Below are 109,027 nucleotides of genomic sequence, written 5' to 3' on the forward strand. Positions count from 1 at the left end.
CAGAAGCGGCGGCCGTCGGCATCCTCGATGCGGAAATAGTCCCGGGTGGATGTGGCCGGATCGCTTGACGCCTCACGCCACCATTCGGCGGCGATGCGTTCCGGACCCTCGACCCGGGTGACGCGGTAGAGCGCGCGCCGCCAGCGGAAGTGCAGCGGCGGCCCCTCCGGCATTTCGGTGGCGGGCACCTCGATGAGCTCGGGCGCGCGGAACAGCCGGATCGGCCGCTCCAGCGGGAAGATGGTTTTGGGCGCCTGCATCCTGTCCGGCTTCTTCGGCGGCGTGGTCCGGCGCGGCGCCTCGGTGAAGGGGATGATGGCGACGGCGCGTTCCGGCAGATGGCTTTCCACGGCGACCGGCTGCAGGACCGCGCCTTCGCCGAGCCGGGCGCGGATGCGGTCGGCGAACAGCGCGATATCGGCGCCGTCATCGGCCACGTCGCCCGTCAGGTCGGCCTGCGCCATGTCGAAAGCGGCGACGGCCAGTACGGAGAGCCGCACCAGGTCGAAGCCATAGCCGGCATCGATACTCTGCTCGAGTGCCGCCAGCCTTTCATGGAACAGCTTCTGGATCAGCCGGGGATCGCGCATCGGCCGCGAGGTGCCCAGCGCAATGCGGCTGACCGCGCCGTCGACGCGGAAGAGCAGCAGCGCCAGCGTCCGAGCGCCCTCGCCACGGCGCTCGAGATCGGTCTTCAGGGTCGTCGCCAGCAGGCCGACCAGCCGCTCGATATCCTCGGTCAGCGTGACGGGCTCGGCGAGATGGCGCTCGACAGAAAGCGGCGCGACGGGAAGGCGGGGCGAGACCGCCTCGTCGAGACGGCCAAGCGCCTGGTCGAGGCGCAGCAGCAGGGTGGCGCCGAAGCGGCGGGCGAGCGGCGCGCGTGGTGCCGCCATGACGGCGCCCGCCGTGCGCAGGCCGACGCTCTCCAGGCTGGCTCGGATTTCCGGCGCTATGCGCAATGCGGCGAGCGGCAAGGGCGCCAGCAGTGCTTCCTCCTCGCCGCCGGCGACGATGCGGTCACCGCAAAAGCGTGCCGCCGCCCAGGCCGCTCCCGGCGTCGGGGCAAGGCCAGCGCGGACATCGAACCCCTGATGGAAGAAGCGCGACAGGATGTCGTCGAGCATGGCGCGTTCGCCGCCGAACAGATGGGTGCAGCCGGTGACATCGAGGAACAGGCCGTCCGTCCCATCCAGCGCCACCAGCGGGGTGTAGCGGTCGCACCAGTCGGCAAGGCCTTCGAGCAGGCGGCGGTCGGCTTCCGGATCGGCCTCGACGATGTCGATCGACGGATGCATGGCGCGCGCATCGGCAATGCCCATGTCGCGCTTCAGGTGCAGCGCCTCAGCCCGCTCGTCGAGGGCCGAAATGCGCTGCGCGTTCCCCTGGCGGTGACTGATCACGAGCGGTGGGTGAGATGGCGTCGGGTGATCCGACGGCCGGGAACGCCAGGATCGCCCCAGACGCTGCCGCAGGATCCTTTCGGCCGCGAGGTAGGGAAACCACAGCGACAGGATTCTTTGCCCGGCCTGCCCGTCTTTCCTCGCTTCGTCTTTCTTCGCCCCATCTCTCGTCGAATACGCGTTCATCGGGGTTCCACTCCAGTGTGAATTGTCCTGGCAGGGCCGTGCGGCTCTTGCCGATGGTGATGGTGAAGGCGGGGCGGCCGATCGAACCGGCGAGCGGCCCGGTGATCGTGGCGCGCGGCACGGCAGGCGCCGACGCGACAATGAGGCGGACGGGCGCCGCAGTCGGTTCGGGCTCGGCCGCCTGCCGCAGCAGGAACACCGGCCGGCCGGCGCTTGCCGCCCTTGCATGCAGCCGGCGCGTCGCGGTCAGGTCCAGCCGCTGCGGGTTGCCGCGAATCTCCAGGATGACGGCGGCGAGCGCCGTCATCCGGGCGGCCTCCTCGGCGACCCACAGCGCATCGACGAGCCTGGGCGCCTCGGAAAACAGCAATTGCCCGGGCTCGATGCCGAACGCGGCATGCAGCCCCCTAGCATAGGGAAAGCCGGCCTCGCCAAAGATTTCCGATGTACCGATCCACAGCACCGGCAGTCCGTGGGCCTGCTTCAGGATCAGGCTGGTGAGCGACAGAGCGAAGCCGGCAACGGCTCCGGCATCGCGGGTTTGCCCGCCATGGATTTCGCTCAAGGCGGCTTTCGGCAGGCCGCCGCTCAGGGCGGCATCGAGGCGTTCGACGCCGGTGGGCAGGAAGGCATCCGGCAGGGCCGCGGCAAGGCCGCGCCGGACGATCGTGAGATCGGTATTGGACGTGACATCGGCGCTGACGCCAGCATCAAGCGGCGCGCCAGCCGGCAGCTGCAGGCGCTCGGGCAGCGTTCCCTCGATTTTCGCGATCTGGCGGCGCAGGGCAAAAACAGTCTCCCGCGCCACGGCGCTCATCGCCATGACGGTCAGCTTCCACTCACAATTGTTCCTGTTATGTTCCTATAGATTCCAGAGGGCGTTGGAAGAGTCAAGCAGAGTCACAAGGAATTTATTCCTCATCCCCGCGCGCCTCAGCCCTCTTATTTGCCTCCACCGGTGCGAAAGCCTATATGCCGGGATCAAAGGACAAAGCATGGCCCGCATCTACAAAACCCGCACCTGGCATGGCGAACTTGCGCCCTCGATGGAGGAGCTGGAGTTCCTCGCGCTGGAGGCCTATGCCCATTTGCCGGAGGAGTTTCGCAAGCTGACCGGCGAGATCGTCATCCAGATCGCCGAGTTCCCGACCGACGAAATCATGGACGACCTGTCGCTGGAAACGCCGTTCGACCTGCTCGGCCTGTTCGAGGGACGCGGCATCGCCGAGCGCTGGAACCCGCAGACCGGCGAAGGCCCGAACCGCATCACGCTCTACCGCCGCGCCATGCTCGACTACTGGGCCGAAAACGAGGAAACGCTGGGCGACATCGTCACCCATGTGCTGATCCACGAGATCGGCCACCATTTCGGCCTGTCGGACGATGATATGGAGCGGATCGAGGAAGCGGCCGAATAGGCTCGAACCTTCGTCACCCTAGGGTCTGCGCCGCGTCGCATCGCTCCTTGCTTCGCCCTAGGACGACGAAGAGAGGAAGCCCCTACCAGTCGCTGAGCTTGGTGTCCGGCCCGTATTCCTGGCCATCGACATCCTTCACCACGGCCTGGCCGCAGCGCATGGTCTTGGCTTTCTTGTCATAGGCATAGGTCGGCGAGCCGAACAGGTGCCAGCCCTTGTTCAGCGCCGCCGTCACCTTGTGGCAGAAGCTGGCGTCGTCCGGGCCGGTAAGAAAGCGGTAGAGTTTCATTTTCTCAAGTCCTGTCGTGAATGAACTTGGCCGCGATCATGCGCCGATGGCGGCGGCCTTCGCCAGCAGTTTTTCGGCCTGCGCCAGATGCAGCCGCTCGACCATTCTGCCATTCAGCGCGATCACGCCCTTGCCGCTGTTTTCGGCGAGGGCAAACGCGTCCTTCACCAGGCGCGCCTCGGTCAGCGCTGCCGGCGACGGCGCGAAGGCGCGGTTCGCCGCGTCGATCTGGGCCGGATGGATCAGGGTCTTGCCGTCGAAGCCCATGGCCGCCGCTTCCGCGCACTCGCGGGCAAAGGCGTCGAGGTCGCGAAAATCGTTGGCTACGCCGTCGAGCATGTCGAGACCGCCGGCGCGCGCGGCCAGCACCATCTGCATCAGCCACGGCACGAGATAGCGCCGGTCCGGCGTCGCCAGCACGCCGGTGTCCTTGGCCAGGTCATTCGTTCCGGCAACGAAACAATTGAGCCGTGAGGCCGAATCGCGGCCAAGCTCGGCGATCGCGCCGATGTTGAGCATGGCCTTGGGCGTCTCGATCATCGCCCACAGCTTCACGCTGTCGGGGGCAAAATTGTCATCGAGCACGTCGCCGACCTCAAGGATGTCGCGCGGTGTGGCGACCTTGGACAACAGGATGCCGTCGGGCTCGAATTTTGCCGCGGCCAGCAGGTCGTCGGCGCCCCATTCGCTGGCCAGCGCGTTGACGCGCACCACCATCTCGCAGCGGCGGCCAGAGGCGACCGGGCGATTGGCGAAAATGCCAGCCAGCTTTTCACGGGCGGCGACCTTGTCGGCCGGGGCGACGGCATCCTCGAGGTCGATGATGACGGCATCACAGGCAAGCTGCGCGATCTTGGCCAATGCCTTGTCGCTGGAGGCCGGGACATAGAGCACCGAGCGGCGCGGGCGGTAGGGTTCGGTCATATCCGATCTATGCCGTCACTGGACGGTGGAGGCAAGCGTGGAGGGGCAATCGCGTGATCAGGCCTTTGAAGGCCATGCCGCCGATGACGGCAAGCCGCCAAGCGCCACCGAGATCTGGTCCGCATGTTCGATGATCGAACGGGTCAAAGGCGGAACGGCGTGATCCGGCAGCAATTGTTTGAGCGTCGTGACGCTGATCGCGCCGACGGCCGCGCCGTCATGCCCGAAGATCGCCGCGGCGACGCAGACGACGCCCGCATGGTCTTCCTCGTCATCGATCGCATAGTGGCGGGCGATGACCAAATCGAGGGATGAAGTAAGCGCCGGCATCGTGCTGAGCGTCTTCGGTGTGCGGGCCGGATAGCCCGTGCGCTCAAGGATGTCGATCGCTTGTTGCCGAGGCATTGCCGCGAGAAAGATCTTGCCGACCGCCGAGCAATGCGGTCGTTCGCGCCGCCCAAGCGCGGCGTCGAATCGAATGGCATCGGGCGCGTCGGCCCGGCCAACGACGACGGCCGCATCCTCGTCCCATATCGCGACGCGCGAGGTGATGCCCGTTGCCTGCGTGAGCTGGCGCAACACCGGCATGGCGACTTCGGCGACGCCTGTGCCGGCGACCGCAAGATCACCAAGTCGAACCAGCGCAAGACCAAGCCGGTAGCGCTTGCCCATACCCTCGCCGGTATCGGACACCATGCCGGCCGCTTTCAGACTGAGCAGGATCGCATAGGCGGCTGCCTTGGTCACTCCAGCCGCGACCGCCAGGTCGGTCAGGCGGGCACCGTCTTTTCCGGAACTGGCGATCTTGTCGATGATGTCGAGCGCGCGGCCGACACTTTGCACCCGATATCGATCTCCCGTCATCGAACAATACTGCAGGGCGTCATCAAACAGACATCCATCTCATGCATTAATAATAAACACCATTTAGTATCACTAAACAATAGCACGATTCATCATTTTGGACCGGTGTGACTCCGGATCTGACAAATCATCGGAACAGATATGCAATTGACTATCGCGACATGGTGCAACGGGCTCCCCGCTGCCGACCACGGCCCGTTCCATGATCGCACAGGGGGCCCGGGCTTGGGTATCGCGGGCGTATGACGATGCGCCGCAACCATCGCTGGCTCGCCTGGATCGGCTTGACCCCGTTCGTGGCTTTCATCCTGGCTTTCGAGATATTCCCTGTCTTGACCTTGCTGCGGTCCAGCCTGAGCGGAGAAGGCGGACCGACGCTGGACAATTTCCGGCGAGCGCTTACGCCAGCGACGCTGACAGCCTTCACCAACAGCCTGAAACTGGCTGTTACGACAGCTTTTGGCGGCACGCTCTTCGGCTCCGTGGTGGCTTACGCCATCGTCACGTCGCGCAGTCCGGCGATGCGCCATGCCACTACGGCGCTCGCCAATGTCGCCGCCAATTTCGGCGGTGCCCCGCTCGCTTTTGCCTTCGTCATCACGCTTGGCTCGACCGGCTTCGTCACACTTCTGCTGGGCTATCTTGGAATTCAACTCTATCCGGATTTCCGCATCTACTCGATCACTGGGCTGGGCATCGCCTATCTCTACTTCCAGACCCCGCTCGCCATCCTGCTGGTGATGCCATCGCTGTTGGAGCTGCGGCCGGAATGGCGGGAAGCCGCCGAGGTCCTCGGCGCGACCACAACGCAATACTGGGGGTGGATCGCCCTGCCGATCCTGGCTCCGGCGATATCAGCCAGTTTCTTCCTGCTGTTTGCCAATGCCTTCGGCGCCTACGCGACGGCGTGGACGTTGACCGGATCCGACGTCAATCTCATACCGGTACAGATCGCGGCTTTGGTGCGTGGAGAAGTCGTGCTCGATCCGGCCCTCGCGGATGCGCTCGCCATGTCTTCGCTGCTGGTGATGGCTGTCTGCCTGCTCGCCTACCAGTATTTCGCGCGCCGCATGAGGCGCTCGGCATGAGCGCCGCGCCCCTCACATGGCGGGCACCGGTGATTGGCGTCTTCGTGGCCTTCATGATCGTTCCGGTGGCTGCCACCGCGCTGTTTTCCGTCGCAACGCGCTGGGACCGGACTTTGTGGCCGGAAGGTCTGACGCTGAACTGGTGGATCAAGGTCGCGTCACGCTCCGCCTTCACCGACACGCTGCTGAATTCTTTCTGGATCGCCGTCATCTCGATGCTGGTTTCGCTGATGATTGTGGTGCCGGCGGCCTATCTCGCCCACACCAGGCTTCCCTACGCGAAACCGTGGCTCGAATTCCTCTCGATCGTCCCGTTTTCGCTGCCGGGGGTCGTGCTGGCGCTTGGCCTGATCCGGCTCTATTCGAAACTGCCGCTGCCGCTCATCAACACGCCCAACATCCTGGTCGCGGCCTATGTGATCGTTACGCTGCCCTTCATGTACCGCGCGGTGATGAACACGCTGGAGAGCGTGGACACGCGTCTCCTGGCCGAAGCGGCGCAAAGCCTCGGTGCAAATCCCCTCCAGGTCGTGGGCCGGGTCATCATGCCCAATATTGCTGCCGGCATCGTCAACGGCAGCCTCCTGGTGCTCTCCGCCGTTTTTTCGGAGTTCGTCCTGGCCAATCTGCTGATCGGCACGCGGCTGAAGACGTTTCCGATCTACCTCGTCGAATTCACGCGTTCCGATGCTCGGCAGGCCAGCGCTCTGGCTCTGATGAGTTTCGTGATCGCCTGGATCATCTCGCTCGCCATCTTGTGGACGGCCGGGCGGACGGCCCGACACCGACAGGCCGACAGCCCGACCCGGAGCCGCTAGCGCGGCAAGACCAGCATCCCAGACATGCCGTCGCGAGCGGGCGCGAAGGCAGACCGACATCGACCCGCATTTGGAGAGACGAAATGAACAAGAGACTGTTAGCCGCGCTTCTTGGTGCCAGCGCTTTTGCGATCCAGGCGTTGCCGGCAATGGCCGAGGACACGCTCGCGGCAGCCAAGGCCGAGGGACAGTATGTCAGCTACGGCATGTCGGATGATTGGGTTAATCTCGGCACTATTTTCGGCGAGATTGAAAGCAAGTTCGGTCTCAAGCATGTCGACACCGATATGACCTCCGCCGAGCAGATCACCCATCTCCTGGCGGAAAAAGACGCGCCGGTGATGGACATTGCCGACATCGGTTATGATTTCACCGGGCGTTTGCTGGAGAACGGCTTGGCCGCGAGCTACAAGAATGCATTCTGGGACAGCATTGAGCCGCGATACAAGGACGCTGACGGACGCTGGGCCTCGTCCTATTGGGGCGCCATCGCCTTCCTGGTCAACACCGACAAGGTCAAGGTCGCGCCCCAGACATGGAACGACCTGCTCAAGCCCGACTACAAGGACATGGTCTGCAGCCGCGATCCCCGCATCTCCAGCTACGCCACGGCTTCCGTCCTGGCGGCGGCCTACGCCAATGGCGGCGGCGAGGATAATGTCCAGCCCGGCCTCGACTGGTTCAAGCAATTGCGCGACAGCGGCAATCTGCGCAACGGCGTGGTGCTGAACGTAGCCTCGGTGCAGAAAGGCGAATGCCCTATCTCAATGGTCTATGACTTCGACGGCTTCGCCAAGCGCGACGCTACGGGTCTGCCGCTTCAGGTCATCATCCCGAGCGACGGCACCGTGGGCATGCTGTTTGCCCAGTACATCAGCAGCGCCGCCCCGCATCCCAATGCCGCCAAGGTCGCCATCGACTTCCTGTTTTCGGATGAAGGTCAGCACCTGCTGGCCGAGGGCTATGCGCACCCGACACGTGATATCGCGTTGTCCGACGCGGTGAAGGCCAAGATGTTGCCGGCGAGCGCCTATGAGAAGGTTCGCTTCCCGACCAATCTCGCCAGCTTCTCCGGCGCGATCAAGAACATCGCCGAAGGCTGGGACAAGATCGCCAAGTAAGACTTGTTTGTTGCTATCGCCGCCCGTGCATCCTGACCGCGCGGGCGGCGGTCCAAGTGGCCGCAGTCGCGACAGCCCGGCCTCCGGCTTCGACATCGCCGCCTTCAACCCTTGCATCCCGGTGCGTCATTGGTTGAAAGGTTGGCTCAACGCCAAATCTCCTCAGCCCAGATCCGCGATCCAGCTGCCGCAGCAACAGATGTTCGGCGCGCCCTGCACGAAAACTGCACAGGCCTGCGGAAAAGCTCCTCGGATCCGCCCTGCCGTCTCCCTGCCGGCCTGCGAGACAGGCGGCATGCAAAAGCGAGCAAAACCCCGTTGGTCCCTGCCCTACCGGCTGCGCAGCGAAGGCTGGTGGCTGGTCGATCCGCCGCGCGCCAATCCCACGGCGATCCTCATTCCCTTTGTCCGCAAGAGCCTGCCGGCCATGCGGCCGGCCGCGATCAGGAAGGTCCGCTCATGACATCGTTCTTCACAGCGGCACCAAACTATTGCAGCCGCTTCGGCGCTGCCGTGCTGCTGGTCGTGCTGGCGGATTTTCTGTTTTATGGCCAGCCCGCCGGCATCACGGTTTTCCTGTTCGCCCTCCTGATCGCCGCGGCGATCGTGGCCGTGCACCCCGCGGCCTTCAGCGACGGCAGGGTCTGGCTCAAGCCCGCCGCCTTGCTTGTCGCGTTGCTGCCGCTCGCCGAAAACGTCAGCGCGCTGTCGGTCGCGATCGCACTGTCGGCCCTGGTCGTGTTCGCGCTTTCGCTGAGCGGCCGCTTGCGACACCGCATCGTCCGCATTGCCGGCCAGATCGCATTGTTCTGGCTGGCGGCGCCGTTCCGGTTCGCCAATGATTTCATCCGCTGGCGCAAGACCGCGCGCCGGTTCGGCGGGCGCCGCATCCGGCTGGCGGCGATCGCGGTCTGGGTGATGCCGCTGACGCTGGGCGCTGTCTTCCTGGCGCTGTTCGGCGCCGCCAATCCGGTCATCGACCACTGGCTGTCGCTGATCGACCTGATGAAGCTGCTCGATCTCATCCAACTGGCGCGTATTGCCTTCTGGCTGTTCGTGCTCGCCGGCGTCTGGGCCTTTCTGCGGCCACGCCTGCCGCGATTCCGGCAGCGCCTCCCTCGGCCGAACCATCCCCCTGCCGATGCCCAGCCGGCGGCCGTCCCGGACAGGCATGTCGTCGAGGACATAGTGTTCGGCAAGGCAGCCATCCTGCGCGCGCTTGTCGTCTTCAACATCCTGTTCGCGCTGCAGACCGGGCTCGACGCCACCTACCTGTGGGGTGGGGCAGCCCTTCCCGACGGGTTGAGCTACGCCGCCTATGCGCATCGCGGCGCCTATCCCCTGATCGTCACGGCGCTGCTTGCCGCCGGTTTCGTGCTGGCGGCGCTTAGGCCCGGAAGCGAAACCTCGGCGGATCCGCTCATCCGCCGGCTGGTCTATGCCTGGGTGGCGCAGAACATCATCCTGGTCATCTCGTCGATCCTGCGGCTCGACCTCTATGTCGGCATCTACGCGCTGACCTACTGGCGCATCGCCGCCTTCGTCTGGATGGTGCTGGTGGCGGCGGGCCTTGCGCTTATCATCGCCCGCATCGCGCTTGGAAAATCCAACGAATGGCTCCTGTCCGCCAATCTTCTGACGTTATCGGCGATGCTTTATGCCTGTTGTTTCATCAACTTCGCCGCCACGATCGCCAACTACAATGTCGACCATTCCTTCGAAATGACCGGCCAGGGCATTCCCCTCGACGCCTGGTATCTGCGCTCGCTCGGTCCGGGCGCGTTTCCGGCGCTCGATCGCTTCTTCGATCATCAAAGCAGGACGGCTGAAGCCGGCGCCACACTCGAACTGGCGAGACTGCGTGGCATCGATGAAGGCTGGTACCGAACCGTCCAGGAAAACTGGCGGGCCTGGAGCTTTCGCGACTGGCTCCTGCTTCGATATCTCGACACCAGGGGGTCGTTCGTGGTTCCTGATGCGACCAAACCGTACGGGACGGGCCGCTGATCCATGCCGCATCACATCCTCGTCGCCGACGATGATCCGCATATCCGCGAAGTGATCTGCTTCGCGCTGGAAAAGGCCGGCATGAAGACTTCAGCCGTTTCCGATGGCGCCGCCGCCCTGCAGGCGGTCGAACGGCATCCGCCCGACCTCATCGTGCTCGATATCGGCATGCCCGAGATGGACGGGCTGGAGGTCTGCCGGCGGCTCAGGCAGCGATCCGATGTGCCGGTGCTGTTCCTGTCCGCGCGCGACGAAGAGATCGACCGCATCCTCGGTCTCGAAATGGGCGGCGACGACTATGTGACGAAGCCGTTCAGCCCGCGTGAGCTCGTCGCCCGCGTCAACGTCATCCTGCGCCGCGCGCGCCCGGCGGCGCCGGAACCGATCGACGACAGGCAGTTCGCGCACGGCAAGCTCGCTTTGGCGCCGGCGAGCCACGCCGCCAGCTTCGACGGCCAGCCGCTTGCCCTGACGGGGATCGAGTTCTCGATCCTGAGAGGGTTTCTGGCGCGGCCCATGCATGTGCTCGACCGCGATGCGGTGATGGCCAATGCCTATGCCGGCAAGGTCCATGTCGCCGACCGTACAGTCGACAGCCATATCCGCAACATCCGCGCCAAGCTGGCGGCGGTGGGTTGCCTGGAGGTCATCGAGACCGTGCATGGCGTCGGCTTCCGGCTCGGCCGATGCGGCTGACGAGCAAGTGGATCGGCCGCAAATGGCGGCCACGGCTTGCCACGGTCGTCGTCGCCATCCTGATCCTGGTGATGGCGCTGCCGCTGGTCGGCCTGTTCTTCTTCCGCCTCTACGAGAACCAGCTGATCCGCCAGACCGAGGCGGAACTGATCGCGCAAGGCGCGGCGATTGCCGCCATCTATGCGCAAGAGGTGCGTGAGGCCGGCATTGCGCCGGACAAGCTTGGCGCGCCGATGCCGCGGCCGGACGGGGGTGCCGGCCGAGGCGCCAATACCGACGGACCCTACCGGCCGATCGAGCCGCGCCTCGATCTCGCCTCCGACACCGTGCTGCCGACCCGGCCGGCGGCGATATCAGCCACCGCCGATCCCGCTTTCGCCGCGATCGGCGCGCGCCTGTCAGGCATTCTCGACGCCACGCAGAAAACCACGCTGGCCGGCTTCCGGCTGCTTGACGCCAGGGGCGTCGTCATTGCCGGGCGCGAGGAGGTCGGGCTGTCGCTGGCCGAGGTCCAGGAGGTGCGCGATGCACTTGCCGGCCACTATGCCAGCGCGCTCCGGCTGCGCATCCCCGACCAGCCGGCGCCGCCGCTCTATTCGGTCAGCCGCGGCACCAGGGTGCGTGTCTTCGTCGCCATGCCGGTGGCCGTCGACGGCAAGGTGGCCGGCGTGGTTTACGTGTCGCGGACGCCCAACAACATCGTCAAACATCTCTATGGCGAACGCGGCAAGGTGACCTTGGCGGCGATTGCCATTCTCGGCGGCACGCTGCTCATAGGCCTCGTCTTCCTGCGCACCGTCAGCCGGCCGATCTATGCGCTGATCGACCGCACCCAGCGTATCGCCGCCGGCGAGCGCGACGCGATCCGGCCGCTCGACCATCACGGCACCTACGAGATGGCAGAGCTTTCCGCCGCCTTCCTCGACATGGCCGAAAAGCTGCAGGCGCGCTCGGACTCGATCCAGACTTTCGCCACCCATGTCTCGCATGAACTCAAATCGCCGCTGACGGCGATCCAGGGCGCGGCGGAACTGCTGCGCGATTCCGGCAGCGCGATGGACGATGCCGAGCGGCGGCGCTTCTCGGACAATATCGTCACCGATGCCGGGCGGCTCAATCTGCTGGTGCGCCGGCTCCTCGATCTGGCGAAAGCCGAAAACCTCGCACCCAGCGGCGAAAGCACCTCGATCGATGCCGCGCTGTCGCTGCTGCCCGTCGACAGCAGGCTGGCGGTCCGCGTCGAGGCCGGCGGCGATCTGGCCCTGCGCATATCGGGCGAGAACGGAGCAATCGTGCTCGCCAATCTCATCGACAATTCCGCCAGGCACGGCGCGACGCAGGTTTCGATCACGGCGGCAAGTGCCGGCGGCAAGGCAACGGTGCTGGTCGGCGACGACGGCGCCGGCATTTCGCCGAGCAACCGGGCGCGCATCTTCGAGCCGTTCTTCACCACGCGGCGCGATACTGGCGGCACCGGCATGGGCCTCGGCATCGTGCTGGCCCTCCTGAAAGCGCATGATGGCTCGATCGGGCTGGTTGACAGCGAGCGCGGCACGCGCTTCGAGATCATCTTGCCGGCGGCATAGACAGGCCGCCGACCGGATCGGAGAAAAAATGCGTTACGACATCGTCATCATCGGCGGAGCCATCGTCGGGTCCTCCATTGCCTACTATCTGCGCGAGGAAGGGTTTTCCGGCTCGATCGCGCTGATCGAGCGCGATCCGCAATTCGCCCACGCGGCGACGACATTGTCACTGGCCTCGATCCGCCAGCAATTTTCGATCCCCGAAAACATCCGCCTGTCGCAGTTCACGCTGAAGCTGTTCCGGCGGCTGAAGGAAGAATTCGGCACTGACGCTGATATCGGTTTCCGCGAGGGCGGCTACCTCATCCTCGCCGGGGAGAACGGCCTGCCGATCCTCAAGGCCAATCATGATGCGCAGATCGCCGAGGGCGCCGACATTGTGCTCGAGGACGCCGAGCAGCTGACGCGGCGGTTCGCGTGGCTGTCGACCGAAGGCATCTCCGCCGGCGCCTATGGCCGGACCGGCGAAGGCTGGTTCGACGCGCATGCGATGCTGATGCTGTTCCGCAAGGCGCTGCGCGACAAGAAGATCGATTTCATCGCCGCTTCGGTCACCGGTGTTGCGCGCGACGGCAACCGCGTCACCGGCGTCTCCCTCGACAATGGCCAGACGCTTGCTGCCGGCATCGTCGTCAACGCCGCCGGGCCGAACGCCGGCAATGTCGCGGCTTTTGCCGGGCTGGCGCTGCCGGTCGAGCCGCGCAAGCGCAACGTCTTCGTCTTCGAGGCGCGCGAGAAATATGCCGACATGCCGCTGCTGGTCGATCCCTCCGGCATTTATGTGCGCCCGGAAGGCTCGGTCTACCTCACCGGCGGGGCCGAGCCGGAAGAGGGCGACGGCCCGGCCGATCCTACCGATTTCGAGGTCAACTGGCCGCTGTTCGAAGAGGTGATCTGGCCGACGCTGGCAACCCGCATTCCGGCCTTCGAGGCGATCAAGCCGACCCGCGCCTGGGCCGGGCATTACGACTACAACACGCTGGATCAGAACGCCGTGATCGGCCCGCATCCCGAGGTCGGCAATTTCCTCTTCGCCAATGGCTTTTCCGGCCACGGCCTGCAGCAGGCGCCGGCGGTGGGCAAGGCGCTGGCGGAACTGATCGTGCATGGCGGCTATCGGACGATCGACTGCTCGGCGTTCGGCTACGAACGCGTGGCCGAAGGAAGGGCGTTCCGGGAACTGAATGTGATTTGAGCAAGACGGGCTACGATCTTCGGGATTGCCAAAGCGTCCCAGTTTCTTCGTCATTCCAGGGTCTTCACCGCTTCGCTCCTTGCTCCGCCCTGGAATGACGAAGTCTTTGCAACCATCGCATCAACCTTGAGAGCATTGCCAAGCGCGTGGCCTTCGGCCGTGTTGTCGAAGATGCCCCAGACCTCGGCGCCCGATGTGGCCGTTTCCTGCACCTGACGGCCGATCCGGTCGAGGCTTCCGGCATCGTAGTCCGAGTAATAGACACGCGGCACGCCATGCCAGCGAAAATAGGCAAGGCCGGACCAGCCGCCCGGCACTGCCGCGGCAGGGACCGGAGCCGGGTCGGCGGCCACACGTGCAATCTGGCGGCCGGCGAGAAGCGTTTCCGCCGCCGCTTCGAACCAACTGGGATGGCGTGGTTCACAGGCCAGCCTTGCCTTTGTCCGCTTGCTCAGCATGTCGAAGAAGCCGCCGGCGATGTCCGGCTCGAACGGCAGGCTCGGCGGCAGTTGCACCAGAAGCACGCCCAGCTTCTCGCCAAGACCTTCGACCTGCTGGAGAAACATTTCGGCAAGCGCATCGCAATCCACGAGACGATGCTCATGGGTCATGGCTTTCGGCGTCTTCACGGCGAAGCGGAAGTGCTCCGGGACGGAGTTTGCCCAGCGTTCATAGGTCTCGCGGCGATGCGGCTTGTAGAAGGACGTGTCGATCTCGACGATCGGAAAACGCTTGGCGTAACGTTCGAGATGTGATCCGGGCTGCGGGAAGTCTTCCTTGTGCCGGGTTGGGATTCCCCAGCCGGCCGTGCCTATGAAGCATTCCTGTTTTTCCATGCATGGGGATGTGGACCAGAGGCGGTGCGGGTCAAGGCGAGAGTGCGTGAAGAATCGCTGCCACTGACCTGCTGCTCAAGCCGCCGCCAGCCTCCCGGCTTCCACATACGCCTGCAGCCAGGCCAGCACCCGGCCCCAATCCTCGGCATGCTCGGTCGCCGCTTCGCCCAGCCCGGCGAAACCGCCATGGCAGATGGTCAGGCGCGTGCCCCTGCCGGTCGGCTGCAGCAGCCAGGCAAGCGTGGTTTGCCGCCGGCCAAGCGTGGGATGATCCCATGCGTAAGCTCGCGTCTGCACGATCCGGCGCGGCGCCTCGATCTCGACGAATTCACCGCTGGCCGGCAGGTCCCTGCCGTCGGCGCCACGCGCGGTGACCGTCCAGCGGCCGCCGACGCGAAGGTCGGCCGACCAATCGACCATCCGGTAGCTGTCGGCGGACCCCCACCATTGCTCGACTTCCTCGCCGACCAGTGCCCGGAAGATGCGTTCCGGCGGCGCCTCGATCTCGGCCGATGCCATGATCGTCTCGCCATTGGTCATGCTCCGCACCCAGGGATCATGCATCATCGATACCTCCGCGCAAATTTGTTTCGTTATCGAAACGGTCCTTTCATCCCTTCGATGGCGGGCGCTCAAAACCCTTGCCGGTCTCAAGCAGGCTCTTGAGGCTGGCCAGCACCAGCGGCCAGCCCTTGGCGACGTTGCCGATCAGTTTGTGCGGTCCGTCGGCTTCATGGGTCACGGCAAGCTTCATCAGCTCGCCATCCTGCTCGATGGTGAAGGTGCAGCGCGTGTAGCCGTCTTCCCTGACCTCGGGCATCCATTCATTGCGCCATTTGATGACCAGGCGCCGCGGCGGGTCGATCTCGAGGATCTCGCCGCTATCGGCGACACGTCCGTCAGGCAGGATCAGCTTCCAGCTGGAGCCCACTTTCCACTCGCTCTCCTGATAGGAGCAGAGGAAGAACTGCCGGTTGAACTCCGGGTCGGTCAGGGCCTCCCAGAGCTTTTCGGCCGTGGTGCGGATGTAGGTCACGTAAACGAAGCTGTTGCTCATCAGTCTTTCCTTTCGAGGCGTCTCTTCAAGTCGCTGAGGGCGGTCAACTGCCCCCGCTCGAATTTGCCGATCCAGCGCTCGGCGATCTCGTTGATCGGAACCGGGTTGAGGTAATGCTCCTTCTCGCGCCCCTTGCGGATGGTGGTGACGAGGTTTGCTTCTTCCAGGATCGCCAGATGCTTGGTCACCGCCTGGCGCGTCATGTCCATCTCCGCGCACAGCGCGTTCAGCGTCTGCCCGTTCCTGGCGTGGAGGCTGTCCAGCAATTGCCGGCGTGTCGGGTCGGCCAGCGCGCGAAAGACTGCATCCATGCTCATGGCTTTAATATGCAACCATTTGGTTGCATGTCAAGCGGCAAGATCTCGCACCATGCATCCCCCTTGTGCCGGCGCGCACGAACAGTTGGCTTTTATTTGCCCGCGGCTTTGTGTAAACGGAGCTTCAGCAAATCCCCCGCAACGAAAACACGGGCCAAAGCCATGGAAAAATTCACCAAGCTCACCGGCGTCGCCGCTCCGATGCCGATCGTCAATGTCGACACCGACATGATCATCCCGAAGGATTATCTGAAGACGATCAAGCGCACCGGGCTCGGCACCGGCCTGTTCGCCGAAATGCGTTACAAGGATGACGGTTCGGAAAACCCGGATTTCGTGCTCAACAAGCCGGCCTACCGCAAGGCGCAGATCCTCGTCGCCGGCGACAATTTCGGCTGCGGTTCGAGCCGCGAGCACGCGCCGTGGGCGCTGCTCGATTTCGGCATACGCTGCGTTATCTCGACCTCGTTCGCCGACATCTTCTACAACAACTGCTTCAAGAACGGCGTGCTGCCGATCACCGTCAGCCCCGAGGATCTCGAGAAGCTGATGGATGACGCCTCGCGCGGCTCCAACGCAACTCTGTCGATCGACCTCGAAGCCAAGGAAATCCGCGGCCCCGATGGCGGCGTCGTCGCCTTCGACCTCGACGACTTCAAGCGGCACTGCATGCTCAACGGCCTCGACGACATCGGCCTGACGATGGAGAAGGCCGGCGCCATCGCCTCGTTCGAGAAGCGCAACGCCGAGCAGCGCCCCTGGGCCTGAGCGGCACCATCCGATCCCGGCCGCTTTCAGGCCGGGCTCGCATCGACTGAGGGAGGGACAGTCATGGCACGTTCGCTTCTTGCCGGCGTTTGCGGGCTGGCCTTGTTGCTGCTTCCCACCATGGGCGGCTTTGCGCAGACACAGACGCCCGCCGCGCAGCAGACGCCCGCGGCAGCCCAGAAGCCGGCCGACCAGGGATCGTCGAGCACCAGCGACGCGGCGCCCGCCGACGATGACAGCCAGGCGCCGATACCGTTCGAGGGCGGCCAACTGACCATCACGCAGCCGGAGCAGGATGGCGAGAAGGTGCTCGCCTATGACGGCAAGCAGCTGGCCAGCAACTACGATGTCTTCTTCGACAAGATAGTGAAGATCGGCGATGTCAATGTGGCGCTGGTCGATGTCGGCGACGGCGGCAATCAATGCGGCCCGGCAAAGGTGATCGTGTGGAAGCCGCAAGGTGGCGAGATCCAGACCACGACGGTCGAGCAGGACGAATGCGGCGCGCCACCGGCGGCAATCTCCGACAGCGCCATTTATTTCGTGCCCTATCTGTTGCCGGGTGATGAGAAGCCGGCCTTGCAATGGTCGCCGACATCGGGGCTGACGACATCAGGCAATCTGACCTACATGCCCGAACCCGGCACCGACTGGAAGGATATCGATCCGTCGAAATACGACAACATCATCGACGCCTTCCACAATGAGGCCGTCTACAAGGAAGCCGAAAAGCTGCTCGGCAAGGACATGCCCGACATGGCGACCAGCCTGCTGGTCGGCGGCGGCACGGAAAAGACCGCTTCGGGCGCCTTCTATGCCAGCGGCTGCGTGCCGCATGACTGCGGAGGCAATGACGGCTTCATGGCGGTCGACCCGGCCAAGCACAAGCTCTACTTCGCCCGTCGGGGGGACGATGGCCAGCCAAAGGGCTGGCCGGCGCTGGAGACATGGCCGGCCGATGTCAAGGCAGCGCTGGACAAGGCACAGGGCGAGGCGAACTAGCGGCGTCGCCAAGGGACTGCCGTTCTGTCGCCATTTCCGGACGGAGGCTACGATGCAGAATAGGCGACAAGTAACGGCAGCCGCGCTGCTTCTTGGCGGCGGCTTGTTGGCACCGACCCTCGCCCGGGCGGCGACCGCGCCGCAATCGCTGGCGGAACGGTTCGCGGCGACACTGAGCGCGGGCGATATCGACGGCTTCTCCGACCTGTTCGCCGACACCTATGTGAATCATCAACAAAGCGCCGCCGCACCGCCGCCGGCCAATGTCAGCCCGAAACAGGCGACTGTCGCTTTCTTCAAGGCGCGGCTGGCGGCAATGCCCGATCTCGACATCGAAGTCGTGGTCGCCGACAAGGACCATGTCGCGGCGAGTTTCGTCTATAGCGGCACGCACAAGGGTGCCTATTTCGGCGTCGCACCGACCGGCCGGGCGCTGCGCTTCACCTCCTGCGACATTTTCCGGGTGCAAGACGGTCGTATCGTCGAGCATTGGGGCATGGGCGATATCGCAGGCGTCCGGGCCCAGCTGCGAGCCTGACGATCTAAACAACCGAACATTTGCAAGGACGCCATGCGCAAACTCATCTCCACCGGCTCGCCCTTCGAAAAGACCGCCGGCTATTCGCGGGCCGTGGTGCAGGGCGACTGGTGTTTCGTCTCCGGGACGACCGGCTATGACTATGCCACCATGACGATGCCCGACAGTGTCGAGGCGCAGACCCGCAATTGCCTGGCGACCATCGGCAAGGCGCTGAAGGACGGCGGCTTCGACATGGCCGACGTGGTGCGGGCGCATTACTACATCACCGACCACGCCTTTGTGGACGCGGTCTTCCCGATCCTGGGCGACACGTTCGGCGACATCAGGCCGGCCGCGACGATGATCGTCTGCCAGCTCAACAAGCCGGAAATGAAGATCGAGATCGAAGTCACGGCGCTGCGGCGGACTGCATGAAGGTCCGGCGCATCATTGCCAACATCGCCACGTCGGATATCGCGCCGGCGAAGCGATTTTATCAGGACGTGCTCGGCCTCGATCTGCTCATGGATCATGGCTGGATCGCCACCTATGGTTCGTCCGAGACCATGGGTGTGCAGGTCAGCTTTGCCGAGCAGGGCGGCTCGGGCACGCCGGTGCCCGACCTGTCGATCGAGGTCGACGATGTCGAGGGCGCACTTGAAGGCATGAAGGGCGCCGGCTTTGCCATCGAATACGGACCGGCCGACGAGCCCTGGGGCGTGCGGCGCTTCTATGTGCGCGATCCCTTCGGCCGGCTGGTCAACATTCTCTCGCATCGGTGAATGCGCGTCTCAAGCGCAGGCTTGCGCCGCAAGCGCTTGGCGTTTAGCAAGGCCGCGGTTCAAATTCTTTTTCTGGGACGGTTTTCTCCATGGCAACGAAGCATCTTTTCCTGCTCCCCGGCGACGGCATCGGCCCCGAGGCCATGGCCGAGGTCAAGAAACTGATATCGGCCATGAACGAAAAGCTCGGCAGCGGCTTCGCCACCGATGAGGGCCTGGTCGGTGGATGCGCCTACGATGCGCATGGTGCGGCCATTTCCGATGCCGACATGGCAAAGGCGATGGCGGCGGATGCGGTGCTGTTCGGTGCCGTCGGCGGTCCGAAATGGGATGCGGTGCCTTACGAGGTGCGCCCCGAAGCCGGCCTGCTGCGGCTGCGCAAGGACATGGAGCTGTTCGCCAATCTGCGCCCCGCCATCTGCTATCCGGCGCTGGCGGCGTCCTCCTCGCTCAAGCAGGAGGTGGTCGAAGGCCTCGACATCCTGATCGTGCGCGAGCTGACCGGCGGCGTCTATTTCGGCGAGCCCAAACAGATCATCGATCTCGGCAACGGCCAGAAGCGCGGCATCGACACTCAGGTCTACGACACGTTCGAGATCGAGCGCATTTCGGGCGTCGCCTTCGAACTCGCGCGGACCCGCAAGAACCACGTCACCTCGATGGAAAAGCGCAACGTCATGAAGTCGGGCGTGCTGTGGAACGAGGTCGTCACCCAGACGCAGAAAGCGCGTTACGCCGACGTCAAGCTCGACCACATGCTGGCCGACGCCGGCGGCATGCAGCTGGTGCGCTGGCCAAAACAGTTCGACGTCATCGTCACCGACAATCTGTTCGGCGACATGCTGTCCGACATCGCCGCCATGCTGACCGGCTCGATCGGCATGCTGCCGTCGGCCTCGCTCGGCGCGCCCGACGTCAAGACCAAGAAGCGCAAGGCGCTCTACGAGCCGGTGCACGGCTCGGCGCCAGACATTGCCGGCAAGGGCATCGCCAACCCGATCGCCATGATCGCGTCCTTCGCCATGTGCCTGCGCTATTCCTTCGGCATGGTCGCGGAAGCCGACAAGCTTGAAGCGGCAATCGCCGCCGTGCTCGACGATGGCCTGCGCACCAAGGACATTCTCTCCGCCGGCATGACCGAGGTCGGAACCGTCGAGATGGGTGACGCGATCATCGCCAAGTTCCTGGGCTGATCCCGTGCCGGTCGACGTCCGTTGGGCGACGGCCGCGGATGCCTCCGCGCTCGCGGTCATGCTGTGCGCCATGGCGGCGCATTACCGGCAGCCACCGCTCGACCATGATCGGGCTTTGTCCGCGGCGCGCAAATGGCTTGGCGAGGAAAGCCCGGCCTATCCACATTTTGCGCTTGCCTTCGTTGAAGATGAGGTGAGCGGGTTGGCGTCGGTGGCGATCGCGCATCCGGGCGTCGATCTCGAGCGGCTGCTGTTCCTCAAGGATCTGTTTGTGCGTGACCAGGTCCGCGGTGCCGGCGTCGGCCGGGCGCTGATCGATTTTCTCGCCGGTCATTGCCTCAGCCACGGCATCGGCCGCATCGACCTGACCACCGAGGACTGGAACGAGGGCGCGCTGCGCTTCTACGCGCGGCTCGGCGCCGAACGGCACGGCCAGAAGATTTTTCTCAGGCTTTCGAGCGACGCGCTGAAGGTATTAAAACCTGGCGCCTGACGGCATGGTTTCCCAGGATTGGTTATCCAACTTCAGCGAAGCGGCCTCAGCGAATGTCGCCGGCGAGCTGCCGCAGCAGCCCAATGAGTTGCGCCTCGTTAACCGGTTCGAAAAAGGCCGCGTCGGCAGTCTCGACGGCGACGATGGCGCGCTGCGCGGCTGCCGCCCCGGCTGGAGTGACGCGGATCACCTTGGCGCGGGAATCCCTGGGGTCGGCCTCCCGCGCGATCAGCCCCTTTGCCTCGAGCCGGGCGACGACGTCCGAGGTCATCTTCACTTCGGTGCCGGCCTGGGCGGCGAGCTGCACCTGGTTGGGCGGCTCGCCATTGCGGCCGAGCCACATGGCCGAGGCCAGCAGCACGAACTGGACATGCGTCAGGTCGAGCGGCGCCAGCGCCGCCGTCATGACACGCTGCCAGCGCATGGTGGTTCGCCACAGCAACAAGCCGGGGCTCTCCGAAGGTCCGCTGAAGCGCGTGTTCAAATCCTGCCCATCAGCCACCGTTCGCGAACTCCTTTGCCTGCTCGAACAATTTGGCCATCGAGACGTCGAAATCGCCGCTGATCTGCGGGCCGAGCTCGGGTCCGACCTCGGCGGCCGAGGGGCCGGAAATTTCCAGCCTGTGCGTCACCTGCGTGCCGCCTTGAACCGGCACCAGCGTGTGCCGGAACAGCAGTTTCGTGTCATCGAACGAAGTCTCGTCGGCGTAAGTGACGTTGTCGACGAGATCGACGATAAGAGATTCGAACGTGTCCTGTCCGGCCGGGGTCACGGAGACACGGGTGCCCTTGGCGAACGGCCCGTGCAGCACGAAGGTATCGGACCCTTCATAGGTCAGGCGGCCCTCATGCAACGCCTTGAGCGCGTTCCAGATGGCTTGTGCGGGAAGCGGCGAAATCGAGGTGTACTCATTGCTCCACATCGTCTTGGCTCCATCCATCTCATTTAATCTGCCAACAGACTATCTGTGCACGGATTAAAATGCAAGAGGAATCTTGCGGCAAGGCCGAGACGCATCCCAAATCCCTTCGGCATTCCTGCCGGGATCGCTAAATTCGCACCCTCGCCGGCATAAATCCCCACCGGTTCTCCAGGGGCCGAGAGGGAGTGAGCCCGAAGATGAGAAAGGCCAACGCTCCCAAAACCGGGATGTAGCAAAGCAAGACAAGCCAGCCTGTCAGCCCGATGTCGTGCAGACGCCGCACGACGACTGCGATCGACGGCAGGATTCCCGCCAGCACGAAGAGCAGGGCAGGAATGTAACCGATCGAGGTCCTTGGGCCGTCGTCGAAGCCGCTTATCGCCAGGTTGAGGAGAATGCCGAAACCGAACAGCGCGACGAGTATGACGTAGAACCAGAGATAGAACGCCCAAAGCTCCTTGCGACCGGCCCGGCCGGTGAAATTGCGATAATCGTCCCCAAAAGCTCGCAGGAAATAGGCCCAGAGCCCCATGGGCCTGAGGGGGCGCGTTTCGAATGTCTGGCCAGATTGCTCCGGCCTGCCATTTGGTGACGATGCGGCGGGTTTTGCGGCGACGATTTCGTGAGCTGTTCCGTCGTCCGGTGTGAACTCGACCAGTATGCCTTTCGCAATGGTCACGTCTTGGGTCAAGTCGCTACGGCTGAAGATGTAACGCTTGCCATCAACGCCATTCACGTAACCGAAATCCTGATCCTGGTCGTAATGAAAGATTTCTCCGCGCATTGCTCCCCCCTTGCGTAGGATTTATCCTACTATTCTAGGTTGTGAACAATTGCAATATGCACGTTAAGATTAAGCGCTGACCCCCGCCGGCACCGGTCCCCACCGGTTTTCGCGTCCCTGTGTCGGGATCAGGGCGAAGACCAGGATGATCAGGCTGCCGAAGGTCGGGATCAGGATGAGCAGGCAGAGCCAACCCGACAGGCCGAGGTCGTGCAGGCGGCGCACGATCATACCGAGGCTGGGGAAGAACGTGGCCAGCAGGAAAGCGCCAAACAGCCCGATCGTCACCACCGGCATCTCGATGCTGTCGAAATTGCCTATCTGGACATCGGTGAAAACGCCGACGCCGATGACCACCAGCAGCGCGATCGTCCAGAACAGGCAATAGCCCCAATATTCCTTGCGGCGGGCGCGGCCGGCGAAATTGAAATAGTTCCCGGTCATCGCTCGCCAGAAATAAGACCAGAGATCGGTGGGCCCGGCTGGCTCGGCCGACCGGCCGAAGGGCTGCGCCTGAGATGCGACAGCCGCCGGCGCGGGATTAGCTTGAGCCGGCGCGGCGCTGGTGGCGGCGTCGGCGGCCGGGCTTGCAGCCTGGGCGGCGATCGAAAAAACGTCACGGGCCTGGCCGCCGCCCGCCTGGAACTCGACCGCCGTTCCCTTGGGCATCGCGGTTTGCCGGCGAAGGTTCTCGCGGGTGAAGGTGTAGCGGTTGCCGTCGGCTCCGGTGATGAAGCCGAAGCCCTGGTCCTCGTCATAGTGGAGCACTTCGCCGCGCATCACCCACCCCCTTGTCGCCCGTGTCCCTGCCAAGGTGTGGCACAGGGCCGAGCCCATGGGCAAGCCGTGCGACATGGCTACCATGGCAGCGGCAAATGAAGCATAAGGCTTCAAGTGCAGCCGCTTTTACCAAAGAGACGATGACCGCAGAGCATTCCGATGCCAGCGCCGCGACCGGGGATAGGCAGGTCGCAAGGCCTCCGAGGCAGACCTCCTCCAGGCTGGCCATCGACGCCACAGGCTTGATGTTCTGGCCGCCCGGCGAGGGCCTGGCGGGCATTCCGCGCGTGGAAAGCTTTCTCGTCAACGCGGCGTTGGCGGATCCGGACCCCAGCGTGGAGGTGGTGGCATGCCGATCCGGGCGGTTCCGGCCGCTTGCCGCCTACGAACAGGAGCATGTCGCGGCAGGGGAGATTTCACCGCATCGTGTCAAACGGTGGCCGGGGAGGCATATGGCGTTATCGCAAGCTTTCGAGACGGTGCGGCAGCAGCCCTGGGACAAGCGCGGGATGGACTGCCACCTGGCCAAGACGGTGACCAATGGCCGCAAGGGGATCGCCTACCAGGCGACGCGGCTCCTGATCCGCGCCTATCGCCTGTACCGGCGGGCGAGGGCCTGGGCCTGGTCGGGATTGCGCGGATATGCCCCCGCCCCGCTGGCCGAAACGGAGCCCGGCCTTGTGCTGATCAGCCATCACATCCTCACCCATGAAGACCGCTCCGCCGTTTCGGGCACCGCCGGCAAGCTTGCCTTCCTGTGCCACGACATCATCCCGCAATTGCGCCCCGATCTGCTTGGCACCAGCGGCGGCGAGGGCCGCTACGGCTCTTATCTCGAACAGCTCGTGCGCAGTGGCGCACCGGCATTCTGCGCCTCCAACGAGGTCGGCGCGACGCTGACCGATCACATGCGCGAGGCCGGCATCGCCACGCCGGTTGTGTACCGCTTTCCGATGCCCTCCATCCTGCACGCAAACGCATCGCGCGCCGGCACGACATCGCGCATCGAGTCCGGCGAACCGTTCGTGCTCTATTGCTCGACCATCGAAGTGCGCAAGAACCACATCCTGCTGGCGCGGGTCTGGCAGCAGGCGCGGGAGGAAGGCGTCAAGCTGCCGAGGCTCATCTGCGCCGGGCGCTGGGGCTGGATGATCGAGCCGCTGCGCGCTTATCTCAAGGCGCATCCCGAATTGCTCCAGTCGGTCACCTTCACCGGGCTGGTCAGCGACGAGCAACTCATCCGCTATTATCGCAGCGCCACATTCGGCGTCTTTCCCTCGCATATAGAGGGCTGGGGCTACGGCGCTTCCGAATGTCTCGATTTCGGCGTTCCGGTCATCGTGTCGACCGCGCCGTCGCTGATCGAGGCGAGCGGCGGGATGATGCCGGCGATCGATTCCAATGATCAGGCCGGCTGGTATGCCGCCATCCGCCGGATGGCCGAGGACCATGACTGGCGCTCCTCGCTTGTGGAGCGCATCGCAAGGCAACACCGTCCGACGCCGGCTTCCGCAAGCTGGGCAGCCATCAAGGCCGGTCTGCAGGCGTCGGTCTCCCGGGCTTCGAACGCCTGACCGAACCGGATCACGCGGCCGACCGGTTTCGACCCGTTACCGGCCTGGAACAATGAGGAAAAACCGAGTGCAACAGGGCTGTCTGGCGGAGGCAAAATGAAGAGCAAAAGACTTGCCTTGTACACTTTCGGCATATTCCGTGCGCCAGCCAGTGATCCCGTGAACCAGGGCTTTCATGACCGCAACGATCGCAATTTTCTGATTGCCGAAACGAGCGAGGGATTCATCGCAAGGTCGGGCTATGAGGAAGAAGCTGGTCCGGAAAGCTGGGGCACGCAAGTTTTCCCGCGCTTCTACCGTGAGCAGGGAGACGGCTGGACGCCATCGACGCTGTCGTTGTGGAAAGATTTGGCATCACCAATGGCATTCACCTACGCAGGAATTCACATGGAGGCGATGCGGCACGGGCGGGAATGGTTTCTCAAACCGGCATGGCCACCCTATGTGCTTTGGTGGGTCGACTGGGACCATAAACCCGCTTGGGGGGAGGCCGTGGTCCGACACGAATTTCTCCATGACCACAAGGCCAGCCCTTTTGCCTTCGATTTCAAAACCTGTTTCGATGAAGATGGCCGCCCGACGGCGATCGACAGCCAAATGATCAAACAAAATATGCGTTTGAATGAAAAGCGGCAGCAGCAAACAAGCTGATCTGGCGCCAAGGCGGCTATCCGCCCTGGACCTGGCGCAACGCCCGCGCCAGCAACCGCCGCAGTTTCTTACGATGGCCGCTTCGGCTTCTTGTGCTTTGGCGGGCCGGCATTGTCGAATTTCGGCTTGCCCGGCTTCTTTGCCCAGGGCTTTGCCTCATGCGCGGTAGCCGGGCGCTGGTCGGCTGCTGCCGGTGCGCGCTTTTCGAATTTGCGCTTCGGCGCGTTCGGGTCGAATGGCGCCTTGCCGCGATGCGGTTTCTTGTCCGGGCTCGGCGGCTGATAGCCGGCGCGCGACAGATCCGGCGTGCCCTCGAGCCGCTTCACCACGATGTTGCCCTGCAATTTGCGGTCGGGTCCGATGGCGGCCAGAAAACGGTCGGCCCAATCCGCCGCGATCTGCACGAAAGTCTCCTCCGGCTGCATCTTGATGGCGCCGATCTCGCGCTTGGAGATGCTGCCGGCCCGGCACAGCATCGGGATCAGCCAGCGCGGCTCGGCATTCTGCCGACGCCCGACCGACAGCGAGAACCAGACGCTGGCGCCGAAATCGTCGCGGCGGCTGGGCGCCTCGTCGCGGGGCGTGAATTTCTCGCCCGCCGTTCTTTCGCGCGAAGGCGTGAACGGGGCGACGTCCATCAGATCCTCGGGCGCCGAGCGGCTGGCGCGGCACTGGCGCACGAAGGCGGCCGCCACCTGCTCGGCGCCATGACGGCTGAGAAGCGCGTCGATGAAGGTGCGCTCGTCATCCCTCACCGGCTCATCGAAGGCCGGGTCGGCGAGGATGCGCTCGTCGTCGCGGCGGATCACGTCGTCGGCCGAGGGCGGGCTTGCCCATGTCGCCTTGAGGCCGGCGTTCTGCAGCAGCCGCTCGGTGCGCCTGCGGGCGCTGTTCGGCACGATCAGCGCGCTGACGCCCTTGCGCCCGGCGCGCCCTGTGCGGCCGCTGCGGTGCAGCAGCGTTTCCGGGTTGGTCGGCAAATCGGCGTGGATCACCAGTTCGAGATTGGGCAGGTCGATGCCGCGCGCGGCGACGTCCGTTGCGATGCAGACCTTGGCGCGGCCGTCGCGCATGGCCTGCAGCGCGTGGCTGCGCTCGTTCTGGCTGAGCTCGCCCGACAGGGCCACGACCGAAAAATTGCGGTTGTTGAAGCGCGCGGTGAGATGGTTGACGGCGGCGCGCGTGTTGCAGAACACCAGCGCGTTCTTCGCCTCATAGAAACGCAGCACGTTGATGATGGCGTTCTCGCGATCGGCCTGGGCGACGTTGAGCGCCCGGTATTCGATATCGAGATGCTGCTTCTCCTCGCCGGCGGCGGAGATGCGCACGGCATCGCGCTGGTAGCCTTGAGCCAGCGTCGCGATCGAGCGCGGCACGGTGGCCGAGAACATCAGCGTGCGGCGCTCGGCCGGGGCGGCGTCGAGGATGAATTCGAGGTCTTCGCGAAAGCCGAGGTCGAGCATCTCGTCGGCCTCGTCGAGCACCACGGCCTTGAGCGCCGACATGTCGAGCGATTGCCGTGTGATGTGGTCGCGCAGCCGGCCGGGCGTGCCGACGACGATGTGGGCGCCGCGCTCCAGCGCGCGCCGCTCGGTGCGCATGTCCATGCCGCCGACGCAGGACGCCACCGTGGCGCCGGTCGGCTCGTAAAGCCATTCCAGTTCGCGCGTCACCTGCAGTGCCAGCTCCCGCGTCGGCGCCACCGCCAATGCCAGGGGTGCCGTGGCCGCGCCAAAGCGTTCCGCGCCGTCGAGCAGCGTCGGGGCCATGGCAAGGCCGAAGGCCACGGTCTTGCCCGAACCGGTCTGCGCCGACACCAGTGCGTCGGCCTGCCCGAGCTCCAGCACGGCCTTCTGCACCGGCGTCAGCTCGGCATAGCCGCGTTTTTCCAGCGCCTTTGCCAGCGCGGGAACAATACCTTCGAAGTTGGACATCTCGCTCTTTCGGAATTCAGGGTTCTGCGCTCATCATGGAGCACGAGCCGGGGCCGGCGCCGCGCCAGCCAAACAATCTTGGCCGTTCGTACTTCTTGGCGTCGCTCTTGTACAGGGCGAGCAGCACTGCCTTCCCTTCTCCCCTTGTGGGAGAAGGTGTCGCCGAAGGCGACGGGTGTTCCAGGGAACGCCAACGCCTCACTCCGCTGGAACACCCCTCATCCGTCTCGGCGCTAACGCGCCGATCCACCTTCTCCCACAGGGGGAGAAGGAAAGCCGCGCCTCGTCCCAATTGACTCCTGCCGCAAACCGCGTAAAAGCCCGCTTCGAACGGGATCGTTTTTCGATGCGCGGCCTTTTGATGGCTCTTCTTGCATTCGACGCCCCCAGCCACAATGTAAAGCATTGGGCCGGGCGCTTGGACGCGTCCGTCCGTTCCAGCAAAACCCCATTCTTGGCCGAAAAAACTGGCAAAACCACCGCCAAAACGGTGTGATTCCCTTGGCCTAACCACCCTCTCCCGGGTCCGGCCCGGGGGACGGAACCCGCATCGGCCGGCGGGTTTTCTCCAAAAACCAAGCGGAGAGGGACAGGAGATATCAGATGAGTTTCAAGGTTGCAGTCGTCGGCGCCACGGGCAATGTGGGCCGGGAAATGCTCAACATACTGGAAGAGCGCGGCTTTCCGGTAAGCGAAGTGGTGGCGCTGGCCTCGCGGCGCAGCCAGGGCACGAAAGTGTCGTTCGGCGACCGCACGCTGAAGGTCAGGGCGCTCGACCAATATGATTTTTCCGACACCGACATCTGCGTCATGTCGGCCGGCGGCAACGTCTCCAAGGAATGGTCGCCGAAGATCGGCAAGCAGGGCTGCGTCGTCATCGATAATTCGTCGGCCTTCCGCTATGACCAGGACGTGCCGCTGATCGTGCCGGAAGTGAACCCGGACGCGATCTCGCTGTTCACGCGCAAGAACATCATCGCCAACCCGAACTGCTCGACGGCGCAGCTCGTCGTGGCGCTGAAGCCGCTGCACGATTTCGCCACCATCAAGCGCGTCGTCGTCGCCACCTACCAGTCGGTGTCGGGCGCCGGCAAGGAAGGCATGGACGAGCTCTTTACCCAGACCCGCGCGGTGTTTGTCGCCGACCAGGTCGACGTCAAGAAGTTCACCAAGCGCATCGCCTTCAATGTCATCCCGCATATCGACGTCTTCCTCGATGACGGCTTCACCAAGGAAGAGTGGAAGATGGTCGCCGAGACCAAGAAGATGCTCGACCCCAAGATCAAGCTGACGGCGACCTGCGTGCGCGTGCCGGTGTTCATCGGCCATTCGGAAGCGGTCAATATCGAGTTCGAGAAGCCGATCACCGCCGACGAGGCGCGCGATATCCTGCGTGACGCTCCCGGCTGCCAGGTCTTGGACAAGCGCGAGGACGGCGGCTATATCACGCCGCTGGAATCGGCCGGCGAGGACGCCACCTTCATCTCGCGCATCCGCGAGGATTCGACCGTCGACAACGGCCTGTCGATGTGGGTGGTGTCGGACAATCTGCGCAAGGGCGCGGCGCTCAACGCGGTGCAGATCGCCGAGCTGCTGGTCGAGCGCGGCCTGATCCAGCCGAAGAAGAAGGCGGCCTGAGGGCTGGTTTGTTTTCGCTCACGGGCCGTATCGCCGCTGCCGCGGCGGGCCCTCCGCGAGGGCGCCGGACGACCGGCGGCCCGCGGTCGCGGGCTCGGCCTTCGGCCGGGGCGCTTTTCCTTCTCCCCTTGTGGGAGAAGGTGGATCGGCGCGTAGCGCCGAGACGGATGAGGGGTGTTCCAGCGGAGTGAGACGTTGGTGTTCCATTCATGACTAGCACTCAGCCCATAGATATCACCCTACGTCCGGCCATAGGTTCGGATGCCGCCGCCATCGCCAAGACGATGCGCGCGTCGCTCGATGCTTTCGAGTGGATGCCGCTCCTGCACACCCCGGAGGAAGACCTATCCTTCATCCGCGACATCGTCCTGCCACGGCAGCAGGTGATGGTGGCCGAAGCCGATAGCGAGATTGTCGGCTTCATCGCCGTCAGCGGCGATTGGGTGGAACAACTCTACCTCGACCCGGCCTGGGCGGGGCAAGGCATAGGCAGCCGGTTGCTGGTCGACTCGACCGCTGCCTTGCCGGTCGTGAAACTCCATTGCTTCCAGGCCAACACCGGCGCCCGGCGTTTCTATGAGCGCCATGGGTTCCGTGCGGAAGCGTTCGGCGACGGCACCACCAACGAGGAGGGGCTGCCGGATATTCTGTACGTCCGCAGACGTTGACCGCTTACTGAACCCGTCCGTTCTCCGCCGCCAGTCCACGCAACAAGACCATTGCCTCCTCCGCCCGCTCCGCCGGTACGAACAGATGATCGTGATAGAAGGCCGAGACCGGATTGACGCCCATGCCGGCGGCGGCGAGCCGTGTGGTGATGGCGGCGAGGAAGCCGACCGCTTCCAGGGACGAGTGGACGTTCAAAGTGATCATCCGGCAACGGAATGAGGCGCTCAGCCCGGCTGCCTTTGCTGTATCCTCCGTCACGATCAGCGTCGTGCCCTCGCGCTCGAGGAAGAGCATCACGGGGTCGAGGTTCTTCGGCTGGGAAACTCCAGGCGCCAGCGTGACAAAGACATAGGTCCCGTCGAGCAATTCCGGCGTCATCGACGCCAACAATGTCTTCAGATCGGTTTCGCCGGTCATTCGTCTCGCCTCTTGGGCGGGCCATGGCCCACAGGCTTCTCAATATCCGCAACCTGTACATGCCGATAGTCCGCACACCGGGCGCACGACATTGCGATGTCGCTGACGGCTGGGCTTGCGGATCTGCCGCATCGCACAATACAGGAGCCGAGGGCCGACGCCGGTCCATGAAAGGCCCGTCCATGATCGTTCGCCCGCGCCCCAACTTCCTGCAGTTGTTCTTCATCATGCGCGGCTCCGTGGTGCCGCGCATCCTGCCGCAGATCTTTGGGTTCGCCATCTACTCGGCGGTCATCCTTGCCCTGGCGCGGTGGTTCGAGCTCGATCTCGGCGTCTTCAACATCGCGCCGTTCGGATTGGTGGGCGTGACGCTGTCCATCTATCTGTCGTTCCGCAACAACGCCGCCTATGACCGCTGGTGGGAAGCGCGCAAGCTGTGGGGCACGCTGGTTTTCGAAATCCGCAATCTGGCGCGCGCCACGACCAGTCTCATTCCCGATCCGGCCGAGCAGCGCGCCTTGCTGATGGAGGCGCTGGCCTTCTGTCATTTCCTGCGCGGCCAGTTGCGCAAGACCGACAGCGTGAAAGATGCCCGCGCCTTCATCGACACGGAAGCAGAAACGGCGGCAAATTTCGCCAATCCGGCGGATGAGATGGTCAGGCGCATGGGCCGGCGGGCCAACGCGCAGCGCCGGGCGGGCGAAGTCGATCCGATCGGCTTCCGCATCCTCGACGAGAGGCTGGCGTCGATCACCGCCATCCAGGCCGGCTGCGAGCGGATCGCCGGCACGCCCTTGCCCTTCGCTTATACGCTGCTGGTGCATCGCACGGCCTACATAGTCTGCCTGCTCCTGCCGATCGGGCTGATCTCGACCACGGGCTGGGCGACGCCGCTGTTCACCGCGCTGATCGCCTACACCTTCTTTGGCCTCGACGCGCTTTCGGAAGAGCTCGAGGATCCTTTCGGCACCGAGGCCAACGACCTCGCCCTCGACGGCCTGTGCCGCGTCTGCGAGATCTCGGTGTTCGAGGCACTGGGCGAAACACCGCCGAAAATGCTCCCGGCCGAGAAGTTCTATTTTTCATAGCAAGTCCTGACTCGGCCGGCGTTCGAACCGCCCGCGCCCTGACGAGTGCAGTGGCATTTCGGCCACCTCAACGCGGGCCTTGACGTATCGGCCTGCGTCTCGTATAGAACCAAAAGGTTATATAACCATATGGTTTTATAAGTATGACGACCGACAGTCTCAGCCTGACCCTCGCTGCGCTTGCAGACCCGACGCGGCGCGCCATCCTGGCGCGGTTGTCGCGCGGCGAGGCTTCGGTGACGGAGCTGGCGGAGCCCTTTGCCATGAGCTTTCCGGCGGTGTCGAAGCATCTCAAGGTGCTGGAGCGTGCCGGCCTTGTGGTGCGCGGCCGCGACGCGCAATTCCGGCCGCGCCGCCTGCAGCCGGAGCCACTGCGCGAGATCGACGCGTGGCTGGAATCCTATCGCGTGCTGTGGGACGGGCGGTTCGATCGGCTCGAAACCTATCTGCAGGCTTTGCAAAAGGGAGATCCCGACGGCAGCCATAGCTGAAGCCGCCGGCCCATTCAAAGAGGGGAAAAAAGTGACAGATCAGTCGATAGACCTTCCGTCCGACGACCCGGCGATCATCATCACCAGGACGTTCGATGCGCCGCGCGCCCTGATGTTCAAGCTGTTTACCGATCCCTATCATCTGGTGCGGTTCTGGGGGCCGGAAGGATCGAGCTACCCGGTCTGCCAGATGGATGTGCGGCCGGGTGGCGAATGGCGCCTGACCATGCGTTTCGCCGACGGCAGCGAGTATCCGACCAACAGCGTCTATCTCGAGATTGCCCCGCCGGAGCGGATCGTCTACCGCGACGCGCCGCTCGACCGCAGCCAATGGCAGGACAGCCTGCCCGCGCCCAACATGGTGACAACTATCGTGTTCGAGGATTTCGGCGGCGGGACGCGGATCGTCGCCACTATCCGCGCCAACTCCATCGCCGCCCGGGACATGGCGGTGAAGATGGGCTTTGGCCAGATGGTGATGGCGAGCTACGCGCGCCTGGAGGCCTATCTCAAGACGCTTTGAACGAAGCGCGGTCCCGATGTCGCGTCGAGGGCCGCCGCACCGGACAGCAAAAAGAATCCGTGGCGTGTCGGGTCATCGTCCCGCCGCGCGTCCTTGGATCGACCTTCGCCAAGAAGGCCGGCGCCTGAACCTGAATCACCGGAGGGAACATCAATGAGCATTTCCGAAGTTGCACCCGTTTCGACTGGCGCCCTGTGGACCGGCCGCGTCCTCAGCGGCATCATCGTGCTGTTCATGATCTTCGACGGCGCCATCAAATTGCCGCCGCTCGACATCGTCACCCAGACGATGGTGCCTCTTGGCTGGCCGGCAGATCCGAACGTCGCGCGCATGCTCGGCGTCATCGGCCTGATCGCGACGGCGCTCTACGCCTGGCCGCGCACTTCGGTGCTCGGCGCCATCCTGCTCACCGCCTATATGGGCGGCGCCATCGCAACCAAGCTGCGCATCGACAGCCCGCTGTTCTCGCACACGCTGTTCGGCGTCTATCTCGGTGTCATCCTGTGGGCGGGACTGTTCCTGCGCGACCCCAGGCTGCGCGCATTGCTCCCGTTCAGCCGATAGTCTCACTGTTTTGACGCAATCCCTGGAGAAAGCGCTATGCGCTTTCCCGGGAAAACCGCTTCACACTTTTCTACTTTAGGGAGAGAAAAATGTTCAGCACCATCCTCATCATTCTGCTCGTCATCATCGCCGCCGTCCTCATCTATGCCGCGACGCGGCCCAATGATTTCGTTACCACCCGCACCGCCACCATCAAGGCCCCGCCGGAAGCGATCTTCCCGCTGATCAATGATTTCAGCCGCTGGCCGGCATGGTCGCCTTACGAAAAGCTCGACCCCGACATGAAGCGAACGCTCTCCGGCGCGCAAAGCGGTAGGGGTGCCGTTTATGCCTGGGAAGGCAATGGCAAGGCCGGCAAGGGGCGCATGGAGATCGTCAACTCAGTGCCGTCCTCGCTGGTGTCGCTCAAGCTCGATTTCGAGAAGCCGTTCCGGGCCAGCAACAGCGTCGACTTCACCTTGACGCCTTCGGGCGATAACACCGCCGTCAACTGGGCCATGCGCGGCAGCCGCCCCTTCATCGCCAAGCTGATGGGCCTGTTCATGAATTTCGACACGCTGATCGGCAGGGATTTCGAGGCCGGGCTCGCCAATTTGAAGCGCCTCAGCGAGGCATGATCGGCGTGGGACGATACTGCATGGTCGAGATCGTCATTCTCCTCGGGATCAAATCAGCTGTCTGAGAGTTAAGGACTCGGCGGCGAGACGGCGATCCGCGTGAGAGAGGAACGAAAATGAAGAAAATCCTGACCATTCTGGTGTTGGCGACGGCGCTCGGTGCGTGCTCGCAGACGGAACAAGGCGCTGCGGTCGGCGGCCTTGGTGGCGCAGCGATCGGCGCAGCCGTGGCCGGCGATCCGGTCCAGGGCGCAGTCGTCGGAGGCGCGGTTGGCGCCGTTGCCGGCGCCCTGATCGGCCATGCCAGCGAACGCGGCCAATGCCGCTATCGCGACCGTCACGGCCGTGTCTATGTAGACCGCTGCCCGCGCGGCTATTGACCGGCGCTGGACTGTAGCCGGCAAACGGCGGGCAACAGGCCCGCCGTTTCTACAGCAGTTCCCGGATGGCCTGCCACGCGTCACGGCCGAGATGCGCATCGTCAAGATCATTGCCGCCATGTGCGTGCGAGCCCGACCGTGGCGTGGTTTCACCCGGCAGCAGGATGCGGTGGCCCGCGCCGGGGGCGCACACGAGGCGCGTGGCCTTTCCGGCATCCTTTCGGCGCCGGACAATCGACCGGGCAAAATCCAGCGATGGCCACAGCGCGTCATCGCCGCCCGCGACCAGCACAATCTCCGCCGAAATGGCCTCGACGGGAATGGCGGCCCTGTCTGCCTCCTGCCTGAAGCTTGTCAGGCAATGCTCGAAAAGCCCCCTGTAGGACACAAGGCCATCGACACGGCTCGCGTTCCAATGCGGGTCGGTTGGAACGAACGGGAGTGGAATCCCCTTGAGCGTCCATGAAGAGCGCTCGGGCCAGTCCATGCCGTCGCGGCCCGGCCCGATGTTTCCCCAAACCACCGATGTCGGGCTGATCGCAGCCACGGCATCGATGCGCGGGTCATGAGCCGCCGCAAGCAACGATGCTTCGGCGCCTTTCGAGGTGCCGACATAGACGATGCGGCGGCAGCCCAACCCGACAAGGCAGTCTGTTGCCGCGAAAAACGTCTCGAGAGGGATTTCGCAGATGCCGGGAACCTGGCCTTCGCCGCCGAACCACTGGAGCGCGAGCGCGGATGCCCCTTCCCTGGCAAACAGTCCGGCGCGAGCGGCATCGACACGGCCGCTCGATCCGCTCAACACAACGACACCCGTCGTGGCATCAGCGCATCGCAACAGCGTTCCGGCAACGCCACCGGACAGGATTTCTTCCGTGACTGCCTGTTCGCCCATCCGCTCCATCAGCCTGAATGCCATGGCATTGCCGGACAATAGCAAAACGGCGGGCACAGCCCGCCGTTTCGTCGATGCGATGACGCAATATTTATTCGGCCGTGGCGGCTTCCGCCTCGGCCGGAGCTGCTGCAGCGGCGGCAACCGCGGCGGCGGCGTCTTCCTGCGCCTTCTTCAGAAGGGCCGCGCGTTCCTGGGCTTTCTTGCCGGGCTCCGCCTTCTTCGGGTTGGAGCGGGCGTCGCGCTTGGCAAGGCCGGCCTCGTCGAGGAAGCGCAGCACGCGGTCGGTCGGCTGGGCGCCGTGCGACAGCCAATGTTTGACGCGGTCGGCATCGACCTTGACGCGCTCGCCGTCCTTCGGCAGCAGCGGATTCCACGAGCCGAGCGACTCGATGAACCGGCCGTCACGCGGCGAACGAGCGTCGGCAACGACGACGTGGTAGTAAGGACGCTTCTTCGAGCCCGCACGGGCCAGTCTGATCTTCAGTGCCATTTCTTTTCTCCTAAAAGCTCTGATTTCGTTTAATTGGATTTAGCTGAATTTTTTGTTTGTGCATGTCGTTGTCCCAAAACCGCTGAGCACTTTTGGGCGACATGCACCGGTCAGCCGGTTTTCGTCACGCCGTTGGCTGCGGCGATCTGTTCGTGGTGGCGGATCACTTCGCGGACGACGAAGTTGAGGAACTTCTCCGCGAAATCGGGGTCGAGATGCGCGTCCTTCGCCAGCTGGCGAAGACGGGCGATCTGCTGCTGCTCGCGCGCCGGGTCGGCCGGCGGCAGGCCATGCTCGGCCTTGAGCACGCCGACCGCCTTGGTGCAGCGGAAGCGCTCGGCCAACATGTGGATGAGGGCGGCATCGATGTTGTCGATCGAGGCGCGATAGCCGGCCAGGATGGTGCGGGCGTCGGCCATGTCCTTTTCTTCATTCATCCGTATTCTCACTTCTTCTTGCCAAGGCCCGGCAGTCCGCCTCCGCCGAGGCCGGGAAGCCCCGGAAGTTTCATGCCGCCGGGAAGGCCCGGCAGGCCGCCGCCGGGAAGACCCCCAGGCAGGCCTTTCATGCCTCCGAGGCCCGCGGCCTGCGCCTGCTTCTGCAAGGCTTCCAACTGCTTGGGATCCATCTTCGACAGATCGGGCATGCCGCCGCCCATCATACCCCCCGGGCCGCCGGGCATCATGCCGCCAAGGCCCATCTTGGAGGCGAGGCCGCCCATCATGCCGCGCATCAGGCCGCCGCCTTTGCCCTTGCCGCCCATCGCCTTCATCATGTCGGCCATGCCGCGATGCATCTTCAGGAGCTTGTTGATCTCGGCCGCGTCGGTGCCGGAGCCGGCGGCGATGCGCTTCTTGCGCGAGTGTTTGAGCATATCCGGATTGGCGCGCTCGGCCTTGGTCATCGAGGAGATGATGGCGAGCTGGCGGCCGAACATCTTGTCGTCGAGGCCGGCGGCGGCCATCTGGTCCTTCATCTTGCCCATGCCGGGCATCATGCCCATGATGCCGCCCATGCCGCCCATCTTCGACATCTGCTGAAGCTGCTGGGCAAGGTCGTTCAGGTCGAACTTGCCCGACTGCATCTTCTTGGCCATCGCCGCCGCCTGCTCGGCATCGATGTTCTCGGCGGCCTTTTCGACGAGCGAGACAATGTCGCCCATGCCAAGGATGCGGTCGGCGATGCGCTTGGGGTGGAATTCCTCCAGCCCGTCCATCTTTTCGCCGGTACCGATCAGCTTGATCGGCTTGCCGGTGACGGCACGCATGGAAAGCGCCGCACCGCCACGGCCGTCGCCGTCCATGCGGGTCAGCACAAGGCCGGTGATGCCGACGCGGTCGTCGAAGCTCTTCGCCAGATTGACGGCGTCCTGGCCGGTCAGCGAATCCGCCACCAGCAGGATCTCGTGCGGGCTCGACACCTTCTTGATGTCGGCCATCTCGACCATCAGCGGCTCGTCGATATGGGTGCGGCCGGCGGTGTCGAGGATGACGACGTCGTGGCCGCCGAGCTTGGCCGCCTGCACGGCGCGCTTGGCGATATCGACCGGGTTCTGGCCGGCAATGACCGGCAGCGTCGCGACCTTGACCTGCTCGCCGAGCTGGCGCAGCTGCTCCTGCGCGGCGGGACGCCGCGTGTCGAGCGAGGCCATCAGAACCTTCTTGTTCTGCCGCTCGGTCAGCCGCTTGGCGATCTTGGCCGAGGTGGTCGTCTTGCCGGAGCCCTGCAGGCCCACCATCATGATGACGACGGGCGCCGGCGCATTGAGGTCGATGGCGACGCCTTCGGCGCCCAGCATGTCGACCAGCTCGTCATGGACGATCTTGACGACCATCTGACCGGGCTTGATCGACTTCAGCACCGCGGCGCCGACGGCCTTCTCGCGTACCTTGTCGGTGAAGGACCGCACCACTTCCAGTGCCACGTCGGCCTCGAGCAACGCACGGCGCACCTCGCGCAGTGCCGCCGAGACATCCGCCTCCGACAGCGCGCCGCGGCCGGTCAGGCCGTTGAGGATGGAGCCAAGGCGCTCTTGTAGGGACTCAAACATTGGTCAACCCGCCGCTCGAGAGCGCCTTGGAGTCATAGTAATCCCTGTCGGGCCGGTGGCCCTCCACGCCTCTTGTGCGCTCCTGCAGCGATTCAAACATTCGTTTTCCTTTTCCCTGGCACCCGGATGGTGCCCGAGAGGTAATGCGTTCGCGCCAACTGTCCAAGCAAAAGCAAAGCCCAAAACCAAAAAGCACCCGGGGGCGCATTGCGCTGCCGGGTGTTGGCCTCCAGGATCTCTTTATAGCACCCGCCTCAAAGAGGCTTCGGCGTCCTGGTCGGCTTGCTCGGAGGGATACTCGTCGCGGAATTCGAGGCGTGTAGACAGGAAATCGGCCGCGGAGTCAAGACAAGGGCCGGGCGGCGCCGTTCCTCGCGCCCCGATCAGCCTGCCTTCGCGCCGCTCGGAAGCTTAGCCGTGACCTTCAGCGGCGAGCGGGGATGCAGCAGCAGCACGATCGTCAGCAGGCTGCAGGCGATGCCGATAAGGGCGATGAGAACGGCATCCGACGTCATCCAACCGGGGCCTTCGAGCGGCCTCGCGATGAACAGGGCGAAGGAGTTGTAGCTCTCCTGGTGCGAGATCAGCAGGAAGCCGGTCAGATTGTTGCCGAGATGGGCGCCCAGCGCCGCACCGAGGTTGCCCGTGACATAGACCACGAGCGTCAGAAGCAGCGCGAAAGCCGCGATCGAGACCAGCACGCAAGCGTTGATGGCAAGCGACGAAGCGCTGCTCCAGTGCAGCGAGGTGAACAGCAGGCCCGGCAGCAGCGCCCAGATGAGCGGGCTCCTGAACCGGTTGGCCAGGCCACGCAGCAGGTAGCCGCGAAACAGCACCTCCTCCGACGAGGTCTGCAGCAGAGTGAGCGCGACGATCGGAATCAGAAACAGCAGCCAGGAAGACAGGCTGATCGTGCCGCGCGCGATCTCCGGCTGCAGCAAATAGAGCAGGATTTCGGACAGAGCCGAGGTGATCAGCACCGCGACCAGCCCCTTGAGGAAGTCCGGCCAGGAGACGCGCCGGCTGACGCCAAGCAGCGCCGACAGCGGTTCGCCATGCACCCATCGCATGGCGATCCACAGGCCGATCCAGATGCCGGCGAAGGAGGCGAGGGCGCTGAGGATGCCGATCGGCGAGGCGAGGAAATCCTGCATGCCGGACGGCGAAGCAGCCGCCTGCCAGGCGAAGTAGGCATAGGTGCCGCCGAACAGTACGGCCGCGGTGGTGACGGCCCAGAGCAGGACGACGATCAGCGTTCCGAGGAAGAGACGCAGCAAGGTCGTCCTGGCGTTCGGCGAGTGCCGGTAGCGTTCGAAGGCAGTGTCGTCGATCTTCACGCTGAGCCCCTCGCCCGAATCCATCGCCTCTGATCTAGCCGATGGCCTCGGAAATCGGAATTGCTATTCGTCAGGGTTCAATGCGCGAACAAACACCGCGCGGCACCCAGGCGCCGCGCGGGTAGGAACGGCTATTCCGTTTGTTGCCAGCAGCCGCGATCGCGACCGCCGGCTTCCATCAACGCACCACGTACATGATGCGCCGTGTCTGGGGATCGATCAGCGCCGGCTGGCCGTTCACATAGACGTAGCGGTAGTTGTAGTCGGGAATTTCGCGCAGCTCGACTGTGTCGGGCAAGGTGGCGCCGGTCACCACCTCGCCGTCGAGATAGACGGGGTCGAGGCGATGCGTATCGACATAGGTGCGCACTTCGGCCGGAGGCGGGGGAAAGGCGTCCTCGACCGGCTCGCCGGCGACGATCGCCCCGGTATAGTCGGTCGAATAGTCGCCGATGTCTTTCGGCGGCGAGACGACGGCAACGCTGGAGCCGTGCGGACGCTGCGTCAGCACCACCCGGCTGCCGCTGAAATCGGCCGTGACATAGTCGGAATAGACCCAGCCCTGGCCGCCGGCTTCGGCAATGGTGCACCATTTGCTGTTTTCGATGCAGCCATTGAGCGTCGCCGACTGGCCAGCGGCGAGCACGCCGATGACAGGATATTGCGGGCCGGGGCCGGCGCGCACGTTGAGATCGGTGACGGCCGAGACGGCGGTGTCGGCAAAGGCGGCACCCGACATCACGGTCATCATCCCGGCGATTGCGGGAAACAATAGGGATTTCATGGTTTCTCTCCGTTTTCATGGCCCCTCGGCGGTGAAAACGGGGCAGTCGCGCATGCGTTCCGGCTAAAACGCCTGCGCCGCCTCACGATTTGTTCCCGCACCTTTCGGCAGGCCCGTCAAAAGGTCGTGAACGAAAGCCAGTTTTCGCGCCGTCACGTCCGAAATGACGAAGGGATAGAGGTCGGGCAGACCCATGCAGCGGTTGATCGAGTTGGAGGCTTCCGACAGCACCAGCCAGCGCGCAAGAATCTTGTCGAAGGGCTCGGGCGTGTTGGCGGGTTCCGAAGGGGCTGCCTGCAGTTCGCCGCCCGTGTCGCCCCGCGGCAAATCGTTGGCTTCCACCGTCTCAAGCCGGCCGAGCGGGAAGTTCAGCGCATGGACCATCTCCAGCGTGTCGGTGATGTGCAGGTGGTGAGCCCAGGTTTCGGCCCAGTCCTCCCAGGGATGCGAAGTGGCGTAGGCCGAGATGTGGTCTTGCTGCCAGTCGGGCGCAGCACCGTTGGCGTAGTAAGTCTTCAACGCCTGTTCGTAATCGGTGCGCTCGTCACCGAACAAGGCGCGGAAAGCATCCAGCCTCCGTGGGTCGTCGCGGATCAGGCGGTCCCAGTAGTAGTGGCCGAGTTCATGGCGGAAATGGCCGAGCAGCGTTCGATAGTTCTCACCCATCTCGACGCGACGCTTCTCGCGCTCGGCGGAGTCGGCCTCGGCGACATTGAGCGTGATAAGGCCATTGTCATGGCCGGTGAGGATGCGTTCGCCGCCGGGCCCGCCGCCGATCGGATCGGCGAGGAAGTCGAAGGCGAGGCCGGCCTCGTCCGCGGGCGCCTGCTTGGGCGCCACCGGCAGGCCGAAGGCGAGCAGCGAATAGATGGCTCGCTTCTTCGCCGCTTCGACCCGGATCCAGCGGCGGCGGTTGCCGTCGACGGAGAGATCGGGGATCAGCTGGTTCAGCCCGCAGGCACGGCAAAAGACCTGCCCCGGCTCGGCCATCCAGTTGCAGGCGCATTCATCGGCATTGGTGCACTGAAAAGTGCCGTCCGCGCCCGACAGGGCAAAGCGGGCATGCTCGGGATCGTAGAGCACGAGGCTCCCGCAGTTCAGGCACTGCGCGTTCTCGAAATAGAGACGGTGGCCGCAATGCGGGCAGTCGAAGAGTTTCATGTCTGTCTCGATTCACCAGAGGAGGCACGGTGTGCATGGCGGCCCGTGCCCAAACGCGAACCGCGGGCCGGCGTTCCGCATTCCATCGAGACTATTTCGCCGCAAGCTGGGCGACGACCTGCCTGGCCACCGCCTCGCCCGACAGCCGCGCGCCGCCGCAAGTCTGTATCAGCGGGCCGGCGACATGCTCGCCGGCAAAGAAGATCTTTTCCGCGACCGGCTGCATCAGCGCCGCCCGCGCTTGCGAGCGGCCAGGGCGGGCAGCCGCATAGGCGCCGCGCACGAAGCGTTCGCCGCCCCAATTGGTCATCATGGCGCGCCCGACATGTTTGCGCGTATCGCCGCCGAAAATCCCGCACAGCCGGTCGACGACGAAGTCGATGCCGGCGGCCTCACCCGCGGCCGACATCTCCCAGGCGAAATCGCCGCCGACGAAGCCGACCATCAGGTCGAGGTCGAATGGGAAACACAGGAAATAGATGTCGTGCCTGGCCATTCGTTCGATCAAAAGGTCGTCGAAGGGCTGCAGGCCGAGCCTCGTGCCCGTGATTTCGACCGGCAGCTTGGTCAGCATGCCCATGGGCAGGTCGAAGAAGGCGCCGAAATGGGTGTCGGGCAGGGCAGGTGAAAACGCGATCTCCTCGAAGGCAAGCACCGCCGGCGAGGCGGTAACGATCACCGCCTTGGCGCGGATGGTGCCGCGGTCGGTGACGCAGGCGACGCCCGGCACGTCCCAGAGAATCTGGCGCACCGGCGTCGACAGTTCGACCGGCAAGCCGGCGCCGAAACGCGCGACCAGCGCGCCAAAACCCTCCTTGCTGAAATAGTTGGGGTCGAGATCGGCGGCGGCCTGAAAGTCGCGGATCGAAATCTCGTCCTCATCGGCGCCGAAATCCATCGGCCCGGCGAAGGTGGCGGCCGCGCGTGGCGCATGGCCTTTTTCCAGCAATGCGGAAAGGCGGTCGTCGTCGCCTACCCCGACCTCATGTTTCGCCAGCAATTCGAACAGCTTCGCATCGGCTGCCTTCATCTCGGCTTCCTCGGCCTCGCTCGCCTTGCGCTTGCGGTAGTAGAGGTGGTCGACGTTCATATCGTGGTGGTGCAGGGTCCAGCCGGCACTCTTGGCTTCGGGAAAATACGGATTGCGGTCGGCGGCATGCAGCCAGGCGCAGCCGATGTCGAAAGGCACGCCAAAATGCCGGTCGCTGGTCCAGGCGCGGCCGCCTATGCGGTCCATGGCCTCGAGCAGCTTGAAGGAGAGGCCCGCCGCCTGCACGGTCCTGGCCGCGGACAGCCCCGCCGAGCCGGCGCCGATGATCACGACATCAACGTCTTCCATGGCTATTTCGACCCCGCCACAATAATCACTTGATCGTAAGCAAATTCCCCGGCATTCGCCAGCATCGCGCCACAGGACGGTGACAAAGGCGCGTTTCGCTGGCAAATTCCCGCCGGGACGTGAATCAGGCAACCAGGAGAAAGACATGGCATTACTTGCCAAGGGTAGGATTTTAGCGGCCGCACTGGTGGCGGTGCTTGGGCTGGCGACGGGCGCGCAGGCGGCCGGGAGTTGCGGCAAGACCGGCGCCGGCTTCGATGCCTGGAAGCAGGATTTTGCCGCGGACGCCAAGGCCGAAGGTGTCGGCGCGAAGGGCCTGGCCGCTCTGGCCGGCGCGACCTACGCAACAAGGACGATCTCGGCCGACCGCGCCATCCACAAGGCGTTCAGCGGCTCGGTGGACGACTTCATGAAGCGCCGTGGCGGAGCCGCGATCATTTCCAAGGGCCGCTCGCTGAAGAAGTCGAACGCGGCGCTGTTCAGCCAGATCGAACGGAATTATGGCGTGTCGCCGGGCGTGCTGCTCGCCATCTGGGGCATGGAAACCGGCTTCGGCGCTTCCATGGGCAACCAGAATACGGTCTCCGCCATTTTGACGCTTGCTTATGATTGCCGCCGCCCGGACTACTTCCATCCGCATGCCATCGCGGCCCTGAAGCTGGTCGATCGCGGCGCGTTGACCTCCTCGTCGGTCGGCGCCATGCATGGCGAGGTCGGCCACACGCAGTTCCTGCCCGGAAATGTCTTGAAATATGCGGTCGGCAACGGAAACCTGCGCGACAAGGCCACAGCGCTGGCTTCCACCGCCAACTACCTCAAGGGTCATGGCTGGCGGGCCGGCGCGAGCGCGAGTGCCAATATGGGCGCGATTGCCGGCTGGAATTCGGCAAACGTCTATCAGCAGGCCATCGCGCGCATCGCCGACGCGATCGATGCCAACTGATTGAAGCCTCTGTTCGAGCAAGAGCCCGGCCATGCGCCGGGCTTTTTGTTGCGCGGGAGCGTCGCGGATGTTCGGAGTTGGCCGAGACCTCTAACTTCGTCATCCACGGGCGGAGCAGCCGCATAGCGGCGTCGCGGAGACCCGAGGATCCATTCCGTGACCTCGGCCGTGGAGTGCAGCGGAGCAGGATTCTGCACCGTGGCGAAGCGTTGGAGTCCCGGCATGGATCCTCGGGTCTGCGCCGCGTCGCTACGCTCCTTGCTCCGCCCGTGGATGACGAAGCGGTGGTGTTCCCGGCTAACCGCCAAGGTATGCGGGTTCACCAATGCGTCGGTCAAATTCCTTAGCCGGGGCGTATTTCACCTGACTCAATCGAACTCGGTGCAATGCCGGATTTCTATTTCACATCAATCACGTAGGAACAGCCGGCCAGCGTCTGGCCGGGGTGGGTATCGACGGTCGAGACATTGAGCGTGACGCGCGTGGAAAGGTTCACGTCGCCACTCTCCTCGGTGCTTTCGGCCACGACTTTCTCGCCGAGGAATTTGTCCGGCGTCGAGACCGTCGCCGGGACGTCGAGCTGCCGGGCGAGGTCGGGCGCGCCAATGCCGTCAAGCACGGCCATCGGCCCTGTCGCGGTGAAGACGATTGTCGCCGTCTCACGCCCGAAGACATGGACCGGAGCGGGCAATTGATACTGGCTGAGGAATGGATTGCCTGATGCAGTCTCCTTCCAGCCAAGCGTATCCGCCGCTCCGGGCTCGCTTGCGAGCCAAAGGGCAAAGCCGTTATAGGCCGGCACGTCGGCCCTGCATTCGATGAGCGCTGCAAGGTCGAGCGAGGCGGGGTCGAAATCCCCGGCCTTGGCCGGTGCCGCCAGAAGGACCAGCGGCACCAGGCTGAGACGGCGCATGCCTATTTGTTGCGGTTGCGCGCGGCCAGCGTGCGCAGCCTCAGCGCATTGAGGCGGATGAAGCCGGCGGCGTCCTTCTGGTCGTAGGCGCCGCGGTCGTCCTCGAAAGTGACCAGCGCGTCGGAATAGAGCGTCTTTTTCGACTTGCGGCCGGTAACCATGACATTGCCCTTGTAGAGCTTGAGGCGCACCGTGCCCTCGACGTCTTCTTGGCTCTTGTCGATCATCGCCTGCAGCATCAGGCGCTCGGGCGAGAACCAGAAGCCGTTGTAGATGAGTTCGGCGTAGCGCGGCATGAACTCGTCCTTGAGGTGCGCCGCACCCCGGTCGAGCGTGATCGATTCTATGGCGCGGTGGGCCACGATCAGGATGGCGCCGCCCGGGGTCTCGTAGACGCCGCGCGATTTCATGCCGACGAAGCGGTTCTCGACCAGATCGAGCCGGCCAATGCCATTGTCGCGGCCAAGATCGTTGAGCGCCGCCAGCATTGTCGCCGGCGACAGCTTCTTGCCGTTGAGCGCGATCGGGTCGCCCTTCAGGAATTCGATCTCGATCTCGGTGACCTCGTCCGGCGCGTCCATCGGCGAAACGGTGCGCTGGTGGACGAATTCCGGCGGCTCGCTCCACGGATCTTCGAGAACCTTGCCCTCGGAAGACGAATGCAGAAGGTTGGCGTCGACCGAGAACGGCGCCTCGCCCCTCTTGTCCTTGGCCACTGGGATCTGGTGCTGCTCGGCGAAATTGATCAGATCGGTGCGTGACTTGAACGACCAGTCGCGCCACGGTGCGATGACCTTGATGTCGGGGTTCAGCGCATAGGCCGATAGTTCGAAACGCACCTGGTCGTTGCCCTTGCCGGTGGCGCCATGCGCGATCGCATCGGCGCCGGTCTCCTTGGCGATCTCGACGAGATGCTTGGAGATCAGCGGCCGCGCGATCGACGTGCCGAGCAGATAGGTGCCTTCATAGACGGTGTTGGCGCGAAACATCGGGAAGACGAAGTCGGAGACGAATTCCTCGCGCACATCGACGATGCGGATGTCCTTGATGCCCATCATCTCGGCCTTCCGGCGCGCCGGCTCCAGCTCGCCGCCCTGGCCGAGATCGGCGGTGAAGGTGACGACCTCGGCACCGAGTTCGGTCTGCAGCCATTTCAGGATGATGGATGTGTCGAGGCCGCCGGAATAGGCGAGCACGACTTTCTTGACGTCTTTGGTCTTGGACATTTCGGCTCCGTCGATGGCGGACGCTTGAAGCAAGGGCGTCACGCATTGTCGGAGCGCCTTTTAGCAGGAACGGCAAAGCGAGCAAGCACGCGCGGCGCCAGACTGCTGATCCAGCGGGGTGGCGGGAGCGGCGATGCGCTGGGTTGCCCGGGCAGTGGTGCTCTGGCGTGCGCCACACCACGCGAGCAACGGTTAGATCACGCGCCACTCGGAAATCGGTCGGGTCATAAAGGCTCATGCGGAGCCTGAATCAGATTGTGCCGCAATATCAAAGTCGCCAGTCGGAGAACGACCCTATTCCGGGCGATTGATCGAAATGGTAACTGCGACGTAAGCGGACAATTCCGGCGGTAGACACAATGAAATTTGAAAAGTTCTTCATACCTTCCGCTGAGTCTGGCGTCCGATTGGAGATTGTTGCCGCGAAGCCCAACGACAAAGGCCCGTTTCCAACGGTTGTGTTCAACCACGGCTCGACCGGAAGGGGTCAGAACAGGTCCCTCTATTCTAGAACGGTGGCTCCCGCGATTGTGGCAGGTTACTTCGTTGAGCGGGGATGGATGGCTCTGTTCCCCCAACGTCGAGGAAGGGGGAAATCAGAAGGAGTATATGGTGAAGGGCTTGCTCCAGATGGCTCCGGCTATTCCTGCGACGTGGAAATTGCGATTACCGGTTTCGAGCGCGCCGTTGAAGATGTTGATGCCGTAGTCAACTACCTGCGCGATCGATCTGACGTGGACCAGGACAAGCTCGTCATCGGGGGTGTCTCACGCGGCGGAATATTGGCCATAGCATATGCCGGGATGAAGCCAAACACGTTCCGCGGCTCCATTAACTTCAACGGCGGTTGGCTGGGGAGAGCTTGCCCGAGCCACGAATTTGTCAATCCAACGCTCTTCGAGCGTGGCGCACCTGCCGAAATTCCGACCCTTTGGCTGCATGGCAGCTACGATCAGTACTACCAGATAGGGCACTGCAGAGGAAATTTTGAACGATTCCTGTCGGCTGGCGGGCAGGGAGACTTCGTAGCGGCGCCCATGGGCCACGCGTTGATGTTCAAGCCTGCGCTTTGGAAAGATCACGTCGACCGGTATTTGCGTGATTTAACTGATTGAGCCTTCATTGAATGGGCAGCTTTCCACCTGCCAAACCGAAAGCCGACAGTCGCCTTTCCACCCCATCTCGGTCATTTCGCGGCGCATGATCTTTTTCCCAAACGGGTTCCCCGCTGTTCGCGATCATGCCCCTGTGAAACAACCTGCTACAATCGTAGGCTGCATTTACGGCCAGGATTTAAGCAAGTTTTCATGCTCTGCCGCTAAACCAGCGACACTGAGCTGCACTGTCCACGCAACCGTGGCGAAGCGGCTTTGCCTGCTCAATGCGGGTGTCCTCGGGCTTGGACCATTCTTGATGCGCGTCATATCATGCATCGTCACGGAGCATAATCTGTGGCTCGTCCTGCTGGCGGCGCTGATGTGCGTCACCGGCTGCTGGGTGACGATCGGTCTCCTCGACCGCGCCCGGAAAACCGTCGGCGTGCAGATGCGGGGATGGCTGTTCCTGACGGCGGTCGCGGCTGGTTCCTCGATCTGGTGCACACATTTCATCGCCATGCTGGCCTATCGGCCCGGCGCGCCGATCACCTTCGATCCGGCGCTCACCATGATATCCCTGGTCATCGCCATGGTCGGAACCGGGGCCGGCTTCGGCCTTGCCCTGGACAAGAGCCGCGGTCTGGCCCCGGAATGGGGCGGATGCCTTGTCGGACTGGCGATCTCGGCCATGCACTATACCGGCATGATGGCCTACCACGTGGCCGGCATCGTCGAGTGGGACGGCTCCTATGTCATCGCCTCACTTGTCATTTCGGCGGCATTCTCCGCCGTGGCGATCGGCCAGGCGGTGCGCCGGCCATATCGCTGGTCGCACTATCTCGGCATCGGGCTTTTGGTGCTGGCGATCGTCGGCCTGCATTTCACGGCGATGACGGCGGTGGCGGTGACGCCGCTCTCCTTCATCACCACCGGCACCAATCCCGATATTCTCGAAGCGATGGCCGTCGCCGTCGCCGTGGTCGGCCTGATCGTCGCGGCCACCGGCTTCGCCAGCTACCTGATCGACGAACGCGGCCGGCTCGAGAGTTTCGAGCGGCTGCAGCATCTTGCCCTCAACGATGCGCTCACCGGCCTTGCCAACCGGGTCTCCTTCAACGACCGCCTCGACCATGAGATCGAGCGGGCGCGCGAGGAGGAGACGATGACCGCCGTCATCGTCATCGATCTCGACCGTTTCAAGGAAATCAACGACTTCAGGGGGCACGCGGCCGGCGACCAGGCGCTCAAGATCATCGCCCGCAGGCTGGCGAAGCTGGCCGGCGATGGTGAGTTCGTCGCCCGGCTCGGCGGCGACGAATTTGCCGCCATCAAACGCTTCAAGGACCAGAACGACCTGCTCGGCCTGGTATCGCGGCTGGAAAAATCGTTGTTCGAACCGTTGCGGATCGACGATTTCGAGGCCGTCACCGGCGCCAGCATCGGCGTCGCCGTCTATCCGCGCGACGGGGCCGACCGGGAGAGGCTCGTCAGCAATGCGGATCTTGCCATGTACCGGGCCAAGAACGACGTGACGCGGGCCGTCTGTTTCTATGAATCGGCCATGGACGAGACGGCACGGGCGCGCCGGGCGCTCGCCACCGACCTTCGCCAGGCGGCCGAGCGTGGCGAACTCTCGCTGCACTATCAGGTGCAGACCTCGGTCGCGACCGGCGCCACCTGCGGCTACGAGGCGTTGCTGCGCTGGACCCATCCCGTGCGCGGCATGATCCCGCCCGCCGAATTCATTCCGATCGCCGAGGAAAACGGCTCGATCCTGGCGATCGGCGAATGGGTGCTGCGGACCGCATGCCGCCAGGCGGCCTCCTGGGACAATGGCCACAAGATCGCGGTCAACCTGTCGCCGGTGCAGTTCGCCCATGCCGATCTCGCCAAGCTCGTCCATCAGATCCTGGTCGAGACCGGCCTGTCGCCGAAGCGCCTCGAGCTTGAGCTCACCGAATCGACGATCGTTGCCGACAAGGTCCGCACGCTGCACGTGCTGCGCCAGATCAAGGCGCTGGGCGTGACGATTGCGATCGACGATTTCGGCACCGGCTATTCCTCGCTCGACACGCTGCGCTCATTCCCGTTCGACAAGATCAAGCTCGACCGTTCCTTCATGGCCGATGTCGAGCGCAGCCCGCAGGCCAAGGCGATTATCCGCGCCGTGCTGACGCTGGGGCGCAGTCTCGACATTCCCGTGCTCGCCGAAGGTGTCGAGACGCGCGTCCAGCTCTCCATTCTGCAGGTCGAAGGCTGCAACGAGGCGCAAGGCTATTTCCTGGGCCGTCCAAAGCCGATCGATCAGATCCAGTCGACCGGAGCGGCAGCTGTCGTGCTGGCCGAACTCGATCAGTCGGCGGCCTAGAGCGGTTCAGCGTTTCACGGAATCGCAGAACCGCTCTAACTATTTGTTTTTACGCAATTCCGGACGGAAAACCGTTACACACTTTTCCTGGAATTGCTCTAGACACCCCTGCCGGAGGGTGCGCCAGTCTCGCATCTGGCGCCGGCGCGACGTATCTTGTATAGGCCTGCGCATTCCCAGGGGCCTTCCATGTCCTTCATTCCCGACACCACCACGCTGATCCAGTTCGCCGTCGCCACCGTGATCCTGGCGATCACCCCCGGTCCCGACATGACCCTGTTCGTCTCGCGCACGCTGAGCCAGGGGCGCGTCACCGGCTTTGCCTCGATGGCCGGTGCGCTGTGCGGCACGCTGATCCACACCACGCTGGTGGTGGTCGGCGTCTCGGCGCTGATCGTCGCCTCGCCGATGGCCTTCTTCGTGCTGAAGATTTTTGGCGCCGGTTATCTAGTCTTCCTGGCCTGGCAGTCGATAGCCAAGGGCTCGGCCTTTTCGCCGGAAAAGAAGACAGGCCCGCAGATCTCGCTGTTGCGCAGCTGGGCGGCAGGGCTCGGCGTCAATCTGCTCAACCCGAAGATCATCCTGTTCTTCATGACCTTCCTGCCGCAATTCGTTTCCGCGCATGATCCCAACGCGCCGGGAAAGCTGTTCTTCCTCGGCGCCATGTTCATCGTGCTGTCGATCCCGGTGACAGTGCCGATGGTGCTGGCGGCGGAAAAGTTTTCGGCGGCGATGAAGGCCAGCCCGCGCGTCACGCGGGTCGTCGACTATCTCTTCTCCGGCGTGTTCTCGGCCTTCGCGCTCAGGATCCTGACCGCCCAGGCGAAGTAGGGGCGTCCTTCCACCAGCTTCCGGCCCAGCGCCCGGCGCTGAGCCAGTAGAAGATGCCGCCGACCATGCCGCCACCGATGACGGCCATGATGCCGCTGGTGTCGGTCACGGCGAAGATGGACTCCTGGGCGTGATCGACCAGGCCAAGGAAGGCGGCCGCCACCACCGCACCGGCCAGCGCATAATACAACCAGTCGCGCCGGCCAAGGATTTCAGCAACCAGGATGACGATCGCCGCCGGCATGAAGGCGAAATAGGCGACGAACAGGGCGACGAAGGGAATCGAAAAATACAGCGAGGCGGTTGCGGCCGGCTGCGCATGCTGCGGCGCATAGCCAAGCGAGGCCAGGAACAGGATGTTGAGGAAGGCGCTCGCCGCCAGTGACGCGACGACATAGCCGAACAGGATCATGGCAAGGCGCACGATATAGGCGACGAGACGGTTCATCCCGCATCCCGCTGTAGGGGACGGCCAGACTTGCGCCCCGCCAGGAGCCAGTAGACCGACCCGGCGGCGGTGCCGGCGGTGGCCAGGAACCCGAGAAAGCCCGGATTGAACACAAAGCCTCCAGCCGAGCCGGGAACGAAAACGCCAAATGCGATGGAGGTGATCGCACCCGTGACCGCGAAATAGAACCATCCCCGCAGCGACAGCCGTTCGGCAAGCAAGATCGCGGGGCCGACGATCAGCAGCGCGCAGATCGCCACGGTCAACACGGCGAGCGGGAAAGAACCCAGCCAGTCGAATGTGAAGACCAGGGACCAGTTGCCGTATTCGATCCCTTCCAGAAGGGTGATCAGCAGCACAGGCACCAGGATTGAGGTCAGCACAGCGGCGACATAACCGACTGCTATGATGGCGAAGCGCTTGAGCCCGGCGAGGGGACGGTTCATCGGGCTGTCCTGATGCGCGTGTCGCTCGGAAGCAGTCCCATGACCAGCCGGTAGACGGCGCCGCCCAGGCTACCCGCGACGATCAGGGTAATCAGCAAGTCGAGCGCGGGCCGCGTCCGCGCCATCGGATAGATCTGCATGATCGCGAACATAACGGTCCCCACCAGGGCGCCGCCGAGGATCGAAAGTGTCCATCCCCGGCGCCCGGTCAGTTCCGATACCACAATCAGCGGTACCGCGGGCAGCGCGCCATAAATGGCGACTATTATCGTGCCCGCGACCAAGGCCACCACCTGGTCTTTCAGATCGAAGAAAAGCCGGCCGCTGCGCCAAAAGATGGAAGCGTCTTCGTACAAAAGAAACACAAGGGGCATGACGAGCGAGGCTAATGCATAGGAAATGGTAACAGCCGCCAGTCGCCAAGAAAAGCTCACGCTTCGCCGTGCCCCGCGATCATCATGGCTTCCAGCGCCAGCCGGTCGACCTTGCGCATGCGCTCCGATTCCGACTTGAGCTGACCGCAGGCGGCGAGGATGTCGCGGCCGCGCGGGGTGCGGATCGGCGAGGCATAGCCGGCATTGTTGATGTAGTCGGCGAATTTCTCGATCGTCTCCCAGTCCGAGCACTGATAGTTGGTGCCCGGCCATGGGTTGAACGGGATCAGATTGATCTTGGCCGGAATGCCCTTGAGCAGCTTGATCAGGCCCTTGGCGTCCTCGATGGAATCGTTGACGTCCTTCAGCATCACATATTCGAAGGTGATGCGCTTGGCGTTCGACAGGCCGGGATAGGCGCGGCAGGCGGCGATCAGTTCCTTCAGCGGATACTTCTTGTTGATCGGCACCAGCAGGTCGCGCAGATCGTCATTGGTGGCATGCAGCGAGATCGCCAGCATGACGCCGATCTCCTCGCCGGTGCGGAAAATCTCGGGCACGACGCCGGAGGTCGACAGCGTGATTCGCCGCTTGGACAAGGAAAGCCCGTCGCCGTCGGAGGCGATCAGCAGCGCCTTCTTCACCGCCTCGAAATTGTAGAGCGGCTCGCCCATGCCCATCATGACGATGTTGGACACCTTGCGGCCCTCGGCCGGCACGATGGCGCCGTCCGGCGTGTCGCGGTCGGGGAAATCGCCCAGCCGGTCGCGTGCTGTGAGCAACTGGGCGAGAATCTCTTCCGCCGTCAAATTGCGCACCAGCTTCTGGGTGCCGGTGTGGCAGAAGGAGCAGGTCAGCGTGCAGCCGACCTGCGAGGAGATGCAGAGCGTGCCGCGGCCTTCCTCGGGAATGTAGACGGTCTCGATCTCCACCGGCCGGCCGGCGCCGCGCGGCGGGAAGCGGAACAGCCATTTGCGCGTGCCGTCGGAAGAGATCTGCTCCTCGACGATTTCGGGCCGCGCGACCGTAAAATGCTTGTCTAGTTCGGCGCGCAGATCCTTGGAGATGTTCAGCATGCCGGGGAAGTCGGAAACGCCGCGCACATACATCCAGTGCCAGAGCTGCTGGGCGCGCATTTTTGCCTGGCGCTCGGGCACGATGCCGGACGCGACGAGCGCCTCGCCAAGCTCTGCGCGCGTCAGGCCGATCAGCGACGGCTTTTCGGGTGCGGCGCGGGCGCGCAACGCGTCACGGGCACCCTCAGTGGTGAGGTCGAAGGAAAGGGTCATGGTCGCACTGATATAAGCGGTTTGCGGCCGATTTCATCCATCGTGCCGGGAACTGAAGCGCGGCGCATAGCACAGGTTGAGGGCAGAGTCATGCCGGGGTAGGGGAATAGGGTAGCAAGGCAGGTCCTACTGCCCTACTCCCTATTCCCTCCCCTTCGAGGACAAACATGGCCCTTCAATCGCGAAAATATCCCCTGCTGCGGCGCTCGCGCGCGATGTGGGGCTCGCGGCGCGTGTGGCAGCCGCGCCTGGTGTTCTGGGCCGGAGCGGTCTCGATCGGCGTCATCAGCGTGCTGTTCGCGGTGCTGGCCGACAAGGCGCAGGTGCTGTTCCATGTCATGATCGGTGATGGCGGCGGCTGGCGCTTCTATCTGCCGCTCATGATCACGCCGCTTGGCTTCGTGCTGTGCGCCTGGCTGGCCCAGGCTTTCTTTCCGGGCTCGCAAGGCAGCGGCATTCCGCAGGCGATCGCCGCGCGCCATTTGCGTGACGACGACGATCGCAACCACCTGCTCTCATTGCGGCTTGCGGCCGGCAAGATCGCGCTCACCATCGTCGGCCTGTTCTGCGGCGCTTCCATCGGTCGCGAAGGCCCGACCGTGCAGGTCGGCGCCTCGCTGATGCTGCAGGCGGCGCGCTGGGGCGGCATGGCGCAGGCGCGGGGCCTGATCCTGGCCGGGTCGGCCGCCGGCATCGCGGCTGCCTTCAACACCCCACTGGCCGGCATCGTCTTCGCCATCGAGGAAATGGGTCGCACCTATGAAGCGCGCACCAACGGGCTGGTGCTGACGGCGGTCATCCTGGCCGGCATCGCATCGCTCGGCCTGCTCGGCAACTACACCTATTTCGGCATCTCCAGAGACACGATCTCGTTTGCCGCCGAGTGGCCGCTGGTGCTTGCCTGCGGCGTCATCGGGGGCGGCTTCGGCGCGCTGTTCTCGCTACTGGCGCTGAAGATCACGCGACGGATCCGCCGCTGGCACACGCAGCAGCCCCTGGCTCGCGCGCTGCTGGTGGCCGCATTCTGCGGGCTCGGCGTGGCGGTGATCGGCATTGCGTCGGGCGGGCTGACCTTCGGCACCGGCTACGCGCAGGCGCGCGGCGCGGTGGAGGGTACGCCGCTGCCATGGCTCTTCTTCGTGGAAAAATTCCTGGCTGGGCTGCTGTCGATGGTTTCGGGCATTCCAGGCGGCATTTTCGCGCCCTCGCTGGCGGTCGGCGCCGGTATCGGCAGTTCGCTCGGCCTTTTGTTCGGCGCCAGCGCGGGAGCCGCCGCGCTGCTCGGCATGGCCGGCTATTTCGCCGGCGTGGTGCAGGCGCCGATGACGGCTTTCGTCATCATCCTGGAGATGACCGGCAACCACGACAATGTCATCGCGCTGATGCTGGCTTCGATGCTGGGCTACGGCACGGCGCGGATGATCTCGCACGAGCCGCTCTATCACGCGCTGTCGCGCGTCTTCATCGCCGAGGCGATCCGGCGTCGGCGGGCGGAGGCCGCGCCGGAATCCGGCCATGCCTGAAAAGCAAAAGGCCGGGCTTTGCGCCCCGGCCTTTTGCGTCAAAGCTAAGCTCTGCTTATTTGCACTTGGCGATCGACGACAGCGCCGCCGAAATGCCCTTCAGCGAGAAGACATAGGAGGTGGGATTGCCGCGGCCGGATTTCGCCGTCACCTTCATGTCGGTGCCGGTCTTCATGGCGGCGATCAGCACAGGTTCCTCGGCGGCGTTCTCGACCCAGGCCGACTTGCCGCGGGTGAACATCGAGAACGACTTCTTGTCGATGGTGACGGTTGCCTTGGAACCTTCCTGGAAATTGTAGCCGGCAATGAACTGCGGCTCATAGGAAACCTGCTGGCCAGGCCGCTGGCTGACGAAGAAGAACATATCGCCATGGTCGAGCGTCGGCGGCTGCTTGTCGGTCGGCACGGTCAGCACGTAGCAGACCTTGCCGCCCTGCGCCTGATAGCTGTAGGTGCCCCAGGCATTGTGCTGGCCGATCTTGGTCGCCTGCTGCGCCAGTGCCGGCGCTGCTGAGGCCGCCAGGACCAGGCTCGAAACTAGTGCTATCAATCCGCGCATCGTCTTTCCCGTATTCCAAATGGTGCGGAGGCGGGCCGCTTGGCGTCCTGCCGTCGCTTCATTTTGATTTAATCTGGGTTACCAAACGGTGAATTTCCCTCAACAAAAGGACGCTCACCCCAGGAAACCGCCGCCATTCCCGCGCCGCCGCCCTTGTCGGCAGCCGGCGCGACGTCCCTTCGGCGACTTGGAGGCCACGAAAGCGGCAAGAGTTTGACTTTTCAACCGGAGCTGCGAACGCCTCCATCCACAAGATGAGCACCGCGCGAAGACGCTCAGCCCCTGTCGGCGATGGCGTCCTTGGCGGCCTGGCGATGCGCCGGCGTGATGTGGGCGCTGACGGCGGTGATCGCGGCGGTCAGCACGGCGATGTCGTCGGTGAAACCGAGGCCGAAGATGAAGTCGGGAATGAGGTCCACCGGCAGGACGAAATAGCCGAGCGCCGCCACCAATATGCCCTTGGCGCGCAACGGCGTGTTCTTGTCCATGGCGCAGTAATAGGCGGCGACGACGTCTTCCATGAAGGGGATCTGCCGCGCGGCCTTCTTCGCCGTGCGCCAGAATTTCTCGCGCACTTCGCCCTCGCCGCCCAGCCTGTCGCCAAAGCCGAAGAAATCAAAACCGGGTTGTTGCGCCATCAATGTCTCCTGGCGGGTCTCATGCGCATCCAGGCGCATGCCTCGCGGGGAAAATGTGGTGAAAGGTGAACCCGGGTGCAAGATGCCGGCACCGATTTGGGATTCTCCGCTGTCTTGGCGACCGTGCGATACCGGGCATCAACCACCGGCAAAGCGGTTCATTCTCTTCGCCAGTGCGATGTCGAGCGCCGTGACGCCGCCGGCGTCATGGGTGTTCAGCGTCACGTCCACGGTCTTGTAGACGTTTGACCAGTCGGGATGATGGTCCATCTTTTCGGCTGCCAGCGCGACGCGGGTCATGAAGGCGAAGGCTTCGGAAAAATTGTTAAAGACGAAGCTGCGCCTGATCGCGGCGCCGTCCTTGGCCAGCGACCAGCCGCCGAGTTCGGCAAGGGCAGCGGTGATGGCGTCCTTGCTGAGTTTTTCTCTCGTCATGATGATTTCCCGTGCTATCTCGAATTTGACCCTCACCATACTGCAAGTCGGCCAAAAGTGTTTTGCGGTTTTGGGGGTCCAAATGCACAAACGGCGCATATCGAATGAGCATAACGCCCATAAATTCCATCCTTTTCGTCTGTCTCGGCAATATCTGCCGGTCGCCGCTGGCAGAGGGCGTTTTTCGCGCCGTTTGGGCCGAGCGTGGCTGGGGCCGCGATATCCGGCTCGATTCGGCCGCGACCAGCGGCTGGGAGGTCGGCTCGCCCCCCGATCCTCGATCGATCGCGGTTGCGATGCGTCACGGCATCGATATTTCCGGACAGAGGGCGCGCAAGATCACGCCGCAGGATTTCTCCCGTTTCGACCTGGTCCTTGGCATGGACCGCTCGAATGTCGCCGACCTCAAGGCGCTGGCGCCAGCAGCCGCGCGGGATCGGGTACAGCTGTTTTTGGAACTCGCGCACGGACAGGCGCGCGACGTGCCCGATCCCTATTATGACGGGCCGGAGGCCTTTGCCGAGGTCTATCGCATGATCCGCGAGGCGTCGGAGGCGCTGGCGACGCGGCTGGCCGCGCGGGCGTCGGTGCCCGACAGCGGCCAGGCCTCCTCGACGATATAGGGGCCGCCGCCGACCGAATCGCGCGACGACATCAGGACGAAGCGGCCGATACGAAATGGCAGCGTCGAGAAATTGCCGCGGGCCGACAGATACTGGGCGACATCCAGCGGGCTCGAATTGCGCAGCCGCGCCAACGTCACATGCGGCATGAACTTGCGCGGATCGGCGGGAATGCCGAGCCGCTGGCAGATGCGGTCAATCTCGCCCTGAAGCGCCGCCAGATCGGGCGAGGCGGAAGCGCCGGCCCACACTGCATGCGGCTTCTTCTGGCCAAAGGCGCCGACACCGGACAGGGTCAGCGAGAAAGAGGGCCGGTGGACGCGGTCCAGCGCATTGGCGATCTCGTCGGCGACATGGCCCTCGACATCGCCGATGAAGCGCAGCGTCAGATGGTAGTTTTCGACATCGATCCATCGCGCCCCGGGCAGGCCGCCCCGGAGCAGGGACAGCGAAAGGGCGGCGTCACGCGGAATTTCGAGGGCGGTGAAAAGACGCGGCATGAAGAGCCTCCCTTCCTCGAATCGAACTGTCATCCATAGCGAATCATCGATAGTCGAATGGAGCAAGTGGTTTATTGGTCACAGGCTTTGCCAAAAGTTTCCGCAGGGGAAAGCAGTTTATCCAAGCCTCATGAGCCGCCCGGGACCGCCGCGATGGTCTTCTCGACCGTCGGCAGGATGCGCTCGACCATCCGGTCGACACCGTTTGCGTTCGGATGCATGCCGTCCTCGAGCTGCAGGCCGGGCTGTCCGGCGACGCCGTCGAGGAAGAACGGATAGAGCGCGACATCGTATTTTCCCGACAGGTCCGGAAAGATGGCGTCGAAGGCGCTCTGGTAGTCGGCGCCGAGATTGGGCGCGGCGCGCATGCCGGCGAGCAACACAGCGATCTTGCGCTGTTTGAGCTTGCCGAGCATCTCGTCGAGGTTCTTCCTGGTGATATCGGGCGAGATTCCGCGCAGCATATCGTTGGCGCCGAGTTCGAGGATGACCAGTTGCGTGCCGTCCGGTACCGACCAATCGAGCCGCGCTAGGCCGCCGCTCGTGGTGTCGCCGGAAACGCCGGCATTGGCGACGGTCACGTCATGGCCCTTGGCACGCAGCGCTGCCTGCAATTTGTCGGTAAAGCCTTGATCGGGCCCAAGCCCGAAGCCCGCCATCAGGCTGTCACCGAAGCCGACGATCTTGAAGGGCTCGGCACGCGCCGACGAAATGGCGCCGCAAATGGCGAGGAAAAGGACCAAGCCTGCGGCTATCTGGCGTTTGAAAGACATGCGGCAGGCCCCATATGACCAAGGAATTCTTCCGGCGACGGCTTCCGGCAAGCAGAGCCATCATCACTGATATAGGACGCTTTCATTTTGACAGAAGCCGTCATCGCGCTGAAAGACGTATCCCTGACGCTCGGCGAGGGCGCGTCGTCAGTCCATGTGCTGAAGGGCGTCAGCCTCGAGGTGGCGCGCGGCGAGGCGACCGGCATCGTCGGTCCGTCGGGGTCTGGCAAGTCGACCTTGCTGATGGTGCTGGCGGGTTTGGAGAGGATCGATTCGGGTACGGTACGAATCGCCGGCGAGTTGCTCAATGGCAAAAGTGAGGATCAGATCGCTTCGTTTCGCGGCCGAAACATTGGCATTGTCTTTCAGTCCTTCCATCTCATCCCCAACATGACTGCGCTTGAGAATGTCGCGGTGCCGCTGGAGCTGGCCGGCCATGCCGATCCGTTTTCGGTGGCGGCGCGCGAGCTGGCGGCGGTGGGCCTCAGCGACCGCGTCACCCATTACCCCGGCGAACTCTCCGGCGGCGAACAGCAGCGCGTGGCGATCGCCCGGGCGCTGGCGCCCTCGCCGCGCATTCTCATCGCCGACGAGCCGACCGGCAATCTCGACCAGGCGACGGGGCGGCAGGTCGCCGACCTGCTGTTCGCCAAGGCGGCCGAGCGCGGCATGACGCTGGTGCTGGTTACCCATGATCCCGTGCTCGCGGCACGCTGCGCGCGCCAGGTGTCGATGCGCTCCGGCCGTATCGAGGCGCCGACCCCGCCGACCCCATTGAAGGTCACCGCCTGATGCCGCTGGCACGGACGCTGAAGCTCGCCGTCCGCTTTTCGTTGCGCGAGATGCGCGGCGGCCTGTCCGGCTTCCTGATCTTTCTCGCCTGCATCGCGCTCGGCGTCGCGGCGATCGGCGGCGTCAATTCGGTTGCCCGTTCGATCAGTGCCGGCGTCGCCAATCAGGGCCAGACGCTGCTTGGCGGCGATCTTCGCTTCCAGGTCAACCAGCGCGATGCCAGCCAGGCCGAACATGGCTTCCTCGACGGGCTGGGCGTTGTTTCGCGCACCGCCAGCATGCGCTCGATGGCGCGTCTGGCAGACGGCTCCGACCAGGCGCTGGTCGAGGCCAAGGCGGTCGACGATGCCTATCCGCTCTATGGCGCGCTGGAGACGGAGCCGGCGCTGACAAAGCAGGAATTGTTCGGCGAGGAATTCGGCGTCTTTGGCGCGGCGGCGCCCGATCTTCTGTTCGAACGGCTGCATCTCAAGCTCGGCGACCGGCTGAAGCTCGGCACCGCCACCTTCGAATTGCGCGCCAGGCTGGTCACCGAGCCGGATGCCGTGTCCGACGGTTTCGGCTTCGCGCCAAGGCTGATGATCTCGACCGAAGGCCTGGCCGCGACCGGGCTGGTCCAACCGGGCAGCCTGGTCGAAAACGCCTACAAGATCCGGCTGCCCGCCGATGCCGACGAGGCGCGGCTCAAGGCCATACAGGATCAGGCGGCCAGGGATTTTCCGGAAGCTGGCTGGTCGATCCGCACGCGCGGCAACGCCGCCCCGGCCCTGTCGTCCAACATCGAGCGCTTCTCGCAGTTCCTGACGCTGGTCGGGCTGACGGCGCTGGTGGTCGGCGGCGTCGGCGTCGCCAATGCGGTGCGCGCCTATCTCGACGGCAAGCGCGGCGTCATCGCCACCTTCAAGAGTCTCGGGGCTTCTGGCGGTTTTGTCTTCACCGTCTATCTCGTGCAAATCCTGATCATAGCGGCTCTCGGTATCGCCGCTGGTCTGGTGCTCGGCGCGCTGATGCCTTTTGCCGCAAGTGCCGCGCTTCAATCCGTCATTCCGGTGCCGGCGCAAGGCGGCTTCTACCCCGGCGCGCTCGGCATGGCGGCGCTGTTCGGGCTGCTGGTGACGCTGGCCTTCGCGCTGCTGCCGCTCGGACGCGCCCGCGACGTGCCGGCGACAGCGCTGTTTCGGGAGATGGGCCTGGAAGGCCGCGGCTTTCCGCGACTTGTCTATATTGCGTCGGCCATCGGCATCGCGTTGCTGCTGGCGGTTCTGGCCATCCTCTTTTCCGGCGACCAGCGCATCGCCTCGATCTTCGTCGGCGCCACCATCTTTTCCTTCCTGGTGCTGCGTCTGGTCGGAGCGTTGGTGCAATGGGTGGCAAGGAAGAGCCCGCGCGTGCGCTCCGTGGCGCTCCGTCTCGCCGTCGGCAACATCCATCGACCAGGCGCCTTGACGCCATCGGTGGTGCTGTCGCTGGGGCTCGGGCTGACGCTGCTGGTGACGTTGGCGCTGATCGACGGCAATCTGCGGCAGCAGATCTCCGGCAGCCTGCCGGAGCGGGCGCCGAACTTCTTCTTCGTCGACATCCAGAGCAGCGATGTCGATGCGTTCTCGGCCCTGGTCGGCAAGGAGGCGCCGCAAGGGACATTGGTCAAGGTGCCGATGCTGCGCGGCCGGGTGATGGCGCTCAATGGCGTCGCCGTCGACAAGGTCAAAGTGCCGGCCGAGGGGGCCTGGGTGCTGAAAGGCGATCGCGGCCTGACCTATGACGCCGAACAGCCGGAAAACGCGACGCTGACCGAGGGCGAATGGTGGCCGGACAATTATGCCGGCGAGCCGCTGGTCTCCTTCTCGGCGCAGGAAGGCAAGGAGATCGGGCTGAAGCTCGGCGACACCGTCACCGTCAATGTGCTCGGCCGCAACGTGACGGCCAGGATCGCCAATTTCCGCCAGGTCGAGTGGGAGACGATGGGCATCAATTTCGTCATGGTGTTCTCGCCCAACACATTCGCGGGCGCGCCGCATGGCTGGATGGCGACGCTGACTGAAAAGAGTGCCTCGACGGCCGACGATGCCCGTATCCTCAATGCCGTTACCCGCGCCTTCCCGGCGGTAACGACGGTGCGCGTCAAGGACGCGCTCGATGTCGTCAACCGGCTGATCGGCCAGCTCGGCACCGCGATCCGGGCCGCGGCCGGGGTGGCGCTGATCGCTTCGGTGCTGGTGCTGGCAGGCGCGCTTGCCGCCGGCAACCGGGCCCGCATCCACGACGCCGTGGTGCTGAAGACGCTCGGCGCGACCAGGAGGACGCTGATAACGGCGTTCTCCCTGGAGTACATGCTGATCGGATTGGCCACGGCCATCTTCGCGCTGGCCGCCGGCGGCATCGCGGCCTGGTACATCGTCGCCCGCATCATGACGCTGCCATCGCATTTCATGCCGGAGGTGGCCGTGGCAACCATCGTCTTTGCGCTGGTCATCACGGTCGGCATCGGTCTTGCCGGCACCTGGCGGGTGCTCGGCCACAAGGCGGCGCCGGTGCTGCGCGACCTCTGATCCCTCCCTAATCCTTGGCGGGACTCTGGGGCGGAGCGAGCCCTCCGCAATTAAATCTTGGTAAGGATGCCGGCCTGGAAGCCCGGAGAATCGGTATTTCGGCCTCTCACGAACCGTTACATCCGGTTACGGTCTTGTTCTTGACGCGAATAACCATCATATTTCGCCACAGGCATGCTGGAGCCCCGCCAGCGGCGCCTGGGCCCGCAAGAGGCCCGACACCGGACGGGGCAGAAGCAATAGAGGATTCCAATGGCTGATCCCATTCGCAATTATCAGACGTCGGCGGTGCCCGGCGTCCGCGCCGACATCGATCAGGGCCTGCGCGCTTATATGATCAAGGTCTACAATCTGATGGGGCTTGGCCTCCTCATCACCGGCCTTGCCGCCGTCGGCACGATCATGCTGGCCACCACCACCGATCCGGCCTCGGCTGTCGCAACGCTGCCGAGCGGCGAGATGCTGACGTCCTTCGGCTATGCGATCTTCGGGTCGCCGCTGCGCTGGGTGGTGATGCTGGCGCCGCTGGCCGCCGTGTTCTTCCTGTCGTTCAGGATTCAGTCGATGAGCATCGCTGCCGCGCAGACCACGTTCTGGGTCTATGCCGGTCTCGTCGGCCTGTCGCTGTCGTCGATCTTCCTGGTCTACACCACGGCCAGCATTTCGCAGACCTTCTTTGCCACGGCCGCCGCCTTCGGCGCGCTGTCGCTGTACGGCTACACGACCAAGCGCGACCTGACGGCGATGGGCTCGTTCCTGATCATGGGCGTGTTCGGCATCATCATCGCGTCGGTGATCAACATCTTCCTGCAGTCGTCGGCGCTGTCCTTCGCCGTGTCGGCGATCGGCGTCCTGGTCTTCGCCGGCCTGACCGCCTACGACACGCAGAAGATCAAGGAGATGTATTTCGAGGGCGATGTTTCCGATGTCGCCGGCCGCAAGGCCATCATGGGCGCGCTGAGGCTCTATCTCGATTTCATCAACCTGTTCATGTTCCTGCTCCAGTTCATGGGCGACCGCCGCTAAGGCACGCTTCATGGTCTGACTGGACCATCGGGTTTGGAAAGGGCGGCCCAACGGCCGCCCTTTTCTTTTGTGCTGGCGTTTGCTGTTATCGGAAGCAGATAGAAGGCCTGCATAAAGAATGTGCACTATCGTGATACGGCCGGCGACTTCTGCCGACCTCGACACCATCACCGAAATTTATGCCGACGCGGTGACGCATGGCACGGCGAGCTATGAGCTGGAGCCGCCAGGTCGCGCCGAGATGGGCACGCGATTCGCCACGCTCACGGCCGGCGGCTTCCCGTATCTGGTGGCGGAAAAGGACGGGGCCGTGCTTGGCTATGCCTATGCCGGTGCCTTCCGGCCGCGCCCGGCCTACCGCTTCATCGTCGAGGATTCGGTCTATGTCGCGCCGGAGGCCAAGGGCCAGGGTGTCGGCCTCATGCTGATGCGCAGCCTGATCGCGGCGACCGAGGCGGCGGGCTTCCGCCAGATCGTCGCGGTGATCGGCGACGGCCATCCAGGCAGCGCCTCGGTCAAGCTGCATGAAAAGCTCGGCTTCCGCCACTCAGGCCGGCTCGAAGGCTCCGGCTACAAGCACGGACGCTGGCTGGACACGGTGTTCATGCAACTGTCCCTGAATGGTGGCGCGTCGTTGCCGCCCGATCCGGCCTCGCTGCCTGAGCGGAAGTTCCGCGGCGCTTGAGAGGAATTGAGGAACTGAGGAACTGAGGAACTGAGGAACTGAGGAACTGAAGAAGAAGGCGGGTTCTTCAGACGTCGAGCCTTTTCTTAAATTCCTCAGTTCCTCAGTTCCTCAGTTCCCCAGTTCCCCAGTTCCTTAGTTCTTCAGTTCCTCAATTCCAATTGTCCCGCTCAAGCTCCCACAACCCTGAGCTTGCTATCGAAGACGCCGAGCACGCGGCCGAGTTCTTGCCCGCGCTTGAGGATGCGGCCGCCGGCGGCGATAACGGCGAAGGCGCCCTGTTTGCGGGCCAGTTTCGGATCCTTGACGATCTGGAACAGCGGCACTTCGCTGGCCCGGCGGAAGACGGAAAACACGGCCCTGTCGGTGAGATGATCGATGGCATAGTCGCGCCATTCATTGGCGGCGACCATGCGTCCGTAGAGCCTGAGGATCTGGTCCAGTTCACGCCGGTCGAAGCGCACAGGCTGGTCGAGGCGCTCATGTCGCGCCTCATGCAGCGGGATCAATATTGCGGATGCGTCACCATCCCCCGTCCCGCCGCTGTCGTCGCTCATGCCTCGATCCTTCAAAATGAATCTTTGCCAACCAAAGTTGGCCCCTTCGCGCTGCAATTGCAAGAGCCGGCGAAGCGGTGCGGCGGCGCGCCATTTCTGCCACGTCCAGTCACTTTTGTAACGCAGCCTGTTGGAATTGGTGATGCTTCGCCACATTTCTGCCTTTTTTTATCCGCGCTCATGCCCCAATGTCCGACGAATTTACCCGTGTTGCCTGAGACGGTTCGGTCCGGCACCGGCTCGTAAACCCCAAGCCCCCCGCCCACGGGTCAGCGTCGGATCGAACCAACCTCGGTTTTTCCTTGGAAAAATCAGGTGCGACGATCCCAAAACCTAAATGACCGGCGTCAGAAGCAAGCTGACGTCGGTTTTTTGTTGGCCTTTTCCTTCTCCCCCTGTGGGAGAAGGTGCATCGGCGCGCAGCGCCGAGACGGATGAGGGGTGTTCCAGCTTGACGCCGGCGTTCGACCGCCACGGTTGCAGGTTGAGATCCTGTACGCAGGCAATGATGGTGTCGCAAACGCCGTTCAAATCCTTCAGCACGTCGTCGTTCCAAAAGCGCAACACACAAAAGCCTCTCGCTTTCAGTTCCGCACTACGTGTGTTGTCGTAAGATGATTCAGCGTGTTGGCTTCCATCAATCTCGACAATCAGTCCTGCCTCGACGCAGACAAAATCGGCAATGTACTTTCCGACCGGCATCTGGCGCCGGAATTTCATCCCGTCGAGCCAGCGGCCACACAGCTCTTGCCAAAGCCTGTCTTCCGCTTCCGTCATGTCGCGCCGAAGGGAGCGAGCGAAGCGACGTTTTGGCTGGTGGAACTGGCTGATGCGGCATTGCGCAAGATTAGTTCGACGTTACGATCCGTCCAGCACCCCTCATCCGTCTCGGCGCTATCGCGCCGATCCACCTTCTCCCACAAGGGGAGAAGGAAGAGGCGTTACGGCTTGTGGATGAAGGCGGCGCCGAGGATGGGGCCTGGCATGCCGTCCTTGCCGACCGACTGCAAAAGGACGGCGCAGCCGCCCTTCTTGGTGATCTCGCTCAACGGCAGTTCATAGCGCTGCGCCTTGCCGTGCCACATGCCGGCGGTCTGGATGCTGGTGACGGCGTTCCAATAGGTCATCTTGCGGCCGGAGTTCTCGCCCTGGGCGATCTTGACCGTCTGCGGCGGCTCGAAATAGACGATCACGACATGGGCATCGTTGGGTCCGGTGCCGGCGTCGCCGGCATCGATGATCACGCGGTCGCTGGTACGGCTGATCTTGATTGGCACATGCATGCCTTCGCCGGATTTCGCCATGCGGGCGAGCGCGCCGTTGACCTCGCCACGATTGGCGCCGTTGACATGCACGCGGCCATTGAGGACGGCCTGCGGCGTATAGACCGAGCGGCTGCCGAAGGCGCGCATATAGTCATTCTGCCGCTCGGTGTTTTCCTTGCGGCTCAGCGTGTCCTTCCAGCCGAGATAGTCCCAATAATCGACATGGTAGGAGAGCGCGACAATATCTTCCCTGGCGGCGAGTTCGGCGAAAAACGCGTCGGCCGGCGGACAGGAACTGCAGCCCTGGCTGGTGAACAGTTCGACCACGCCGAGCGGCTTGTCGGGCTGGGCTCTCTCGGCCTGGATTCTTTCGGCTTCGCCGGCATGGCCGGCATCGGCAAAAGCCGAGAAGGCCAGCGCAAACGCTGCCAGCCACAGTGATCTTCGCCAGGCCATGACCATTCCAATTCCCGCCGGTGGCGCCGGCTTTGTTCTGATTGGTTGAAATATGTGGCAGAAGCGGAAGTCAACGGGAAGTCACGTTGCGGTGAAATTTTTGCCATTGCAACCGAAGGTAAGGGCGCAATAGGAGAGACACTGCATTTCACGACGTGGTTCGATTCGGGGATGGCATCATCACCATGTGGCAAACTCTCCTGACCCCTGTCGATCTCTATTGCGAGCGGACCGGACCTGGACTTTGGGCCGAGCCGACGAATGCTTTGACTAACCTTGCTTTCATTATCGCGGGACTATGGGGTGTGCGGGAAGTACGCCGATTGAAAACCGGGACCTTCGCCGAAGTGCTGGCCTGGTGGGTGGTGGCGATCGGCATCGGCTCGACGATCTTCCATACCTTCGCCACCAAGGGCACGGTCTGGGTCGACGTGCTGCCGATCGCCGGCTTCACGCTGGCGTACACGCTGTTCAACCTGCGCCGCTTCCTCGGGATGGAATGGGGCAAGGCGATCGCGGTCTTCGTCGTCTTCTATGCGGTGGCCGGGGCCATAAGTTTCGCCGTGCCGGATTGGCTGCGCCAGGCGTCAAACGGCACGACGGGCTACCTGCCGCCGTTCCTGGCGCTCGCCTTTTTCGGTGTCTGGGTAACGGTGAGCGGCAACCGGGCCGGCTGGTACAATCTGACCGGGTCGGCGATCTTCGTGGTGTCCGTCATCTTCCGCATGATCGACCCGATGGTCTGCGCCGGCTTTCCGCTCGGCACGCATTTCCTGTGGCACATCTTCAACGGGCTGATGCTGGGCGTGCTGCTGGCCGCCGCGGCGCGGTATGGGGCGCCGAAGGGCAGTAGGCAGTAGGCAGTAGGCAGTAGGCAGTAGGCAGTAGGTGTTCCTTCCCTACTGCCTATTACCTAAGCCCTACTCCCTGGCTGCTGCTAAGCAGCCAAATCCCGCAGCACGTACTGCAAAATGCCGCCGTTCTTGAAGTAGTCGAGTTCATCCAGCGTATCGATGCGACAGATGATCGGCACGTTCTTCACCGAGCCGTCGCCATAGGTGATCTTGGCGGTCATCGTCTGGCGCGGCTTGATGGCGCTCAGGCCGTCGATCTCGACCAGTTCGTCGCCCTTGAGGTTGAGCGAGGCCCACGAGGTGCCTTCCTCGAAGACGAAGGGGATGACGCCCATGCCGACCAGGTTCGAGCGGTGGATACGCTCGAAGGACTGGGCGATGACGGCGCGGACACCGAGCAGGTTGGTGCCCTTGGCCGCCCAGTCGCGCGACGAGCCGTTGCCGTATTCGACACCGGCGAAGATGACCAGCGGCACGCCTTCCTTCTTGTATTCCATCGCCGCGTCGTAGATCGATTCCTCTTCCTTCGACGGGTAGTGGATGGTGTAGCCGCCCTCGCGTCCGTTCTCGCCCAGCATGTGGTTGCGGATGCGGATGTTGGCGAAGGTGCCGCGCATCATCACCTCATGATTGCCGCGCCGCGTGCCGTACTGGTTGAAGTCGGCGACGCCGACGCCATGGTCGGTGAGGTACTTGCCGGCCGGCGAGGCGGCCTTGATCGAACCCGCCGGCGAGATGTGGTCGGTGGTGATCTTGTCGCCGAACAGGCCGAGCACGCGGGCGCCCTTGATGTCGCCGATTTTGCCGAAACCGGCGGTCATGCCGGCGAAATAGGGCGGGTTCTGCACATAGGTCGAGTTGTCGTCCCAGGCATAGGTCTGGCCTTCCGGCGCCTTGACGTTCTGCCAGTACTCGTCGCCCTTGAAGACGTCGGCATATTTGCGGGCGAACAGCTCGCGGGTGACGTTCTTCTCGATGAACTCCTGGATCTCTGCCGAGCTTGGCCAGATGTCCTTGAGGTAGACCGGATTGCCGTTCTTGTCCTCGCCGAGCGGCTCGGTGGTGAGGTCCTTTGTCACGGTTCCAGCCAGCGCGTGCGCCACGACCAGCGGGGGCGAGGCGAGGTAGTTTGCCTGGACGTCGGGCGAGACGCGGCCTTCGAAGTTGCGGTTGCCTGAGAGCACCGCGGCGGCAATCAAACCCTTATCGTTGATGGTCTTGGAGATCGGCGCCGGCAGCGGGCCGGAATTGCCGATGCAGGTGGTGCAGCCGAAGCCGACCAGGTTGAAGCCGATCTGGTCGAGCTCCTTCTGCAGGCCGGATTTCTCCAGATATTCGGCGACCACCTGGCTGCCGGGGGCGAGCGAGGTCTTCACCCAGGGCTTCTGCTTGAGGCCGAGCCGGTTGGCGTTGCGGGCGAGCAAGCCCGCGCCGATCAGAACGCTCGGATTCGAGGTGTTGGTGCACGACGTGATGGCTGCAATGACGACGTCGCCATGGCCGAGGTCATGGTCGGTGCCTTCGACGGCGTAGCGCTTGGAGATTTCCGCCGCTTTCTTGTATTCGGTCTCCATCGCCTTGGCGAAGCCGTCCGGAATGCCTTCCAGCGCGACACGGCCCTCGGGACGCTTGGGGCCGGCCATTGACGGCACGACGCTGCTCAGCTCGAGTTCGAGCAGGTCGGTGAAGACCGGGTCGGCCGAGCCCGCCTCGCGCCACATGCCTTGCGCCTTGGAATAGGCTTCGACCAGCGCGATGCGGCTTTCCTCGCGGCCCGACATCGTCAGGTAGCGGATGGTCTCCGAATCGACCGGGAAGAAGCCGCAGGTGGCGCCATATTCGGGCGCCATGTTGCCGATGGTGGCGCGGTCGGCCAGCGTCATGTTGGAGAGGCCCGGGCCGAAGAATTCGACGAACTTGCCGACGACGCCCTTCTTGCGCAGCATCTGGGTGACGGTCAGCACCAGGTCGGTGGCGGTGACACCTTCCTTCAGCTTGCCGGTGAGGCGGAAGCCGATCACCTCGGGCAGAAGCATGGAGACGGGCTGGCCGAGCATGGCCGCCTCGGCCTCGATGCCGCCGACGCCCCAGCCGAGCACGCCAAGGCCGTTGATCATGGTGGTGTGCGAATCAGTGCCCACGCAGGTGTCGGGATAGGCCGTGGTTTCGCCATCCTCGGTGTTGGTCCACACGACCTGGCCGAGATATTCGAGGTTGACCTGGTGGCAGATGCCGGTGCCGGGCGGCACGACGCGGAAGTTGCGGAATGCCTGTTGGCCCCATTTCAGGAACTTGTAGCGTTCCTCGTTGCGCTCGTATTCGAGCTCGACGTTGCGGGCGAAGGCCATCGGTGTGCCGAACTCGTCGACGATGACGGAGTGGTCGATGACGAGGTCGACCGGCACCAGCGGGTTGATCTTCTGAGGATCGCCGCCGAGAGAAGCCATGGCGTCGCGCATCGCGGCAAGGTCGACCACGGCCGGAACGCCGGTGAAATCCTGCATCAGCACGCGGGCCGGGCGATAGGCGATCTCGACGCCGGCGGTGCCCTTGTCGGTCAGCCAGCCGGCGACCGCCTGGATCGATTCCTTGGTGACGGAGCGGCCGTCCTCATTGCGCAGCAGGTTTTCCAGCAGCACCTTCATCGAATAGGGCAGCTGGGCGATGCCGGTGAGGCCGTTCTTCTCGGCCTCGACGAGGTCGAAATAGACATATTCGGTACCGCCCGCGGTCAGGGTGCGGCGGCAATTGAAACTATCGAGGGATTTTGACACGTGCGATCCGTCCTTGTCTGTTCAGCCTGAAAGGGAACGGACGCCGATGGCATGCAATCACGCGCAAAGGTGCGGGTACGGCCATTTCCGCTGTCCGTTCCCAAGCAACCCGAGCCGTTCAAGGCGGCGCGTGCGCTGGTTCGGCGCAAATTCTGTTCCCGCGCCGACCGCTGGCACGGATGCACCGCATATAGAGAATTTTCTGGAATAGTTCTAGACAGTTGGAGAGCAAATTTGTGCGATGCGGCAGCGCTCGCGAAACATTGTTTTCAGGGCAGGCGGGGAATGCGGCTTATCGCCGAAAATCTGGGCGGCGAACGCGGCGGCGAGGCGGTGTTTTCCGGCATTGGCTTCGACCTCGGGGATGGCCAGGCGCTGGTCGTCACCGGACCGAATGGATCAGGCAAATCAACTTTGCTCAGGATCATCGCCGGGCTGCTGCCGAAGGCGGAAGGTCGACTGCTGATCGAAGACGGCGGCGATGACTTTCCCTCGATTGCCTCAGCCTGTCACTATCTGGGTCACCAGAATGCGATGAAGACCGCGCTGAGCGTCACGGAAAATTTGCGCTTCTGGGGTGACTTCAACGGCGATGGAGATGTCGGGGTCGAAGAGGCGCTGGAAACGGTCGGGCTTGGTGGCATCGGGCATCTGCCGTTCGGCTATCTGTCGACCGGGCAAAGGCGCCGCGCGGCGATCGCGAAACTCCTGGTCAGTCACCGGCCATTGTGGCTGCTCGATGAGCCGACGGCGGGGCTGGACAAGGCCTCGGAGGAGCGATTCGCGGGGCTGATGACGAGGCATTGCCGGTCTGGTGGGATGATCGTCGCGGCGACGCATCTGCCGCTGGGGATCGAGGGGGCGAAGGAATTGGCGATGGGGCATTCACCCTCCCCACAAGGGGGAGGGTGAAGTGCTAGCCCTCTTCCTGCGCGATATCCGCCTCAACATCCGCGCCGGCGGCGGTGCGCTGACCGGCGTCATCTTCTTCCTCGCCGTCATCGCCACCATCCCCTTCGGTGTCGGGCCGGACCTGAAGCTGCTCGCCCGCATCGGTCCGGCGATCCTGTGGATCGGGGCTCTGCTCGCCTGCCTGCTCGGGCTTGACCGGCTGTTCCAGGCCGACCGCGAGGACGGCTCGCTCGATCTCCTGGTGCTCGGCAACGACCGGCACATGCTGGCGCTGACCGTGCTGGTGAAGTGCCTCGCGCATTGGGCGGGCAGCGTGCTGCCGCTGGTCATCGCCGCGCCCTTGCTCGGCCTGTTCATGAACATGGAGCCGCTCGCCATCGGCGCCACGGCGCTCACGCTTCTGGTCGGCACGCCGGCCATTACCTTCATCGGCGCGGCAGGTGCGGCCGTCGCGGTGGCGCTGCCGCGCGGTGGACTTCTGATCTCCGTGCTGGTGCTGCCGCTGACCATACCGGTGCTGATCTTCGGCGTTTCAGCGAGCTATGGCGCGACGGCAAATCCCGATCCGTTCCTGCAGCCCTTCCTCATTCTTGCCGCGCTGACCTTGTTTCTTGCCGTACTGGGGCCGGTCTCGGCGGCGCTCGCCTTGCGGCATGGAACGGATTGATGTCGCCGACAGGCCCGAAGGCCGCGACGCGGCGTCCGATTGCGAAGCCGATGGCGCAAAGCTAAGGGAAGGTCATGATCGGGTACGGTGAAATGATAGCGGGAGGGGGGCGAGGCGCATGAGTGCACACGCGCTCTACGTCACCGCGGCCTATGGCATCACCGCCATTGTGCTGGCCGGGCTGATCGTCTGGATCCTGCTCGACCAGCGGGCCCGCAAGCGCGAACTCGCCGAACTCGAAGCAGCCGGCGTGCGGCGCCGTTCCGACAAGGTGGCCAAGCCATGAGCAGCGAAACCGAAACGCCGACGCGCGGTCGACGCCTGTTCGTGCTGTTGCCGCTGCTGGTCTTCCTCGGCCTTGCCGGCCTGTTCCTGTCGCAGCTGCTTTCCGGACGCGATGTCTCGGAAGTGCCGTCGGCGCTCATCGGCCTGCCGGCGCCGCCGACAAACCTGCCGGCGCTGGAGGGCTCAAACCTGCCGGGGCTGGATTCGAAAGCGTTCGCCGGCAAGGTGACGCTGGTCAACGTGTTTGCGTCATGGTGCGCGCCGTGCCGGGAAGAGCACCCGGTGCTTCTGGCGCTGTCGCAGGACAAGCGATTCGTGATGGCGGCGCTGAACTACAAGGACCAGCCGGAAAACGCCCGCCGGTTCCTCGGCGACCTCGGCAACCCGTTCCAGGCGATCGGCGTCGACGAAGCCGGCCGCGCGGCGATCGACTGGGGCGTCTATGGCGTGCCGGAAACCTTCGTCATCGGCAAGGACGGCAAGATCGCCTACAAGCATGTCGGCCCGCTGACGGCGGAGTCGGCCCGGGATCTGCTGTTGCCTCAGATCGAGAAGGCATTAGCCGTACCGAACTGACGGCGATCTCTCGCCTTCGTCATCCTAGGGCGAAGCAAGGAGCGACGCGACGCGGCGCAGACCCTGGGACCCATGCCGGGACGTTGGTGACAGGCAAGGCGAACCAGGATTGGGGACTGTTCGCGGCGGATAGAACTGCTATTCCGAGCCGCTACGTTCCTCGCCGGCGTCGCGGCATGGATCCTCGGGTCAAGCCCGAGGATGACGAACGCGCGAGGGCCGATCAGACAGAGATCAGCCGTAGATCTGCTTGTGGATCTGGTAGAGCATTTCCGAGCGATCGGCGCGCATGTCGGCCAGATCGCGGCTCGAGAAGCTGTCGATTTCGGCGACGAGGCGGTTGTAGTGCTTGCGCTTGGCGATGCTGCTGCGAGCGCGGTTCATGAGATCGTTGAACATAGCAAGGGTTCCTTTCGTGCCGCGTTTGTTGCGGCCGGTTGTTCCTCCCTTGATCGATACGGAGCATGACATAGGAATGGTGCATTGCAAAAAGAAGATGTTGCAATGCACCATTGCACGCAGCGCATAGCCGGTTAATCGAGTCCTAAGGTGCGTCGCGGCCGCACGGTCGTGGGCCGGCCGAGCCGCATGGCAGCTTCCTCTCCGTTTTGTCATACAAATTGCGAAGGCGCCGTCTTGCCAGATCGATCGCAGGCTGGCTTGATCTGCCGTCACGTGATGCCGGGAGGAAATGCATGGCGGCCGCAGACTATTATGAAGTTCTCGATCCGCGCTTCGCGCGCCTGTTCAATGGCAGCGCGCAGGTGGAGAAGCTGTTCACCGGATGCCGCTGGGCGGAGGGGCCAGCCTGGTTCGCAGCCGGCCGCTATGTCGTCTGGTCCGACATTCCGAACAACCGCATGCTGCGCTTCGACGAGACGGACGGCAGCGTCAGCGTCTTCCGCCAGCCCTCGGGCAATTCCAATGGCAACACCGTCGACCGGCAGGGCCGGCTGGTCACTTGCGAGCACTCGGGCCGCCGCGTCAGCCGCACCGAGCATGACGGCTCGGTCACCACCATCGCCGCCAAATGGAAGGGCAAGCGGCTGAATTCGCCCAACGACGCGGTGGTGAAATCCGACGGCTCGATCTGGTTCACCGATCCGAGCTACGGCATCGACACCGACTATGAGGGCGACAAGGCCGAGAGCGAGATCGGCGCCTGCCACGTCTACCGGGTCGATCCCGATAGCGGGGAGGTCGAGGCCGTCATCACCGACATGGTCAGGCCCAACGGGCTTGCCTTCTCGCTTGACGAGAGCCTGCTCTACGTCGTCGATACCGGCCGCACGCATGGCGCAGAGAACCCGGCGCATATGCGGGTGTTCAATGTCGGCAAGCATGGCAAGAAGGTTTCGGGCGGCAAGGTCTTCGCCGACTGCACGGCCGGCCTGTTCGACGGCTTCCGGCTCGACGCCGACGGACGCATCTGGACCAGCGCCTTTGACGGCATCCATTGCTACGATCCGGACGGGACGCTGATCGGCAAGGTCAAGGTGCCCGAGGTGACCGCCAATTGCGTGTTCGGCGGCGCCAAGCTGAACTGCCTCTACATCGCGGGCACCACCTCGCTCTATTCGGTGCGGCTGATGGTGAACGGGGCCAAGACCTATTGAGGCTGCTGGACACTCTTCTTTGGCGGGTTTTGATGGCGCTCCTGCGCATAAAAGTGGCGCCCGCCGCGCCGAAGTTGCCGAAGCGGCCACCATTCAGTCCGTCGGAGAGGCTTTCAAGGCAGCTTCCTGCCGGAAAGCATAAAAACCCAAGGGGAGAGCGTCATGCCATTCGTCAACATCCGCATCGTCAAGGAAGTGATCGCCGCCGATCCGGCAGGCAAGAAGGCTGATATCGCCAAGAAGGTCACGGCGGCCATCATGGATGCCACCGGGCTCGGCAATGACGATGTCTGGGTGGTTTTCGAGGAGGTCAACGCCCGCGACTGGTACGTCGGCAAGACCGATGTCGAGACGCTGCGGAAGGGGTAGCTCTTCCCTTCTCCCCTTGTGGGAGAAGGTGGCCTCGCGAAGCGAGGTCGGATGAGGGGTGTTCCAGCTTGGCGGTACGTCAACAGCGAACCGAACCAGAAAACACCAACGCCTCACTCCGCTGGAACCCCTCATCCGTCTCGGCGCTGCGCGCCGATCCACCTTCTCCCACAAGGGGAGAAGGGAAAGGCTGTGCCGCTCAATGCGAGCGGATGAAATCCGCGAAACCCTGCACCGCATTGCGCATTGCCAGCACCTTTTCCGGCTCAGCCAAAATGGCCTCCATCTCCGCTGGCTTCTTGCCGAGCAGGGCGATCTCCAGCCCACCATCATGCATCGCGAACGACATGGTGCGCATGATCTCGGCCAGCGCCGCCCGGGCGAACAGCGAGCGGGGCGAGGCGTGGGCCAGCATGGCCGGCTTGGCGACGGCGGCGTCGCGCGAGACCAGCCAGTCGAGCGCGTTCTTCAGCCCGCCCGGCACACCATGGGCATATTCGGGACAGGAGACGATGAGGCCGTCGGCGCCGGTGACGGCGTCGATCAACCTGGAGGCTTCGGACGGCGTGCGCTCGCCCTCGTCGTCCGGATTGAAGATCGGCAGGCGGCCGAGCCCGTCATGGACGGTGACGCGGCAGCCAAGCGGCGCGTTGCGCGCCAGTGCCGCGAGCAAGGCCGAATTGGTGGAGGCGGCCCGCAGGCTGCCGGAGATGGCGAGGATGTTCGGCAAGGTGTGGAACCAGTCAGGACGAATCGTGTCCGAAAAAGCCTACCACATGGTCTGCTTGTAATCGTCGTCGAGCCAGCGGTCGGTGGCCTCGGCCGAGTCGGCCAGTGCTAGCTGGTCGCGCAGGATCTGGCCGAGTGTCGGCAGCGTGGCACGGTCGTACCAACTCTCCGGCTTCCACAGATCGGAGCGCATGAAGGCCTTGGCGCAATGCATGTAGGTGGCCTTGACGGCCACGACGATGACGCTTTGCGGCTCCTTGCCGTCGACGGCCAGGCGCTCGCGCAGATTGGCATCGACGGTGATGCGGGCATCGCCGTTGACGCGCAGCGTCTCATTCATGCCGGGGATGAGGAAGAGCAGTCCGACCGAGGGATTGCGCAGGATGTTCTCCAGCGTATCCAGCCGGTTGTTGCCTGGCCGGTCGGGAATGGCGATGGTGCGGTCGTCGAGAATGGCGGCGAAGCCTGGCTTGTCGCCCTTCGGCGTCACGTCGGCATTGCCGGCGCCGTCGGACGAGCCGATCAGCACGAAGGGGCTCTTGCCGATGAAGGAACGGCAATGGCCGTCGAGCGCCTTCAGCTCCTTGCGGATCGAGCCGTCAGTCGGGCGCGGCGTCTTGTAGATCGTCCGCAATTCCTCGCGCGTGGTGACGAATTCCATGGCTCTTCCCCCTCTTTTTTAGTTTGGCGCAATTCCCTAGGGAAACCGCTATGCGGTTTTCCCGGGGAAAACCGCTTCACACTTTTCCTGGAATTGCTCTACTTGCCTGCCTTTTCTTCCCCGCTCGCCTTGTCGTCCAGCGAATGGCGCAGGATCAGCGGCATCTGGCTGAAGGTGAACAAAAGCGTGATCGGCATGATGCCCCAGACCTTGAAGGTAACCCAGGCATCGGTTGAAAAATTGCGCCACACCACTTCGTTGACGACGGCCAGGAACAGGAAGAACAGGCCCCAGCGGAAGGTGAGTTTTTTCCAGCCTTCGGCATCCAGCTTGAAGGCTGAATCGAAGACATAGCCGAGCAGCGACCTGCCGAAGAACAGGCCGCCGAGCAGCACGCCGCCGAACAGTGTGTTAACGATGGTCGGCTTCATCTTGATGAAGATGTCGTCCTGCAGATAGAGCGTCAGCGCGCCGAAGATGAAGACGACGACGCCCGAAACCATCGGCATGATCGGCAAGGTGCGGGTCAGCAGCCAGGAGGCGATCAGCGCGATGGCCGTGGCGGCCATGAACAGGCCGGTGGCGACGAAGATCGGGCCACCGAATTCGCCCAGGACAGGGAATTTCTGCACCAGCCATTCGCCGCGCGCATTGGCGAAGAAGAAGACCAGCAGCGGCCCAAGCTCCAGCACCAGCTTGAGCAGGGGATTGACGCCTTCCTTCTTCTCTTTCTGCGGGTCGGACGGATCGCGTTCGAGAATGGGTGGGTTCATGATCTTCCTTCTTACGCACGATCCCGTTCAAAAGGGATCATGCCGTTACGCCACTCCAGCGATCGCCCTGGCGAATTCGCTTGCCGAGAAAGGCTCGAGGTCGTCGACCTGTTCGCCGACGCCGATGAAATAGACAGGCAATTTGTGCTTTGCCGCGATCGCCACCAGAATACCGCCGCGCGCCGTGCCGTCCAGCTTGGTCATCACCAGGCCGTTGACGCCGGCGATGTTGCGAAAGATCTCGACCTGGTTGAGGGCGTTCTGGCCGGTGGTGGCGTCGACCGTCTGCAGCACGGTGTGCGGCGCTTCCGGATCGAGCTTGCCCAGCACGCGCACGATCTTTTCCAATTCCGCCATCAGCTCGGTCTTGTTCTGCAGGCGGCCGGCGGTGTCGATGATCAGCACGTCGGAGCCGGCTTCCTTGGCCTTCTCGAAGGCATCGTAGGCAAGGCCCGCCGCATCGGCGCCGAGCTTGGAGGCGATGACAGGCGATTTCGTGCGCTCGCCCCAGATCTTCAGCTGCTCGATGGCGGCCGCGCGGAACGTATCGCCGGCCGCCAGCATTACCGACAGGCCGCCATCGGTCAGTTTTGCCGCGAGCTTGCCTATGGTGGTTGTCTTGCCGGTGCCGTTGACGCCGACCACCAGGATGACATGCGGCTTGTGCGAGAGGTCGAGCTCCAGTGGCCGGGCGACAGGGGTCAGCACCTTCTCCACCTCGGCGGCCATGACGGTGCGCACGTCCGTGTCGGAGACATCCTTGCCATAGCGGCTGGCGGCCAGCGCGTCGGTGATACGAAGTGCTGTCTCCATGCCGAGGTCGGCGCGGATCAGCACATCCTCCAGGTCCTGCAGCGTGTCCTCATCGAGCTTCCGTTTGGTGAAGACGCCGGCGATGTTGCCGGTGAGTTCGCGCGACGAACGGGCAAGCCCGTCCCGCATGCGCTGGAACCACGATCGCCTCGGCGCCGCCTCCGGCGCCTTCACCGGCTCGGCCTTCTGCTCGACCTTCTTGGCGACGGTCACCTTGCCGGGGGCGGGTTTCGGCTCGGGCGCTGGAGGTGGTGCGGCTGGCTGCAGTTCTGGCGCGATCTCAGCGATGACAGGCTGCACTTCAATCGGCGCGGGCTGGCGAATGGGGGGCGCGATCTCCGCCGATGGCGCGGGAATCGTAGGCGCGACCTCGGCGGCTGGCGCCACGTCATTCGCAGGCTGGCGCTGCCCCTCACCCTTACCCTCTCCCCGTGAACTACGGGGAGAGGGGGGCGTCAGCGTCGAGGCTTCTTCTTCGATGTCAGTAAGGGGGGCGCTGGCGTCAAGATCAGCGTTCTTCTTCCCGTCACTATACGGGGAGAAGGTGCCGGCAGGCGGATGAGGGGCGGCGCTGGCCTCAGAAGTTGGCTGCGCGGAAGGCGCCGCCGGGGGCGGCACCTCGATCGGCGCGGGCTGTTCGGTTGGAACCGCGGGCGCCGGAAGTTCGACCGGTGCTGGCTCCGGTCGCCGTTCCGGCGGTGGCGGTGCAATCTCCGGCTCGGCTGGCGCCGGACCAGGGACTTCTTGCGGCGCTTCGGGCGTTGGTTCCGGAACAGCGGGTGCGGCGGGAATTTCTTCAGGTGCCGGCGGCTCCGGGGTCTCTGGAGCGGGTGCCGGCTTTTCTTCGGGCGCGGGCTCCGGCAGTGGTTCCGGCTCGGCGGGAGCGGTCGGTGCCGGTGGAATGGTTGGAGCGGGTTCGGGTGCAGGCTCCTCAACCGGCGCCGGTTCCAGTGACGGAGCTACCTCCGGTTCGGATACACGCGCGACCTTCGCCTCAGGCTCCGGCGCGTCGCGCTTCAAGAACTCCGGAACGACCTGTTCGGCCGCAGGCTTCAGCGCATCGAGCTGGTCCCATTTGATCGGCGGCAGCGGGGCGGTCTCGTCGATCCGCTCCTCGACAACCTCTTTCTTGCCGAACGAAAATATCTTCTTGAAAAAACCAGCCATGCTTTGCGTTTCTCAGGCGGCGCGTGCGGCAAGCGGGGCTGCGATCAGCCGGATACCATCATGGCCAGTAATTGTCGCTTCGACGATCTCGCCCGGCGCGCCGGTGCCGAGCGCGGCAAGGGTAAATCCTTCGGTGCGGCCAAGGCCGTCACGCTCGATCAGGATCGATTGCCGGGTTCCGGGCAGCGAGGACAGATGGCGCCGATACGCGGCTTCGCCGGCGGCGCGCAGCCGGGCGGCGCGCTGCTTGACCATCTCGCGGCGCAGCTGCGGCATGCGCGCGGCGGGCGTGCCTTCGCGCGGGCTGAACGGGAAGACGTGAAGGTGGGTCAGGCCGCATTCCTCGACGATTTTTATCGAGTTCTCGAACATGGCGTCGGTCTCGGTCGGGAATCCGGCGATGATGTCGGCGCCGAAGACGATATCTTTGCGCAATTTGCGCACATCCTCGCAGAACCGGATCGACTGGTCGCGCAGATGGCGGCGTTTCATGCGCTTCAGGATCATGTCGTCGCCCGACTGCAGCGACAGATGCAGATGCGGCATCAGCCTGGGCTCGGTGGCGATGGCTTCGAGCAATTCGTCATCGGCCTCGATCGAATCGATCGAGGATAGCCGCAGGCGCTTCACGTCGGGCACCTGCCTGAGAATGGTCTTCACCAGTCTGCCAAGCCTCGGCGCGCCCGGCAGGTCGGCGCCGAAGCTGGTCATGTCGACACCGGTCAATACGATCTCGGCATAGCCGTTGCCGGCTAGCCGCTTGACCTGATCGACCACGGCGCCCATCGGCACCGAGCGCGAATTGCCGCGACCGTAAGGAATGATGCAGAAGGTGCAACGGTGGTCGCAGCCATTCTGCACCTGGACGAAGGCACGGGCGCGGCCCTCGATGGCATCGACCATATGGCCGGCGGTCTCACGCACGGAGAATATGTCGTTGACGCGGGCCTTCTCGGTGTCGTTGACGCCGAAATCCGGCAGTGCGCGATAGGAATGCGCCTTGAGCTTCTCTTCATTGCCAAGCACGAGATCGACCTCGTCCATGGCGGCGAATTTTTCCGGCTCGGTCTGCGCGGCGCAGCCGGTGACGATGATGCGCGCGCCAGGGTTGTCGCGGCGCGCCTTGCGGATCGCCTGTTTGGCCTGGCGCACCGCCTCGCCGGTGACGGCGCAGGTGTTGAAGATGACGGCGCCACCGTCCAGCGCGCCAAGACCGGCGCTCTCGGCCTCGCGCCGCATCACTTCGGATTCATAGGTGTTCAGCCGGCAGCCGAAGGTCACCACATCAATGCGGCTGGGGGCCTCGGAAAGGGAGCCGTCAACGTCATGGCTCCTGGACAGAGCAACCGACATCAGGCCGCGCTTTCGGTGTCACGGGCCCAGGTGCCGGTCGAGGGATCGAAGCTGCCGGAAAATTCCCATTCGGCCGCACCCGTCAGGATGACGTGGTCATCGTCGCGCCATTCGACATGCAGCGTGCCGCCGCCGGGGGTCAACAGGCTGACGCTGCGCCCGGTCCGCTTGGTGCGCGCCGCTGCCACCACGGCGGCGCAGGCCGCCGAGCCGCAGGCCTTGGTCAAGCCGGCGCCGCGCTCCCAGGTGCGGATGATCATGCTCTCGGGAGACGTGACCTGGGCGATGGTGATGTTGGCGCGCTCGGGGAAGATCGGGTGGTTTTCGAGCAGCGGGCCGAAGCGGTCGAGCTCGTAGGACCAGACGTCGCGGTCGACCCAGAAGATGGCATGCGGGTTGCCCATCGAGACGGCGGAAGGCGAATGCAGCACAGGCGCGTCGATCGGGCCGATCTGCAATTCGATCATGCGGGTGTCGCGGAATTCCTCGGCGAGCGGAATCTCCTGCCAGCCGAAACGCGGCATGCCCATGTCGACCGAGATCGTGCCGTCGGCATGCTCCCTGGCGTTGAGGATGCCGGCGCGGGTCTCGAAGGTGAAGGTTTTTTGGCCAGTCTCGGCGGCAAGCGCCTGGACGACGCAACGCATGCCGTTGCCGCAGGCCTGCGCACCGGTGCCATCCGAATTCAGGATGTCGACATAGTAGGCCGTGCCCGGTGTCTTGGCGTCATGGATCGCCATGATTTGGTCGAAACGGGTCGCGGCATCGGCGTTCAGCGCAAGGGCGGCCGCCGCCGTCACCCGGTCGGCACGGCCGCGCATATCGGCGACGATGATTTCGTTTCCGATGCCGTTCATCTTGGCGAAGGGGGCGGTGCCTGCCATTCTTCCGTCATTCCGTGTCCATTTGGCGCTATATGGCGGAAACGGGCGGGAATTACCAGTGCGCAGGCGCCTTCGAGGTCTCTTAGGTCACCGCGAAGATGCCGAGCACGACCAGCAGGAAGATGACGAGAACGATGCCGATGAGGATGCGCGCGCCGGTGGCGGCGGCTCCGGCCAGCGCCGGCATGCCGAGCAGGCTCGCCGCCGCGGCGATGATCAGGAGAATGATGATCCATTTGATCATGGGAATGCCTCGCAAACCGACAGATTTTGAAACCGCATGAAGAACGCGGCTGTCGTGCCTGGGTTCCCGCGGTTTGCGAGGCGATGTCAGTGCTAAAACCTAAAGCGCGTCGCGTTGAAGCGGATTCATGCGACGCGCTTTAGGTCTTTGTTTTTATGCATGTCGTTCCCCTAAAACCGGGATCACTTTTGGGCGACATGCATCAGCCCGCGATCTCGATATCGGTGCTGAAGGGTGCGGTCTTGGCCGAGTTCTGGTCATGCATGAGGAAATTGCATTTGTATTTCCCGGGCGGCAGTCCATCGAGGGACAGGTCGAGCTTGAAGAAGAGTTCGCGGTTGTGCGAGCGGGAAGCGACCTGAACGCTGCCGATTTTCTCGAACGTGCCCAGGGCTTCGCCAGAGTCTGAAAGCACGGTGAGGTCGACGGAAAGCGCGATCTGGCTGTTGCCGAGGCCGTCCGACCCGTAACCATAGCCGACCGGTTCCATATAGAGCACGACCTTCTCGCCGGGCTTGTAGATGTGATTGGCGCGCTCGCTGTAGATGCCGAAGCCGCTGGCCGTGTCGACCTGTTTGACATTCTGCACGGCGAGCGGCATCGCTTGCCACAAGGCTTCCTCGGCGCCGCGGAATTTCTCCAGCGCGCCGGCTCCGTCCCCTGCCTGCAATGCCTTTTCGGCGTCGGCGGCGCGATCGGCGATGTCTCCAGCATAGGCCGCCGAGGTGGAGATTGTGGCGGCAAGCAGGGCAGCCAGGATCGATTTCATAGGATGCGTCTCCGTTCTTTGAGATGGTGGGCGAAACCCTCGTGGGTAGACGTCAAACCCTGCCGGAGTTCAAGGCACTCTCCACACTTCACCAGGCCGCAGGGCTCGAAAGCGCTCCTGTGGGATGCCCTCGGCGTCAAGCGCTTCGGCAAGTTTGCGGACCGGCTCGTCCATCGGTTCGTCGGTGAGCTGGAAGGTGCCCCAGTGGCAGCCGGCGGCGAAGGCGGCATCGCACAGCTTCATGCCTTGCACCGCTTCCTCCGGGTTCTGGTGCTGCGGCGCCATGAACCAGCGCGGCTCGTAGGCGCCGATCGGCAGGATGGCGAAGCGGAAGCCGCCATGTTTCGCCGCCATCAGCCGGTAGTTGATGCCGTCGTGGAAGCCGGTGTCGCCGGCGAAATAGATTTTTCCGCCCGGCGTCTCGATGACGAAGCCGGCCCACAATGCCATGCGCCGGTCACGCGCGCCGCGCGCCGACCAGTGATGCGCCGGCTCGATGTGGACGAAAACGCCGTTACCGAGATCGACCCTGTCACCCCAGTCATATGCCGAAAGACGCATGCCGGGAACCGCCTCGCCGATGAGGACATCGTTGCCGAGCGGGGTGACCACCAGCGGATGATGGCCGGCCTTGAGCTGCTTCAGCGTGGCGAGGTCGAGATGGTCGTAGTGATTGTGGCTGACCAGGACGAGGTCGATCGGCGGCAAGTCGGGGAAGGCGATGCCCGGCGGATTGACGCGTCGTGGCCCGGCGAAGGAAAACGGCGAGGTGCGTTGCGACCAGACCGGATCGGTGAGGATGTTCAGCCCGGCGGTCTGGATCAGCAGGGTGGAGTGACCGACCATGGTCACCGTGAGTTCGGCACCCTCGACCTTCGCGGCTGGCCTTGCCTGCGAAAAGGGGCTCGGACTCGTCGCGGGCCATTTCGCGCGCTGGCCGTTGAACTGCCATTTCAGCAGATCCACGAAGCGGCCGGGCATCCGGCCGCCCGGATTGAAGAACAAGGTGCCATCGAAATGATCGCTGGGCGGACCGCTGTAATAGCGGTTGGCGGCTTTCTTTCTCGCGGCCAAGGTCTGCTCCAGCGTTTCGGCCCCTAGACATAGGTCCTGTGCCGATCGGTGCAAGCGCCGAATGGCGAAGGCGGAAGCTGGGATCGCGGAGGCCGAGCAGCAAGCCGCCCGGTCCATCCTGATTGCGATAAATTTGCAACAAATCTTGCTACAAACCCTATTTTAACCATATCGGGTTGAAATTTCGCCACCTTCTCCATCTTGGTGGAGGTGAGAGATTGCGCGGACGGCGTCCCCCCAGCCGGATCCGACGGAGGTTGGAATGAATTTTTCGAAAAGCGGCCTGGTGGCCGCATCGCTGGCGGCGCTCGTTGCGAGTGGCTGCTCAACCTCACGGTTCTCGTCGATGGACGACCAGCAGCCGGCGCCGCTGCAGCCGGCCCCGGCTGGCCAGGTGACCTCCAACCAGTTGCCGCCGCCGGCCTCGCCCGGCGCCACCGACCCGTCGCAGTTCCCGACCGCCCCGGCGAATACGCAGGTCGCATCCTTGCCGCCGGACGGCTCGGCACCCGCCGGTGCCTCGGATCTCAGCGCGGCAAGCGTCGCCGGCGTCTGGAACGCCAGCGTTTCCGGCCAGAGCTGCAAGATCGCGACGCCGCAGACCAAGTTCGGCGCCGGCTTCCGCGCCGGGCCGCTGCACTGCCCGGCGCCGATCGATGGCATCAAGTCGTGGAATGTCGCCGGCAAGCAGCTGACGCTTTATGACGAGAATGGCGGTTCGCTGGCGCGGCTCTATTCCTCGGGTGGCTCGAAATTCGACGGTCAGACTTCCAGCGGGCAGCCGATTTCGCTTACAAGGTAAGCTGGATATGCCGATATTCAGGTGATGCCGGCCTGTGAACGGCGGCTTCTCGAAAGCCGACATTCTCGGCTTGGCCTGACCTGAATCTCAAACACATTAGTTCTCCCCGGAGCATCCTGCTCTGAACAACGACGTGACCGATGCATCTGCGTGACGGCCTCCAGACCCATGCGACCGTCAGGCAGCGCTACGACCATCTGGTGGAAACCGGCGCGATCGAGCGCGATCCGGCGCAGGAGCGCATTGCCGCCGCGCTCGACCGGCTGACATCGGAAATCTCGGCAAAACGGCTGGCGCACAAATCCAGTGCGCTGGGCTGGCTGTTTGCCCGCAAGCGCGAGACGCGGGAAATCGTCAAGGGCCTCTACATCCATGGTGGCGTCGGCCGCGGCAAGACGATGCTGATGGACATGTTCTTCGAGCTGCTGCCGGTCCGGCGCAAGCGTCGCGTCCACTTCAACGACTTCATGGCCGACGTGCAGGACCGCATCCAGAAGCATCGGCAGGCGCGCAAGAACGGTGACGTCAAGGAAGACGATCCGATCCCACCCGTGGCAAAAGCCCTGGCCGAGCAAGCCTGGGTGCTGTGCTTCGACGAGTTTTCCGTCACCGACATCGCCGACGCGATGATCCTTTCCAGGCTGTTTTCGGCGCTGTTCGCCAATGGCGTGGTGCTGATCGCCACCTCGAACGTGGCGCCGGAGGATCTTTACCGCGACGGGCTCAACCGCCAGCTGTTCCTGCCTTTCATCGGCATACTGGAACGGCACGCGCAGGTGCTGTCGCTGGACAGCGACAAGGATTACCGGCTGGAAAAGCTCGCCCGGACGCCGGTCTATGTCATGCCGGCCGACGCGGAAGCCGACCGCGCGCTCGACGAGGCCTGGCAGACGATGACGCGCGGCATGCCGACGGCCGCGACATCGCTGACGCTGAAGGGCCGGCAAGTCGTGGTGCCGGCAGCCGCCGGCGACGCGGCACGGTTTGCCTTCGCCGATCTCTGCGAAAAACCCCTCGGCGCGCGCGATTTCCTGGCGATCGCCGGACGCTTCTCGACGGTCTTCATCGACCACGTTCCGGTTCTGGGCGAGGGCAAGCGCAACGAGGCCAAGCGCTTCATCCTGTTGATCGACACGCTCTACGACCACCATGTGCGCCTGGTGGTGAGCGCCGAGGCGCCGCCGCAAGAGCTCTACGTGGCCAAGCGCGGTGTCGAGGTGTTCGAGTTCGAACGCACCGCGTCACGCCTGATCGAGATGCAGAGTCGCGATTGGCTGGAAGACTGGGCTGAGCGGCGGAAAGAGAAGCTCGCCCCGGAAGCGTCGCGCGCGCAGGCGTAAGGGGACATTTTCCGAAAGGCCGCGATCCTTCTCGCTCCTTTTTCTCGCCGAGTTTTGAAGCTCACATCCTCGGCGGCCAGCATCACAACGGCGTCATCACCTCTTCAAGCCTTCTGATTGTCATCCTAATTGTGTAATCTCAGGCAAATCGTCTTACGAATTTTGACGTTTACGTAAATCCCAAACCATCTAACCGATTGAAAACGCTCACTCCAAAATAATCGATTGAATTTATCTTGCACCGGGGCTATTGGGTGCGGCGAAATCTCGCGGGTTTCCTCAGCATTCCGGCCTCTTCCTCGGCACCGTCATCAAGTCGTCAAAGATTTCGGCGCAGTCACAGACAAAGGGAAAACATCCTCACATGGCACGCAACAAGATAGCGCTTATCGGCTCGGGTATGATCGGCGGCACGCTCGCCCATATGATCGGCCTCAAGGACCTCGGAGACGTGGTGCTGTTCGATATTGCCGAGGGCATCCCGCAAGGCAAGGGGCTCGATATCGCGCAGTCGTCGCCGGTCGATGGTTTTGACTCCCGGCTGACCGGCGTCAACGACTATGCCGGCATCGAGGGCGCGGATGTCTGCATCGTCACCGCGGGCGTGCCGCGCAAGCCGGGCATGAGCCGCGACGACCTGCTGGGCATCAACCTCAAGGTCATGGAACAGGTCGGCGCCGGTCTCAAGAAGTACGCGCCGAAGGCCTTCGTCATCTGCATCACCAACCCGCTCGATGCCATGGTGTGGGCGCTGCAGAAGTTTTCGGGCCTGCCCAAGACCCATGTCGTGGGCATGGCCGGCGTGCTCGACAGCGCGCGCTTCCGCTATTTCCTGGCCGAGGAGTTCAAGGTTTCGGTCGAGGACGTCACCGCCTTCGTGCTCGGCGGCCACGGCGATTCCATGGTGCCGATGATCCGCTATTCGACGGTCTCGGGCATTCCGCTGCCCGACCTCGTGAAGATGGGCTGGACCTCGAAGGAGAAGCTCGACCAGATCGTGCAGCGTACCCGCGACGGCGGCGCCGAGATCGTCGGCCTGCTCAAGACCGGCTCGGCCTATTACGCGCCGGCCGCCTCGGCAATCCAGATGGCCGAAGCCTATCTCAAGGACAAGAAGCGCGTGCTGCCTTGCGCGGCGCACCTCTCCGGCCAGTATGGCGTCAAGGGTACCTATGTCGGCGTGCCCGTGGTGATCGGCGCCGGCGGCGTCGAGCGCATCATCGAGATCGACCTCAACAAGGCCGAGCAGAAGATGTTCGAAAGCTCGGTGGCGACGGTGCAGGGCCTGACCGAGGCCTGCGTCAAGATCGCGCCGCAACTCGCCTCGAAGTAACCCTGCCAAAAACAACCCCGGCAAAGACCTGGAGATAGTTCCCCATGAACATCCATGAATATCAGGGCAAGGCGCTGCTGAAGAGCTTTGGCGCGCCGGTGGCCGAAGGCGTGCCGGTGTTCAAGGCAAGCGAGGCCGAAGCCGCGGCACAAGCGCTGCCCGGCCCGCTCTATGTGGTGAAGAGCCAGATCCATGCCGGCGGCCGCGGCAAGGGCAAGTTCAAGGAACTGTCGCCCGACGCCAAGGGCGGCGTGCGGCTGGCTAAGTCGGTCGCCGACGTCGTCGCCAACGCCAACGAGATGCTCGGCCACACGCTGGTGACCAAGCAGACCGGCCCGGCCGGCAAGCAGGTCAACCGTCTCTATATCGAGGACGGCGCCGACATCGAGCGCGAGCTTTATCTTTCGATCCTGGTCGACCGTTCGGTCGGCCGCATCGCCTTCGTCGTCTCGACCGAAGGCGGCATGGACATCGAGGCGGTCGCCCATGACACGCCGGAAAAGATCATCACCGTCGCCATCGACCCGGAAAAGGGCGTGACGGCGGATGATGTGAAGAAGCTCAACGCGGCCCTCAAGCTCGACGGCGACGCAGCCAAGGATGGCGGCACGCTGTTCCCGATCCTCTACAAGGCCTTCGTCGAGAAGGACATGAGCCTGCTCGAGGTCAACCCGCTGATCGTGATGAAGAATGGCCGGCTGCGCGTGCTCGACGCCAAGGTGTCATTCGACAACAACGCGCTGTTCCGCCACCCGGACGTGCTCGAACTGCGCGACACCACCGAAGAGGACGAGAAGGAGATCGAGGCGTCGAAATACGACCTCGCCTATGTCGCGCTCGACGGTAATATTGGCTGCATGGTCAACGGCGCCGGCCTTGCCATGGCGACGATGGACATCATCAAGCTCTATGGCGCCGAACCCGCCAACTTCCTCGATGTCGGCGGCGGCGCGTCCAAGGAGAAGGTGACGGCGGCGTTCAAGATCATCACCAAGGACCCGGCGGTCAAAGGCATACTGATCAACATCTTCGGCGGCATCATGAAGTGCGACATCATCGCCGAGGGCGTGATTGCCGCGGTCAAGGAAGTCGGCCTCAAGGTTCCGCTGGTGGTGCGCCTGGAAGGCACCAATGCCGAGCTCGGCAAGAAGATCATCAACGACAGCGGCCTGAACGTGGTGTCGGCCGACGATCTCGATGACGCGGCCAAGAAGATCGTGGCGGCGGTGAAGGGCTGAGCGGATGCCTCCGCGCAAGATAAATCTGGTCGAGGCGGCGGATCAAAAGATCAGCAAGGTCTTCGATCCGCACATCGCCGGCGACGTCAACGACAGCCAGGCGAAGGTCGCCAAGTTCGGCGAGGCTTTCGACTGGCACGCGCATGAGCATGAGGACGAAGCCTTCCTCGTGCTGCGCGGTCGCATCGCCATCGATTTCCGCGACGGTCCGGTCGAGCTCGGCGAGGGCGATTTCATCGTCGTGCCGCGTGGCGTCGAGCATCGGCCGCGTTCGCTGACCCAAGAGCCCGTGGTGCTGATGTTCGAGCCGTCGACGACGCTCAACACCGGCAATGCCAAGAGCGATCTCACCGTCACCGACCTGAAGCGGCTCTGACCGATGAACGCGGCTTCCTTCTCCTCGCTCTCGGCCGATCACCTGCGCCTACAGGCGCTGGTCGGCGCGTGGCGTGGCGAGGAAGAGGTGGCGGACACACAATGGGCCGATGGCGGCACGGCGACATCGGAGGTGCTGGCTGAGGCACAGTTCGGCGGCCTGTTCGTGGTGCAGCGCTATCGCCAGCGCCGCGACGGCACGATTTCCTTCGGTTCGCACAACGTGTTCGGCTTCGACCAGCAGAACAGCGTCGTCACCATGCACCAGTTCGATTCGATGGGCTTCGTGCCGGCCTCGCCGGCCACGGGCACGTGGAACGGCGGCGAGCTCAATCTGGAGCGGTCATCACCGCGCGGTTCGGCGCGCGTGACGTATATTTTTGACGATGCCGACACCTACCGCATGCGATTGCATTTCAAACCCGCCGGCAGCGATGCATGGCAAGACATGGTGAGCGGCGTCTACAAGCGCGTCTCGCCTTCCTCGATCAACGGCTTTTAGAAAAGGGCTCCGATGTCCATTCTCGTCGACAAGAACACCAAGGTGCTGGTGCAGGGCCTGACCGGCAAGACCGGCACGTTCCACACCGAACAGGCGCTGGCCTATCACGGCACCAAGATGGTGGGTGGCATCCATCCCAAGAAGGGCGGCGAGACCTGGACCGGGTCGAAGGGCGAAAGCCTGCCGATCTTCGCCACCGTCGCCGAGGGCAAGGAAAAGACCGGCGCCAACGCTTCGGTCATCTATGTGCCGCCGGCGGGCGCCGGCGAAGCGATCCTGGAGGCGATCGAGGCGGAAATCCCGCTGATCATCTGCATCACCGAGGGCATTCCGGTGATGGACATGGTCAAGGTCAAGGCGCGGCTCGACCGCTCGACCTCGCGGCTGATCGGGCCGAACTGCCCCGGCGTGCTCACGCCCGACGAATGCAAGATCGGCATCATGCCCGGAAACATCTTCCGCAAGGGCTCGGTCGGCGTTGTTTCGCGCTCGGGAACACTTACCTATGAGGCCGTGTTCCAGACCACCAATGTCGGCCTCGGCCAGACCACCGCCGTCGGCATTGGCGGCGATCCCGTCAAGGGCACCGAGTTCATCGACGTGCTCGAGATGTTCCTCGCCGACGACGAGACCAAGTCGATCATCATGATCGGCGAGATCGGCGGCTCGGCCGAGGAAGACGCCGCGCAGTTCCTCAAGGACGAAGCCAAGCGTGGCCGCAAGAAGCCGATGGCGGGCTTCATCGCCGGGCGCACGGCGCCGGCGGGCCGTACCATGGGCCATGCGGGCGCGGTCATCTCCGGCGGCAAAGGCGGCGCCGAGGACAAGATCGCGGCAATGGAATCGGCCGGTATCAAGGTCTCGCCGTCACCGGCGCGGCTTGGCACGACGCTGGTTGAAGCCATCAAGGGCTGAATCTGGCGCCGGTTATGGAATGAGGGCCAACGACGGTTCGTTGGCTTTTGAGGGGACAAGAAGGGCGGGTGAACCGCCCACTATCGCGGCCCTGCCGCAAACGTAAGGAGACGGAGCGCGGCTCCGCTGAAACGACATGGCAAGACAAGATCAGGCCAACGACCAATTTTCGCTCACCTCATTCCTCTATGGCGGCAACGCCGATTACATCGACGCGCTCTATGCCGCCTATGAGGATGACCCCGCCTCGGTCAATCCCGAATGGCAGGAGTTCTTCGCGGGCCTGAAGGACGATGCCGGCGATGTACGCAGGAATGCCAAGGGCGCCTCCTGGGCCAAGCCCTCCTGGCCGCTGCAGGCCAATGGCGAGCTGGTGTCGGCGCTCGACGGCAATTGGGGCATTGTCGAGAAGCATCTGGAAAAGAAGGTCAAGGACAAGGCGGTCACCAACGGTGTCGTTCTTTCCGACGCCGACGTGCACCAGGCGACGCGCGATTCGGTGCGCGCCATCATGATGATCCGTGCCTACCGCATGCGCGGCCATCTGCACGCCAATCTCGACCCGCTCGGCATCGCCAAGCCGCTCGAGGATTACAATGAATTGTCGCCCGAGAATTACGGTTTCACCGAAGCCGACTACGACCGGCCGATCTTCCTCGACAATGTGCTCGGGCTCGAATTCGGCTCCATCCGGCAGATGCTGGAGATCCTGACCCGCACCTATTGCTCGACGCTCGGCGTCGAATTCATGCACATCTCCGACCCCGAGGAAAAGGCCTGGATCCAGGCGCGCATCGAAGGCGCCGACAAGGAAATCTCGTTTACCGCCACCGGTAAGAAGGCAATCCTCTCGAAGCTGGTCGAAGCGGAAGGCTTCGAGCAGTTCATCGACGTCAAGTACAAGGGCACCAAGCGCTTCGGCCTCGACGGCAGTGAAGCGCTGATCCCGGCGCTGGAGCAGATCGTCAAGCGCGGCGGCCAGCTCGGCATGAAGGAGATCGTGCTCGGCATGGCCCATCGCGGCCGCCTGAACGTGCTCTCCCAGGTGATGGCGAAGCCTCACCGCGCCATCTTCCATGAGTTCAAGGGCGGCTCGGCAGCCCCCGACGAGGTCGAGGGCTCGGGCGACGTGAAGTACCATCTCGGCGCCTCGTCGGACCGCGAGTTCGACGGCAACAAGGTCCATTTGTCGCTGACGGCCAACCCGTCCCACCTGGAAATCGTCGACCCGGTGGTGATGGGCAAGGCGCGCGCCAAGCAGGATTACCTGTTCGGCCGCGGCCGCGAGGAGATCGTGCCGCTGGAGGAGCGCGCCAAGGTGCTGCCGCTGCTCCTGCATGGCGACGCCGCCTTCGCCGGCCAGGGCGTGATCGCCGAAATCCTCGGCCTGTCGGGCCTGCGCGGCCACCGCGTCGCCGGCACGCTGCATTTCATCATCAACAACCAGATCGGCTTCACCACCAATCCGCGCTTCTCGCGCTCGTCGCCCTATCCGTCCGACGTCGCCAAGATGATCGAGGCGCCGATCTTCCACGTCAATGGCGATGACCCGGAAGCCGTGGTCCACGCCACCAAGGTGGCGATCGAATTCCGCATGAAGTTCCACAAGCCGGTGGTCGTGGACATGTTCTGCTATCGCCGCTTCGGCCACAATGAGGGCGACGAACCGGCCTTCACCCAGCCGATCATGTACCGCAACATCCGCACCCACAAGACGACGGTGCAGATCTATGGCGACCGTCTGATCGCCGAGGGCCACATCACCCAGGCCGAGCTCGACCAGATGAAGGCCGACTGGCGCGCGCATCTGGAATCCGAATGGGAAGTCGGCCAGCACTACAAGCCCAACAAGGCCGACTGGCTGGATGGCGCCTGGTCCGGCCTGCGCACGGCCGACAACCAGGACGAACAAAGGCGCGGCAAGACCGCCGTGCCGGTCAAGACGCTGAAGGAAATCGGCAAGAAGCTGACCGAGGTGCCGAAGGGTTTCGAGGCGCACAAGACCATCATCCGCTTTCTCGAGAACCGCCGCGAGGCGATCGAGTCCGGCGAAGGCATCGACTGGTCGACGGCCGAGGCGCTGGCGTTCGGCGCCATCCTGCTCGACGGCAATCCGATCCGCCTGTCGGGGCAGGATTCCGAGCGCGGCACCTTCTCGCAGCGCCATTCCGTGCTCTACGACCAGCGCGACGAGACCCGCTACATCCCGCTCAACAATCTGTCGGCGGCGCAGGCCGGCTACGAAGTCATCAACTCGATGCTGTCGGAAGAGGCGGTGCTGGGCTTCGAATATGGCTACAGCCTCGCCGAGCCGAAGGCGCTGACCTTGTGGGAAGCGCAGTTCGGCGACTTCGCCAACGGCGCCCAGGTGGTGTTCGACCAGTTCATATCGTCGGGCGAGCGCAAGTGGCTCAGAATGTCCGGCCTCGTTTGTCTCTTGCCGCATGGCTATGAAGGCCAGGGCCCGGAACATTCGTCGGCCAGGCTGGAGCGGTTCCTGCAGCTTTGCGCCGAAGACAACATGCAAGTGGCCAACTGCACCACGCCGGCCAACTACTTCCACATCCTGCGCCGGCAGCTGAAGCGCGACTTCCGCAAGCCGCTGATCCTGATGACGCCGAAGTCGCTGCTGCGCCACAAGCGGGCGGTGTCGACGCTGCCGGAAATCTCGGGCGAAAGCTCGTTCCACCGGCTGCTGTGGGACGACGCGCAGCTGTTGCCCAACCAGGCGATCAAGCTCACCAAGGATTCCAAGATCCGCCGCGTCGTGCTGTGCTCGGGCAAGGTCTATTACGACCTCTACGAGGAGCGCGAGAAGCGCGGCATCAATGACATCTATCTGCTGCGCGTCGAACAGCTCTATCCGTTCCCGGCCAAGGCGCTGATCACCGAACTGTCCCGCTTCCGCAACGCCGAGATGGTGTGGTGCCAGGAGGAGCCCAAGAACATGGGCGCCTGGTCGTTCATCGACCCGTATCTGGAATGGGTGCTGGCCCATATCGACGCCAAGCATCAGCGGGTGCGCTACACCGGCCGGCCGGCGGCCGCGTCGCCGGCGACCGGCTTGATGTCCAAGCACCTAGCCCAGCTCGCCGCCTTGCTCGAAGACGCGCTCGGCGAATAAAGCAGGCGAATAGAACAGAACCGACAAGAACGGACAGGCACAATGGCTACCGAAATCCGCGTTCCCACTCTCGGCGAATCCGTCACCGAGGCGACCATCGGCAAATGGTTCAAGAAAGTCGGCGATGCCATTGCCGTCGACGAACCGCTGGTCGAGCTCGAAACCGACAAGGTGACGGTGGAGGTTCCGGCCGCGGCTGCGGGCATCCTTTCGGAGATCGCGGTCAAGGAAGGTGAAACGGTTGGCGTCGGCGCGCTTCTGGGGTCGATTTCGGCCGGTGGCGCCGCCGCCACACCCGCGACCAAGCCGCAGGCCGTGGCCCAGGCTTCGAGCCCGGATGCGGCGCAGACCACGAAGCAGGCCGCGGCCGAGACCGCCAAGATCGCCGGCGATGGCGCGGTCGAGCCGCGCTCGATGCCGCCGGCGCCGGCCGCCGCAAAACTGATCGCCGAGAACAATCTGTCGGTCGACCAGCTTTCCGGCTCGGGCAAGCGTGGCCAGGTGCTGAAGGGCGACGTGCTCGACGCCATCTCCAAGGGCGCGCCGTCGCAGCCGGCCGAGACGCCGAAGGCGGCTCCGGCGCCGATCGCGGTGCGTGCGCCATCCTCCGGCGACGATGCCTCGCGCGAAGAGCGCGTGCGCATGACCAAGCTGCGTCAGACCATCGCGCGGCGGCTCAAGGAAGCGCAGTCGACCGCCGCCATGCTCACCACCTTCAACGAGGTCGACATGTCGGCGGTGATGGCGCTGCGGGCCAAGTACAAGGACGTGTTCGAGAAGAAGCACGGCGTGAAGCTCGGCTTCATGGGCTTCTTCACCAAGGCCGTCACGCACGCGCTGAAGGAAATCCCGGCGGTCAATGCCGAGATCGACGGCAGCGACATCATCTACAAGAACTTTGCCCATGTCGGCGTCGCCGTCGGCACCGAGAAGGGCCTCGTCGTGCCGGTCGTGCGCGATGCCGACCAGATGTCGATCGCCGAGATCGAGAAGGAAATCGGCCGGCTGGGCATCGCGGCGCGTGACGGAAAGCTGTCGGTCGCCGACATGCAGGGCGGCACGTTCACCATCTCCAATGGCGGCGTCTACGGCTCGCTGATGTCGACGCCGATCCTCAATGCGCCGCAGTCGGGCATTCTGGGCATGCACAAGATCCAGGACCGGCCGGTCGTGGTCGGCGGCCAGATCGTGATCCGGCCGATGATGTATCTGGCGCTGAGCTACGACCACCGCATCGTCGACGGCAAGGAAGCCGTGACCTTCCTGGTGCGCGTCAAGGAAAGCCTGGAGGATCCGGAACGGCTCGTGCTCGATCTCTAGGTCTGTTGCGGTGGCTGAGTCTGTCGAGCCAATCGACCTGTTCGAGCTTCTGGCGACAGGCCGGGCAGGGCCTGTCGCGCTCGGTAAAAGCAGCCGTGAAACGGTTCGAGGCTTGATCGATCCGGAGGACGTGCGGGCGGACAATCATTTTCGCCACGGAGACACCGAATCCGCCTGGTGCATCTACGGCGCGAATTGCGAGTTCTTCTTCAGCCCTGATTATCGTTTGCGGTCGATTAACGTCGAACCTGTCTTCGGAAGACTGCAACCGGGTGGAATGATGGCGACTTGGCATGGCAATCTGGACGTCGATGTGGGTCGGCATCCCGTGACTTTTGCAGGCACAAAGCCGATAGCCATACATACCTTGCCCAAGGCTCTGCAGTTCCTGAACAGGAGCGAATTCAAGTGGACAATCGGCGGTGGTCGGGAACGCGACATCTATATTGAGCTGGCGGAGAGTTCTCGTAACTTGACCCTTAAATATGAGGTGAACGCCATTCCGTTTGACGGCAATGGCAACATTGCGTTCGAAATAGACTATTTTCTCTCGACGATCTTCATACTCGATCAAGCTGTTCAAGGCGGATAACCGTGACGATCCGTTCGTTCTTGTCGGAATGCCTGTCGACTGCATCGATAGCGGTCTGCGCGTCGATGATCTCAGCCAACGCTTTCGCCGCCTGTCCGATCGAACTCGCCGTCTACGGCGACCCTCAAAGCGGCAGCGAGATCGACTTTACCCCGACTGGCACCTCGGCCACCGTCACCAATACATTCCGCATGATCCTCGACAACAATGTGGTGCTGAACGGCATCGTCATGTGGAACGAAGGTGTTTCCAGGCCTAACGGCGCGCTGATGTACAAATGCCCGGAAGGCGACACCACGGGCGATGAACTCGACGCCTGTACCCCTTGGCATGGCGTCATCTATACGTCGGACGACAAGGGCAGCATCGGGCTCTTGCCGGCGGAAGGCGTCGAGGCGCCGAAGACGCTGATCCTGCCGGATCTCGGTCCGATGCTGCATCAGTCAACCGCCTATGGCGGCAGCGGATTCTCGAAAGTGCCGTCGGATGTGTTCACGCTGAAGGGATGTCAGGAATGAGCGAGGCGCAAAAAGTGCTGTTGGTCACCGGCGGCAGTCGCGGCATCGGCGCCGCCGTCTGCCGGCTCGGGGCCAAGGCCGGCTATCGCGTGGCAGTCAACTATGCCTCGAACCGGGCTGCCGCCGATGCGCTGGTCGGCGACATCAAGGCCGCCGGCGGCGACGCTTTTTCGGTCAAGGGCGATGTCGGCAGCGAGGCCGATATACTGGCCATCTTCGACGCGGTGGACCGCACCTGGGGCAGGCTCGATGCCTTCGTCAACAATGCCGGCATCGTCGACGCCAAGGCGCGCGTCGACGAGATGAGCGTGGCACGGCTCGAACGCATGATGCGCATCAATGTCGTCGGTTCCATCCTCTGCGCCCGCGAGGCGGTCAAGCGCATGTCGACACGCCATGGCGGCAAGGGCGGAGCGATCGTCAATATCTCGTCGGCCGCGGCGGTGCTGGGCGCGCCGGACAATTATGTCGACTATGCCGCGTCCAAGGGCGCCATCGACACGCTCACCGTCGGGCTCGCCCGCGAGGTGGCGCTGGAAGGCATCCGCGTCAACGCGGTGCGGCCGGGCATCATCGACACCGACATCCACGCCTCCGGCGGACAGCCGGACCGGGTGGCGCTGATCCAGGACACGCTGCCGATGAAAAGAGCCGGCACCGCCGATGAAGTCGCCGCTGCCGTTCTCTATCTTCTATCCGACGCCGCGTCCTATACGACAGGCGCGATCCTGAATGTCAGCGGCGGCCGCTGAGCGCTCTCAAGCAGTTCGAGCATGATGTTATCCGAAAACCGCGTCGCACTTTTCGGCATCATGCTCAAAACAGAAGGACAGTATCATGGCTTATGACGTCGTTATCATCGGATCGGGACCCGGCGGCTATGTCTGCGCCATCAAGGCGGCACAGCTCGGGCTGAAGGTCGCGGTGGTCGAGAAGAACGCGACCTTCGGCGGCACCTGCCTCAACATCGGCTGCATCCCGTCCAAGGCGCTGCTTTATGCCTCCGAAATGTTCGCCGAGGCCGGCCATTCCTTCGATACGCTCGGTGTCGAGATCGCCGCACCGAAGCTGAACCTGAAGAAGATGATGGCGCACAAGGATGCGACTGTGTCGTCCAACGTCAACGGCGTCGCCTTCCTGTTCAAGAAGAACAAGATCGATAGCTTTCGCGGCAACGGCAAGGTGCTCGCGGCCGGCAAGGTGTCGGTCACCGGCGAGGACGGCAAGGTCGAGGAGATCGAGACGAAGAACATCGTCATCGCCACCGGTTCGGATGTCGCCGGCATACCCGGCGTCAAGGTCGATTTCGACGAGAAGGTGATCGTGTCGTCGACGGGCGCGCTGTCGCTGGACAAGGTTCCCGGCCATCTGGTGGTGGTCGGCGGGGGCGTCATCGGGCTCGAGCTCGGTTCGGTGTGGGCGCGGCTCGGCGCCAAGGTCACCGTGGTCGAGTTCCTCGACACGATCCTCGGTGGCATGGACGGCGAGGTGTCCAAGCAGTTCCAGCGGCTGCTCTCCAAGCAAGGCTTCGAGTTCAAGCTCGGCGCCAAGGTCACCGGCGTCGCCAAGGCCAAGAAGGGTGCGACCGTCACCTTCGAGCCGGTGAAGGGCGGCGCCGCCGAGACCATCGCGGCCGATGTCGTGCTGATCGCCACCGGCCGCCGCGCCTTTTCGGACACTCTTGGTCTCAAGGAAGCGGGGGTCGAGGTCGACGAGCGCGGCCGGGTCAAGACCGACGGGCATCTCAAGACCAACGTGCCTGGTATCTATGCCATCGGCGATGTCATCGCCGGGCCGATGCTGGCGCACAAGGCCGAGGACGAGGGCGTGGCGGTGGCTGAAACCATTGCCGGCCAGGCCGGCCATGTGAACTACGAGGTCATTCCGAGTGTCGTCTACACCAGCCCCGAAATCGCCTCGGTCGGCAAGACCGAGGAAGAACTGAAGAAGGCCGGCATCGACTACAAGGTCGGCAAATTCCCGTTCAGCGCCAATGGCCGGGCACGCGCCATGCTGCACACCGACGGCTTCGTGAAAATCCTTGCCGACAAGGCCAGCGACCGCGTGCTTGGCGTGCATATCGTCGGCTTCGGTGCCGGCGAGATGATCCACGAGGCGGCGGTGCTGATGGAGTTCGGCGGCTCGTCGGAGGATCTCGCCCGCACCTGCCATGCGCATCCGACGATGTCGGAAGCGGTGAAGGAAGCGGCGTTGGCCACCTTCTTCAAGCCGATCCATATCTGAGGCCTTTCATAAGCTCTACTCCGGCGGCCATCTGGTGCGGCTTTCTCCGCTTCTCACAGCGCCGCGCGCCCTCTTGGACGCGCAAAGGACGCTGTGACACTTTTGACTGGCGCATGATCCTTTCCGAAAATCGGACCGATTTTCGGGGTCATGCGCTGCTCACGGACCCAAATGTCCGCTGCGCTCCGGTTCTCGAAAACCACACCAGCTGACTCACCGGAGCGAGTTTCTGGAAAGGCCTTCCAAGCGTCATCGCTCAAAGCAAAACGGCCCGCTTTTCAGCGGGCCGTTTGTATCTGGTATCGAGCCGATCAGTTGGCCGGTGCAGGCGCCGGAGCGGGTGCGGGCGCTGGTGCCGGAGCAGGCGCGGGTGCTGGCGCTGGGGCCGGAGCTGGCGCGGGAGCCGGTGCTGGCTCTGGTGCCGGAGCGGGCGCAGGGGCCGGTGCCGGTGTGCTGGCCGCCGGCGCTTCGGCGGGTGCCGGATGCTCGCCGCTTCTGCCGAAAACGTAATACGCGACAATCGCCAGGATAACGACGACCAGCGCAATCAGCCAGGGGCTGCCGCCACCGCCGCTTGGCCTGGGAGTGTCGTTCGATGGATTCGCCATAAAAGTGTCCTCCGTGGATGAAAATAATCAATCAACAGCCATCAACGCGCAACCGTTGAATGGGTTTCACGCTAGGGAAGGAAAGCGCCGAAAACGCGGCGTTTGGGTCCTTCCGCTGCCATCCGACTCAATTGACGGCGGTGACAGTATAGCCGGCTTTGCGGAAATCCTCGACCAGTCCTTCCGGGCCGGGAAGGTGCAGCGCGCCGACCGCCATGAAGGCGTTGCCCTTGGCCAGGATCGGCTCGGCATGATCGATCATCACCTTGTTGCGGCTGGTGATCATGGTTTCCTCGAAGGCCGCATAGCCGGCCGCGTCGTTCTGCTCTTCGGGCATGGCGGCGCGGAACAGCGGCCAGAACATGCCGGTTTCGCCGCGCTGGTAGAGCAGGATCATGGTCTCATTGATGTCGTTGACCTTGTCGCCGAGCTTCAGCGTGTCAACGAGGCCCTTCATGTGAAAGGCGAGCGGCAGCGAGGCCATGGCGCGCAGCTGGCTCTCGGCCGTTTCCAAACCTTCGACCGGCTTGCCGGCGGCCTTGGCACCCTCGGCCAGCTTGACGTCAAGCACCGGGGCGCCGCCGGACTGGCGGGCGAGTTCGCAGGCCGGAAGCGCCATCATGGCCGAAAGCATCCACGGCTTCATCTTGGCGACGGTTGCCGGCGGAATGCCGCGCGCATCGAGCGCGGCATTCATGGCCGCCGCTTCGTCCGGCGACAGCAAGGACGACAGCGTCGTGGAGTCGGTGAACATCATCAGGTCCGGCTCCTTGAGCATCGCCGTCATCATCTTCTGCTTGTCGAGCACGTCGGTGGTCTCGATGATGAGGGTGCCGGCGGCGTCAAAAGCCTTCTGCGCCTGCGGCGGCAGCGTGGTGACGCGCGGGTCGGTCATGTGCATGGTGCCGAACAGGTAGGATGGCTGCTCGCCTGGTTTTTCCAGCTTCCACAACAGGCCCTTGCCGTTGAGCGTCGCGGCGGCTTCCGCCTCGATCTTGCTGTAGGCGGCAGGGCTGCTCTTCCGCAGGGCCGACACCATGTCGGCGCCGGTGCAGGTCGGGATTTCCGCATGCGCCCTGCCGGTCGCGAACAACAGCACGGCAAGGAAGGACAGGAAAAACAGCACGTTGAGCGCGACAAGCAGCTTCAGCGAGATGGAAGCTGCGCGGTCGGCGATGGCAATGACGCGTTTCATGACACCTTTTCTAGAGGTGAAAAGCGGCAAAACGGTTAATTAGGGGATTGAAATTGTCTTCGACCGGCTGTGACTTCGTCATCCACGGGCGGAGCAAGGAGCGAAGCGACGCGGCGTAGACCCGAGGATCCATGCCGGGACTCTCGAGCGCCGCAACGGTGCAGAATCCTGCTCCGCTGCACCCGTCAGTAAGGTCGCGGCATGGATCCTCGGGTCTCCGCGACGCCGCGACGCCGCTGCTCCGCCCGTGGATGACGAAGTTGGGAACGCTTCGGCTAATCGCGAATGTTTGCGAGGCCACCGATACTTGTGCGGCGCCATCGGCGTTCACGCCCTCGGATGCGCCGATTCGTAGATTTCGAGCAGCCTCGCCGTGTCGACGCCGGTGTAGATCTGCGTCGTCGACAGGCTGGCATGGCCGAGCAGTTCCTGGATGGTGCGCAAATCGCCGCCCCTGCCGAGCAGATGCGTGGCGAAGGAGTGGCGCAGCGCGTGCGGCGTCGCGGTGTCGGGCAGGTTGAGCGCCGAGCGCAGTTTCGCCATGTCGCGCTGGATGATGGCCGGGTTGAGCGGGCCGCCGCGCGCGCCGCGAAACAACAGGCCTTTCGGGTCGAGATGATGGGGGCAGAGCAGGCGGTATTCGGCGATTGCCCGGAGCGCCACCGGCAGCACCGGCACCAGCCGCGTCTTGCCGCCCTTGCCGGTGACGCGCAGCACGGTGTCGGCCTCCGAGGCCAGATCGGCGCCGGCGAGGCCGAGCGCTTCCGAGATGCGCAAGCCCGAGCCGTAGAGCAGCGTCAGCACGGCGGCGTTGCGGGCAGCGATCCAGGGCTCTTCCGCCAGTTGGCCTTCCATCGACACGACGTGCTTGGCGTCGCTCGCCGTCAGTGGTTTGGGCAGCGACTTGGGCTGGCGCGGCGCGCGCAGGGCAGTGGCACCCGCCGCATTGGCGAGACCGCGCCGTTCCAGGAAACGCAGCAGCGAACGGATGCCGGCGAGACCCCGGCCGAGCGTGCGGGCGCCGACGCCTTCGTTGCGGCGGGCAGCAAGGAAGCCGCGCAGATCGGCCGGGCGCAGATTGGCGATATCGGAAATGCCCGGCGAGCCGCCGCAATGGCCGGTAAGGAAATGCAGGAACTGGCGCGTGTCGCGCTCATAGGCTTCCACTGTCTCGGGTGACAGGCGACGTTCACGCGCGAGCATCTTCAGCCAGCTTTCACGCGCCGCCTGGAGATCGGGTTTGGCCGGGATGAGGAATTCCTGCATGACGGCATTTTCGAGTATTCGGGTTAGGAAGCGGTGAAGAGCCCGTCATTGAAATGACAGCGGGCGATCATTGAAATGACGCCGGGCTGGGGCTAGAGGAGGCCAAAGGATATTTCGCGATGAGCAAGCCGCAAAACCCCGTCCAGATGGCCGTTATCGGCGCCGCCCACGGCATCAAGGGCGAACTCAGGGTGAAAACCTTCACCGGCGAGCCGATGGCGCTGGCCGATTACGGACCGCTCTATGCCAGGGATGGCCGCGCCTTCCAGATAACGGACATAAGGCCGGCCAACACCGTCGTCGTAGTGCGCTTCAAGGGCATCAGCGACCGCAACGCGGCCGAGGCGCTCGCCGGCACGGAGCTGTTCGTCGACCGCTCGATGCTGCCCGACGATGGCGAGGAGGACGAGTTCTATCATGCCGACCTGATCGGGCTGGAAGTCCGCGACGATACGGGTGCCGCGCTCGGCAAGGTGGTCGCGGTGCACAATTTCGGTGGCGGCGACATTCTCGATGTGACGCTTTCCGGCCGCAAGGGTGTGCTGATCCCGTTCACGCAGGCCGCCGTGCCGCAGGTGTCGATCGCCGAGGGTTTTGTCCGCGTCGATCCGGCGGCAGCGGGGCTGGTCGAGGACGAGGATGGCGAAGCGCCGCGCGAGGAAGATTTCGACCCCAAGGGCAGGCCGCGCGGACCGCGCGACGCCGGGGGCAACCGGTGACGTTCAAGGCTTCGGTGCTGACGCTCTATCCCGAGATGTTTCCCGGCGCGCTCGGCCTGTCGCTGGCGGGCCGCGCGCTCGAGGCGGGCACATGGTCGCTGGAAGCCATCCAGATCCGCGACTTCGCCACCGACAAGCACCGGACCGTCGACGACACGCCGGCCGGCGGCGGCGCCGGCATGGTGATGCGCGCCGATGTCTTGGCCAGGGCGATCGACCACGCCTCTGTGGGAGGCGATTTGCGTCCACGCCTGCTGATGAGCCCGCGTGGCAAACCGCTGACGCAGGCGCGGGTGCGTGAACTTGCCGCCGGGCCGGGCGCCGTCATCCTGTGCGGCCGCTTCGAGGGTGTCGACCAGCGGCTGATCGAGGCTCGTGGCCTGGAAGAGGTGTCTATCGGCGATTTCATCCTTTCCGGCGGCGAGCCGGCGGCGCTTGTTCTGCTCGACGCGGTGGTGCGGCTGTTGCCCGGCGTGATGGGCAACGCCGTGTCCGGCGAGGAAGAGAGCTTTGAAAACGGCCTGCTCGAACATCCGCACTACACAAGGCCGCAGGAATTCGAGGGACGGGAGATTCCCGACGTGCTGATCTCCGGCAATCACAAGAAGATCGCGGCATGGCGGCGTGCGGAGTCGGAAGCGCTGACGAAAGAACGGCGGCCGGATCTGCTCGGCGATCAGCCCTTGCCGAAATAATAAAACGCCAGAAACAGGCCGACGGCGATGACGAAGCCGCGCACCACGTTCTGCGGCACGCGCTTGGCGATCCAGACGCCGGCATAGCCGCCCAGCGCGCCGCCGGGGATCATGACGATTGCCTGCGGCCAGGCGACGACGCCACCCGAGACGAAGACGACGATGGCGACAGCCGCGATGACCACCGCCAGCATGTTCTTCAGCGCATTCAGCCGGTGGTAATCGCCGGCCTGCGTCAGGCCAAGCGTTGCCAGCATCATCACGCCCATGCCGGCGCCGAAGAAGCCGCCGTAGATAGCGGTGGTGAATTGCGCCAGCGAGCCGGCGAGTGAGCTCACCGATGCCTCTTGGCCGGGTTTTGGCGCCGGTCTCAGCCATGGTCCGGCGGCAAACAGCGCCGTTGCGCCCAGCAGCAACCACGGCACCAGGACGCGAAACGAGGGATTGTCGAGCGCCAGCAGGATCAGGGCGCCCGCCAGTGCGCCAATCGCCGAGATGAGGCAGAGCAGCAGGGCGCCGCGCCAGAAATGCCTGATGTCGTCCCGATAGGCGAGCGTCGAGGTGATGTAGCCTGGAAATTGGGTAACCGACGAGGTGGCGTTGGCGACGATCGGCGGCACGCCGACCAATGTCATGGCGCCAAAGGTGATGAAGGTGCCGCCGCCGGCGACCGCGTTGGCAGCGCCGGACAGGAAGCCCGCCAGGAAAAGCAGGATGGCGTCGAAGACAGACATGGAATGCCGCCGCGGAAACTGTGGTATTCCAGGCTTAGGAAGCCTGGCTGGCGGGCGCAACCCGGCAAGGCCGGTAATACAATGGTGCCATGCAGGCAAAAAAGACTCGCGCTCGGGCGTGACAAAGCGCCGAAATAGCTGTATGTGCGCGCCGAACCGGAAGAAAAATCTGCCGGGCCCGTCAACAATGACGGTGTAGTCGCCCCTGTCCGATGTCTTGGAGACAAAAATGTCTCGGAGACAAAGGACATAGCCGAGCGGTCGATGGAACTGCAAGGCGAGCGCAGGGCGCTCTGACTGTCGGAAGAACAAGAAGTGGACTATTGAGATGGATATTCTCCGTCAGCTCGAGGCCGAGCAGGCCGCCAAGATCGAAGCCAAGCGCAAGCTCCCCGAATTCCAGCCCGGCGACACCGTGCGCGTCCAGGTCCGCGTGACCGAAGGCACCCGCACCCGCGTCCAGGCCTATGAGGGCGTCGTCATTGCCCGCGCCGGCTCCGGCTTCCAGGAAAATTTCACCGTCCGCAAGATCTCCTACGGCGAAGGCGTCGAGCGCGTGTTCCCGGTCTACTCGCCGATGGTCGAGGGTGTCGAGATCGTGCGTCGCGGCAAGGTGCGTCGCGCCAAGCTCTATTACCTGCGCGATCGTCGCGGCAAGTCGGCCCGTATTTCGGAAAACACCGGCGTGCGCGCCCGCAAGCTCAACGATGAGGAGCGCGACGCGCTGAACGCCGAGAAGGCCCGCATCGAGGCCGAGAAGGTCGCCGCTGCCCAGGCGCTGGCCGCCGAGACGGCCGCCAAGGAAGCCGCCGAGAAGAAGGCCGCCGCCGAAGCTGAGGCCGCCAAGGCCGCTGAAGCGACCCCGGCCGAATAAGATTTTCGGCAATCTCATTCAAAAAGGCGGCTTCGGCCGCCTTTTTTCGTTTAACCAGACTGTGAACGCTCAGGCCTCGGAAATTGGATCCGGGTGTTGACGGCATATTACCTTGTGTACTAAATAATAGTGCACAAGATAATTGGAGACATGATATGGCACTTTATACCGCACAGGCTCACGTCACTGGTGGCCGCGCCGGCCATGGCGAGACCAGCGATGGTCTGCTCAAGGTCGATCTGGCGATGCCCAAGGAGCTTGGTGGGCCGGGCGGCGCCACAAATCCCGAGCAGCTTTTCGCCATCGGCTATGCTGCCTGCTTCGAAAGCGCCATCCGCTTCGTCGCGCGCAAACAGAAGCTGCCGCTCGAGGATGCGGCGATAACCGCCACCGTCAACCTGCTTCCCAATGGCGAGGGCTTCAAGCTCGGTGTCGCGCTCGCGGCGGAGACGAAAGGCCTTGATCAGGCGGCCGCGGAGGCGCTTGTATCGGAGGCACACAAGATCTGCCCCTATTCGAACGCCATCAGGGGCAATGTCGACGTAGCGCTTTCGGTAAAGGCGGCATGACGACAAAAGTCGAAACGAGAGCCAAGGATGTCCCGGCGGAGGCCGCTGGGACATTTCACGTGCCGCGGCTCGATCAGCAGCTGTGCTTCGCGCTCTATTCGGCGAGCGGGCTGATGACCAAGGTTTATCGCCCGCTGCTCGAGCCGCTTGGTCTCACCTATCCGCAATATCTGGTGATGCTGGCGCTGTGGGAGCACGCGCCGAGCACCATTGGCGCGCTTGGCGAAGCGCTGGGCCTGGATTCCGCGACGCTGACGCCACTGCTCAAGCGGATGGAGGCGGGTGGGCTCGTCACCCGCCGGCGCGATGCCGCCGACGAGCGCCGGGTGCTCGTCGAACCGACGGCCAAGGGCCAGGCGCTGCGTGCTCACATGAAGGATGTGTCCGCTGCACTTGCCTGCAGCGTGCCGTTGGAGCCTGGCGAAGTGAAAGCGCTGCACGCAACACTCACCCATCTTGTCGCCGGTCTGCGCAACGCTGCGACCGATGATCGATCAGCGGATGCGGAAGCGCCGGTCTCCGGCTCGAGATAAGCAGATCATCCCGAAATCCCTGAATTGAGGGCATTGGAATCCCCTTTCACGCGCGCTGACGCAGCGGACCGTCTTGCATGGCGTTTGCGGAAAGCTAAAGTCGGCGCCGGATTTCCTGTAAGCCCATCCGGGCGCTTTCAATTTTCGGGAGTGTGTCATGACCAAGTCGAAACTGCTGCTGGCCGGCCTGCTTGCCCTCGTCCTGGCGCCTGTTGCCGCTTTCGCGCAGGCGCTGCCCGACCTCGGCGGCAAAAAGGTGGTGGTGGTGACCGAAAACGCCTATCCGCCTCTGCAGTTCATCGACGCCAAGACAGGCAAGCAGATCGGCTGGGAATATGACGCGATGAACGAGATCGCCAAGCGGCTCAACTTCAAGGTCGAGTACCAGAACACCTCCTGGGACGCGATGATCCAGGCCGTTTCCGACAACCAGTACAACATCGGCATGACCGGCATCACCATCAAGGACGACCGCAAGGAGAAGGTCGATTTCTCCGACCCCTATATGCGCTCGGAACAGTTCATGCTGGTGCGCGGCGACGAAAGCCGCTTCACCGACGCCAAGACCTTCGGTGCCTTCAAGGACGGGCTGATCGGCGCGCAGGCCGGCACCACGCCTTTCTACACCGCCGTCTACAGCGTGCTCGACGGCAATGAGCAGAACCCGCGCATCAAACTGTTCGAGACGTTCGGCGCCACGGTGCAGGCACTGAAGTCGGGCGACGTCGATGTCGTGCTGACCGACGGCACCGCCGGCAAGGGCTATGTCGATGCGTCAGAGGGCAAGCTGAAGCTCATCGGCGGACCGCTCGGCACCGAGGATTTCGGCTTCATTTTCCCGAAAGGGTCGGACCTGGTGAAGCCGGTCAACGCCGCGATCGCGGCTCTCAAGGCGGACGGGACGTTCGACGCGCTGAACAAGAAGTGGTTTCTTGACTACAAGATGGGGCAGTAGGCCCTGTTGTTGACAGCAGTGCCTGTGCGGGAAATCGCGCTGAGTTTGCGCTTGAGCACCCCCCTCTGCCCTGCCGGCAGGACAGGGGGTGCCTTGGCACCTGACCTTCGCGATATCTGCCTTGCCAGCCGCGCCTGATGGCACCTTCGTCTTCCTCCACCAAAGCCGAATTCCCCTGGTGGCTTGCCGTTGCCGCTGCCCTTGCCCTGGCGGCGGCTTTGTTCATCGCGGCCAGCGATCTCTACGCCCAGGTCTTCACCACCGTCGCCAAGGGCATCGGCGTCACCGTCTTCGTCACTGTGGTCGCTTTCGCCCTGGCGTCGATCATCGGCCTCGGCATCGCCTTGATGGGCCTGTCCGCGTCGCCCTGGCTGCGCCAGATCGCCCGCTTCTATGTCGAGATCATCCGTGGCGTGCCGATCCTGGTGCTGCTGTTCTGGATCGCCTTTGCCGGTGCACCGGGCTTCGTCGCGGCCTGGAACGCGCTGACCGCGCCGCTGCAAAACGCCGGCTATCTCGGCGAGCTTCTGGTGCGCGACGTGTCGCTGCTGTGGCGCGCCATCATGGCGTTGACCATCGGCTACTCGGCCTTCATCTCGGAGGTTTTCCGGGCCGGCATCCAGTCGGTCGAGAAGGGCCAGATCGAAGCGGCCAAGGCACTTGGCCTGAGCCGCGCGCAACGCTTCCGGCTGATCGTGTTTCCGCAGGCGATCCGCACCATATTGCCGCCGCTCGGCAATGATTTCGTCGCCCTGGTCAAGGATTCCTCGCTGGTCTCGGTGCTCGGCGTCGCCGACATCACCCAGATGGGCAAGGTCTATGCCGCCGGCTCGTTCCGCTTCTTCGAGACCTATTCGATAACAGCCTATATCTATCTCATCCTGACCGTCGGCCTGTCGCTGGCGCTGAGGGCGCTGGAGCGGCGCTTGCGCCGCCAGCACGAGGAATAGTCTTTGGACGCGGACAGGGTTACGATCCTGTCGACATACAGGTTCGGGAGGTCTCATGATCGTCGACAAAGCCAATGCGGCGCTGGATTCCGTCTATGGCGCCGACACGCCGGAATCGCTGGCGCAGGCCTACGCCGCATGGGCCGCGACCTATGACAGCGAGACCGCCTCGCTCGGCTATCTGCTCCCCTTCCTGATCACCGCCTGGGTGGCGCGCTATGTTCCGACCGGTGAAGGGCCGCTGCTCGACGCCGGCTGCGGCACCGGCCTGTCGGGGCCGTCGCTGAAGGCGCTTGGCTATCGTGACATTGCCGGGCTCGACCTGTCGGATGACATGCTCAAGATCGCCGGCAGCCGCAACGCCTTCAGCGAGCTGAAACAGGCGATGCTGGGTGGACCGCTGCCATGGCCGGACGGTCATTTCCGGGCCTTCTTCTCGACGGGCGTGTTCACCATCAGCCACGCTCCGGCATCCGGCCTGCACGATCTGGTGCGCATCACCAAAAAGGGTGGCCACGCCATCTTCACCGTACGCGACCAGGTGTTTGAAAGCGGTGGCTTCCAGGCGGTGTTCGACGAACTGGAACGGGCAGGCAAATGGCGCCTGGTCGAGCAAAGCCCGTGGTTCCGCTGCTATGCCATCGCCGAGCCGGATGCTTTGGTGAAGACGTTCGTATTCGAGGTGATGTGAGCTGCGCCTTCTTCCTTCTCCCCCTTGTGGGAGAAGGTGGCCTCGCGAAGCGAGGTCGGATGAGGGGTGCTCCAGCTTGGCACTGACGACACTCCGTCACCCACCCCTCAACCGTCTCGGCGCTACGCGCCGATCCACCTTCCCCCACAAGGGGGGAAGGAAGAAGGCACCGCCACGCCGCAATTGCCGAAAAGCCAAAACATTGGTATGAGCCACGCCATGGAAGAGCTTTTTGGCGATCCGGCCTACAAGGGGTTCGTGCTGCAGGACAGAAAACGCCTGCCGTCGCGCTTCTCCGCGCGCGTGTCCGGCGCGCTGACCAGCCGACTTACCTAGGCCAACCTGTTCAGGTTGTCGCGCCGGGAACTGCCCGGCGTCTGCTCTTTCCCATTCTCATATCGACGGATTTACGCACATGAGCGCACCGCGCACCCTCTACGACAAGATTTTCGACGACCACGTCGTCGACCGCCAGGACGACGGCACCTGCCTGCTCTACATCGACCGCCACCTCGTCCATGAAGTTACCAGCCCGCAGGCCTTCGAAGGCCTGCGCCTGAGCGGCAGAAAAGTCCGGCATCCGGAAAAGACTCTGGCCGTGGTCGATCACAATGTCTCGACCTCGCCCGAGCGCAAGTTCGGCATCAAGAACGAGGAAAGCCGGATCCAGGTCGAGGCGCTGGCCAAGAACGCCAAGGATTTCGGCGTCGAGTATTATTCCGAGAACGATATCCGCCAGGGCATCGTCCACATCATCGGCCCGGAGCAGGGCTTTACCTTGCCCGGCATGACCATCGTCTGCGGCGACAGCCACACCTCGACGCATGGCGCGTTCGGCGCGCTGGCGCACGGCATCGGCACGTCGGAAGTCGAGCATGTGCTGGCGACTCAGACGCTGATCCAGCGCAAGGCCAAGAACATGCTGGTCCGCGTTGACGGCCAGCTGCCGGAAGGCGTCACCGCCAAGGACATCATCCTGGCCATCATCGGCGAGATCGGCACTGCCGGCGGCACCGGCTATGTCATCGAATATGCCGGCGAGGCGATCCGCTCGCTGTCGATGGAAGGCCGCATGACGATCTGCAACATGTCGATCGAGGGCGGCGCGCGCGCCGGCCTGATCGCGGCCGACGAGACCACCTTCGCCTATGTCAAGGACAAGCCGCGCGCGCCGAAGGGCGCGGCCTGGGATGCCGCACTCGCCTACTGGAAGACGCTGCAGTCCGACGAAGGCGCGCATTTCGACAAGGTGATCGTGCTCGACGCGGCGAAACTGCCGCCCATCGTCTCCTGGGGCTCTTCGCCCGAGGATGTCGTCTCCGTGCAAGGCATCGTGCCGAACCCGGACGATATCACCGACGAAAACAAGCGCACCTCCAAGCAGCGCGCGCTCGACTATATGGGCCTGACGCCGGGAACCAAGATCACCGACATCACGCTCGACCGCGTCTTCATCGGCTCCTGCACCAATGGCCGTATCGAGGATCTGCGCGCCGCCGCCAAGGTGATCGAGGGCAAGACCGTCAATCCGCGCGTCAACGCCATGATCGTGCCGGGCTCGGGCCTGGTCAAGGAACAGGCGGAAGCGGAAGGCCTCGACAAGATCTTCCTGGCCGCCGGTTTCGACTGGCGCGAGCCGGGCTGCTCGATGTGCCTGGCCATGAATGACGACCGGCTGAAGCCGCATGAACGCTGCGCCTCGACCTCGAACCGCAATTTCGAGGGCCGGCAAGGCTTCAAGGGCCGCACCCATCTGGTCTCGCCGGCGATGGCGGCGGCGGCGGCGATCGCCGGCCACTTCGTCGACATCCGCGACTGGAAATAACAGCCGGTCCACACGTTCCCACGTATGACAGACCCCGGACCGCATCGCGGTTCCGGGGTCTTTTTCATCCGAGCAACGCGCATAATCGCCTAGAGCCGGATGATTTCAGGTCTGTTCGACCTGAAATCTGAATCCGCCTCTAAATCAAAGAGATAGAGCATGATGTCGTCCGAAAACCGCTTCACACTTTTCGGCATCATGCTCCAGGCTTAACCGCTTGTTTGGGCTTGCCCTCTACACTCTTACGCGACGTCAAACGAGGGGAAGTCACGGTCCTTTGGACACCGGCCTGTTCATAGCGCTGCTCAATCCAACGATCGCGCTGGCCCTCGGCGCGGCCTTCTTCGTGCTATGGACCTATCAGCGCCACCGCCCCTATCTGGCCGTGCTGGCGTTCAGCTACTGTGTTTCGGCACCCGGCTTCCTGTTCCAGTATTTCACCTTGCCCATCGGCATGGCGCTGACCAAGCTGGTGTCCAACATCTGCTTCACCATCGCCGGCTGCTGCCTGTCGGGTGCCATCGTCGCCCGCTACGGCCGCAAGGTGCCTCGTGTGGGGATCGGCGTGCTGGCGGGCGGCGGCCTGGCGTCATTTTGCTGGTTCCTGTTCGTCGAGCCGGATCTCACCTGGCGCATCCTGGCGATGAATTTTGCCTTCGGTGGCATCAGCCTGCTGGTCGCCGCCGAATTGCGGCCGGTGCGCAACAATGGTCCAACCGAGAAGATCCTGTTCCTGCTGTCCCTGCTGTCGAGCCTGAACTTCTTCGTGCGCACTTTGATCGTCGTCATCGCGCACGGGCCGTTCACCAGCTATGATGGTTTCTACGGTTCGTCCTACTGGACGACGGCACTGCTCTCGCATGCGCTCTTGTCGCTGCTGATCGCGCTTTGCCTGTTCACCGCCGCCGCACTCGACGTGATGAAGGCGCTCAAGGCCGAGACGCATACCGATCCGTTGTCGGGCCTGCTCAATCGGCGCGGCTTCGAGGAACGCGCCGAGTTCCTGTTGCAGCGTTGCGCGGCGGCGAAGTTCCCGGTCGCACTGGTGTTGGCCGACCTCGACCATTTCAAGACGCTCAACGATGTGCACGGGCATGCCGCCGGCGACCGGGTGATCGCCGATTTCGCCGCCAAGCTGCGGACGGCTACTGGCGCGCGAGGGGCGGCCGGACGCATCGGCGGCGAGGAGTTCGCCGTGCTCTTGCCCCTGAGCGATCTCGCCGCCGCGCGGCTGTTCGCCGAGGCCGTGCGCACACTCTATTCGGCAGGCGGCATCGACGGGCTCCCCGCCGGCACCAAGGTCACCGCCAGCTTCGGCGTGGCGGCCCGCAGCGGCGAGGAAGCGCTGGAACCCTTGATGCGCCGTGCCGACGAAGCGCTCTACAAGGCCAAGAAAAATGGCCGCGACAGTGTGCGCCTTTCCTTCGAGCGGCCGGAGGCGGTGTTCGTACCGGAGCCGTCCAGAGCCGGATGATTTCAGAGCGAATCGACCTGAAGTCTGATCCGTCCCCAATTCAAAAGAGATAGAGCATGATGCCGTCCGAAAACCGGTTCACACTTTTCGGGGGGTGCGAAAAGAGATGAGCGGCGCCAACTTCATCCTGTTGATCAATCTGTCGGTTGCCGGCCTGCTGGCGGCATCCTTCATGGCGGTCGCGTTCCATGATGCCGGCCGCGCCCCGGCACGATGGTTTGCATCAAGCTATGTCCTGGGCATGGCCTATTCGGCCATCGAATTCAGCATTCCCGCCTTCACCGATGCCCGGCTGCCGGTGGTGACGGCCTTCGCGGTTTTCCTTGGCGCAACAATAGCCTTCAATGCCGGACTGGCGCGCAAATACGGCGTCACGCCGCCATGGCCGGCGATGCTGTTCTTCCTCCTCGCCGCCACCATCACCGTCTATCTCGTCCAGGACCTGCCGCGCCAGTCGCTGGCCCGCATGGCGGCCTACCAGCTTCCCTATGCCGTCATGCAATTCGTCGGGCTGGCCATCGTCTGGTCGTCGAGGCAAAGGCATGGCCGGCTCGATCGTCTCCTGATGGCCGTGCTGGCCGCCAGCGTGCTGCTGTTCGCCTCAAAGCCGTTCATCGCGCATGCGCTCGGCGGCTGGGGGGCCAATCCGCGGGCCTATCTGCAAAGCAGCTACGCGCTGGTCTCACAATCGCTCGGCACTGTCTTTGCCCTGGCGCTGGCGCTGCTGATGTTGGCCATCCTGGTTCGTGAGGCGCTTGCCGAAGTGACGTCCAGGTCGGAGACGGACACGCTCTCGGGACTGCTCAATCGTGGTGCCTTCACGCGCCAGGCCGAGCTCGCGGTGCTTGGCGCGATGCGACAAGGCGTGCCGGTCGCCCTGGTCATCGCCGACCTCGATCATTTCAAGAGCATCAACGACAGTTTCGGCCATGCCTCCGGCGACCGCGTGATCGAGACCTTTGCCGGTTTCCTGCGCGAAGCCGCCGCCGGCCACCATGTCGCGGGCCGCCTCGGCGGCGAGGAATTCGCAATCATCCTGCCCGGGACCAACCTCGCCGCCGCCCGGTTGTTCGCCGAAGGCACGCGCAGCGCTTTCGGCGCGCTGCCCATCGAAGGGCTGCCCACGGACAATCGCTGCACGGCGA

118 protein-coding genes (2 of these 118 running past the window's edge) are annotated in these 109,027 nt (G+C 63.9%); 67 read left to right on the plus strand and 51 right to left on the minus strand.

Annotated features, from left to right (window positions below; all coding sequences use genetic code 11):
• Positions 1 to 1,403: the 5' portion of a DUF6504 family protein gene (locus MesoLj_RS05095; RefSeq protein ID WP_202325292.1), read on the minus strand. The gene continues 73 nt to the left of window position 1, outside the view; 1,403 of the gene's 1,476 nt are visible here — the first part of the coding sequence; it begins with the start codon at positions 1,401 to 1,403; the stop codon falls past the left edge of the window.
• On the minus strand, positions 1,345 to 2,412 hold the full coding sequence (locus tag MesoLj_RS05100; RefSeq protein ID WP_202325293.1) for an ImuA family protein: 1,068 nt from the start codon (positions 2,410 to 2,412) through the stop codon (positions 1,345 to 1,347). Before MesoLj_RS05100 ends, MesoLj_RS05095 begins: the two co-directional genes overlap by 59 nt.
• 172 nt (positions 2,413 to 2,584) lie before the next feature.
• Between MesoLj_RS05100 and MesoLj_RS05105 the strand changes: the two genes are divergently transcribed.
• Positions 2,585 to 3,007, plus strand: coding sequence for a metallopeptidase family protein (locus MesoLj_RS05105; protein WP_056574387.1), 423 nt, complete (start codon positions 2,585 to 2,587; stop codon positions 3,005 to 3,007).
• A gap of 82 nt (positions 3,008 to 3,089) precedes the next feature.
• Here the strand turns inward: MesoLj_RS05105 and MesoLj_RS05110 are convergent, their stop codons facing one another.
• The 3 genes from MesoLj_RS05110 to MesoLj_RS05120 are packed head-to-tail and all read right to left on the minus strand — an operon-like array spanning position 3,090 to position 5,084.
• Complete coding sequence (locus MesoLj_RS05110; protein ID WP_027047555.1) at positions 3,090 to 3,296, minus strand: DUF1737 domain-containing protein; 207 nt, start codon at positions 3,294 to 3,296, stop codon at positions 3,090 to 3,092.
• A gap of 36 nt (positions 3,297 to 3,332) precedes the next feature.
• Complete coding sequence (locus tag MesoLj_RS05115; protein ID WP_202325294.1) at positions 3,333 to 4,220, minus strand: HpcH/HpaI aldolase/citrate lyase family protein; 888 nt, start codon at positions 4,218 to 4,220, stop codon at positions 3,333 to 3,335.
• Positions 4,221 to 4,277: 57 nt separating this feature from the next.
• Entirely contained in the window at positions 4,278 to 5,084 is an 807-nt protein-coding gene (locus MesoLj_RS05120; protein ID WP_202325295.1) for an IclR family transcriptional regulator, read from the minus strand.
• Positions 5,085 to 5,332: 248 nt separating this feature from the next.
• On the opposite strand from MesoLj_RS05120, the gene MesoLj_RS05125 reads away from it, so the two are divergent.
• The 8 genes from MesoLj_RS05125 to MesoLj_RS05160 all read left to right on the plus strand — a co-directional run bounded on the left by MesoLj_RS05125 (position 5,333) and on the right by MesoLj_RS05160 (position 13,595).
• Positions 5,333 to 6,172, plus strand: coding sequence for an ABC transporter permease (locus MesoLj_RS05125; protein ID WP_202325296.1), 840 nt, complete (start codon positions 5,333 to 5,335; stop codon positions 6,170 to 6,172).
• Positions 6,169 to 6,990 (plus strand): ABC transporter permease, encoded by an 822-nt coding sequence (locus tag MesoLj_RS05130; RefSeq protein WP_202325297.1) that lies wholly within the window; start codon positions 6,169 to 6,171, stop codon positions 6,988 to 6,990. The genes MesoLj_RS05125 and MesoLj_RS05130 overlap by 4 nt, the downstream gene beginning before the upstream one ends.
• 83 nt (positions 6,991 to 7,073) lie before the next feature.
• Positions 7,074 to 8,111 (plus strand): ABC transporter substrate-binding protein, encoded by a 1,038-nt coding sequence (locus MesoLj_RS05135; protein ID WP_202325298.1) that lies wholly within the window; start codon positions 7,074 to 7,076, stop codon positions 8,109 to 8,111.
• A 295-nt stretch (positions 8,112 to 8,406) separates the two neighbouring features.
• Positions 8,407 to 8,574 carry a hypothetical protein gene (locus tag MesoLj_RS05140; protein ID WP_202325299.1) on the plus strand — a complete coding sequence of 56 codons (168 nt, stop codon included), beginning with the start codon at positions 8,407 to 8,409 and terminating at the stop codon, positions 8,572 to 8,574.
• Entirely contained in the window at positions 8,571 to 10,118 is a 1,548-nt protein-coding gene (locus tag MesoLj_RS05145; protein WP_202325300.1) for a DUF4153 domain-containing protein, read from the plus strand. Before MesoLj_RS05140 ends, MesoLj_RS05145 begins: the two co-directional genes overlap by 4 nt.
• A 3-nt stretch (positions 10,119 to 10,121) precedes the next feature.
• On the plus strand, positions 10,122 to 10,814 hold the full coding sequence (locus MesoLj_RS05150) for a response regulator transcription factor (RefSeq protein WP_202325301.1): 693 nt from the start codon (positions 10,122 to 10,124) through the stop codon (positions 10,812 to 10,814).
• Complete coding sequence (locus MesoLj_RS05155; protein ID WP_202325302.1) at positions 10,805 to 12,400, plus strand: ATP-binding protein; 1,596 nt, start codon at positions 10,805 to 10,807, stop codon at positions 12,398 to 12,400. The genes MesoLj_RS05150 and MesoLj_RS05155 overlap by 10 nt, the downstream gene beginning before the upstream one ends.
• A 28-nt stretch (positions 12,401 to 12,428) precedes the next feature.
• Positions 12,429 to 13,595, plus strand: a complete 1,167-nt coding sequence (locus MesoLj_RS05160) for an NAD(P)/FAD-dependent oxidoreductase (protein ID WP_202325303.1) — start codon at positions 12,429 to 12,431, stop codon at positions 13,593 to 13,595.
• A 50-nt stretch (positions 13,596 to 13,645) separates the two neighbouring features.
• Here MesoLj_RS05160 and MesoLj_RS05165 read toward each other — a convergent pair whose 3' ends face one another.
• The 4 genes from MesoLj_RS05165 to MesoLj_RS05180 form a co-directional block, all read right to left on the minus strand.
• Positions 13,646 to 14,431, minus strand: coding sequence for a DUF72 domain-containing protein (locus MesoLj_RS05165; protein WP_202325304.1), 786 nt, complete (start codon positions 14,429 to 14,431; stop codon positions 13,646 to 13,648).
• A 75-nt stretch (positions 14,432 to 14,506) separates the two neighbouring features.
• Complete coding sequence (locus tag MesoLj_RS05170) at positions 14,507 to 14,998, minus strand: SRPBCC family protein (RefSeq protein ID WP_202325305.1); 492 nt, start codon at positions 14,996 to 14,998, stop codon at positions 14,507 to 14,509.
• 43 nt (positions 14,999 to 15,041) lie between these two features.
• Entirely contained in the window at positions 15,042 to 15,488 is a 447-nt protein-coding gene (locus MesoLj_RS05175) for an SRPBCC family protein (protein WP_202325306.1), read from the minus strand.
• Positions 15,488 to 15,799 (minus strand): ArsR/SmtB family transcription factor, encoded by a 312-nt coding sequence (locus MesoLj_RS05180; RefSeq protein WP_056576380.1) that lies wholly within the window; start codon positions 15,797 to 15,799, stop codon positions 15,488 to 15,490. The genes MesoLj_RS05175 and MesoLj_RS05180 overlap by 1 nt, the downstream gene beginning before the upstream one ends.
• A gap of 168 nt (positions 15,800 to 15,967) precedes the next feature.
• Between MesoLj_RS05180 and leuD the strand changes: the two genes are divergently transcribed.
• From leuD to MesoLj_RS05215, 7 genes are all read left to right on the plus strand, one after another.
• Positions 15,968 to 16,573 carry a 3-isopropylmalate dehydratase small subunit gene (leuD, locus tag MesoLj_RS05185; protein WP_140776208.1) on the plus strand — a complete coding sequence of 202 codons (606 nt, stop codon included), beginning with the start codon at positions 15,968 to 15,970 and terminating at the stop codon, positions 16,571 to 16,573.
• Positions 16,574 to 16,636: 63 nt separating this feature from the next.
• The gene (locus MesoLj_RS05190; protein ID WP_140776206.1) at positions 16,637 to 17,575 is read left to right on the plus strand and encodes a hypothetical protein; all 939 of its coding nucleotides are present in this window, start codon (positions 16,637 to 16,639) and stop codon (positions 17,573 to 17,575) included.
• Positions 17,576 to 17,627: 52 nt separating this feature from the next.
• Complete coding sequence (locus tag MesoLj_RS05195; RefSeq protein WP_202325307.1) at positions 17,628 to 18,113, plus strand: ester cyclase; 486 nt, start codon at positions 17,628 to 17,630, stop codon at positions 18,111 to 18,113.
• A gap of 33 nt (positions 18,114 to 18,146) precedes the next feature.
• Complete coding sequence (locus tag MesoLj_RS05200; RefSeq protein ID WP_202325308.1) at positions 18,147 to 18,530, plus strand: RidA family protein; 384 nt, start codon at positions 18,147 to 18,149, stop codon at positions 18,528 to 18,530.
• On the plus strand, positions 18,527 to 18,877 hold the full coding sequence (locus MesoLj_RS05205; protein WP_202325309.1) for a VOC family protein: 351 nt from the start codon (positions 18,527 to 18,529) through the stop codon (positions 18,875 to 18,877). Before MesoLj_RS05200 ends, MesoLj_RS05205 begins: the two co-directional genes overlap by 4 nt.
• A gap of 89 nt (positions 18,878 to 18,966) precedes the next feature.
• A complete protein-coding gene (leuB, locus tag MesoLj_RS05210) occupies positions 18,967 to 20,070 on the plus strand; it encodes a 3-isopropylmalate dehydrogenase (protein ID WP_140776198.1) in 1,104 nt (367 codons plus the stop codon).
• 4 nt (positions 20,071 to 20,074) lie between these two features.
• On the plus strand, positions 20,075 to 20,563 hold the full coding sequence (locus MesoLj_RS05215) for a GNAT family N-acetyltransferase (RefSeq protein WP_140776196.1): 489 nt from the start codon (positions 20,075 to 20,077) through the stop codon (positions 20,561 to 20,563).
• 46 nt (positions 20,564 to 20,609) lie between these two features.
• Here the strand turns inward: MesoLj_RS05215 and MesoLj_RS05220 are convergent, their stop codons facing one another.
• The 4 genes from MesoLj_RS05220 to MesoLj_RS05235 all read right to left on the minus strand — a co-directional run bounded on the left by MesoLj_RS05220 (position 20,610) and on the right by MesoLj_RS05235 (position 23,050).
• Positions 20,610 to 21,065: a MarR family winged helix-turn-helix transcriptional regulator gene (locus tag MesoLj_RS05220; protein WP_202325310.1), complete on the minus strand. Its 456-nt coding sequence runs from the start codon at positions 21,063 to 21,065 to the stop codon at positions 20,610 to 20,612.
• Positions 21,058 to 21,486: a polyketide cyclase gene (locus tag MesoLj_RS05225; RefSeq protein ID WP_140776192.1), complete on the minus strand. Its 429-nt coding sequence runs from the start codon at positions 21,484 to 21,486 to the stop codon at positions 21,058 to 21,060. Before MesoLj_RS05225 ends, MesoLj_RS05220 begins: the two co-directional genes overlap by 8 nt.
• A gap of 127 nt (positions 21,487 to 21,613) precedes the next feature.
• The gene (locus MesoLj_RS05230; protein WP_202325311.1) at positions 21,614 to 22,270 is read right to left on the minus strand and encodes a DUF805 domain-containing protein; all 657 of its coding nucleotides are present in this window, start codon (positions 22,268 to 22,270) and stop codon (positions 21,614 to 21,616) included.
• 69 nt (positions 22,271 to 22,339) lie between these two features.
• On the minus strand, positions 22,340 to 23,050 hold the full coding sequence (locus MesoLj_RS05235; RefSeq protein WP_202325312.1) for a DUF805 domain-containing protein: 711 nt from the start codon (positions 23,048 to 23,050) through the stop codon (positions 22,340 to 22,342).
• A 140-nt stretch (positions 23,051 to 23,190) separates the two neighbouring features.
• Here MesoLj_RS05235 and MesoLj_RS05240 point away from each other — a divergent pair, with 140 nt between their 5' ends.
• Both MesoLj_RS05240 and MesoLj_RS05245 read left to right on the plus strand, forming a co-directional pair.
• Positions 23,191 to 24,624 (plus strand): glycosyltransferase, encoded by a 1,434-nt coding sequence (locus MesoLj_RS05240; protein WP_202325313.1) that lies wholly within the window; start codon positions 23,191 to 23,193, stop codon positions 24,622 to 24,624.
• Between the two features lie 96 nt (positions 24,625 to 24,720).
• Positions 24,721 to 25,275, plus strand: a complete 555-nt coding sequence (locus tag MesoLj_RS05245) for a DUF3291 domain-containing protein (protein WP_202325314.1) — start codon at positions 24,721 to 24,723, stop codon at positions 25,273 to 25,275.
• A gap of 68 nt (positions 25,276 to 25,343) precedes the next feature.
• Here the strand turns inward: MesoLj_RS05245 and MesoLj_RS05250 are convergent, their stop codons facing one another.
• Positions 25,344 to 27,209: a DEAD/DEAH box helicase gene (locus tag MesoLj_RS05250; RefSeq protein ID WP_202325315.1), complete on the minus strand. Its 1,866-nt coding sequence runs from the start codon at positions 27,207 to 27,209 to the stop codon at positions 25,344 to 25,346.
• A gap of 603 nt (positions 27,210 to 27,812) precedes the next feature.
• On the opposite strand from MesoLj_RS05250, the gene MesoLj_RS05255 reads away from it, so the two are divergent.
• Entirely contained in the window at positions 27,813 to 28,847 is a 1,035-nt protein-coding gene (locus MesoLj_RS05255; RefSeq protein ID WP_202325316.1) for an aspartate-semialdehyde dehydrogenase, read from the plus strand.
• A gap of 209 nt (positions 28,848 to 29,056) precedes the next feature.
• Positions 29,057 to 29,515, plus strand: a complete 459-nt coding sequence (locus MesoLj_RS05260; protein ID WP_202325317.1) for a GNAT family N-acetyltransferase — start codon at positions 29,057 to 29,059, stop codon at positions 29,513 to 29,515.
• A gap of 4 nt (positions 29,516 to 29,519) precedes the next feature.
• Here the strand turns inward: MesoLj_RS05260 and MesoLj_RS05265 are convergent, their stop codons facing one another.
• Entirely contained in the window at positions 29,520 to 29,933 is a 414-nt protein-coding gene (locus MesoLj_RS05265) for an ACT domain-containing protein (RefSeq protein ID WP_202325318.1), read from the minus strand.
• 182 nt (positions 29,934 to 30,115) lie between these two features.
• On the opposite strand from MesoLj_RS05265, the gene MesoLj_RS05270 reads away from it, so the two are divergent.
• From MesoLj_RS05270 to MesoLj_RS05295, 6 genes are all read left to right on the plus strand, one after another.
• Positions 30,116 to 31,021 carry a bestrophin family protein gene (locus tag MesoLj_RS05270; RefSeq protein WP_202325319.1) on the plus strand — a complete coding sequence of 302 codons (906 nt, stop codon included), beginning with the start codon at positions 30,116 to 30,118 and terminating at the stop codon, positions 31,019 to 31,021.
• A 143-nt stretch (positions 31,022 to 31,164) separates the two neighbouring features.
• Positions 31,165 to 31,512, plus strand: a complete 348-nt coding sequence (locus tag MesoLj_RS05275; protein ID WP_140776167.1) for an ArsR/SmtB family transcription factor — start codon at positions 31,165 to 31,167, stop codon at positions 31,510 to 31,512.
• A 31-nt stretch (positions 31,513 to 31,543) separates the two neighbouring features.
• Positions 31,544 to 32,035 carry an SRPBCC domain-containing protein gene (locus tag MesoLj_RS05280; RefSeq protein ID WP_202325320.1) on the plus strand — a complete coding sequence of 164 codons (492 nt, stop codon included), beginning with the start codon at positions 31,544 to 31,546 and terminating at the stop codon, positions 32,033 to 32,035.
• A gap of 153 nt (positions 32,036 to 32,188) precedes the next feature.
• Complete coding sequence (locus MesoLj_RS05285; RefSeq protein ID WP_140776163.1) at positions 32,189 to 32,599, plus strand: DoxX family protein; 411 nt, start codon at positions 32,189 to 32,191, stop codon at positions 32,597 to 32,599.
• A gap of 89 nt (positions 32,600 to 32,688) precedes the next feature.
• The gene (locus MesoLj_RS05290) at positions 32,689 to 33,216 is read left to right on the plus strand and encodes an SRPBCC family protein (RefSeq protein WP_202325321.1); all 528 of its coding nucleotides are present in this window, start codon (positions 32,689 to 32,691) and stop codon (positions 33,214 to 33,216) included.
• Positions 33,217 to 33,332: 116 nt separating this feature from the next.
• A complete protein-coding gene (locus MesoLj_RS05295) occupies positions 33,333 to 33,596 on the plus strand; it encodes a glycine zipper domain-containing protein (RefSeq protein ID WP_140776159.1) in 264 nt (87 codons plus the stop codon).
• A 49-nt stretch (positions 33,597 to 33,645) separates the two neighbouring features.
• On the opposite strand, the gene MesoLj_RS05300 is transcribed toward MesoLj_RS05295, so the two are convergent.
• The 8 genes from MesoLj_RS05300 to MesoLj_RS05335 form a co-directional block, all read right to left on the minus strand.
• A complete protein-coding gene (locus MesoLj_RS05300) occupies positions 33,646 to 34,515 on the minus strand; it encodes an acyl-CoA thioester hydrolase/BAAT C-terminal domain-containing protein (protein WP_446720296.1) in 870 nt (289 codons plus the stop codon).
• Between the two features lie 67 nt (positions 34,516 to 34,582).
• Positions 34,583 to 34,984: a 30S ribosomal protein S16 gene (rpsP, locus tag MesoLj_RS05305; RefSeq protein ID WP_010912392.1), complete on the minus strand. Its 402-nt coding sequence runs from the start codon at positions 34,982 to 34,984 to the stop codon at positions 34,583 to 34,585.
• Between the two features lie 110 nt (positions 34,985 to 35,094).
• On the minus strand, positions 35,095 to 35,421 hold the full coding sequence (locus MesoLj_RS05310) for a chorismate mutase (protein WP_019862096.1): 327 nt from the start codon (positions 35,419 to 35,421) through the stop codon (positions 35,095 to 35,097).
• An 8-nt stretch (positions 35,422 to 35,429) separates the two neighbouring features.
• On the minus strand, positions 35,430 to 37,034 hold the full coding sequence (gene ffh, locus MesoLj_RS05315; protein WP_202325322.1) for a signal recognition particle protein: 1,605 nt from the start codon (positions 37,032 to 37,034) through the stop codon (positions 35,430 to 35,432).
• A 383-nt stretch (positions 37,035 to 37,417) separates the two neighbouring features.
• Positions 37,418 to 38,371 carry a CPBP family intramembrane glutamic endopeptidase gene (locus MesoLj_RS05320; RefSeq protein ID WP_202325323.1) on the minus strand — a complete coding sequence of 318 codons (954 nt, stop codon included), beginning with the start codon at positions 38,369 to 38,371 and terminating at the stop codon, positions 37,418 to 37,420.
• 178 nt (positions 38,372 to 38,549) lie between these two features.
• Positions 38,550 to 39,155, minus strand: a complete 606-nt coding sequence (locus tag MesoLj_RS05325; protein WP_202325324.1) for a DUF1236 domain-containing protein — start codon at positions 39,153 to 39,155, stop codon at positions 38,550 to 38,552.
• Between the two features lie 63 nt (positions 39,156 to 39,218).
• Complete coding sequence (locus tag MesoLj_RS05330; protein WP_202325325.1) at positions 39,219 to 40,316, minus strand: zinc-binding metallopeptidase family protein; 1,098 nt, start codon at positions 40,314 to 40,316, stop codon at positions 39,219 to 39,221.
• Positions 40,317 to 40,407: 91 nt separating this feature from the next.
• A complete protein-coding gene (locus tag MesoLj_RS05335) occupies positions 40,408 to 41,655 on the minus strand; it encodes a flavin monoamine oxidase family protein (RefSeq protein WP_202325326.1) in 1,248 nt (415 codons plus the stop codon).
• Positions 41,656 to 41,800: 145 nt separating this feature from the next.
• On the opposite strand from MesoLj_RS05335, the gene MesoLj_RS05340 reads away from it, so the two are divergent.
• On the plus strand, positions 41,801 to 42,598 hold the full coding sequence (locus MesoLj_RS05340; protein WP_140776147.1) for a lytic murein transglycosylase: 798 nt from the start codon (positions 41,801 to 41,803) through the stop codon (positions 42,596 to 42,598).
• Positions 42,599 to 42,995: 397 nt separating this feature from the next.
• Here the strand turns inward: MesoLj_RS05340 and MesoLj_RS05345 are convergent, their stop codons facing one another.
• On the minus strand, positions 42,996 to 43,511 hold the full coding sequence (locus MesoLj_RS05345; RefSeq protein ID WP_202325327.1) for a hypothetical protein: 516 nt from the start codon (positions 43,509 to 43,511) through the stop codon (positions 42,996 to 42,998).
• Between the two features lie 2 nt (positions 43,512 to 43,513).
• The gene (locus MesoLj_RS05350) at positions 43,514 to 44,737 is read right to left on the minus strand and encodes an argininosuccinate synthase (protein ID WP_202325328.1); all 1,224 of its coding nucleotides are present in this window, start codon (positions 44,735 to 44,737) and stop codon (positions 43,514 to 43,516) included.
• 359 nt (positions 44,738 to 45,096) lie between these two features.
• On the opposite strand from MesoLj_RS05350, the gene MesoLj_RS05355 reads away from it, so the two are divergent.
• The 3 genes from MesoLj_RS05355 to MesoLj_RS05365 all read left to right on the plus strand — a co-directional run bounded on the left by MesoLj_RS05355 (position 45,097) and on the right by MesoLj_RS05365 (position 49,033).
• The gene (locus tag MesoLj_RS05355; protein ID WP_202325329.1) at positions 45,097 to 45,852 is read left to right on the plus strand and encodes an alpha/beta hydrolase family protein; all 756 of its coding nucleotides are present in this window, start codon (positions 45,097 to 45,099) and stop codon (positions 45,850 to 45,852) included.
• A gap of 298 nt (positions 45,853 to 46,150) precedes the next feature.
• The gene (locus MesoLj_RS05360; RefSeq protein ID WP_202325330.1) at positions 46,151 to 48,202 is read left to right on the plus strand and encodes a putative bifunctional diguanylate cyclase/phosphodiesterase; all 2,052 of its coding nucleotides are present in this window, start codon (positions 46,151 to 46,153) and stop codon (positions 48,200 to 48,202) included.
• Positions 48,203 to 48,391: 189 nt separating this feature from the next.
• On the plus strand, positions 48,392 to 49,033 hold the full coding sequence (locus MesoLj_RS05365; protein ID WP_202325331.1) for a LysE family translocator: 642 nt from the start codon (positions 48,392 to 48,394) through the stop codon (positions 49,031 to 49,033).
• Here MesoLj_RS05365 and MesoLj_RS05370 read toward each other — a convergent pair.
• Genes MesoLj_RS05370 through rlmN form a run of 4 tightly spaced genes read right to left on the minus strand, consistent with a single transcriptional unit; the run spans position 49,005 to position 51,590 of the window.
• Positions 49,005 to 49,481, minus strand: coding sequence for a hypothetical protein (locus MesoLj_RS05370; protein WP_202325332.1), 477 nt, complete (start codon positions 49,479 to 49,481; stop codon positions 49,005 to 49,007). The genes MesoLj_RS05365 and MesoLj_RS05370 overlap by 29 nt on opposite strands.
• A complete protein-coding gene (locus MesoLj_RS05375; RefSeq protein WP_140776137.1) occupies positions 49,478 to 49,927 on the minus strand; it encodes a hypothetical protein in 450 nt (149 codons plus the stop codon). The genes MesoLj_RS05370 and MesoLj_RS05375 overlap by 4 nt, the downstream gene beginning before the upstream one ends.
• Positions 49,924 to 50,361, minus strand: coding sequence for a hypothetical protein (locus MesoLj_RS05380; protein ID WP_202325333.1), 438 nt, complete (start codon positions 50,359 to 50,361; stop codon positions 49,924 to 49,926). The genes MesoLj_RS05375 and MesoLj_RS05380 overlap by 4 nt, the downstream gene beginning before the upstream one ends.
• A complete protein-coding gene (rlmN, locus tag MesoLj_RS05385; protein ID WP_202325334.1) occupies positions 50,358 to 51,590 on the minus strand; it encodes a 23S rRNA (adenine(2503)-C(2))-methyltransferase RlmN in 1,233 nt (410 codons plus the stop codon). Before rlmN ends, MesoLj_RS05380 begins: the two co-directional genes overlap by 4 nt.
• Positions 51,591 to 51,757: 167 nt before the next feature.
• Between rlmN and MesoLj_RS05390 the strand changes: the two genes are divergently transcribed.
• Positions 51,758 to 53,113 (plus strand): chloride channel protein, encoded by a 1,356-nt coding sequence (locus MesoLj_RS05390; RefSeq protein WP_202325335.1) that lies wholly within the window; start codon positions 51,758 to 51,760, stop codon positions 53,111 to 53,113.
• Positions 53,114 to 53,168: 55 nt separating this feature from the next.
• On the opposite strand, the gene MesoLj_RS05395 is transcribed toward MesoLj_RS05390, so the two are convergent.
• From MesoLj_RS05395 to MesoLj_RS05405, 3 genes are all read right to left on the minus strand, one after another.
• Complete coding sequence (locus MesoLj_RS05395) at positions 53,169 to 53,672, minus strand: invasion associated locus B family protein (protein ID WP_140776129.1); 504 nt, start codon at positions 53,670 to 53,672, stop codon at positions 53,169 to 53,171.
• A gap of 275 nt (positions 53,673 to 53,947) precedes the next feature.
• Positions 53,948 to 54,310, minus strand: a complete 363-nt coding sequence (locus MesoLj_RS05400; protein WP_202325336.1) for a YkvA family protein — start codon at positions 54,308 to 54,310, stop codon at positions 53,948 to 53,950.
• A 138-nt stretch (positions 54,311 to 54,448) separates the two neighbouring features.
• Positions 54,449 to 54,745 (minus strand): 4a-hydroxytetrahydrobiopterin dehydratase, encoded by a 297-nt coding sequence (locus tag MesoLj_RS05405; RefSeq protein WP_202325337.1) that lies wholly within the window; start codon positions 54,743 to 54,745, stop codon positions 54,449 to 54,451.
• A gap of 104 nt (positions 54,746 to 54,849) precedes the next feature.
• Between MesoLj_RS05405 and MesoLj_RS05410 the strand changes: the two genes are divergently transcribed.
• Positions 54,850 to 55,368, plus strand: a complete 519-nt coding sequence (locus tag MesoLj_RS05410) for a low molecular weight protein-tyrosine-phosphatase (protein ID WP_202325338.1) — start codon at positions 54,850 to 54,852, stop codon at positions 55,366 to 55,368.
• Here the strand turns inward: MesoLj_RS05410 and thpR are convergent.
• Together thpR and MesoLj_RS05420 are read right to left on the minus strand one after the other, a co-directional pair.
• Positions 55,272 to 55,868 carry an RNA 2',3'-cyclic phosphodiesterase gene (gene thpR / locus MesoLj_RS05415; RefSeq protein ID WP_202325339.1) on the minus strand — a complete coding sequence of 199 codons (597 nt, stop codon included), beginning with the start codon at positions 55,866 to 55,868 and terminating at the stop codon, positions 55,272 to 55,274. The two genes, MesoLj_RS05410 and thpR, sit on opposite strands and share 97 nt — an antisense overlap.
• A 128-nt stretch (positions 55,869 to 55,996) precedes the next feature.
• The gene (locus MesoLj_RS05420; RefSeq protein ID WP_202325340.1) at positions 55,997 to 56,641 is read right to left on the minus strand and encodes an arylesterase; all 645 of its coding nucleotides are present in this window, start codon (positions 56,639 to 56,641) and stop codon (positions 55,997 to 55,999) included.
• A gap of 87 nt (positions 56,642 to 56,728) precedes the next feature.
• On the opposite strand from MesoLj_RS05420, the gene MesoLj_RS05425 reads away from it, so the two are divergent.
• From MesoLj_RS05425 to MesoLj_RS05440, 4 genes are all read left to right on the plus strand, one after another.
• Positions 56,729 to 57,433: an ABC transporter ATP-binding protein gene (locus MesoLj_RS05425; protein ID WP_202325341.1), complete on the plus strand. Its 705-nt coding sequence runs from the start codon at positions 56,729 to 56,731 to the stop codon at positions 57,431 to 57,433.
• On the plus strand, positions 57,433 to 59,982 hold the full coding sequence (locus MesoLj_RS05430) for an ABC transporter permease (RefSeq protein WP_202325342.1): 2,550 nt from the start codon (positions 57,433 to 57,435) through the stop codon (positions 59,980 to 59,982). Before MesoLj_RS05425 ends, MesoLj_RS05430 begins: the two co-directional genes overlap by 1 nt.
• A gap of 252 nt (positions 59,983 to 60,234) precedes the next feature.
• Positions 60,235 to 61,008 carry a Bax inhibitor-1/YccA family protein gene (locus MesoLj_RS05435; RefSeq protein WP_202325343.1) on the plus strand — a complete coding sequence of 258 codons (774 nt, stop codon included), beginning with the start codon at positions 60,235 to 60,237 and terminating at the stop codon, positions 61,006 to 61,008.
• A gap of 118 nt (positions 61,009 to 61,126) precedes the next feature.
• Entirely contained in the window at positions 61,127 to 61,693 is a 567-nt protein-coding gene (locus tag MesoLj_RS05440; protein ID WP_202325344.1) for a GNAT family N-acetyltransferase, read from the plus strand.
• A gap of 170 nt (positions 61,694 to 61,863) precedes the next feature.
• Here MesoLj_RS05440 and MesoLj_RS05445 read toward each other — a convergent pair whose 3' ends face one another.
• The 3 genes from MesoLj_RS05445 to MesoLj_RS05455 form a co-directional block, all read right to left on the minus strand.
• Complete coding sequence (locus MesoLj_RS05445) at positions 61,864 to 62,250, minus strand: DUF2794 domain-containing protein (RefSeq protein ID WP_202325345.1); 387 nt, start codon at positions 62,248 to 62,250, stop codon at positions 61,864 to 61,866.
• A gap of 333 nt (positions 62,251 to 62,583) precedes the next feature.
• Positions 62,584 to 63,027 carry an endonuclease domain-containing protein gene (locus MesoLj_RS05450; RefSeq protein WP_202325346.1) on the minus strand — a complete coding sequence of 148 codons (444 nt, stop codon included), beginning with the start codon at positions 63,025 to 63,027 and terminating at the stop codon, positions 62,584 to 62,586.
• 164 nt (positions 63,028 to 63,191) lie between these two features.
• Positions 63,192 to 63,977 (minus strand): DUF1223 domain-containing protein, encoded by a 786-nt coding sequence (locus MesoLj_RS05455; protein ID WP_140776109.1) that lies wholly within the window; start codon positions 63,975 to 63,977, stop codon positions 63,192 to 63,194.
• 179 nt (positions 63,978 to 64,156) lie between these two features.
• On the opposite strand from MesoLj_RS05455, the gene MesoLj_RS05460 reads away from it, so the two are divergent.
• On the plus strand, positions 64,157 to 64,831 hold the full coding sequence (locus MesoLj_RS05460; protein WP_202325347.1) for a ceramidase domain-containing protein: 675 nt from the start codon (positions 64,157 to 64,159) through the stop codon (positions 64,829 to 64,831).
• Positions 64,832 to 64,908: 77 nt separating this feature from the next.
• On the opposite strand, the gene acnA is transcribed toward MesoLj_RS05460, so the two are convergent.
• Entirely contained in the window at positions 64,909 to 67,599 is a 2,691-nt protein-coding gene (gene acnA / locus MesoLj_RS05465) for an aconitate hydratase AcnA (RefSeq protein ID WP_140776107.1), read from the minus strand.
• 285 nt (positions 67,600 to 67,884) lie between these two features.
• Here acnA and ccmA point away from each other — a divergent pair, with 285 nt between their 5' ends.
• The 4 genes from ccmA (at position 67,885) to MesoLj_RS05485 (ending at position 70,039) form a co-directional block, all read left to right on the plus strand.
• Positions 67,885 to 68,511 (plus strand): heme ABC exporter ATP-binding protein CcmA, encoded by a 627-nt coding sequence (ccmA, locus tag MesoLj_RS05470; RefSeq protein ID WP_202327177.1) that lies wholly within the window; start codon positions 67,885 to 67,887, stop codon positions 68,509 to 68,511.
• Position 68,512: 1 nt separating this feature from the next.
• Entirely contained in the window at positions 68,513 to 69,178 is a 666-nt protein-coding gene (gene ccmB / locus MesoLj_RS05475) for a heme exporter protein CcmB (RefSeq protein ID WP_056574562.1), read from the plus strand.
• Positions 69,179 to 69,296: 118 nt separating this feature from the next.
• The gene (gene ccmD, locus MesoLj_RS05480) at positions 69,297 to 69,464 is read left to right on the plus strand and encodes a heme exporter protein CcmD (protein ID WP_056574565.1); all 168 of its coding nucleotides are present in this window, start codon (positions 69,297 to 69,299) and stop codon (positions 69,462 to 69,464) included.
• On the plus strand, positions 69,461 to 70,039 hold the full coding sequence (locus MesoLj_RS05485; RefSeq protein WP_202325348.1) for a DsbE family thiol:disulfide interchange protein: 579 nt from the start codon (positions 69,461 to 69,463) through the stop codon (positions 70,037 to 70,039). The genes ccmD and MesoLj_RS05485 overlap by 4 nt, the downstream gene beginning before the upstream one ends.
• 234 nt (positions 70,040 to 70,273) lie before the next feature.
• Here MesoLj_RS05485 and MesoLj_RS05490 read toward each other — a convergent pair whose 3' ends face one another.
• The gene (locus MesoLj_RS05490; RefSeq protein ID WP_140776102.1) at positions 70,274 to 70,438 is read right to left on the minus strand and encodes a hypothetical protein; all 165 of its coding nucleotides are present in this window, start codon (positions 70,436 to 70,438) and stop codon (positions 70,274 to 70,276) included.
• Positions 70,439 to 70,734: 296 nt separating this feature from the next.
• On the opposite strand from MesoLj_RS05490, the gene MesoLj_RS05495 reads away from it, so the two are divergent.
• Positions 70,735 to 71,655: an SMP-30/gluconolactonase/LRE family protein gene (locus MesoLj_RS05495; protein WP_140776101.1), complete on the plus strand. Its 921-nt coding sequence runs from the start codon at positions 70,735 to 70,737 to the stop codon at positions 71,653 to 71,655.
• A gap of 162 nt (positions 71,656 to 71,817) precedes the next feature.
• Positions 71,818 to 72,024 carry a tautomerase family protein gene (locus tag MesoLj_RS05500; protein WP_013892236.1) on the plus strand — a complete coding sequence of 69 codons (207 nt, stop codon included), beginning with the start codon at positions 71,818 to 71,820 and terminating at the stop codon, positions 72,022 to 72,024.
• Positions 72,025 to 72,223: 199 nt separating this feature from the next.
• On the opposite strand, the gene MesoLj_RS05505 is transcribed toward MesoLj_RS05500, so the two are convergent.
• The 9 genes from MesoLj_RS05505 to MesoLj_RS05545 form a co-directional block, all read right to left on the minus strand.
• Entirely contained in the window at positions 72,224 to 72,754 is a 531-nt protein-coding gene (locus MesoLj_RS05505; RefSeq protein WP_202325349.1) for an NADPH-dependent FMN reductase, read from the minus strand.
• Positions 72,755 to 72,793: 39 nt separating this feature from the next.
• Positions 72,794 to 73,414, minus strand: coding sequence for a pyridoxamine 5'-phosphate oxidase family protein (locus MesoLj_RS05510; protein WP_140776099.1), 621 nt, complete (start codon positions 73,412 to 73,414; stop codon positions 72,794 to 72,796).
• 98 nt (positions 73,415 to 73,512) lie between these two features.
• On the minus strand, positions 73,513 to 74,187 hold the full coding sequence (locus MesoLj_RS05515) for a septation protein A (protein WP_140776098.1): 675 nt from the start codon (positions 74,185 to 74,187) through the stop codon (positions 73,513 to 73,515).
• 45 nt (positions 74,188 to 74,232) lie between these two features.
• Positions 74,233 to 75,624, minus strand: a complete 1,392-nt coding sequence (gene ftsY, locus MesoLj_RS05520) for a signal recognition particle-docking protein FtsY (protein ID WP_446720324.1) — start codon at positions 75,622 to 75,624, stop codon at positions 74,233 to 74,235.
• Between the two features lie 555 nt (positions 75,625 to 76,179).
• Positions 76,180 to 77,520: a tRNA (N(6)-L-threonylcarbamoyladenosine(37)-C(2))-methylthiotransferase MtaB gene (gene mtaB / locus MesoLj_RS05525; RefSeq protein WP_202325350.1), complete on the minus strand. Its 1,341-nt coding sequence runs from the start codon at positions 77,518 to 77,520 to the stop codon at positions 76,180 to 76,182.
• Positions 77,520 to 78,404, minus strand: a complete 885-nt coding sequence (dapF, locus tag MesoLj_RS05530) for a diaminopimelate epimerase (RefSeq protein WP_202325351.1) — start codon at positions 78,402 to 78,404, stop codon at positions 77,520 to 77,522. Before dapF ends, mtaB begins: the two co-directional genes overlap by 1 nt.
• An 82-nt stretch (positions 78,405 to 78,486) precedes the next feature.
• On the minus strand, positions 78,487 to 78,648 hold the full coding sequence (locus MesoLj_RS05535) for a DUF1328 family protein (protein WP_032932257.1): 162 nt from the start codon (positions 78,646 to 78,648) through the stop codon (positions 78,487 to 78,489).
• 202 nt (positions 78,649 to 78,850) lie between these two features.
• The gene (locus MesoLj_RS05540) at positions 78,851 to 79,417 is read right to left on the minus strand and encodes a hypothetical protein (protein ID WP_202325352.1); all 567 of its coding nucleotides are present in this window, start codon (positions 79,415 to 79,417) and stop codon (positions 78,851 to 78,853) included.
• A gap of 69 nt (positions 79,418 to 79,486) precedes the next feature.
• Positions 79,487 to 80,491 carry an MBL fold metallo-hydrolase gene (locus MesoLj_RS05545; protein ID WP_202325353.1) on the minus strand — a complete coding sequence of 335 codons (1,005 nt, stop codon included), beginning with the start codon at positions 80,489 to 80,491 and terminating at the stop codon, positions 79,487 to 79,489.
• Between the two features lie 262 nt (positions 80,492 to 80,753).
• On the opposite strand from MesoLj_RS05545, the gene MesoLj_RS05550 reads away from it, so the two are divergent.
• The 13 genes from MesoLj_RS05550 (at position 80,754) to lpdA (ending at position 94,794) form a co-directional block, all read left to right on the plus strand.
• On the plus strand, positions 80,754 to 81,293 hold the full coding sequence (locus MesoLj_RS05550) for a protease inhibitor Inh/omp19 family protein (RefSeq protein WP_202325354.1): 540 nt from the start codon (positions 80,754 to 80,756) through the stop codon (positions 81,291 to 81,293).
• Positions 81,294 to 81,433: 140 nt separating this feature from the next.
• Complete coding sequence (gene zapE, locus MesoLj_RS05555) at positions 81,434 to 82,633, plus strand: cell division protein ZapE (RefSeq protein WP_202325355.1); 1,200 nt, start codon at positions 81,434 to 81,436, stop codon at positions 82,631 to 82,633.
• A 364-nt stretch (positions 82,634 to 82,997) separates the two neighbouring features.
• Positions 82,998 to 83,966, plus strand: coding sequence for a malate dehydrogenase (gene mdh / locus MesoLj_RS05560; protein WP_056574603.1), 969 nt, complete (start codon positions 82,998 to 83,000; stop codon positions 83,964 to 83,966).
• Positions 83,967 to 84,010: 44 nt separating this feature from the next.
• Complete coding sequence (sucC, locus tag MesoLj_RS05565; RefSeq protein ID WP_140776091.1) at positions 84,011 to 85,204, plus strand: ADP-forming succinate--CoA ligase subunit beta; 1,194 nt, start codon at positions 84,011 to 84,013, stop codon at positions 85,202 to 85,204.
• A 4-nt stretch (positions 85,205 to 85,208) separates the two neighbouring features.
• On the plus strand, positions 85,209 to 85,580 hold the full coding sequence (locus tag MesoLj_RS05570; protein ID WP_202325356.1) for a cupin domain-containing protein: 372 nt from the start codon (positions 85,209 to 85,211) through the stop codon (positions 85,578 to 85,580).
• A gap of 3 nt (positions 85,581 to 85,583) precedes the next feature.
• Positions 85,584 to 86,081 (plus strand): DUF1579 family protein, encoded by a 498-nt coding sequence (locus MesoLj_RS05575; RefSeq protein ID WP_202325357.1) that lies wholly within the window; start codon positions 85,584 to 85,586, stop codon positions 86,079 to 86,081.
• A 12-nt stretch (positions 86,082 to 86,093) separates the two neighbouring features.
• A complete protein-coding gene (gene sucD, locus MesoLj_RS05580) occupies positions 86,094 to 86,996 on the plus strand; it encodes a succinate--CoA ligase subunit alpha (protein WP_140776088.1) in 903 nt (300 codons plus the stop codon).
• A gap of 136 nt (positions 86,997 to 87,132) precedes the next feature.
• A complete protein-coding gene (locus MesoLj_RS05585; protein ID WP_202325358.1) occupies positions 87,133 to 90,120 on the plus strand; it encodes a 2-oxoglutarate dehydrogenase E1 component in 2,988 nt (995 codons plus the stop codon).
• A 42-nt stretch (positions 90,121 to 90,162) separates the two neighbouring features.
• Positions 90,163 to 91,440, plus strand: a complete 1,278-nt coding sequence (gene odhB, locus MesoLj_RS05590) for a 2-oxoglutarate dehydrogenase complex dihydrolipoyllysine-residue succinyltransferase (RefSeq protein ID WP_202325359.1) — start codon at positions 90,163 to 90,165, stop codon at positions 91,438 to 91,440.
• A 10-nt stretch (positions 91,441 to 91,450) separates the two neighbouring features.
• The gene (locus MesoLj_RS05595) at positions 91,451 to 92,032 is read left to right on the plus strand and encodes a hypothetical protein (protein ID WP_140776085.1); all 582 of its coding nucleotides are present in this window, start codon (positions 91,451 to 91,453) and stop codon (positions 92,030 to 92,032) included.
• A 65-nt stretch (positions 92,033 to 92,097) separates the two neighbouring features.
• A complete protein-coding gene (locus MesoLj_RS05600; RefSeq protein ID WP_244735513.1) occupies positions 92,098 to 92,550 on the plus strand; it encodes a hypothetical protein in 453 nt (150 codons plus the stop codon).
• Positions 92,547 to 93,302, plus strand: a complete 756-nt coding sequence (locus tag MesoLj_RS05605) for an SDR family oxidoreductase (protein WP_140776083.1) — start codon at positions 92,547 to 92,549, stop codon at positions 93,300 to 93,302. The genes MesoLj_RS05600 and MesoLj_RS05605 overlap by 4 nt, the downstream gene beginning before the upstream one ends.
• An 85-nt stretch (positions 93,303 to 93,387) precedes the next feature.
• Entirely contained in the window at positions 93,388 to 94,794 is a 1,407-nt protein-coding gene (gene lpdA / locus MesoLj_RS05610; RefSeq protein ID WP_202325361.1) for a dihydrolipoyl dehydrogenase, read from the plus strand.
• A 735-nt stretch (positions 94,795 to 95,529) separates the two neighbouring features.
• Here the strand turns inward: lpdA and MesoLj_RS05615 are convergent.
• Entirely contained in the window at positions 95,530 to 96,597 is a 1,068-nt protein-coding gene (locus tag MesoLj_RS05615; RefSeq protein WP_202325362.1) for a TraB/GumN family protein, read from the minus strand.
• A 327-nt stretch (positions 96,598 to 96,924) separates the two neighbouring features.
• Positions 96,925 to 97,863, minus strand: a complete 939-nt coding sequence (locus MesoLj_RS05620) for a tyrosine recombinase XerC (protein ID WP_202325363.1) — start codon at positions 97,861 to 97,863, stop codon at positions 96,925 to 96,927.
• Between the two features lie 119 nt (positions 97,864 to 97,982).
• On the opposite strand from MesoLj_RS05620, the gene rimM reads away from it, so the two are divergent.
• Positions 97,983 to 98,582 (plus strand): ribosome maturation factor RimM, encoded by a 600-nt coding sequence (gene rimM / locus MesoLj_RS05625; protein ID WP_140776079.1) that lies wholly within the window; start codon positions 97,983 to 97,985, stop codon positions 98,580 to 98,582.
• Positions 98,579 to 99,277 (plus strand): tRNA (guanosine(37)-N1)-methyltransferase TrmD, encoded by a 699-nt coding sequence (trmD, locus tag MesoLj_RS05630; RefSeq protein WP_202325364.1) that lies wholly within the window; start codon positions 98,579 to 98,581, stop codon positions 99,275 to 99,277. Before rimM ends, trmD begins: the two co-directional genes overlap by 4 nt.
• Here trmD and MesoLj_RS05635 read toward each other — a convergent pair.
• A complete protein-coding gene (locus MesoLj_RS05635; protein ID WP_202325365.1) occupies positions 99,259 to 100,011 on the minus strand; it encodes a sulfite exporter TauE/SafE family protein in 753 nt (250 codons plus the stop codon). The two genes, trmD and MesoLj_RS05635, sit on opposite strands and share 19 nt — an antisense overlap.
• 328 nt (positions 100,012 to 100,339) lie before the next feature.
• Here MesoLj_RS05635 and rplS point away from each other — a divergent pair, with 328 nt between their 5' ends.
• The 9 genes from rplS to MesoLj_RS05680 all read left to right on the plus strand — a co-directional run.
• Positions 100,340 to 100,885 carry a 50S ribosomal protein L19 gene (rplS, locus tag MesoLj_RS05640; protein WP_027042867.1) on the plus strand — a complete coding sequence of 182 codons (546 nt, stop codon included), beginning with the start codon at positions 100,340 to 100,342 and terminating at the stop codon, positions 100,883 to 100,885.
• Between the two features lie 155 nt (positions 100,886 to 101,040).
• On the plus strand, positions 101,041 to 101,454 hold the full coding sequence (locus tag MesoLj_RS05645; RefSeq protein WP_056574646.1) for an organic hydroperoxide resistance protein: 414 nt from the start codon (positions 101,041 to 101,043) through the stop codon (positions 101,452 to 101,454).
• Positions 101,451 to 101,987: a MarR family winged helix-turn-helix transcriptional regulator gene (locus MesoLj_RS05650; RefSeq protein WP_202325366.1), complete on the plus strand. Its 537-nt coding sequence runs from the start codon at positions 101,451 to 101,453 to the stop codon at positions 101,985 to 101,987. Before MesoLj_RS05645 ends, MesoLj_RS05650 begins: the two co-directional genes overlap by 4 nt.
• Positions 101,988 to 102,144: 157 nt before the next feature.
• A complete protein-coding gene (locus MesoLj_RS05655) occupies positions 102,145 to 102,942 on the plus strand; it encodes a transporter substrate-binding domain-containing protein (protein ID WP_140776073.1) in 798 nt (265 codons plus the stop codon).
• A gap of 137 nt (positions 102,943 to 103,079) precedes the next feature.
• On the plus strand, positions 103,080 to 103,892 hold the full coding sequence (locus MesoLj_RS05660; RefSeq protein ID WP_202325367.1) for an amino acid ABC transporter permease: 813 nt from the start codon (positions 103,080 to 103,082) through the stop codon (positions 103,890 to 103,892).
• A gap of 55 nt (positions 103,893 to 103,947) precedes the next feature.
• Complete coding sequence (locus MesoLj_RS05665) at positions 103,948 to 104,583, plus strand: class I SAM-dependent DNA methyltransferase (RefSeq protein WP_202325368.1); 636 nt, start codon at positions 103,948 to 103,950, stop codon at positions 104,581 to 104,583.
• A 415-nt stretch (positions 104,584 to 104,998) separates the two neighbouring features.
• Complete coding sequence (gene leuC / locus MesoLj_RS05670; RefSeq protein WP_140776070.1) at positions 104,999 to 106,408, plus strand: 3-isopropylmalate dehydratase large subunit; 1,410 nt, start codon at positions 104,999 to 105,001, stop codon at positions 106,406 to 106,408.
• Positions 106,409 to 106,685: 277 nt separating this feature from the next.
• Positions 106,686 to 107,882 (plus strand): GGDEF domain-containing protein, encoded by a 1,197-nt coding sequence (locus tag MesoLj_RS05675; RefSeq protein WP_202325369.1) that lies wholly within the window; start codon positions 106,686 to 106,688, stop codon positions 107,880 to 107,882.
• 106 nt (positions 107,883 to 107,988) lie between these two features.
• Positions 107,989 to 109,027, plus strand: partial view of a GGDEF domain-containing protein gene (locus MesoLj_RS05680; protein WP_202325370.1) — the 5' portion only. Its footprint extends 176 nt past the window's final position; 1,039 of the gene's 1,215 nt are visible here — the first part of the coding sequence; it begins with the start codon at positions 107,989 to 107,991; its stop codon lies off the right edge, out of view.

Source organism: Mesorhizobium sp. 113-3-9, assembly GCF_016756515.1.
Lineage (GTDB): Bacteria > Pseudomonadota > Alphaproteobacteria > Rhizobiales > Rhizobiaceae > Mesorhizobium.

What these genes read in the sequence shown, in the direction of transcription:
- MesoLj_RS05300 (WP_446720296.1), bottom strand. Translation starts at nt 34,515, where the DNA reads ATGGCATTCAGGCTGATGGAGCGGATGGGCGAACAGGCAGTCACGGAA.
- MesoLj_RS05360 (WP_202325330.1), top strand. Translation starts at nt 46,151, where the DNA reads ATGCGCGTCATATCATGCATCGTCACGGAGCATAATCTGTGGCTCGTC.
- dapF (WP_202325351.1), bottom strand. Translation starts at nt 78,404, where the DNA reads ATGGCAGGCACCGCCCCCTTCGCCAAGATGAACGGCATCGGAAACGAA.
- MesoLj_RS05515 (WP_140776098.1), bottom strand. Translation starts at nt 74,187, where the DNA reads ATGAACCCACCCATTCTCGAACGCGATCCGTCCGACCCGCAGAAAGAG.
- MesoLj_RS05100 (WP_202325293.1), bottom strand. Translation starts at nt 2,412, where the DNA reads ATGGCGATGAGCGCCGTGGCGCGGGAGACTGTTTTTGCCCTGCGCCGC.
- MesoLj_RS05125 (WP_202325296.1), top strand. Translation starts at nt 5,333, where the DNA reads ATGCGCCGCAACCATCGCTGGCTCGCCTGGATCGGCTTGACCCCGTTC.
- MesoLj_RS05495 (WP_140776101.1), top strand. Translation starts at nt 70,735, where the DNA reads ATGGCGGCCGCAGACTATTATGAAGTTCTCGATCCGCGCTTCGCGCGC.
- MesoLj_RS05535 (WP_032932257.1), bottom strand. Translation starts at nt 78,648, where the DNA reads ATGATCAAATGGATCATCATTCTCCTGATCATCGCCGCGGCGGCGAGC.
- MesoLj_RS05135 (WP_202325298.1), top strand. Translation starts at nt 7,074, where the DNA reads ATGAACAAGAGACTGTTAGCCGCGCTTCTTGGTGCCAGCGCTTTTGCG.
- MesoLj_RS05450 (WP_202325346.1), bottom strand. Translation starts at nt 63,027, where the DNA reads ATGACGGAAGCGGAAGACAGGCTTTGGCAAGAGCTGTGTGGCCGCTGG.
- MesoLj_RS05435 (WP_202325343.1), top strand. Translation starts at nt 60,235, where the DNA reads ATGGCTGATCCCATTCGCAATTATCAGACGTCGGCGGTGCCCGGCGTC.
- MesoLj_RS05180 (WP_056576380.1), bottom strand. Translation starts at nt 15,799, where the DNA reads ATGGATGCAGTCTTTCGCGCGCTGGCCGACCCGACACGCCGGCAATTG.
- MesoLj_RS05170 (WP_202325305.1), bottom strand. Translation starts at nt 14,998, where the DNA reads ATGATGCATGATCCCTGGGTGCGGAGCATGACCAATGGCGAGACGATC.
- MesoLj_RS05500 (WP_013892236.1), top strand. Translation starts at nt 71,818, where the DNA reads ATGCCATTCGTCAACATCCGCATCGTCAAGGAAGTGATCGCCGCCGAT.
- MesoLj_RS05155 (WP_202325302.1), top strand. Translation starts at nt 10,805, where the DNA reads ATGCGGCTGACGAGCAAGTGGATCGGCCGCAAATGGCGGCCACGGCTT.
- MesoLj_RS05615 (WP_202325362.1), bottom strand. Translation starts at nt 96,597, where the DNA reads ATGAAACGCGTCATTGCCATCGCCGACCGCGCAGCTTCCATCTCGCTG.
- MesoLj_RS05255 (WP_202325316.1), top strand. Translation starts at nt 27,813, where the DNA reads ATGAGTTTCAAGGTTGCAGTCGTCGGCGCCACGGGCAATGTGGGCCGG.
- MesoLj_RS05175 (WP_202325306.1), bottom strand. Translation starts at nt 15,488, where the DNA reads ATGAGCAACAGCTTCGTTTACGTGACCTACATCCGCACCACGGCCGAA.
- MesoLj_RS05245 (WP_202325314.1), top strand. Translation starts at nt 24,721, where the DNA reads ATGAAGAGCAAAAGACTTGCCTTGTACACTTTCGGCATATTCCGTGCG.
- MesoLj_RS05345 (WP_202325327.1), bottom strand. Translation starts at nt 43,511, where the DNA reads ATGCGCCGTCTCAGCCTGGTGCCGCTGGTCCTTCTGGCGGCACCGGCC.
- rlmN (WP_202325334.1), bottom strand. Translation starts at nt 51,590, where the DNA reads ATGACCCTTTCCTTCGACCTCACCACTGAGGGTGCCCGTGACGCGTTG.
- rpsP (WP_010912392.1), bottom strand. Translation starts at nt 34,984, where the DNA reads ATGGCACTGAAGATCAGACTGGCCCGTGCGGGCTCGAAGAAGCGTCCT.
- MesoLj_RS05585 (WP_202325358.1), top strand. Translation starts at nt 87,133, where the DNA reads ATGGCAAGACAAGATCAGGCCAACGACCAATTTTCGCTCACCTCATTC.
- MesoLj_RS05130 (WP_202325297.1), top strand. Translation starts at nt 6,169, where the DNA reads ATGAGCGCCGCGCCCCTCACATGGCGGGCACCGGTGATTGGCGTCTTC.
- MesoLj_RS05430 (WP_202325342.1), top strand. Translation starts at nt 57,433, where the DNA reads ATGCCGCTGGCACGGACGCTGAAGCTCGCCGTCCGCTTTTCGTTGCGC.
- sucD (WP_140776088.1), top strand. Translation starts at nt 86,094, where the DNA reads ATGTCCATTCTCGTCGACAAGAACACCAAGGTGCTGGTGCAGGGCCTG.
- MesoLj_RS05240 (WP_202325313.1), top strand. Translation starts at nt 23,191, where the DNA reads ATGACCGCAGAGCATTCCGATGCCAGCGCCGCGACCGGGGATAGGCAG.
- MesoLj_RS05375 (WP_140776137.1), bottom strand. Translation starts at nt 49,927, where the DNA reads ATGAACCGTCCCCTCGCCGGGCTCAAGCGCTTCGCCATCATAGCAGTC.
- MesoLj_RS05400 (WP_202325336.1), bottom strand. Translation starts at nt 54,310, where the DNA reads ATGGCGCAACAACCCGGTTTTGATTTCTTCGGCTTTGGCGACAGGCTG.
- MesoLj_RS05650 (WP_202325366.1), top strand. Translation starts at nt 101,451, where the DNA reads ATGACGACAAAAGTCGAAACGAGAGCCAAGGATGTCCCGGCGGAGGCC.
- MesoLj_RS05145 (WP_202325300.1), top strand. Translation starts at nt 8,571, where the DNA reads ATGACATCGTTCTTCACAGCGGCACCAAACTATTGCAGCCGCTTCGGC.
- MesoLj_RS05550 (WP_202325354.1), top strand. Translation starts at nt 80,754, where the DNA reads ATGAATTTTTCGAAAAGCGGCCTGGTGGCCGCATCGCTGGCGGCGCTC.
- MesoLj_RS05405 (WP_202325337.1), bottom strand. Translation starts at nt 54,745, where the DNA reads ATGACGAGAGAAAAACTCAGCAAGGACGCCATCACCGCTGCCCTTGCC.
- MesoLj_RS05265 (WP_202325318.1), bottom strand. Translation starts at nt 29,933, where the DNA reads ATGACCGGCGAAACCGATCTGAAGACATTGTTGGCGTCGATGACGCCG.
- ccmA (WP_202327177.1), top strand. Translation starts at nt 67,885, where the DNA reads ATGCGGCTTATCGCCGAAAATCTGGGCGGCGAACGCGGCGGCGAGGCG.
- MesoLj_RS05150 (WP_202325301.1), top strand. Translation starts at nt 10,122, where the DNA reads ATGCCGCATCACATCCTCGTCGCCGACGATGATCCGCATATCCGCGAA.
- MesoLj_RS05195 (WP_202325307.1), top strand. Translation starts at nt 17,628, where the DNA reads ATGCAGAATAGGCGACAAGTAACGGCAGCCGCGCTGCTTCTTGGCGGC.
- MesoLj_RS05105 (WP_056574387.1), top strand. Translation starts at nt 2,585, where the DNA reads ATGGCCCGCATCTACAAAACCCGCACCTGGCATGGCGAACTTGCGCCC.
- MesoLj_RS05230 (WP_202325311.1), bottom strand. Translation starts at nt 22,270, where the DNA reads ATGCGCGGAGAAATCTTTCATTACGACCAGGATCAGGATTTCGGTTAC.
- MesoLj_RS05390 (WP_202325335.1), top strand. Translation starts at nt 51,758, where the DNA reads ATGGCCCTTCAATCGCGAAAATATCCCCTGCTGCGGCGCTCGCGCGCG.
- MesoLj_RS05660 (WP_202325367.1), top strand. Translation starts at nt 103,080, where the DNA reads ATGGCACCTTCGTCTTCCTCCACCAAAGCCGAATTCCCCTGGTGGCTT.
- MesoLj_RS05325 (WP_202325324.1), bottom strand. Translation starts at nt 39,155, where the DNA reads ATGAAATCCCTATTGTTTCCCGCAATCGCCGGGATGATGACCGTGATG.
- MesoLj_RS05190 (WP_140776206.1), top strand. Translation starts at nt 16,637, where the DNA reads ATGGCACGTTCGCTTCTTGCCGGCGTTTGCGGGCTGGCCTTGTTGCTG.
- MesoLj_RS05140 (WP_202325299.1), top strand. Translation starts at nt 8,407, where the DNA reads ATGCAAAAGCGAGCAAAACCCCGTTGGTCCCTGCCCTACCGGCTGCGC.
- MesoLj_RS05235 (WP_202325312.1), bottom strand. Translation starts at nt 23,050, where the DNA reads ATGCGCGGCGAAGTGCTCCACTATGACGAGGACCAGGGCTTCGGCTTC.
- MesoLj_RS05335 (WP_202325326.1), bottom strand. Translation starts at nt 41,655, where the DNA reads ATGGAAGACGTTGATGTCGTGATCATCGGCGCCGGCTCGGCGGGGCTG.
- MesoLj_RS05485 (WP_202325348.1), top strand. Translation starts at nt 69,461, where the DNA reads ATGAGCAGCGAAACCGAAACGCCGACGCGCGGTCGACGCCTGTTCGTG.
- MesoLj_RS05270 (WP_202325319.1), top strand. Translation starts at nt 30,116, where the DNA reads ATGATCGTTCGCCCGCGCCCCAACTTCCTGCAGTTGTTCTTCATCATG.
- MesoLj_RS05440 (WP_202325344.1), top strand. Translation starts at nt 61,127, where the DNA reads ATGTGCACTATCGTGATACGGCCGGCGACTTCTGCCGACCTCGACACC.
- rplS (WP_027042867.1), top strand. Translation starts at nt 100,340, where the DNA reads ATGGATATTCTCCGTCAGCTCGAGGCCGAGCAGGCCGCCAAGATCGAA.
- MesoLj_RS05120 (WP_202325295.1), bottom strand. Translation starts at nt 5,084, where the DNA reads ATGACGGGAGATCGATATCGGGTGCAAAGTGTCGGCCGCGCGCTCGAC.
- ffh (WP_202325322.1), bottom strand. Translation starts at nt 37,034, where the DNA reads ATGTTTGAGTCCCTACAAGAGCGCCTTGGCTCCATCCTCAACGGCCTG.
- MesoLj_RS05165 (WP_202325304.1), bottom strand. Translation starts at nt 14,431, where the DNA reads ATGGAAAAACAGGAATGCTTCATAGGCACGGCCGGCTGGGGAATCCCA.
- mtaB (WP_202325350.1), bottom strand. Translation starts at nt 77,520, where the DNA reads ATGTCGGTTGCTCTGTCCAGGAGCCATGACGTTGACGGCTCCCTTTCC.
- leuC (WP_140776070.1), top strand. Translation starts at nt 104,999, where the DNA reads ATGAGCGCACCGCGCACCCTCTACGACAAGATTTTCGACGACCACGTC.
- MesoLj_RS05350 (WP_202325328.1), bottom strand. Translation starts at nt 44,737, where the DNA reads ATGTCCAAGACCAAAGACGTCAAGAAAGTCGTGCTCGCCTATTCCGGC.
- MesoLj_RS05395 (WP_140776129.1), bottom strand. Translation starts at nt 53,672, where the DNA reads ATGCGCGGATTGATAGCACTAGTTTCGAGCCTGGTCCTGGCGGCCTCA.
- MesoLj_RS05645 (WP_056574646.1), top strand. Translation starts at nt 101,041, where the DNA reads ATGGCACTTTATACCGCACAGGCTCACGTCACTGGTGGCCGCGCCGGC.
- MesoLj_RS05655 (WP_140776073.1), top strand. Translation starts at nt 102,145, where the DNA reads ATGACCAAGTCGAAACTGCTGCTGGCCGGCCTGCTTGCCCTCGTCCTG.
- MesoLj_RS05410 (WP_202325338.1), top strand. Translation starts at nt 54,850, where the DNA reads ATGAGCATAACGCCCATAAATTCCATCCTTTTCGTCTGTCTCGGCAAT.
- MesoLj_RS05365 (WP_202325331.1), top strand. Translation starts at nt 48,392, where the DNA reads ATGTCCTTCATTCCCGACACCACCACGCTGATCCAGTTCGCCGTCGCC.
- MesoLj_RS05260 (WP_202325317.1), top strand. Translation starts at nt 29,057, where the DNA reads ATGACTAGCACTCAGCCCATAGATATCACCCTACGTCCGGCCATAGGT.
- MesoLj_RS05330 (WP_202325325.1), bottom strand. Translation starts at nt 40,316, where the DNA reads ATGAAACTCTTCGACTGCCCGCATTGCGGCCACCGTCTCTATTTCGAG.
- MesoLj_RS05605 (WP_140776083.1), top strand. Translation starts at nt 92,547, where the DNA reads ATGAGCGAGGCGCAAAAAGTGCTGTTGGTCACCGGCGGCAGTCGCGGC.
- MesoLj_RS05250 (WP_202325315.1), bottom strand. Translation starts at nt 27,209, where the DNA reads ATGTCCAACTTCGAAGGTATTGTTCCCGCGCTGGCAAAGGCGCTGGAA.
- MesoLj_RS05490 (WP_140776102.1), bottom strand. Translation starts at nt 70,438, where the DNA reads ATGTTCAACGATCTCATGAACCGCGCTCGCAGCAGCATCGCCAAGCGC.
- MesoLj_RS05115 (WP_202325294.1), bottom strand. Translation starts at nt 4,220, where the DNA reads ATGACCGAACCCTACCGCCCGCGCCGCTCGGTGCTCTATGTCCCGGCC.
- MesoLj_RS05295 (WP_140776159.1), top strand. Translation starts at nt 33,333, where the DNA reads ATGAAGAAAATCCTGACCATTCTGGTGTTGGCGACGGCGCTCGGTGCG.
- MesoLj_RS05110 (WP_027047555.1), bottom strand. Translation starts at nt 3,296, where the DNA reads ATGAAACTCTACCGCTTTCTTACCGGCCCGGACGACGCCAGCTTCTGC.
- zapE (WP_202325355.1), top strand. Translation starts at nt 81,434, where the DNA reads ATGCATCTGCGTGACGGCCTCCAGACCCATGCGACCGTCAGGCAGCGC.
- leuD (WP_140776208.1), top strand. Translation starts at nt 15,968, where the DNA reads ATGGAAAAATTCACCAAGCTCACCGGCGTCGCCGCTCCGATGCCGATC.
- MesoLj_RS05205 (WP_202325309.1), top strand. Translation starts at nt 18,527, where the DNA reads ATGAAGGTCCGGCGCATCATTGCCAACATCGCCACGTCGGATATCGCG.
- MesoLj_RS05310 (WP_019862096.1), bottom strand. Translation starts at nt 35,421, where the DNA reads ATGAATGAAGAAAAGGACATGGCCGACGCCCGCACCATCCTGGCCGGC.
- MesoLj_RS05160 (WP_202325303.1), top strand. Translation starts at nt 12,429, where the DNA reads ATGCGTTACGACATCGTCATCATCGGCGGAGCCATCGTCGGGTCCTCC.
- lpdA (WP_202325361.1), top strand. Translation starts at nt 93,388, where the DNA reads ATGGCTTATGACGTCGTTATCATCGGATCGGGACCCGGCGGCTATGTC.
- MesoLj_RS05200 (WP_202325308.1), top strand. Translation starts at nt 18,147, where the DNA reads ATGCGCAAACTCATCTCCACCGGCTCGCCCTTCGAAAAGACCGCCGGC.
- leuB (WP_140776198.1), top strand. Translation starts at nt 18,967, where the DNA reads ATGGCAACGAAGCATCTTTTCCTGCTCCCCGGCGACGGCATCGGCCCC.
- MesoLj_RS05600 (WP_244735513.1), top strand. Translation starts at nt 92,098, where the DNA reads ATGATCTCAGCCAACGCTTTCGCCGCCTGTCCGATCGAACTCGCCGTC.
- rimM (WP_140776079.1), top strand. Translation starts at nt 97,983, where the DNA reads ATGAGCAAGCCGCAAAACCCCGTCCAGATGGCCGTTATCGGCGCCGCC.
- odhB (WP_202325359.1), top strand. Translation starts at nt 90,163, where the DNA reads ATGGCTACCGAAATCCGCGTTCCCACTCTCGGCGAATCCGTCACCGAG.
- MesoLj_RS05635 (WP_202325365.1), bottom strand. Translation starts at nt 100,011, where the DNA reads ATGTCTGTCTTCGACGCCATCCTGCTTTTCCTGGCGGGCTTCCTGTCC.
- MesoLj_RS05290 (WP_202325321.1), top strand. Translation starts at nt 32,689, where the DNA reads ATGTTCAGCACCATCCTCATCATTCTGCTCGTCATCATCGCCGCCGTC.
- MesoLj_RS05575 (WP_202325357.1), top strand. Translation starts at nt 85,584, where the DNA reads ATGAACGCGGCTTCCTTCTCCTCGCTCTCGGCCGATCACCTGCGCCTA.
- MesoLj_RS05370 (WP_202325332.1), bottom strand. Translation starts at nt 49,481, where the DNA reads ATGAACCGTCTCGTCGCCTATATCGTGCGCCTTGCCATGATCCTGTTC.
- ccmD (WP_056574565.1), top strand. Translation starts at nt 69,297, where the DNA reads ATGAGTGCACACGCGCTCTACGTCACCGCGGCCTATGGCATCACCGCC.
- MesoLj_RS05340 (WP_140776147.1), top strand. Translation starts at nt 41,801, where the DNA reads ATGGCATTACTTGCCAAGGGTAGGATTTTAGCGGCCGCACTGGTGGCG.
- MesoLj_RS05570 (WP_202325356.1), top strand. Translation starts at nt 85,209, where the DNA reads ATGCCTCCGCGCAAGATAAATCTGGTCGAGGCGGCGGATCAAAAGATC.
- thpR (WP_202325339.1), bottom strand. Translation starts at nt 55,868, where the DNA reads ATGCCGCGTCTTTTCACCGCCCTCGAAATTCCGCGTGACGCCGCCCTT.
- MesoLj_RS05285 (WP_140776163.1), top strand. Translation starts at nt 32,189, where the DNA reads ATGAGCATTTCCGAAGTTGCACCCGTTTCGACTGGCGCCCTGTGGACC.
- MesoLj_RS05355 (WP_202325329.1), top strand. Translation starts at nt 45,097, where the DNA reads ATGAAATTTGAAAAGTTCTTCATACCTTCCGCTGAGTCTGGCGTCCGA.
- MesoLj_RS05445 (WP_202325345.1), bottom strand. Translation starts at nt 62,250, where the DNA reads ATGAGCGACGACAGCGGCGGGACGGGGGATGGTGACGCATCCGCAATA.
- MesoLj_RS05455 (WP_140776109.1), bottom strand. Translation starts at nt 63,977, where the DNA reads ATGGTCATGGCCTGGCGAAGATCACTGTGGCTGGCAGCGTTTGCGCTG.
- MesoLj_RS05460 (WP_202325347.1), top strand. Translation starts at nt 64,157, where the DNA reads ATGTGGCAAACTCTCCTGACCCCTGTCGATCTCTATTGCGAGCGGACC.
- MesoLj_RS05225 (WP_140776192.1), bottom strand. Translation starts at nt 21,486, where the DNA reads ATGTGGAGCAATGAGTACACCTCGATTTCGCCGCTTCCCGCACAAGCC.
- sucC (WP_140776091.1), top strand. Translation starts at nt 84,011, where the DNA reads ATGAACATCCATGAATATCAGGGCAAGGCGCTGCTGAAGAGCTTTGGC.
- MesoLj_RS05540 (WP_202325352.1), bottom strand. Translation starts at nt 79,417, where the DNA reads ATGAAATCGATCCTGGCTGCCCTGCTTGCCGCCACAATCTCCACCTCG.
- MesoLj_RS05620 (WP_202325363.1), bottom strand. Translation starts at nt 97,863, where the DNA reads ATGCAGGAATTCCTCATCCCGGCCAAACCCGATCTCCAGGCGGCGCGT.
- MesoLj_RS05510 (WP_140776099.1), bottom strand. Translation starts at nt 73,414, where the DNA reads ATGGAATTCGTCACCACGCGCGAGGAATTGCGGACGATCTACAAGACG.
- mdh (WP_056574603.1), top strand. Translation starts at nt 82,998, where the DNA reads ATGGCACGCAACAAGATAGCGCTTATCGGCTCGGGTATGATCGGCGGC.
- MesoLj_RS05420 (WP_202325340.1), bottom strand. Translation starts at nt 56,641, where the DNA reads ATGTCTTTCAAACGCCAGATAGCCGCAGGCTTGGTCCTTTTCCTCGCC.
- MesoLj_RS05275 (WP_140776167.1), top strand. Translation starts at nt 31,165, where the DNA reads ATGACGACCGACAGTCTCAGCCTGACCCTCGCTGCGCTTGCAGACCCG.
- MesoLj_RS05665 (WP_202325368.1), top strand. Translation starts at nt 103,948, where the DNA reads ATGATCGTCGACAAAGCCAATGCGGCGCTGGATTCCGTCTATGGCGCC.